Source organism: Pseudomonas sp. IT-P176 (genome assembly GCF_949767245.1).
In the GTDB taxonomy this organism is placed as follows: Bacteria; Pseudomonadota; Gammaproteobacteria; order Pseudomonadales; family Pseudomonadaceae; genus Aquipseudomonas.
Window position 1 is genome coordinate 1 of record NZ_CATKPN010000038.1, and the last position, 86,672, is coordinate 86,672.

At 62.9% G+C, this 86,672-nt stretch carries 65 protein-coding genes; 32 read left to right on the forward strand and 33 right to left on the reverse strand.

What is annotated here, in order from left to right; translation table 11 throughout:
* Positions 1–163 precede the first annotated feature (163 nt).
* From glgB to ACM6IP_RS10065, 3 genes are all read right to left on the reverse strand, one after another.
* The gene (gene glgB / locus ACM6IP_RS10055) at positions 164–2,380 is read right to left on the reverse strand and encodes a 1,4-alpha-glucan branching protein GlgB (protein WP_320332286.1); all 2,217 of its coding nucleotides are present in this window, start codon (positions 2,378–2,380) and stop codon (positions 164–166) included.
* Positions 2,380–5,733: a maltose alpha-D-glucosyltransferase gene (gene treS / locus ACM6IP_RS10060; RefSeq protein ID WP_414861406.1), complete on the reverse strand. Its 3,354-nt coding sequence runs from the start codon at positions 5,731–5,733 to the stop codon at positions 2,380–2,382. Before treS ends, glgB begins: the two co-directional genes overlap by 1 nt.
* A gap of 61 nt (positions 5,734–5,794) precedes the next feature.
* Positions 5,795–7,789 (reverse strand): alpha-1,4-glucan--maltose-1-phosphate maltosyltransferase, encoded by a 1,995-nt coding sequence (locus ACM6IP_RS10065; RefSeq protein WP_414861407.1) that lies wholly within the window; start codon positions 7,787–7,789, stop codon positions 5,795–5,797.
* A 990-nt stretch (positions 7,790–8,779) separates the two neighbouring features.
* On the opposite strand from ACM6IP_RS10065, the gene ACM6IP_RS10070 reads away from it, so the two are divergent.
* Positions 8,780–8,947, forward strand: coding sequence for a hypothetical protein (locus tag ACM6IP_RS10070; protein WP_174244579.1), 168 nt, complete (start codon positions 8,780–8,782; stop codon positions 8,945–8,947).
* A 10-nt stretch (positions 8,948–8,957) separates the two neighbouring features.
* Here ACM6IP_RS10070 and ACM6IP_RS10075 read toward each other — a convergent pair whose 3' ends face one another.
* Complete coding sequence (locus ACM6IP_RS10075; RefSeq protein WP_159996225.1) at positions 8,958–9,458, reverse strand: MgtC/SapB family protein; 501 nt, start codon at positions 9,456–9,458, stop codon at positions 8,958–8,960.
* Positions 9,459–9,580: 122 nt separating this feature from the next.
* On the opposite strand from ACM6IP_RS10075, the gene ACM6IP_RS10080 reads away from it, so the two are divergent.
* From ACM6IP_RS10080 to mapR, 3 genes are all read left to right on the forward strand, one after another.
* On the forward strand, positions 9,581–9,814 hold the full coding sequence (locus ACM6IP_RS10080; protein WP_095168752.1) for a DUF3203 family protein: 234 nt from the start codon (positions 9,581–9,583) through the stop codon (positions 9,812–9,814).
* 195 nt (positions 9,815–10,009) lie between these two features.
* Positions 10,010–11,422: a cytochrome c oxidase accessory protein CcoG gene (ccoG, locus tag ACM6IP_RS10085; RefSeq protein ID WP_159996226.1), complete on the forward strand. Its 1,413-nt coding sequence runs from the start codon at positions 10,010–10,012 to the stop codon at positions 11,420–11,422.
* A 117-nt stretch (positions 11,423–11,539) separates the two neighbouring features.
* Complete coding sequence (gene mapR, locus ACM6IP_RS10090; protein ID WP_095168749.1) at positions 11,540–12,949, forward strand: GntR family transcriptional regulator MpaR; 1,410 nt, start codon at positions 11,540–11,542, stop codon at positions 12,947–12,949.
* On the opposite strand, the gene ACM6IP_RS10095 is transcribed toward mapR, so the two are convergent.
* The 5 genes from ACM6IP_RS10095 to ACM6IP_RS10115 form a co-directional block, all read right to left on the reverse strand.
* Positions 12,946–13,692 carry an SDR family oxidoreductase gene (locus tag ACM6IP_RS10095; protein WP_095168748.1) on the reverse strand — a complete coding sequence of 249 codons (747 nt, stop codon included), beginning with the start codon at positions 13,690–13,692 and terminating at the stop codon, positions 12,946–12,948. The genes mapR and ACM6IP_RS10095 overlap by 4 nt on opposite strands.
* Before the next feature lie 145 nt (positions 13,693–13,837).
* Positions 13,838–16,471 (reverse strand): hybrid sensor histidine kinase/response regulator NahK/ErcS', encoded by a 2,634-nt coding sequence (gene nahK / locus ACM6IP_RS10100; protein ID WP_401127733.1) that lies wholly within the window; start codon positions 16,469–16,471, stop codon positions 13,838–13,840.
* Positions 16,401–17,564, reverse strand: coding sequence for a nitric oxide-sensing protein NosP (nosP, locus tag ACM6IP_RS10105; RefSeq protein WP_401127893.1), 1,164 nt, complete (start codon positions 17,562–17,564; stop codon positions 16,401–16,403). The genes nahK and nosP overlap by 71 nt, the downstream gene beginning before the upstream one ends.
* Positions 17,565–17,717: 153 nt before the next feature.
* Positions 17,718–18,902, reverse strand: coding sequence for a porin (locus ACM6IP_RS10110; protein ID WP_414861408.1), 1,185 nt, complete (start codon positions 18,900–18,902; stop codon positions 17,718–17,720).
* Between the two features lie 331 nt (positions 18,903–19,233).
* Complete coding sequence (locus ACM6IP_RS10115; protein WP_159996229.1) at positions 19,234–20,040, reverse strand: sulfite exporter TauE/SafE family protein; 807 nt, start codon at positions 20,038–20,040, stop codon at positions 19,234–19,236.
* Between the two features lie 161 nt (positions 20,041–20,201).
* On the opposite strand from ACM6IP_RS10115, the gene ACM6IP_RS10120 reads away from it, so the two are divergent.
* Positions 20,202–21,065 (forward strand): MBL fold metallo-hydrolase, encoded by an 864-nt coding sequence (locus ACM6IP_RS10120; protein ID WP_414861409.1) that lies wholly within the window; start codon positions 20,202–20,204, stop codon positions 21,063–21,065.
* Between the two features lie 12 nt (positions 21,066–21,077).
* On the opposite strand, the gene bkdR is transcribed toward ACM6IP_RS10120, so the two are convergent.
* Complete coding sequence (gene bkdR / locus ACM6IP_RS10125; RefSeq protein ID WP_095168741.1) at positions 21,078–21,566, reverse strand: Bkd operon transcriptional regulator BkdR; 489 nt, start codon at positions 21,564–21,566, stop codon at positions 21,078–21,080.
* 186 nt (positions 21,567–21,752) lie between these two features.
* Between bkdR and ACM6IP_RS10130 the strand changes: the two genes are divergently transcribed.
* The 5 genes from ACM6IP_RS10130 (at position 21,753) to ACM6IP_RS10150 (ending at position 27,980) form a co-directional block, all read left to right on the forward strand.
* The gene (locus ACM6IP_RS10130) at positions 21,753–22,988 is read left to right on the forward strand and encodes a 3-methyl-2-oxobutanoate dehydrogenase (2-methylpropanoyl-transferring) subunit alpha (RefSeq protein ID WP_414861410.1); all 1,236 of its coding nucleotides are present in this window, start codon (positions 21,753–21,755) and stop codon (positions 22,986–22,988) included.
* Between the two features lies 1 nt (position 22,989).
* Positions 22,990–24,048 carry an alpha-ketoacid dehydrogenase subunit beta gene (locus tag ACM6IP_RS10135; protein WP_414861411.1) on the forward strand — a complete coding sequence of 353 codons (1,059 nt, stop codon included), beginning with the start codon at positions 22,990–22,992 and terminating at the stop codon, positions 24,046–24,048.
* Positions 24,049–25,332: a dihydrolipoamide acetyltransferase family protein gene (locus tag ACM6IP_RS10140; protein ID WP_414861412.1), complete on the forward strand. Its 1,284-nt coding sequence runs from the start codon at positions 24,049–24,051 to the stop codon at positions 25,330–25,332.
* A 3-nt stretch (positions 25,333–25,335) separates the two neighbouring features.
* On the forward strand, positions 25,336–26,718 hold the full coding sequence (lpdA, locus tag ACM6IP_RS10145) for a dihydrolipoyl dehydrogenase (RefSeq protein WP_414861413.1): 1,383 nt from the start codon (positions 25,336–25,338) through the stop codon (positions 26,716–26,718).
* Positions 26,719–26,960: 242 nt separating this feature from the next.
* Positions 26,961–27,980 carry a branched-chain amino acid aminotransferase gene (locus ACM6IP_RS10150; RefSeq protein WP_095168736.1) on the forward strand — a complete coding sequence of 340 codons (1,020 nt, stop codon included), beginning with the start codon at positions 26,961–26,963 and terminating at the stop codon, positions 27,978–27,980.
* Between the two features lie 125 nt (positions 27,981–28,105).
* On the opposite strand, the gene ACM6IP_RS10155 is transcribed toward ACM6IP_RS10150, so the two are convergent.
* Entirely contained in the window at positions 28,106–28,870 is a 765-nt protein-coding gene (locus ACM6IP_RS10155; RefSeq protein ID WP_414861414.1) for an ArsR/SmtB family transcription factor, read from the reverse strand.
* A gap of 80 nt (positions 28,871–28,950) precedes the next feature.
* On the opposite strand from ACM6IP_RS10155, the gene ACM6IP_RS10160 reads away from it, so the two are divergent.
* Entirely contained in the window at positions 28,951–30,057 is a 1,107-nt protein-coding gene (locus tag ACM6IP_RS10160; protein ID WP_414861415.1) for a cytochrome P450, read from the forward strand.
* 7 nt (positions 30,058–30,064) lie between these two features.
* Here the strand turns inward: ACM6IP_RS10160 and ACM6IP_RS10165 are convergent, their stop codons facing one another.
* Complete coding sequence (locus ACM6IP_RS10165; RefSeq protein WP_414861416.1) at positions 30,065–30,403, reverse strand: FKBP-type peptidyl-prolyl cis-trans isomerase; 339 nt, start codon at positions 30,401–30,403, stop codon at positions 30,065–30,067.
* Positions 30,404–30,634: 231 nt separating this feature from the next.
* Here ACM6IP_RS10165 and ACM6IP_RS10170 point away from each other — a divergent pair, with 231 nt between their 5' ends.
* Together ACM6IP_RS10170 and ACM6IP_RS10175 are read left to right on the forward strand one after the other, a co-directional pair.
* Complete coding sequence (locus ACM6IP_RS10170) at positions 30,635–32,446, forward strand: monovalent cation:proton antiporter-2 (CPA2) family protein (protein WP_095168732.1); 1,812 nt, start codon at positions 30,635–30,637, stop codon at positions 32,444–32,446.
* A 91-nt stretch (positions 32,447–32,537) separates the two neighbouring features.
* Complete coding sequence (locus ACM6IP_RS10175; RefSeq protein WP_414861417.1) at positions 32,538–33,641, forward strand: DNA alkylation repair protein; 1,104 nt, start codon at positions 32,538–32,540, stop codon at positions 33,639–33,641.
* Between the two features lie 5 nt (positions 33,642–33,646).
* On the opposite strand, the gene ACM6IP_RS10180 is transcribed toward ACM6IP_RS10175, so the two are convergent.
* Complete coding sequence (locus ACM6IP_RS10180) at positions 33,647–34,543, reverse strand: LysR family transcriptional regulator (RefSeq protein WP_414861418.1); 897 nt, start codon at positions 34,541–34,543, stop codon at positions 33,647–33,649.
* 133 nt (positions 34,544–34,676) lie between these two features.
* Here ACM6IP_RS10180 and ACM6IP_RS10185 point away from each other — a divergent pair, with 133 nt between their 5' ends.
* A complete protein-coding gene (locus tag ACM6IP_RS10185; RefSeq protein WP_414861419.1) occupies positions 34,677–36,329 on the forward strand; it encodes a GMC family oxidoreductase in 1,653 nt (550 codons plus the stop codon).
* Between the two features lie 108 nt (positions 36,330–36,437).
* Positions 36,438–38,060 carry an MFS transporter gene (locus ACM6IP_RS10190; protein ID WP_095168727.1) on the forward strand — a complete coding sequence of 541 codons (1,623 nt, stop codon included), beginning with the start codon at positions 36,438–36,440 and terminating at the stop codon, positions 38,058–38,060.
* Between the two features lie 194 nt (positions 38,061–38,254).
* Here the strand turns inward: ACM6IP_RS10190 and ACM6IP_RS10195 are convergent, their stop codons facing one another.
* The 3 genes from ACM6IP_RS10195 to ACM6IP_RS10205 form a co-directional block, all read right to left on the reverse strand.
* Complete coding sequence (locus ACM6IP_RS10195) at positions 38,255–40,732, reverse strand: TonB-dependent siderophore receptor (RefSeq protein ID WP_414861420.1); 2,478 nt, start codon at positions 40,730–40,732, stop codon at positions 38,255–38,257.
* A gap of 106 nt (positions 40,733–40,838) precedes the next feature.
* The gene (locus tag ACM6IP_RS10200) at positions 40,839–41,810 is read right to left on the reverse strand and encodes a FecR domain-containing protein (protein ID WP_414861421.1); all 972 of its coding nucleotides are present in this window, start codon (positions 41,808–41,810) and stop codon (positions 40,839–40,841) included.
* Positions 41,807–42,328: a sigma-70 family RNA polymerase sigma factor gene (locus tag ACM6IP_RS10205; RefSeq protein WP_095168724.1), complete on the reverse strand. Its 522-nt coding sequence runs from the start codon at positions 42,326–42,328 to the stop codon at positions 41,807–41,809. Before ACM6IP_RS10205 ends, ACM6IP_RS10200 begins: the two co-directional genes overlap by 4 nt.
* Positions 42,329–42,494: 166 nt before the next feature.
* Here ACM6IP_RS10205 and ACM6IP_RS10210 point away from each other — a divergent pair, with 166 nt between their 5' ends.
* Complete coding sequence (locus ACM6IP_RS10210) at positions 42,495–42,713, forward strand: DUF4287 domain-containing protein (RefSeq protein WP_095168723.1); 219 nt, start codon at positions 42,495–42,497, stop codon at positions 42,711–42,713.
* A gap of 922 nt (positions 42,714–43,635) precedes the next feature.
* Positions 43,636–46,350: a magnesium-translocating P-type ATPase gene (gene mgtA, locus ACM6IP_RS10215; protein WP_414861422.1), complete on the forward strand. Its 2,715-nt coding sequence runs from the start codon at positions 43,636–43,638 to the stop codon at positions 46,348–46,350.
* A gap of 50 nt (positions 46,351–46,400) precedes the next feature.
* Here the strand turns inward: mgtA and ACM6IP_RS10220 are convergent, their stop codons facing one another.
* A complete protein-coding gene (locus tag ACM6IP_RS10220) occupies positions 46,401–47,807 on the reverse strand; it encodes a heavy metal sensor histidine kinase (protein WP_414861423.1) in 1,407 nt (468 codons plus the stop codon).
* Entirely contained in the window at positions 47,804–48,478 is a 675-nt protein-coding gene (locus tag ACM6IP_RS10225) for a heavy metal response regulator transcription factor (protein WP_095168719.1), read from the reverse strand. The genes ACM6IP_RS10220 and ACM6IP_RS10225 overlap by 4 nt, the downstream gene beginning before the upstream one ends.
* A gap of 537 nt (positions 48,479–49,015) precedes the next feature.
* On the opposite strand from ACM6IP_RS10225, the gene ACM6IP_RS10230 reads away from it, so the two are divergent.
* From ACM6IP_RS10230 to ACM6IP_RS10245, 4 genes are all read left to right on the forward strand, one after another.
* On the forward strand, positions 49,016–50,191 hold the full coding sequence (locus tag ACM6IP_RS10230; protein WP_414861424.1) for a TolC family protein: 1,176 nt from the start codon (positions 49,016–49,018) through the stop codon (positions 50,189–50,191).
* 66 nt (positions 50,192–50,257) lie between these two features.
* On the forward strand, positions 50,258–51,463 hold the full coding sequence (locus ACM6IP_RS10235; RefSeq protein ID WP_414861425.1) for an efflux RND transporter periplasmic adaptor subunit: 1,206 nt from the start codon (positions 50,258–50,260) through the stop codon (positions 51,461–51,463).
* A 26-nt stretch (positions 51,464–51,489) separates the two neighbouring features.
* A complete protein-coding gene (locus tag ACM6IP_RS10240) occupies positions 51,490–54,651 on the forward strand; it encodes a CusA/CzcA family heavy metal efflux RND transporter (protein WP_414861426.1) in 3,162 nt (1,053 codons plus the stop codon).
* A gap of 149 nt (positions 54,652–54,800) precedes the next feature.
* Positions 54,801–55,133, forward strand: a complete 333-nt coding sequence (locus tag ACM6IP_RS10245; protein WP_414861427.1) for a DUF2790 domain-containing protein — start codon at positions 54,801–54,803, stop codon at positions 55,131–55,133.
* Positions 55,134–55,306: 173 nt separating this feature from the next.
* Here the strand turns inward: ACM6IP_RS10245 and ACM6IP_RS10250 are convergent, their stop codons facing one another.
* The gene (locus ACM6IP_RS10250; protein WP_414861428.1) at positions 55,307–55,522 is read right to left on the reverse strand and encodes a hypothetical protein; all 216 of its coding nucleotides are present in this window, start codon (positions 55,520–55,522) and stop codon (positions 55,307–55,309) included.
* Between the two features lie 173 nt (positions 55,523–55,695).
* Positions 55,696–57,021 carry an OprD family porin gene (locus ACM6IP_RS10255; RefSeq protein WP_414861429.1) on the reverse strand — a complete coding sequence of 442 codons (1,326 nt, stop codon included), beginning with the start codon at positions 57,019–57,021 and terminating at the stop codon, positions 55,696–55,698.
* A gap of 256 nt (positions 57,022–57,277) precedes the next feature.
* Between ACM6IP_RS10255 and ACM6IP_RS10260 the strand changes: the two genes are divergently transcribed.
* Positions 57,278–59,221: a DNA topoisomerase III gene (locus ACM6IP_RS10260; RefSeq protein WP_414861430.1), complete on the forward strand. Its 1,944-nt coding sequence runs from the start codon at positions 57,278–57,280 to the stop codon at positions 59,219–59,221.
* Between the two features lie 286 nt (positions 59,222–59,507).
* Here the strand turns inward: ACM6IP_RS10260 and ACM6IP_RS10265 are convergent, their stop codons facing one another.
* The 4 genes from ACM6IP_RS10265 to ACM6IP_RS10280 form a co-directional block, all read right to left on the reverse strand.
* On the reverse strand, positions 59,508–60,086 hold the full coding sequence (locus ACM6IP_RS10265) for a hypothetical protein (protein ID WP_414861431.1): 579 nt from the start codon (positions 60,084–60,086) through the stop codon (positions 59,508–59,510).
* Position 60,087: 1 nt separating this feature from the next.
* Positions 60,088–62,256, reverse strand: a complete 2,169-nt coding sequence (locus ACM6IP_RS10270; RefSeq protein WP_414861432.1) for a molybdopterin cofactor-binding domain-containing protein — start codon at positions 62,254–62,256, stop codon at positions 60,088–60,090.
* 2 nt (positions 62,257–62,258) lie between these two features.
* Positions 62,259–62,720, reverse strand: a complete 462-nt coding sequence (locus ACM6IP_RS10275) for a (2Fe-2S)-binding protein (protein WP_095168710.1) — start codon at positions 62,718–62,720, stop codon at positions 62,259–62,261.
* Positions 62,721–62,879: 159 nt separating this feature from the next.
* A complete protein-coding gene (locus tag ACM6IP_RS10280; RefSeq protein ID WP_414861433.1) occupies positions 62,880–64,034 on the reverse strand; it encodes an NnrS family protein in 1,155 nt (384 codons plus the stop codon).
* A 358-nt stretch (positions 64,035–64,392) separates the two neighbouring features.
* On the opposite strand from ACM6IP_RS10280, the gene ACM6IP_RS10285 reads away from it, so the two are divergent.
* The 4 genes from ACM6IP_RS10285 to ACM6IP_RS10300 all read left to right on the forward strand — a co-directional run bounded on the left by ACM6IP_RS10285 (position 64,393) and on the right by ACM6IP_RS10300 (position 69,485).
* Positions 64,393–64,917, forward strand: coding sequence for a sigma-70 family RNA polymerase sigma factor (locus ACM6IP_RS10285; protein WP_095168708.1), 525 nt, complete (start codon positions 64,393–64,395; stop codon positions 64,915–64,917).
* 6 nt (positions 64,918–64,923) lie between these two features.
* Positions 64,924–65,910 carry a FecR domain-containing protein gene (locus tag ACM6IP_RS10290; RefSeq protein WP_414861434.1) on the forward strand — a complete coding sequence of 329 codons (987 nt, stop codon included), beginning with the start codon at positions 64,924–64,926 and terminating at the stop codon, positions 65,908–65,910.
* A 112-nt stretch (positions 65,911–66,022) separates the two neighbouring features.
* Complete coding sequence (locus tag ACM6IP_RS10295; protein ID WP_401127782.1) at positions 66,023–68,503, forward strand: TonB-dependent siderophore receptor; 2,481 nt, start codon at positions 66,023–66,025, stop codon at positions 68,501–68,503.
* A gap of 148 nt (positions 68,504–68,651) precedes the next feature.
* Entirely contained in the window at positions 68,652–69,485 is an 834-nt protein-coding gene (locus ACM6IP_RS10300) for a helix-turn-helix domain-containing protein (RefSeq protein WP_414861435.1), read from the forward strand.
* A 3-nt stretch (positions 69,486–69,488) separates the two neighbouring features.
* Here the strand turns inward: ACM6IP_RS10300 and ACM6IP_RS10305 are convergent, their stop codons facing one another.
* A complete protein-coding gene (locus ACM6IP_RS10305) occupies positions 69,489–70,076 on the reverse strand; it encodes a LysE family translocator (protein ID WP_401127786.1) in 588 nt (195 codons plus the stop codon).
* Positions 70,077–70,269: 193 nt separating this feature from the next.
* Here ACM6IP_RS10305 and ACM6IP_RS10310 point away from each other — a divergent pair, with 193 nt between their 5' ends.
* The 4 genes from ACM6IP_RS10310 to ACM6IP_RS10325 all read left to right on the forward strand — a co-directional run bounded on the left by ACM6IP_RS10310 (position 70,270) and on the right by ACM6IP_RS10325 (position 76,056).
* Positions 70,270–70,554 carry a hypothetical protein gene (locus ACM6IP_RS10310; RefSeq protein WP_159996271.1) on the forward strand — a complete coding sequence of 95 codons (285 nt, stop codon included), beginning with the start codon at positions 70,270–70,272 and terminating at the stop codon, positions 70,552–70,554.
* 545 nt (positions 70,555–71,099) lie between these two features.
* A complete protein-coding gene (locus tag ACM6IP_RS10315; RefSeq protein WP_414861436.1) occupies positions 71,100–72,845 on the forward strand; it encodes a hydantoinase B/oxoprolinase family protein in 1,746 nt (581 codons plus the stop codon).
* A 36-nt stretch (positions 72,846–72,881) separates the two neighbouring features.
* Positions 72,882–74,972 carry a hydantoinase/oxoprolinase family protein gene (locus tag ACM6IP_RS10320; RefSeq protein ID WP_414861437.1) on the forward strand — a complete coding sequence of 697 codons (2,091 nt, stop codon included), beginning with the start codon at positions 72,882–72,884 and terminating at the stop codon, positions 74,970–74,972.
* 97 nt (positions 74,973–75,069) lie between these two features.
* Complete coding sequence (locus ACM6IP_RS10325) at positions 75,070–76,056, forward strand: helix-turn-helix domain-containing protein (RefSeq protein WP_401127792.1); 987 nt, start codon at positions 75,070–75,072, stop codon at positions 76,054–76,056.
* Positions 76,057–76,065: 9 nt separating this feature from the next.
* Here the strand turns inward: ACM6IP_RS10325 and ACM6IP_RS10330 are convergent, their stop codons facing one another.
* From ACM6IP_RS10330 to ACM6IP_RS10340, 3 genes are all read right to left on the reverse strand, one after another.
* On the reverse strand, positions 76,066–78,441 hold the full coding sequence (locus tag ACM6IP_RS10330) for a TonB-dependent siderophore receptor (protein WP_414861438.1): 2,376 nt from the start codon (positions 78,439–78,441) through the stop codon (positions 76,066–76,068).
* A 437-nt stretch (positions 78,442–78,878) separates the two neighbouring features.
* The gene (locus tag ACM6IP_RS10335; RefSeq protein WP_414861439.1) at positions 78,879–79,829 is read right to left on the reverse strand and encodes a FecR domain-containing protein; all 951 of its coding nucleotides are present in this window, start codon (positions 79,827–79,829) and stop codon (positions 78,879–78,881) included.
* Positions 79,826–80,335: a sigma-70 family RNA polymerase sigma factor gene (locus ACM6IP_RS10340; RefSeq protein WP_401127798.1), complete on the reverse strand. Its 510-nt coding sequence runs from the start codon at positions 80,333–80,335 to the stop codon at positions 79,826–79,828. Before ACM6IP_RS10340 ends, ACM6IP_RS10335 begins: the two co-directional genes overlap by 4 nt.
* 176 nt (positions 80,336–80,511) lie before the next feature.
* Between ACM6IP_RS10340 and ACM6IP_RS10345 the strand changes: the two genes are divergently transcribed.
* On the forward strand, positions 80,512–81,024 hold the full coding sequence (locus ACM6IP_RS10345; RefSeq protein ID WP_414861440.1) for a PaaI family thioesterase: 513 nt from the start codon (positions 80,512–80,514) through the stop codon (positions 81,022–81,024).
* 43 nt (positions 81,025–81,067) lie between these two features.
* On the opposite strand, the gene ACM6IP_RS10350 is transcribed toward ACM6IP_RS10345, so the two are convergent.
* The 4 genes from ACM6IP_RS10350 to ACM6IP_RS10365 form a co-directional block, all read right to left on the reverse strand.
* Positions 81,068–81,397 carry a hypothetical protein gene (locus ACM6IP_RS10350; protein ID WP_095168694.1) on the reverse strand — a complete coding sequence of 110 codons (330 nt, stop codon included), beginning with the start codon at positions 81,395–81,397 and terminating at the stop codon, positions 81,068–81,070.
* A gap of 76 nt (positions 81,398–81,473) precedes the next feature.
* Positions 81,474–82,328, reverse strand: coding sequence for a phytanoyl-CoA dioxygenase family protein (locus ACM6IP_RS10355; RefSeq protein WP_159996287.1), 855 nt, complete (start codon positions 82,326–82,328; stop codon positions 81,474–81,476).
* Positions 82,329–82,338: 10 nt separating this feature from the next.
* Positions 82,339–83,118: an ABC transporter substrate-binding protein gene (locus ACM6IP_RS10360; protein ID WP_095168692.1), complete on the reverse strand. Its 780-nt coding sequence runs from the start codon at positions 83,116–83,118 to the stop codon at positions 82,339–82,341.
* 48 nt (positions 83,119–83,166) lie between these two features.
* A complete protein-coding gene (locus tag ACM6IP_RS10365; protein WP_095168691.1) occupies positions 83,167–84,342 on the reverse strand; it encodes a M20 aminoacylase family protein in 1,176 nt (391 codons plus the stop codon).
* A 192-nt stretch (positions 84,343–84,534) separates the two neighbouring features.
* Between ACM6IP_RS10365 and ACM6IP_RS10370 the strand changes: the two genes are divergently transcribed.
* Positions 84,535–85,449, forward strand: coding sequence for a LysR family transcriptional regulator (locus ACM6IP_RS10370; RefSeq protein WP_095168690.1), 915 nt, complete (start codon positions 84,535–84,537; stop codon positions 85,447–85,449).
* 15 nt (positions 85,450–85,464) lie between these two features.
* On the opposite strand, the gene ACM6IP_RS10375 is transcribed toward ACM6IP_RS10370, so the two are convergent.
* Positions 85,465–86,334 carry a diguanylate cyclase domain-containing protein gene (locus ACM6IP_RS10375; protein ID WP_414861441.1) on the reverse strand — a complete coding sequence of 290 codons (870 nt, stop codon included), beginning with the start codon at positions 86,332–86,334 and terminating at the stop codon, positions 85,465–85,467.
* Between the last annotated feature and the right edge of the window lie 338 nt (positions 86,335–86,672).

Below are 86,672 nucleotides of genomic sequence, written 5' to 3' on the forward strand. Positions count from 1 at the left end.
CCCCCAGAGGCCGCCACGGTAGCAAGCCCCCTCGCCACAGACCGCTACAAAGTTGTGTAGATACCTATGCCCATCGCGGGCAAGCCCGCTCCCACATGGAAAATCCAGCCCCCCCGTACAAACAGGCCGGCCGCCAGGCACCAGCGATGTATCAGGCCGGCCTCTACCCAAGCGGACGCAACATCAGTACCGCCAACGGCGGCAGATTCAGCACCAGTGACAGCGGCTGGCCATGGCTGCCCTCTTCCTCGGTCTGCGCGCCACCGTCGTTACCATAATTGGACCCCGCATAAATACCCGCGTCGCTGTTGATCAACTCGCTCCAGCGTCCGGCGAACGGTACGCCCACCCGGTAGGCCGGACGCGGCACAGGGGTGAAGTTGGCCACCACCAGCACCGGTCGGCCGTCCTTGCTCCAGCGCAGCCAGGCGTAAACACTGTTGATCGCATCATCGCCAATCAACCACTGGAAACCTTGCGGCACATCGTCCTGGTCGTGCAGTGCCGGCTCTTCGCGGTACAGCTGGTTGAGGTCGCTGACCAGCTTTTGCACACCCCGGTGTTCCGGGTACTGCAGCAAGTACCAATCGAGTTGCTGGTCATGGTTCCACTCGCGCCACTGGCCGAATTCACACCCCATGAACAGCAGCTTCTTGCCCGGGTGCGCCCACATGAAACTCAGGTAGGCCCGCAGGTTGGCAAATTTCTGCCAGCGATCGCCGGGCATCTTGTCGATCAGCGAATGTTTGCCGTGCACCACTTCGTCGTGGGAAATCGGCAGGATAAAACGCTCGGACCAGGCGTACACCAGGCCAAAGCTCAGCTCATTGTGATGGTGGGCGCGGTACACCGGATCCTGCTGGATGTAGTGCAGGGAATCGTGCATCCAGCCCATGTTCCACTTGTAGTCGAAGCCCAGCCCGCCTTGTTGGGTGCTCTGGCTGACGCCCGGCCAGGCGGTAGACTCCTCGGCGATCACCAGGGCGCCCGGCGCCTCGAGGTCGACCACGTCATTGAGATGGCGGACAAAATCGATGGCTTCCAGATTCTCCCGCCCGCCATGGCGGTTGGGCACCCATTCACCGGCCTTGCGCGAATAGTCGCGATAGAGCATCGAGGCCACGGCATCCACCCGCAGCCCGTCGATATGGAAATGCTTGAGCCAGTGCAACGCCGAAGCCAGCATGAAACCGTGGACTTCGGTGCGCCCCAGGTTGTAGATCAGGGTGTCCCAGTCCTGGTGAAAACCTTCCAGCGGGTTGCCGTATTCGTACAGCGCGGTGCCATCGAATTGCGCCAGGCCATGGGTGTCGGTGGGAAAATGCGCCGGCACCCAATCGAGGATCACCCCAATCCCGGCCAGGTGGCAGGCATTGACGAACGCAGCAAAGTCACTGGGCGAACCGTAGCGCGCACTGGGAGCAAACTGTGAGAGCGGCTGGTAACCCCAGGAGCCGCCGAACGGATGCTCCATGATCGGCATCAGTTCGATATGGGTAAAACCCAGGTTCTGCACGTAGGGAATCAAGCGCTCGCCCAGTTCGGCCCAGCTGTATTGACGCGCCACTTCCCCGACATCGTCGACCTCGCACTGCCAGGAGCCGGCATGCAACTCATAGATCGACAACGGCGCACTCGGCCGGTGACGCTCGCCGCGCGTCTGCATCCACGCCTGGTCCTGCCAGTCGATGCTCAAGGGGCCCGCGACTTTTGAAGCGGTGTCCGGCGGCAACTGGGTGGCCAGGGCCATGGGGTCGGCCTTGAGCGGCAGGATCCCGTGGGCTCCCAGAATCTCGTACTTGTACGCTTCACCCGCCTGCAGGCGCGGGATGAACAACTCCCAGACCCCGGAGGGATGACGCAGGCGCATCGGGTGGCGGCGACCGTCCCAGATATTGAAATCACCCACCACCGAGACCCGGCGGGCATTCGGCGCCCACACGGCAAAGCGCACCCCGTCCACGCCGTCGACATTGTGCAACTGGGCGCCCAGGCAGGCACTGAGGTCACGGTGGTTGCCCTCGGCGAACAGATACAGGTCCATCTCACCCAGCAACTGCCCGAAGCTGTAGGGGTCTTCGGCAGTCTGCTCGCCACCGGCCCACTGGGTGCGCAGCACGTACGCCTGGGCCTGGGGGAAATGGCCGACGAACAACCCTGGTACCTCGCTGGCCGTCAGGCTGCCCAGGACGGCGCCGCTGTCGCGGGCCAGCACCTGGACGCTCAAGGCGTCCGGCAAATAGGCCCGAATGAACTGGCCACCGGCGGCGTCGCCGTGGGGCCCGAGAATCGCAAACGGATCCGGATGTTCGGCACGCACCAGCGCCTCGATGTCGCGCGCTGCCGGCAGCAGCGCCTCTTTGAGTCCCCGTTCCTTCATCACTGCTCTCCACCTATCTCGGAAAAGGGTTCAAGTCCACTTAACAACCCATAGAGCCCGTGCAACGGCACGGGTAGCCAGGCGGGACGATTTTCGGCTTCATACAGCACTTCATACGCGGCCTTCTCCAGGCTGAACAAGGCCAGCGCAGCGTCTTGCGCTCCAGGAATCTGCCAGGCATGAGCAAGACTAGCTGTCGCCAGCCGATATGCCTGGACAAAGGCCGCTTGCGCCTCACGCAAGTAACGTTCGGTGACCCGCGCGCGCGCAACATCCGCTTGCCCGGTACTGTCGACGCCCTGCCCGTTGCGCGCCATGGCCGCCGCGTAATCGAACGAACGCAGGACCCCGCTGACATCCTTGTACGGACTGTGCTTGCCCCGGCGTTCATGCAATGCCCGCGCCGGTTCGCCCTCGAAGTCGATCAGGTAGGCATCGCCCTTGATCACCAGCACCTGGCCCAGGTGCAAGTCGCCGTGGACCCGCATGCGCAGACCGCCGGTGGCCTGTTCGGCCAACCCTTGCACATGCTTGAGAATGACCTTGCGGTGTTCCAGCAAACGGGCCACCCGCTGTTGATCGGCAGCCCCCAGTTGCCCCTGGTGCTGCTTGAGCAACAGCAAGGCGCGTTCCAGTTGCGCGGCGATCGAGGTGTACAGCACCTGCTGGTCCTTGGCCGTGGTCACTTCGCTGCCGAACGCCGGATCCTTGCCGGGTGCTGCCAGCAACAGGTGCATTTCCCCCAGGCGCTGGCCGAGCATAGCGGCGAAATCCTGCAGTTCGCCGAGGGCGTTGTAGTGCTGGTCCTGTTCCGACATGGCATCGGCCAGTTCGTCACGAATCGCCCGTTCAAGATTGTTCTGGGTCCACTCCCAGGCATCGCCCTGGTTGCTCAGGTAGCCCTGGGCAATCATCAGCAAGTGGTCTTCACCCTGGGCGTCACGCCGCACCACGGAACCCAGCAGTGGCGAAATATGTTCGAAGCCCGCCGCTGTCAGGTACGCGCCCATCTCCAACTCAGGGTGCACACCACCGGCCACTTTGCGGATCAGCTTGAGCACCAGGCTGGTGCCGATCACCACTGAACTGTTGGACTGTTCGGCGGACAGGTAGCGCACTTCGGACTCGGGCCCAAGCCCCAGCTGCGCCAGTTGGGCAGTGGGTTCGAATCGAATCTCGCCGTCGCTGGATGTAAGCACCGTCTGCGCCTGGATCGCCTGCAACACCGCCCGCACGAAACTGTCGAGGCTGAACGCATCGGTGACCAGGCCGACCTGCGGCCCACGCCGGACCCGCGACAAGGCCAGTTGCTGGGGCAACGCCGCGCCCATCTGGTCCTCGCCCAGAAAACCGAAGGGCAATTGATAGCGGCTGGTCTGACCCTGGCTGCTGACCTCGATTTCGCTCAGCAACACCGGATGCTGGGCATCGCCAAAACGCACCCCATAGGCGATGTGCACCGATTCGATGCTGGCGTCCTTGCCGGCGAACCAGCGGCGGTTGAGCAGCCAGCTGGGTAACACGTTTTGCTCCAAAAGGGTGCGCGATGGTGCTTCAAGCAACTCTTCCATGCGCTTTTTCAGGACCAGGGTGGTGAAGTCCGGCAAGCTCTGCGCCGGCTCCACGTGCCAGCTCGGCATCTGGTTCTCCGCCGCCAGCACGAACCAGTAGAAACCATAGGGCGCCAGGGTCAGCAGAAAACTCAGCTGGCCAATGGGCGGGAAGGCATTGCCCCCCAGCATCTCCACCGGGACCATGCCGACGTAGGCCGAAAGATCCAGCTCGGCGGCTTGCGCACTGCGCGAGACGTTGGCCACGCAGAGGATGGTTTCGTGGCGGCCATCGGCGCCGGTGAACTCACGGGTATAGGCGAGGATCCGGCGATTGCTCGGTGACAGCATTTTCAGAGTGCCGCGGCCGAACGCCTTGGATTGCTTGCGCACAGCCAGCATGCGCCGGGTCCAGTTGAGCAACGAGTGGGGATCGCCCGCCTGGGTTTCGACGTTGACCGACAGGTAACCGTACTGCGGGTCCATGATCGGTGGCAGCACCAGGCTGGCGGGGTCGGCGCGGGAGAAGCCGCCGTTGCGATCGATCGACCACTGCATGGGCGTGCGCACACCGTCCCGGTCGCCCAGGTAGATGTTGTCACCCATGCCGATTTCGTCGCCGTAATACAGGGTCGGTGTGCCAGGCATCGACAACAGCAGGCTGTTGAGCAGCTCGATTCGGCGCCGGTCACGTTCCATCAAGGGCGCCAGGCGTCGACGGATGCCCAGGTTGATCCGCGCCCGACGGTCGGCGGCGTAGTAGTTCCACAGGTAATCGCGCTCCCTGTCGGTGACCATCTCCAGGGTCAGCTCATCGTGGTTACGCAGGAAAATCGCCCATTGGCAGTTGGCCGGGATCTCCGGGGTCTGGCGCAGGATATCGGTGATCGGGAAGCGGTCTTCCTGGGCCAGGGCCATGTACATGCGGGGCATCAGCGGAAAGTGGAACGCCATGTGGCACTCGTCACCGTTGTCGCCGTGGGTATCGCCGCTCTTTTTATTACCAAAATACAGCTGAGTGTCCTCCGGCCACTGATTGGCTTCGGCCAGCAGCATGCGGTCCGGGTAATTGGCGTCGATCTCGGCCCGGATCTGCTTGAGCACGTCATGGGTCTCGGGCAGGTTTTCGTTGTTGGTGCCGTCGCGCTCGATCAGGTACGGAATGGCGTCCAGGCGCAAGCCGTCGATGCCCATGTCCAGCCAGTAGCGCATCACCGACAGCACCGCCTTCAGGACCTGCGGGTTGTCGAAATTGAGGTCCGGCTGGTGGGAATAGAACCGGTGCCAGAAATACTGGCCGGCGACCGGGTCCCAGGTCCAGTTGGACTTCTCGGTGTCGAGGAAGATGATCCGTGTGCCGTCGTATTTCTGGTCGTCGTCGGACCACACGTAGAAGTCCCGCGCCGCCGATCCGGGCTTGGCCTTGCGTGCCCGCTGGAACCAGGGGTGCTGGTCGGAGGTGTGGTTGATCACCAGCTCGGTGATTACCCGCAACCCGCGCTTGTGGGCCTCGGCAATAAAACGCTTGGCATCGGCCATGGTCCCGTAATCGCTGTGCACGCCACGGTACTCGGCAATGTCGTAGCCGTCGTCACGCCGTGGCGAGGGATAGAACGGCAACAGCCAGATGGTGTTGACGCCAAGGTCGGCGATGTAGTCGAGCTTGGCGATCAGCCCGGGAAAATCGCCGATCCCGTCGTTGTTGGAGTCGAAGTAGGATTTGACGTGAACTTGGTAAATCACCGCATCCTTGTACCAGAGCGGGTCATCGCTGAAGGTGGCTGACCTGGGTTTCTTCGCCATTACAATCTCCTGTTCAATGGGGGGTGGCAGGTACCGGTCGTGCGGGTTTTGTCACCGCGCCCTACAGCGATATCCGCCAGATGCCGAACGGTTGATGCCAGGGCTCGATGCGCATCCATTGAGTCTTGCCGTACCACGTCCAGCGATGGCCATTCATCAAGTCTTCGCCCTGGGTCACCGCGTCGTCCGCCAGGCCCAGTTCCCACAGCGGCAGTTCGAAATGCGCCCCCTGGGCGTTGAACGGATCCAGGCTGACGGCCACCAGAATGAAGTTGCTGCCATCTGTGCTGCGTTTGCCGAAGTACAGGATGTTGTCGTTCCAGGCGTTGTACAGCTGCAAGCCGAGATGACTGTGCAAGGCCGGGTTCTGCCGGCGGATGCGATTGAGCTGGGCGATCTCGGCGATGATGTTGCCGGGGGCATTGAAGTCGCGGACGCGGATCTGGTACTTCTCCGAATCCAGGTACTCCTCCTTGCCCGGCACCGGTGCCGACTCGCACAGCTCGAACCCTGAGTACATGCCCCACAGTCCCGACCCCATGGTCGCTAGCGCCGCGCGAATGAGAAACCCGGCGCGCCCCGACTGGTGCAGGAAACCCGGGTTGATGTCCGGGGTATTGACGAAAAAGTTCGGCCGGTAGCATTCGCGCCAGGGCGACTGGTTCAGTTCGCTGAAGTAACTCGCCAGCTCCTGCTTGGTATTGCGCCAGGTGAAGTAGGTGTAGCTCTGGGAGTAGCCGACCTTGCCCAGGCGCGCCATCATCGCCGGCGTGGTAAAGGCTTCGGCGAGGAAGATCACCTCGGGGTACAGCGCCCGCACATCGGCGATCAGCCATTGCCAGAACGGCAGCGGCTTGGTGTGCGGGTTGTCGACGCGAAAGATCTTCACCCCCTCCTCGACCCAACCGACCACGATATCGCGCAGCTCCAGCCACAGGCTGGGAATCGCCTCGCTGCTATAGAAGTCGACGTTGACGATGTCCTGGTACTTCTTCGGCGGGTTTTCCGCGTATTTGATGGTGCCGTCCGGCCGCCAGTTGAACCACCCCGGGTGTTGCTGCAGCCAAGGGTGGTCCTGGGAACACTGGATGGCGAAGTCGAGGGCTATTTCCAAACCGTAGTCTGCGGCAGCCGCCACCAGCCGACGGAAGTCTTCGCGGCTGCCCAGTTGCGAATGAATCGCCTCATGGCCGCCCTCCTCGCTACCGATCGCATAGGGGCTGCCTGGATCGTCCGGGCCGGCCGTCAGGGAGTTGTTCGGCCCCTTGCGGTAACTGCGCCCGATCGGGTGGATCGGCGGGAAGTAAAGGACGTCGAAGCCCATGTCCTGAATCATCGGCAGGCGCGCATGCACGTCATTGAAGGTGCCATGGCGCGTGGGGTCGTCGGTGATTGACCGCGGAAACAGCTCATACCAACTGGCGAACTGCGCCAGTTCGCGCTCGACGTCGACCGGGTACTGCGGGCTCAAGCTCAGGTAGGCACGCTGATCGGCCTGGCTCATCAGTTCGGCGCTATGGGGGTGCAGGAACAACGCGACCTGCTCGGTTTCGAGCAAACCGGACAATTGCTGGTGCAACGCCGTCAGTTGCTCCTTGAGTGGCCCTTCTGCGCGCTCGGCGGCTTGCTGGACGTGCAGTCGGCCTTCTTGCAGTTCCAGGCTGACGGGGACGCTCGCCAGGTGCTTCTTGTCCAGTTCGTAGCAAAAACTGGCGAAGTGGTCGATCCAGGCTTCGATGCAAAACACATGACGGCCCTGGACCGGCACACGGAAGCGGCCCTGCCACCCATTGTTGCCCAGGTCGCTCATCACCTCGCTCTGCCACACCGCATCGCCCTCGCCACGCCAACGCAGGCGCACCGCGAGCTTGTCGTGACCGTCGGCAAACACTTTGCTGGTCACCTCGACGTCCTGGCCGACCACGGCCTTGACGGCAAATTGCCCGCCTTCGAGGATCGGCATGCAGTCTTCAATCACGATGCGCGGCAGCAACAGCGCCTGGGACAGTGGCATGTGCGGGTTGTAGCTCAACTCATCAGGTTTCTCAGCCGTCATCGAGCATCTCTCCTTTACGCCCCAAGGACGCTCTTGTGTCTGGGTGTCGTCGGCAAGGGAGTCCCGCGCCGAATGAGCTCACTTAGGTTCCGAGCGACAGGCACCGGCAAAAGTTCATAGGGAATTGGCTGGACGCCAATCCGCGGCGCAACGATCAACCTACTTAAGCACGACTCAGGCCACATGCCAGTGGTGGTTTGGACAAGGCCAAACTGCAGCACACCGTTCGTCGCCTTTTTTGCCAGGTTTGCGCCAGTAAAAATACTAAGCCTACATGGCTATAGGAAAAGCATTACAAACGTATTAACAAGTTCGCCAGAGAAACTCCCACCGACGACCTATGTAAAAACATGCCATGCACTTGGTAACATTGAAAAACATGCTGCGGCACTGCTTATATAAAAATAAAAGCAACAGAATACTGCCTTCAACTTGAAAGATTAAATCCAGAAGCATGCATGAAACCTCCTACAACAGAAAATTCAACAAACTTGCAATATACCTCCCTACGAACTAAAAATTGATAGCCACTTGATAACACGTGACGCCCAATCAATTGTTGGCTGTGGCGGCCCTTGTGGTACGCCGCTTCACCCACGCCAACAACAAATAACAAAAATAAACTCCAGAATAAAAACTGGCCCTTCCGATCGCGCTTAAAAAGTCAAAACAAGGACAGCCATGAGACTCAGCATAGAAAATTACAAGTTACTGAACTTCAATAACGACCACATAGACACCTCCGCAAGAGACGCATCACGAACAACGCCACCGTCGTTACTGCGAGCAATCAGAGAGCTACAGCGCCGAACAACCACTACAGAAGCTGAACTATTGCACTTACTCAACGAGCACAACCTTGACGAGGCATTCATCCGCGCAGCAACGCCCCCTCTGCGCTAACCATCAATTGCCTGGAATCAAATCCACACGCGGGAGGTCAACCCACATAAGCAGGACCCACGCCACGTGCCACTGGAGGTTAGACCGATGACCAATCCTTTCCCTGGAGAAACCCCGGATCCGAACATCGACCATCCGGTGATCCCCGACACCGATCCGCAACCCGTTCCCGAGCAGGACCCACCAGGCACCAACCCGCCACCGCGGGAAGAGCCACCGACGCCGATGCCGCCGGTCATTGTCGGCCCGGCATAGAAATCCATCCCTATGGCTGTTTGTCCTTTTCAAACAGGTTGACGATCCACGGCATGACGCTGAACACCGCCAGTGCCAGCAGCGTACTGAGCACCGCCGTCGACTCGCGGCCCATGCCGGCGGCGACGCCAATGGCGGCGGTCATCCACAGGCCGGCGGCGGTGGTCAGGCCTTTGACGTGGCTTTCGTCACCGTCCTTACCCTTGAGAATGGTCCCGGCACCGAGAAAGCCGATGCCGGCGATCACTCCCTGCACCACTCGGCTCATGGCATCGGCCTGGGCCCCGGACATCTGTGGCACCAGCACAAACAGCGCGGCGCCCATGGCGACCAGCATGTGGGTGCGCACCCCGGCGGCCTTGCCTTTCTGCTCACGCTCAAACCCGAGGATCGCCCCCAGCAACGCGGCGATCAGCAAGCGCACGGTAATGCGCGTCAACTGCGATGCGTCGCCGATGTCGGCGAACTCCGCTTGCAGGGTGATCCAGACTTCATGCCACCAGGCGTCCATGAGGCAGTCCTGAAAAGAAGGTTGATAAGGCATGGACCGCGCCGACCGCTAATCGGTTGCAGCGAACGATGGACGGCCCCAGGACCCTAACGTGAAAGACCCAAAAACAGTGGAGAGCCCCCATGACCGTGCGCATCGAAAACCAGACCTGCTTTTTCACCACCGAAAGCGGCGAAGAGATCCGCCTGGCCGCTGACGTGACCATCCTCACTGACGGTGATAAGTCGATGTCGGCGGTGGACCTCGACGGTCAGCGCGTGTACATCACCGAAGCAGAAGCCGACGCATTGACCGTAGCAGGTGCGGTCGATGGCCGGCGGCACCTGAAGGTCACTGACAGTGATTCGGTGATTTGACTGATCTCCATCAAGCCCCCCGCCAGACGCCTGGGATAGGCATGCGCGCCACGCCCGGCGGGGTGCATCAAGTTGTCGCAGGGGCGGTGCAGAAGCTCATCTGATCCGCTTTTTAATCCAATACCTGAGTCTGTTATGCAAACAGTTGCCCGCGCATAGTTCATTGGCCTGATGGAGGCTGATGAGCGAAAGACCATGAGCGATAAAATCCCCGTCCGATTAGTAGAAACATTCGAGCCTTCGCGTTCAAAGATGAAGGCCAAATCCAGCGACAACCAGATCCACACCCGTAGCTTCAGCGGTTTGTTCCGTACCCTGCGCATCAGTGGTGCGGGTTTTCTGTTCCTGGCGTTTTTTGGCACCGTGTGGCTGAACTGGGGTGGCCGCCAGGCCGTGCTCTGGGACCTGGCGCAGAGCAAGTTCCACATCTTCGGTGCAACCTTCTGGCCGCAGGATTTCATCCTGCTCTCGGCGCTGTTGATCATCTGCGCCTTCGGCCTGTTCGCAATCACCGTGTTTGCCGGACGCGTCTGGTGTGGCTACACCTGCCCGCAGAGCTCGTTCACCTGGTTGTTCATGTGGTGTGAAAAAGTCACCGAAGGTGAGCGCAACCAGCGGATCAAGCTGCAAGCCGCGCCCTGGACCCTGGAAAAACTGCTGCGCCGCTCGGCCAAACACACCATGTGGCTGGCGATCAGCGTGCTCACCGGCCTGACCTTTGTCGGTTACTTCACGCCGATCCGGCCGCTGGCCGAAGAACTGCTGACCTGGCAAATGGGCGGCGTCAGCCTGTTCTGGGTGCTGTTTTTCACCGCAGCCACCTACATCAACGCCGGCTGGCTGCGCGAAGCGGTGTGCATGCACATGTGCCCCTACGCACGGTTCCAGAGCGTGATGTTCGACAAGGACACCCTGACCATCTCCTACGACACCGCCCGTGGCGAACACCGCGGTCCGCGCAAGCGCGAGGTCAAGCCGGCCGAGGTGGGCCTGGGCGACTGCATCGACTGCCAGTTGTGCGTGCAGGTCTGCCCCACCGGGATCGACATCCGCGACGGCTTGCAGATGGAGTGCATTGGCTGCGCCGCCTGCATCGACGCCTGTGATTCGATCATGGACAAGATGGGCTACGCCCGGGGCCTGATCAGCTATACGTCCGAGCACCAGTTGCAAGGTGGCAAGACCCACTTGCTGCGCCCGCGCCTGATCGGCTACACCGCGGTGCTACTGGTGATGATCGGCGCCCTGGTGCTGGCGTTGATGGAGCGGCCGATGGTGTCCCTGGACGTGAGCAAGGACCGCGGCCTGTTCCGCGAAAACAGCCAGGGCCAGATCGAGAACATCTACAGCCTCAAGATCATCAACAAGACCCAACAGCGCCAGGACTATCGCCTGTCACTGGTCGATGGCGAGGGTTTCCAGTTGCAGGGCAAGACCGAGCTGAGCCTGGCACCCGGGGAGATTCTCGATGTGCCGGTGTCGGTCGCCATGACCACCGACAAGCCCGCCAGTAGCTCACAGACCCTGAGCTTCAAGGTCAGCGACAGCGACGAGCCGCAGATCAACAGCGTGGCGAAAAGCCGCTTTGTTGCACCGATGAACCGCTGAGCCTTTACACTGCGGTGCTGTCATTGCCAGCAGGCTCGCTCCTACATACCAGTGGGAGCGAGCTCGCTCGCGAAACAGGCACCTCGATTTTTCTGAATGACATCTATCGGGCTTTCGATGAAACGCTACGAAAAATTCGCTGACGACATTGCCGAGCTGATCCGCTCAGGCGTCCTGGGGCCCGGCCAGCGGGTGCCCTCGGTGCGGTATGCCAGCCAGACGTATGGGGTCAGCCCGTCCACAGTGTTCCAGGCCTACTACCTGCTGGAGCGCCGAGGCCTGATTCGCGCCCGGCCGCGCTCCGGCTACTTCGTCAACACCCACGCACCCAGCCCGTTTTCCGAGCCGGTGATCAGCAGCCAGGTCAACGAGTCCACCGAAGTCGACGTCAGCGAACTGGTGTTCTCGGTGCTGGACTCGATCAAGGACCCGCACACCGTGCCGTTCGGCTCGGCGTTCCCCAGCCCGACCCTGTTTCCGCTGCAACGCCTGGCGCGTTCGCTGGCCAGTGCCAGCCGCGAAATGGACCCGCGCATGGTGGTCACCGACATGTCGCCGGGCAACCCGCAACTGCGCCGGCAAATCGCCCTGCGCTACATGGTCGGCGGGCTGATGCTGCCCATGGAAGAACTGCTGATCACCAACGGCGCGCTGGAAGCCCTCAACCTGTGCCTGCAAGCCGTCACCGAACCCGGCGACCTGGTGGCCATCGAGGCCCCGGCCTTCTATGCCAGCCTGCAAGTGCTCGAACGGCTCAAGCTCAAGGCCGTGGAGATTCCCGTGCACCCGCGCGATGGCATCGACCTTGGGGTGCTCGCGCAAACCCTCGAACGCCACCCGATCAAGGCCTGCTGGTGCATGACCAGCTTCCAGAACCCGATGGGCGCGACCATGCCCGAGGCCAAGAAACAGGAACTGGTGGAGTTGCTGCGCCGTCATCAGGTGCCGCTGATCGAAGACGACGTCTACGCCGAGCTGTATTACGGCCAGCAAGCACCGAAACCGGCCAAGGCCTTCGACACCGAGGGCCTGGTGATGCACTGCGGTTCGTTCGCCAAGAGCCTGGCGCCCGGTTACCGCATTGGTTGGGTGGCCGCCGGGCGCTATGCGCAGAAGATCGAACGACTGAAGTTGATGACCTCGCTGTGTGCCTCGATGCCGGCCCAGGCAGCGATTGCCGATTACCTGCAACACGGCGGCTATGACCGCCACTTGCGTAAGTTGCGCTATGCCCTGGAAGAACAGCAAAGCGCCATGCTGGCGGCCATCGCCCGCTACTTCCCGGCACAGACCCGCGTCAGCCAGCCGGCCGGCGGCTACTTCCTGTGGCTGGAGCTGCCGGAGCAGATGGACTCGTTGAAGTTGTTCCAGATGGCCCTGGCCCAGGGCATCAGCATCGCGCCGGGACCGATCTTTTCTCCGACCCGACGTTTTCGCAACTGCATCCGCCTGAACTACGGCAGCCCCTGGACCGAAGACACGGAAAAGGCCATGGAGACCCTGGGCCGTATCGTGCGCTCGTTCTAGCGCCCGCCCGCCACGTCAATGAAAGTCCCGACCGCATAGGACGCCTTGTCCGAGAGCAGCCAGATGATTGCCTCGGCGACTTCGTCGGGACGCCCGCCACGGGCCATGGGAATTCCCGATTCGAGTTTGCTGACCCGGTCCGGGTCGCCACTCAGGGCATGGAAGTCGGTGTAGATATAGCCGGGCCGCACCGCGTTGACCCGGATGCCTTCGCCGGCGACTTCCTTGGACAGGCCGATGGTGAAGGAGTCCAGTGCCCCCTTGGAGGCGGCGTAGTCGACGTACTCCCCGGGTGATCCGAGGCGCGAGGCCACCGACGAGACGTTGACGATGCTGCCACCCTGCCCGCCATGTTTGGGCGACATGCGCAGCAGTGCGTGCTTGGCGCAGAGAATCGGCGCCAGGACGTTGGTCTTCATGATTTTCAGGATGCGAAACTCGGACATGTCCTCGACGCGGGACTTCTGCCCGACCGTGCCGGCGTTGTTGACCAGCGCGGTGACCCGCCCCAGTTCTTGGTCGACGCGCTGGAACAGGCTGATCACTTCGTCTTCGATGCTGACATCGGCACGCACCGCGATTGCCTGGGCCCCCAGGGCACGGACTTGGGCCAGGACCCGATGGGCCGCCTCTTCGTCCGCCAGGTAGTTGATGCAGATGCGATACCCCTGCTCTGCGGCCAGTAACGCCGTGGCCGCACCAATACCGCGACTGCCACCGGTGATGACGATGACTTTATCCATGCTTGCTTGCTCCCCTATCCAGACGTGTAACCTCGCGTGGCAAGGATACCCGCCACAGCCGGGTTTTGCATGGGGACGAACAGCCGGGGGGTTATCCGCAGGCCGAATTGCCGATAAAAAGCTCCCCAGGGCGCCCGACCCAGGCCTACACCCGGCCGAGCAAATGGCTCATCGCGGTCTTGAGCTTCATCGGCCGCACCGGCTTGTGCATCAGGGTATGGCCCAGCTCGCGGATCTGCTGCTTGAGCTCGTTGCTGTAGTTGGCGGTGATCATCATCGCCGGAATCGCACAGGCGCGCCGGGCGTTGATCCGGGCCACGGCGTCGACACCATTCTGCTCGTCGTCCAGATGATAGTCGGCGATCAGCAAGTCGGCTTCGGCGTGGTAGTTGTCCACCTGGCGTGCCAGGTCCTGCTCGGACAACGCGGTTACCACCCGGCAGCCCCAGCCTTCAAGCAAGGTGCGCATGCCTGCGCAGATCGCCGCGTCGTTATCCAGTACCCACACCCGCGCGCCCCGCAGGCGCTCCAACATCGGCTCGCTGATGACCAGGCTTGGCAGGGCCTTGGGCGCAGTGGCGCTGAGCGGCACTTCCACGGAAAATACCGAGCCGCGCCCCGGCCAGGAACGCACGTGGATACGGTGGCCGAGGATCCCGGCGATCTTCTCGACGATCGCCAACCCCAGGCCCAGCCCTCGATCCTGATGGGGGCGCTGCACGTCGCCGCGCTTGAACTCCTGGAAAATTTCCTCCAGGCGATCTTCGGCGATGCCCATGCCGCTGTCCCAGACCTCGATCGACAGCCGCTGGTGCTGGCGCCGGCATCCCAACACCACGCGGCCGCTGTAGGTGTAGCGGATGGCATTGCTCAGCAGATTGCGCAGGATCCGCGCCAGCAACTGGATGTCACTGCGCACCAAGGCCGAACAGGCCACGAAGTGCAGTTCCAGGCCCTCGCTGCGAGCCACCTGGGTGTACTCCGCGGCGAGGTTTTCGAGCAACTCGCTCAAGGCGAACGGCGCGATATCGGCAGTGATCACCCCGGCATCCAGCTTGGAAATATCGACCAGGGTGCCCAGCAGGTTTTCCACGTCCTCCAGCGAATTGCTGACATTGCGCACCAGCACTTCATTGGCCTGGGGCTCGCGGCGTTCGAGCAAGGCCCCGGTAAACAACCGCGCGGCGTTCAGCGGTTGCAGCAGGTCATGGCTGACCGCGGCGAGAAACTTGGTCTTCGACAGGTTGGCCCGCTCGGCCTCCAGCTTGGCCTCGCGCAGCCGCGATTCGACGCGCCGGCGCTCGTCGATCTCGCTGCGCAGTTGAGTGTTGAGGGTGGTCAGCTCCGTGGTGCGTTCGCGCACCCGCAGCTCGAGGTTCTGATAGGCCTGGTGCAGTGCCTCGGCGGTCCGTCGGCGCTCGGTGATGTCGCGAATCAGCACAAAGATCCCCACCACTTCGCCGCTGGCCAGGCGATTGGGCACGTAGGAGCGCAGCATGTAGCGCTCCTGATTGTTGATGTTGGTCTCGGCAAACTCGAAGGTCACGCTCTCGCCCGCCAGCGCCCGCGCCACATAGGCTTCCAGGCGTTGGTAGTGCTGCTCACTGTGGACCTCGCGCAGGCTCTGGCCGAGCATCACTCCGCGCGGCCAGCAGTACCACTCTTCGTAGACCTTGTTGGTGAATTCGTAGACCAGGTCGGCGTTGAGGTAGGCGATCAGGGCCGGCACGTGGTCGGTGATCAGGCGGATCCAGCGCTCGCTTTCACTCAGCGCTTCGGCGTGCTGGTAGCGCTCGGTGATATCGGTGAAGGTGTTGACGAAACCGCCGGTGGGCAATGGATGGGTGCGGATCTCCAGGACCCGGCCATCGTACAGGCGCTGTTCGCACTCCTGCACGGGGCGGCCGTTGGCGTCGCGACTGGCGGGGGTCAGCAGTTGCAGTTCGCTGTCGCCGATGACCTCGCTGAACGGTCGATGGGCGGCCACCGGAGCCAGTCCGCTGAGTTCGAGAAAACGCCGGTTCCACAGTTCCAGCACGCCCTCGGCGTTGACCATCGCCACCCCTTGGGACAGGTTGTCCACCGCCCGTTGCAACAAATGGGATTTCTGCGCCACCGCCTGCTCACGGCGCGCGGTCTCGCTTTGCTTGACCTCGGTGATATCGGTGAACAGGATCACCCGCCCGCCTTCCTGGGTCGGCCGCTCGCTGACCTGCAACCAGCGCCCGTTCTGCAGGCGATACAGCAGGCTTTCGTCGGCACTGCCCCGGGGTTCCTCGGTAAACAGCCCGGTCCCGGCCATCAGGCGCTTGACCTCGCCCAGGCGCATGCCGGCGATGATCCGCACCCGGCTGTTACTCCAGAACGCCTTGAAGCGGCTATTGAACAGGACGATGCGCTGGTCGGCGTCGAACAGCACAAAGGCGTCGGAAATGCTCTCGATGGCATCGATCAGGTGCTGGTGCGCCGTCTCGGCCCGCAGCCGCGCGTCACTGAGCAGGTGATTGCCGGCCTTGAGCTCGGCCATCGCCTGGTTCAGCGCATCGGTACGCTCACGCACCTGTTCGGCCAGCACCACCGAGTGCTGGAACGCCGCATAGGGGTCGTTGCCCCGGGTGACGCCGGATTCGATGCGCTCGATCAGGGCACTGTTGATGCGCGCCAGTTTGTGGTTGTCGCGCTGCAGGCTGGCGATCTGCGCCTGCAGCTCAGCGTTTTGCTGGGGATCGGCCACGGGCAATGGCAACCCCGGTAAAGGTCTGGTTGATGTGCATGCCATTGAACTGTTCTCCGTAGGTGTTGAAACCCATCACCCGCTGGTCCCGCAAAAACCCGCCGATCTGCTCCAGCTTGCCGCTGTCTTCCAGTTCCAGGCGCCGCAGGAAGCAGTCGCAACCGATGGTCAGCAGCAGCTCGCCGAGGCGCTCCTGCAAGCCCGCGAACAGCTGCTCCAGGTTCGGCAGCATCGGCCCCGGCGTCATGGCGGTGAGGACAATGCCGTTTTCCACGGCGCAGTAGAAACTCAGGCTCAGGTCCGGGTGCACTTGCTGGATCGCCCGCACGTAGTACTGCTGGTTGATCCGCACGGCCAAGGGGTGGGCGGCAAAAATCCGGTGGTCGAGCTCGGCCACCGGCACGCCAATGTGCCGGGCGTACTCTTCGGCGGCTGGCTCGGCGTTGAGTTCGAATACCCGCCTGGAAGGACTGTCGGCACCGGTCACCACCAGTTTTTCCGCACGCGGCAGGATGTGGTGGGTGGTGAACACTTCAAAGTCGAGCCAGGTATTGACCAGCACCACCACCGCCGCGCCGCTGTGAAACGCACCGTCGAAGTACACATGGGTGTGAGTCAGGTAATTGTCGTCGCCGGCCGAACCACCGAAATGAGGGATGTCGCCCAAGGCTGCACTGAGGGCGGCAAGCACCATCTCCTCGCGACTGGACAGCCCGTCAAGCAGGGTCAGGGCAAAGCTGTTGCCCTTGATCGGGGCCAGGGTGTTGCTGCGACAGCCACTGACCAGGCGCTCGACCATCTGCTGGGCGTCGATCAGGCTGAAGTGCTCCATCTCGTCGATCAGCGCGGTAGAGATAGAGAAGTGCCGGTGATCGAAACCCACCGCCGTTACGCAGTTGCGGCCGTAGCCCTGGGGGGTGATTTCCCCGGCACTGGTGCAGCCCACCAGGCGGATCCCGCCGAACCCCTGCGCCAGGGCCTGGCCCAGCGCCTGCAGGTCGTACTCGGCGGAGCAGAAAAACAGCACGAACCCCAAGTGCGGATGCAACAACTGCCGCGCCAGCTCCTGGGCTACCTGTTGCGCGTCACTGGCCTGGGACATGGCACTGACGATCCCTTCACTCTGGACCTGCTGCATCGTCGCCTCCGGCAGGTGCGCATGGTTGAGGCTTGAGTGTACGAAGGCCACGGACCGTGACCTATGCTACTTGGGTAGCGGTCTGGCACTTCGATGGGATGAGAGGGGTGCGACGCCGGCCGTGATGCGCACAGCCAGCGCCACACCGGGGGGTTACCAGGTCAGCACCGCACCCACGGCAAAGGTATCGGTGTCTTCGTTCTGTGCGTCGCTATCGTGGCCGTTGAGTTCGAACTGGTTGTACTCGGCCACCAGCTTGAGGTTGTCGTTGACGTCGTGGAACAGGGCAATGCCCCGGGTCTCGTAGTCCGCGCCGCTGCCGACCACGCCGTTGCCATCGTCGTTGGTCTTGCCGTAGGACAGGGCCAGGCGGTTCTTGCCCAGCTTGTAGGAGCCCTGCAACAAGTAGCCGTCGCTGTCGACGTTGCGCAGCGTGGGTTCGCCGGCGTTGTTGGTGTAGAAGGGGTTGATACCCTTGGCCTGGAAGCCCGAACCGGTCAGCGACAGCCCGCCCATCTTGGCCTGCACGCCGTAACCGACGCCTTTGGAGGTAATGGTATCGACGCTCGAATCGGTGTTGTCGGAGGTCTGGTAGCTGCCGTTGACCCAGCTGTAGATCTTCGCCCCGGCGAGGTCGAACTGGTAGGTGATCTCGCTCTCGGTCCGCGGGTTTTCCTGGTAGGCCTTGCCGGTCGGGCTGCTGTCGTTGGTGTCGACCGGGTCCATGATCCCCACGGCCACCCGCAACCCGTCCAGCACTGGCGTGCGGTAGGTGATTTGCGAAGTCGGGAACGGGTACGGGTAGCCGGTGCCGATGTTGCCGAACGACACTCCACCACCATCCACCAGACCCAGGGTGTCGCTGACCTGGCCATAACCGGCCAGCAATTCGTCAAGCAGGATGTTGGAACGGGCAAACAACCCGAAATCCTTACCGATCAGCACCTCGCCCCACTCGGGGTTGGCTACCGTGCCGTAGAACTGGCGCACGTCGATGGCGGTGTCGGTGCCGTTGGTTTCGCTGTCGTTGATGGTCACCCAGAACGAAGCGCGGGCGCCGAGTTTCAGGTCATCGACCTGCTTGCCCATGTTGAAGCCCAGGTAGTTGGGCAAAAAACCCATCTTCACCCGCGACTGCCGCCGATCGTACTGATCACCCGTGCGGTCAACGTCACTGTTGACGTAGAACGCGTTGATGTAGCCGTCGGTGGAGAATGTGGTCTGGTCCTTGTCGTAGAGCATGATATCGGCCTGGGCGAACGAGCTGAGGCCGAGGGTCGACAGACTGGCGATGAAGGCTGGCAAGAAACGGTGCTGGAAGTTCTTATTGTTGTGCATGGCGCGCTCCGCAACGGGGACTTGATGTCGGAGGCGATTATCGAAAGCCGACCGGCGGCGTCATACGCTGCCTTGGAGGCGGTTGCCAGGTGCTTTGGACTGGCGGGTGATGCTCAGCTACTACGGTGTAAGACCGGCCCCGGCCAAGGGCCCGCCACTTTCGGCGTACGCCTCTTTACCGTGGGAGCGAGCCTGCTCGCGATGGCCGACACAGCCAACATGGATAGCACCTGACCCACCGCTATCGCGAGCAGGCTCGCTCCCACAGGGATTTGCGGTGCTCGTGGGTTTTGCATTGAACCCGCGAATTTGTGGAGCTGGGTTCTGCTCGTCAGGCCTGGGCCTTTACCAGCATGTACAGCGCAACCACCACGCACACGCTGGCAAAGCCGACCTGCAACGCGCGAGCCGGAACATGGGCGCAGAGTCTGCGACCGAGCAGCATGCCGAGGATGCTGGCGACGATGAACGCCACACCCAGGCGGTCGATACGTACGCCGGCGTGGAAGGCACCGATGACGCCAATCAGCGAAATCAGGCTGATCACCATCAACGATGTGGCGACGATCCCGCGCATCTGCACGTCGGTCAGTTGCTTGAACGCCGGGACAATCAGGAACCCACCGCCCACCCCGAGCAACCCCGACACCACCCCGGTCACCGCGCCGAGTGCGGCCAGGGTTGCGGTGCACTTGGCGGTCCAGGAAAAGCGCCCGGTCTGCTGGTCGAGCATGCAGTTCTTCTGCCCCCAGTTGGCGTGACCGTGATCGCTCGGCCCGGCGTCCTGGCGTTCACGGCGCAGCATGCGCACGGCCACCATGACCATCAGCAGGCTGAACAGCAGCATGAGGATTTTTTCCGGTAACTGATGGGCGAAATAAATGCCCAGAGGGGAAAACACCGCGCCCAACAACGCAATCAACAGCGCCGCGCGATAGCGCACCAGGCCGTGGCGCAAACCATCGATGGCACCCACCGCCGCCGCGCTGCCCACCGCGAACAGAGCCACCGGGGCCGCCTGGGTCATGCTCCAGCCCAGACCGAGCACCAACGCCGGGACCGCTAGAATGCCACCCCCTGCCCCCGTCAAGCCCAGCACCAACCCCATCACCACACCAAAAAAACTCGCCAGCAACATAAAACACTCACGGTCCGCGAAAAAAGCCGGGAACGCCCGGTATCGATGCCTGACAGGATAGAGCGCGCGCGGCTTTTTTCCTGCATTGATTTGTCCCGGGGCTGGTCAAGCCAGGGAAGAAGCCACTACCCTCAAGGCTTGTCCCGACAGAAACGGCCACCATGCCCGCCTTGATTGAAGCCTTCCTCGACCCCGCCTCGTCGACCTACAGCTACGTGATCTACGAAACCGATGGCGGCGCCTGCGCGATCGTCGATCCAGTGCTCGACTATGAGCCCGCATCCGGAAAAACCTCGACGGTCCAGGCCCAGCGGATTATCCACTTCGTGCGCGAACACCGACTGCAGGTGCAATGGCTGCTGGAAACCCACGCCCACGCCGATCACCTGTCCGCCGCGCCCTACCTGCGCGGCGAACTGGGCGGCAAGATCGCCATCGGCCAGGCCATCAGCCAGGTACAGGCGGTGTTCAAGGGCCTGTTCAACCTGGAAACGGGATTTGCTGTCGACGGTTCGCAGTTCGATCATCTATTTGCGCCGGACGAGGTTTTTGCCATCGGCAACCTGTCGGCCAAAGCCCTGCATGTGCCTGGGCACACCCCGGCAGACATGGCGTACCTGATCGACGAGCAACTGATCCTGGTGGGCGACACCCTGTTCCTGCCAGATGTCGGCACGGCCCGCTGCGACTTCCCCGGCGGCAACGCCGCGCAGATGTACGCCTCGATCCAGCGCCTGCTGGCCTACCCCGCCGCCACCCGCCTCTACGTCTGCCACGACTACCCGCCACCCGCCCGCCCGCCACAGTGCCAGAGCACCGTCGGCGAGCAGCGCGCGCACAACATCCATGTACACGACGGCATCGACGCCGCCACATTCATCACCATGCGCACCGAACGTGATGCCGGACTGGACATGCCAACCCTGCTGTTGCCCGCGATCCAGGTCAACGTCCGAGCAGGCCGCCTGCCGCCGCCGGAAAACAATGGCGTGGTGTACCTGAAAATCCCGATCAACCAGCTCTGAAGCCGAGACGCGTCACCCCCCCAACGTCAACCCATTCGCCGGCAAAGGCAACGCCGTCTTATACCGCACCTGCTTAAGGGCAAAACTGGAGCGAATATTGGCCACCCCCGGCACCTTGGTCAGAAAATCCATCATGAAGCGCTCCAGCGACTGAATGGTCGGCACCAGCACCCGGATCAGATAGTCCGGATCCCCGGCCATCAGATAACACTCCATCACCTCCGGACGATCGGCAATCGCCTCCTCGAAATGCTGCAGCGCCTCCTCCACCTGCTTCTCCAGGCTGACGTGAATGAACACATTGACATGCAACCCCAGCAGATCAGCATCCAGCAGCGTCACCTGCTCGCGAATCAGCCCCAGCTCCTCCATGGCCTTGACCCGATTGAAACAGGGCGTGGGCGACAGATTCACCGAGCGGGCAAGGTCGGCATTGGTGATGCGCGCGTTCTCCTGAAGGCTGTTGAGAATGCCGATATCGGTACGGTCCAGTTTGCGCATGAGACAAAACCACCTGTTTTTTATGTTTATGCAGATTTTTTATCCTCAAATGATCTCAAGTGCAACGAAACAGAGATAAATATTCTTCTGCGCCGGGCCTATGATTGTTGTAGGACAAGATTCCTTCGACCCGAAGGATGAACGTCAGCTCACTACAAGAAATTCACAAGATCGAGCGTAGAAGCCATGAAAGAAGCGTATGAACCGCTGCGCCTGCACGTGCCTGAACCATCGGGCCGTCCTGGATGCAAAACCGACTTCTCCTACCTGCATCTGACCGATGCGGGCACTGTGCGCAAACCCCCAATCGACGTAGAACCGGCCGACACCGCCGACCTGGCCCGTGGCCTGATCCGCGTGCTCGACGACCAGGGCAATGCCCTGGGCCCGTGGGCCGAAGGCGTGTCGGTGGATATCCTGCGCAAAGGCATGCGAGCCATGCTCAAGACGCGGATCTATGACAACCGCATGGTGGTCGCCCAGCGTCAGAAAAAAATGTCGTTCTACATGCAGAGCCTCGGCGAAGAAGCCATCGGCAGTGCCCAGGCCCTGGCCCTGAACATCGACGACATGTGCTTCCCCACCTACCGTCAGCAAAGCATCCTGATGGCCCGTGAAGTGCCATTGGTCGACCTGATCTGCCAACTGCTGTCCAACGAGCGCGATCCGCTCAAGGGCCGGCAATTGCCAATCATGTATTCGGTCAGGGACGCTGGGTTCTTCACCATCTCTGGCAACCTGGCGACCCAGTTCATCCAGGGCGTGGGCTGGGGCATGGCCTCGGCGATCAAGGGCGACACCAAAATCGCCTCGGCCTGGATCGGTGACGGCGCTACCGCCGAGTCGGACTTCCACACCGCCCTGACCTTCGCCCACGTGTACCGCGCGCCGGTGATCCTCAACGTGGTCAACAACCAGTGGGCGATCTCCACCTTCCAGGCCATTGCCGGCGGTGAAGCCACCACCTTCGCCGGTCGTGGCGTGGGCTGCGGCATCGCATCGCTGCGGGTCGACGGTAACGACTTCATCGCGGTCTACGCCGCGTCCGCCTGGGCTGCCGAGCGTGCGCGCCGCAACCTGGGCCCGACCATGATCGAATGGGTCACCTACCGCGCCGGCCCGCACTCGACTTCCGATGATCCGTCCAAGTACCGCCCTGCCGACGACTGGAGCCACTTCCCCTTGGGTGACCCGATCGCCCGCCTGAAGCAGCACATGGTGAAAAATGGCCACTGGTCCGACGAGGAACACACGGCCCTGAGCGCCGAGCTGGAAGCCGAAGTGATTGCCGCGCAAAAAGAAGCCGAGCAGTACGGCACCCTGGCCGGTGGCCAGATCCCGAGCGCCGCGACCATGTTCGAGGACGTCTATAAAGAGATGCCGGAGCACTTGAAGCGCCAGCGCCAGGAGTTGGGGATCTGACATGAACGATCACAACAATAAAATCGAGTTGGAAACCGCCATGACCACGACCACCATGACCATGATCCAGGCCCTGCGCTCGGCCATGGACGTGATGCTTGAGCGCGACGACAACGTAGTGGTGTTCGGCCAGGACGTCGGCTACTTCGGTGGCGTGTTCCGTTGCACCGAAGGCCTGCAGAACAAGTACGGCACCTCGCGGGTGTTCGATGCACCGATCTCGGAAAGCGGGATCGTCGGCGTCGCCGTCGGCATGGGTGCCTATGGCCTGCGCCCGGTGGCCGAGATCCAGTTTGCCGACTACGTCTACCCGGCATCCGACCAGATCATTTCCGAAGCCGCCCGCCTGCGTTATCGCTCGGCCGGCGAGTTCACCGCCCCGATGACCCTGCGCATGCCGTGCGGCGGTGGCATCTACGGTGGCCAGACCCACAGCCAGAGCATCGAAGCGATGTTCACCCAGGTCTGCGGCCTGCGCACCGTGATGCCGTCCAACCCCTACGACGCCAAGGGCCTGCTGATCGCCTCCATCGAAAACGATGACCCGGTGATCTTCCTCGAGCCGAAACGCCTGTACAACGGCCCGTTCGACGGCCACCACGACCGCCCGGTGACCCCTTGGTCGAAACACCCGGCCGCGCAGGTACCGGACGGCTACTACACCGTGCCACTGGACGTCGCGGCAATCACCCGTCCGGGCAAGGACGTGACCATCCTTACCTACGGCACCACCGTCTATGTCTCCCAGGTGGCGGCTGAAGAAACTGGGATCGATGCCGAAGTCATCGACCTGCGCAGCCTGTGGCCGCTGGACCTGGAAACCATCGTCAACTCGGTGAAGAAGACCGGCCGTTGCGTGGTCGTCCACGAAGCCACCCGCACCTGCGGTTTTGGCGCCGAGCTGGTGTCGCTGGTACAGGAACACTGCTTCCACTACCTGGAAGCGCCGATCGAACGTGTGACCGGTTGGGACACCCCCTACCCGCACGCGCAAGAGTGGGCGTATTTCCCAGGGCCGTCCCGTGTGGGCGCGGCGTTGAAACGGGTCATGGAGGTCTGAATGGGCACGCACGTTATTAAAATGCCGGACATTGGCGAAGGCATTGCAGAAGTAGAACTGTCGGTGTGGCACGTCAAGGTTGGCGACCTGGTGGTCGAAGACCAGGTACTGGCCGATGTGATGACCGACAAGGCGATGGTCGATATCCCTTCGCCGGTGCACGGCAAGGTGATTTCCCTGGGCGGTGTGCCCGGTGAAGTGATGGCCGTGGGCAGCATCCTGATCAGCATCGAAGTCGAAGGCGCGGGCAACTACAAGGAATCCGCACAGCCGGCTGCCGTGGCCGAGGTCAAGGCCGAGCCCGCCAAAATAGCGCCGGCACCCGCACCCAAGGTCGAGACCGTGGCGCCGAGCAAACCTGCAGCAGCCTGCCGACCAGCGCCCCAGGCGCCGGTGGCTCGTACCGCCGACGAACGTCCGCTGGCCTCGCCGGCCGTGCGCAAGCATGCCCTGGACGCTGGTATCCAGTTGCGTCTGGTCCAGGGCACCGGCCCTGCCGGGCGCATTCTCCACGAAGACCTCGACGCCTACCTGACACAGGGCCCCGGGACAACCTCCACGGCCGGCAATGCCTACCGCGAACGACATGACGAAGAGCAGATCCCGGTCATCGGCATGCGCCGCAAGATCGCCCAACGCATGCAGGACGCTACCCAGCGTGCGGCGCACTTCAGTTATGTCGAAGAAATCGACGTCACCGCCGTCGAAGAACTGCGCGCGCACCTCAACGAAAAACACGGCGCGAGCCGCGGCAAGCTGACCTTGCTGCCGTTCCTGGTGCGCGCCCTGGTGGTTGCCCTGCGCGACTTCCCGCAGATCAACGCCCGCTACGATGACGAAGCCCAGGTGATCACCCGCCTTGGCGCCGTGCACGTGGGTATCGCCACCCAGGCCGACATCGGCCTGATGGTGCCCGTAGTGCGGCACGCCGAAGCCCGCAGCCTGTGGGACAGCGCCGGGGAAATCGCCCGCCTGGCCACGGCCGCGCGCAACGGCAAGGCCAGCCGCGACGAACTGTCCGGCTCCAGCATCACCCTGACTAGCCTCGGCGCCTTGGGTGGAATTGTCAGCACCCCGGTGCTGAACCTGCCGGAAGTGGCGATCATCGGCGTCAACAAGATCGTCGAGCGGCCTATGGTGATCAAGGGCCAGATCGTGATCCGCAAAATGATGAACCTCTCCAGTTCCTTCGATCACCGAGTGGTCGATGGCATGGACGCAGCACAATTCATCCAGGCCCTGCGTGGTTTGCTCGAACAACCCGCTACGCTGTTTGTGGAGTAAGACATGCAGACTCTGAACACCACGCTGCTGATCATTGGCGGCGGCCCTGGCGGTTACGTAGCGGCTATTCGTGCCGGGCAACTGGGCATCAATACCATCCTGGTCGAAGGCCAGGCACTGGGCGGCACCTGCCTGAACATCGGCTGCATTCCGTCCAAGGCGCTGATTCATGTCGCGGAACAGTTTCACCAGACCCGCCAGCACAACCAGCACTCGGCCCTGGGGATCACCGTCGCCGCGCCGAGCCTGGACATTGGCAAAAGCGTCGAGTGGAAGGATGGCATCGTCGATCGCCTGACCACCGGCGTTGCGGCCCTGTTGAAAAAGCACAAGGTCCAGGTCATCCATGGCTGGGCCAAGGTAGTCGACGGCAAGACCGTTGACGTCGGCGACACCCGCATCCAGTGCGAGCACCTGCTGCTGGCCACCGGTTCGAAAAGCGTCAACCTGCCGATGCTGCCGATTGGCGGGCCGATCATCTCCTCCACCGAAGCCCTGGCACCCCAAAGCCTGCCGAAACACCTAGTGGTGGTCGGCGGCGGTTACATCGGCCTGGAACTGGGCATTGCCTACCGCAAGCTCGGCGCCGAAGTCAGCGTGGTCGAAGCCCAGGAGCGGATCCTGCCAGCCTACGACGCCGAGCTGACCCAGCCGGTGCACGAAGAGCTGAAAAAACTCGGGATAAAGCTTTACTTGAAACATAGCGTGCAAAGCTTTGATTCTAATGCAAATACTCTGCAGGTAACGGAGCCGGATGGCGGCACCCTGAGCCTTGCGACCGATCGGGTGCTGGTGGCCGTCGGACGCAAACCCAACACCCAGGGCTGGAACCTCGAAGCCCTGAACCTGCAGATGAACGGTGCGGCGATCAAGATCGACAACCGCTGCGCCACCAGCATGCGCAACGTCTGGGCGATCGGCGACTTGAGTGGCGAGCCGATGCTGGCTCACCGCGCCATGGCCCAGGGTGAGATGGTCGCGGAGCTGATCAGCGGCAAAACCCGCGAGTTCAACCCCACCGCCATCGCCGCCGTGTGCTTTACCGACCCGGAACTGGTGGTGGTCGGCAAGACCCCGGACGAAGCCAAGGCGGCGGGCCTGGACTGCATCGTTGCAAGCTTCCCGTTCGCCGCCAACGGCCGGGCGATGACCCTGGAATCGAAAAGCGGCTTCGTGCGGGTCGTGGCACGTCGCGATAATCACCTGATCCTGGGCTGGCAAGCCGTCGGGGTCGGGGTCTCGGAGTTGTCCGCCGCATTCGGCCAGAGCCTGGAAATGGGCGCTCGCCTGGAAGACATCGCCGGCACCATCCACGCCCACCCGACACTGGGCGAGGCGGTACAAGAGGCTGCATTGCGGGCCTTGGGGCATGCGCTGCACCTGTAATCCAGGGGCGATTGGTGGGCATAGGTGATGGCCTCTTCGCGGGTAAGCCCGCTCCCACATGGGTTAGACGTACTGTGGGAGCGGGCTTGCCCGCGATTTCTTGAGGCCAACACGATTAATCTGCCTCTCGTCCGATCGTCTGGGCTGCGAAACCGGCCCGGAATGAAGTATTGTTGTGCCCATCCAGAAAAACGTCAGAAGCCTTGAACCGTTCAGGCGATTGTTAAGTGATAGAGGGTGTCATGGGTAACGAAAGCATCAATTGGGACAAGCTGGGTTTTGACTACATCAAGACAGACAAGCGCTATCTGTCGCACTGGCGTAACGGCGAGTGGGACGCAGGCACCCTGACCGAAGATAACGTGCTGCACATCAGTGAAGGCTCCACCGCCCTGCACTACGGCCAGCAATGCTTCGAAGGCATGAAGGCCTATCGCTGCAAGGACGGCTCGATCAACCTGTTCCGCCCGGACCAGAACGCCCTGCGCATGCAGCGTAGCTGCGCACGCCTGCTGATGCCGTTCGTCGAAACCGAACAGTTCATCGAAGCCTGCAAGGCCGTGGTCCGTGCCAACGAGCGTTTCATTCCGCCATACGGCACCGGCGGCGCGCTGTACTTGCGCCCGTTCGTGATCGGCGTGGGTGACAACATCGGCGTACGCACCGCCCCTGAGTTCATCTTCTCGATCTTCGCTATCCCGGTCGGCGCCTACTTCAAGGGCGGCCTGACCCCGCACAACTTCCTGATCTCCAGCTTCGACCGTGCCGCTCCACAAGGCACCGGCGCGGCCAAGGTCGGTGGCAACTATGCCGCCAGCCTGATGCCCGGCTCCCAGGCCAAGAAGGCGCACTACGCCGACTGCATCTACCTGGACCCGATGACCCACTCGAAAATCGAAGAAGTCGGCTCGGCCAACTTCTTTGGGATCACCCACGACAACAAGTTCGTCACGCCGAAGTCGCCTTCGGTGCTGCCGGGCATTACTCGTCTGTCGTTGATCGAGCTGGCTCAGTCGCGCCTGGGCCTGGAAGTGGTGGAAGGTGACGTGTTCATCGACAAGCTGGCGGACTTCAAGGAAGCCGGCGCCTGTGGCACTGCCGCAGTGATCACGCCGATCGGTGGCATCAGCTACAACGACCACCTGCACGTGTTCCACAGCGAAACCGAAGTTGGCCCGATCACCCAGAAGCTCTACAAAGAGCTGACCGGTGTACAGACCGGCGACATCGAAGCGCCAGAAGGCTGGATCGTCAAGGTCTGATCCAGCGTTCCAGGCACTGAACAGGCCCAGCCGGCGTTAGCGCGTCGGCTGGGCCTTTTTTGTCAGCGCCGCTGCTGCGGACTGGGCGCGCAACCATGCGTCGAGCACAAGGCAACACCCTGCCCCTAGAGCCCAGGACTGACGAGTGCTCGGCGTGCAGTTTTGCGAGTCTCACGGGACGCTGGCGGCAGTTGGCTCGGCAACTCGATTGCGAACCGCCTGCCGATTTCCTTGCGCCCGGTGGCGGTCAACGCCAGCGCCCGGCTGTCCAGGTCCTGGACCAGCCATTTGCGCTGCAGCGCCGTCGCCAGCAAGGCCGCACCCAGCGCTCCACCGAGGTGCGGTCGACGCATGCTCCAGTCCAGGCACGGGCAGGCAAATCGCCGCCGCAGTGCGCTCAAGTCACTGACCTCGATGCCCAACTGCTGGAACCCCGCCTCGCCGCTCGCGCTCAACCGGTACGCCTGTTGCTCGGTCACCAGCAGCCAACCGGTCTCGAGCATCCGGTCGTGCAGCAGCACCGCCAGAGTACCGGCCAGGTGGTCGTAGCAGGTACGGGCAAACTGCAGGCGATCCGGGGTGCGCGGGGTGAAGGTCGGCGCGGCGCTCTGGCCGATCACCATCAGTGCTTCCAGGGCCTGGGCGACCTGCTGATTGGCAAGACTGTAATAACGATGGCGGCCCTGTACGTGCAGGCGCACCAGCGCCAGCTCCTTGAGCCGGGCCAGATGGGCACTGGCGGTCGACGTGCTGACTTCGGCAATGCTCGCCAGCTCGGTGCTGGTACGGGCATGGCCATCCATCAACGAACAGAGGATTTTGGTCCGAGCCGGCTCGGCGATCGCTGCCGCCACCTGCGAGACACCAACGTCGTGTTGTTCTGCACTCATATTTCGCTCCCGGACGAATCGTCGTCCTGCCGAACCCCGGATAGTAACAAGACTTACCACTACCCATAAGGCCGCGTCCCATGGACCCGATTATCGCCGCGACTCACGCCGATCCCTATCCCTACTACGCCAGTCTGCGCGCTGCGGGCGGGTTCGCCTTCGACCAGGATCTGGGTCTGTGGGTGGCCAGCAGCGCCCGGGCGGTGGCTGCTGTGCTGGCGCATGCCGACTGCCGGGTGCGCCCGGCACTCGAACCGGTGCCCGCTGCAATTGCCCAGGGTGAAGCCGGCCAGGTGTTCGCGCGCTTGATGCGGATGAACGACGGCGAACCCCATCGCTGCCCGCGCTCGGCCATGGCGCCGGCGCTGGAGCGGGTCGACACCGAGCAGGTTGGCGAACGGCTGCGTGCCCGGCTGATCACGGCAGACGCCGCCGGCCTGCACCAGGCCATGTTCCTGGGGCCGGTGGCGGTGCTCGCCGCAATGCTGGGCTTCGCGCCCAGCGAAGGCAGGACCCTCAGCCAGTTGACCGCGGACTTCGTCGCCTGCCTTTCGCCCCTGAGCACTGCCGCGCAACGGGTCGCGGCCCACCAGGCCGCCGAACAATTGAAGGGTTATTTCATCGAGCGACTGAGCGCCGAGAACGCAAAGAGCCCGCTACTGGAAAGCCTGTGCCAGGGCCTGACTGATCGCGAAGTCCTGCTGGCCAACCTGATCGGTCTGCTCTCCCAGACGTACGAAGCCAGTGCCGGGCTGATTGGCAACGCCGTACTGGCGCTGATTCGCGAGCCAGGGCTACTGCCGGAGCCCGGGCGAGTCGATGGGTTTGTGGCAGAGGTTCAGCGCTTTGACCCGCCAGTGCAAAATACCCGGCGTTTTGTCAGCGCACCCTGCGAGATCGAGGGCGTGCGCCTGGCACCCGGCGATAGCGTGCTGCTGTTGCTGGCCTCGGCCAACCGCGACCCGCAACTCAACCCAGAGCCCGAGCGCTTTGTACTCGAACGCCCGGCCCGGCGCAGCTTGAGTTTCGGTGCCGGACGCCACCACTGCCCCGGCCAGGCATTGGCCATGAGCATCGCCAGTGCCACCCTGCGCGAGTTGCTGGCGCACAGGGAGCACTTCGGCCGACTGGCCTGGCGCTACCGCCCCTCGCTGAACGGGCGGATCCCCCTGTTCAGCGAAAAATGAGCATCAGTCAGTCGTCCCGCGTCAGCACTTCCAGCAGTTCGATCTCGAACACCAGGTTGGAATTGGCCGGGATGCTGCCCATGCTGCGCTCGCCATAGGCCAGGTGCGCCGGCACCCGCAGCTGGCGTTTACCACCAACTTGCATACCCAGGATGCCCTGGTCCCAGCCCTTGATCACGCGCCCGGTGCCGATCACGCACTGGAACGGCTTGCCGCGGCTCCAGGAAGAGTCGAACTCGGTGCCGTCTTCCAGGCAGCCGCGGTATTGGGTGGTGATCAACGCGCCTTTTACCGCAGCTTTGCCGCTGCCCACCAGCAGGTCGATGACCTGTAATTCGTCGTTCATTGCTGCTCTCGTCTGTTCACTGGCCCGACTGGCCAGTGGGCAATCTTAACCCAGACAGCGTGCTGGATTCGCTGCATCAGACCAGGCACTCCGCGGCGTAACACTTGCTTGTCAGACTGGCCAACGGCTGATCCACCGATGCAGTCAACGTGCCCCACCGTTACACTGCGCGTCGAACCAGACGGAGTGTCAGCCCCGTGTTTAATCTTTTTGACTGTCCAGGAGTGACTCATGCCCCATGAAGGCAACCTGTTGCAAGCCGCTGTGGTGTTTCTGTTTGCGGCGGTGCTCACCGTGCCTTTGGCCAAACGCCTGCAACTGGGGGCCGTGTTGGGCTACCTGCTGGCCGGGGTCCTCATCGGCCCCGCCGTGCTGGGGCTGATCGGCAACCCGCAAAGCGTGATGCATATTTCCGAGCTGGGCGTGGTCCTGCTGCTGTTCATCATCGGCCTGGAACTGTCGCCGCGCCGACTGTGGGTGATGCGCAAGGCGGTGTTCGGCGTCGGCTTGGCCCAGGTGGTCTTGACGGCCTCGGTGATCGGCGTGCTGGCGTTCTATATGTTCGGCCAGAAACTCAACAGTGCCATCGTGCTCGGCCTCGGCCTGGCCCTTTCATCCACCGCCTTTGGCCTGCAAAGCCTGGCCGAACGCAAGGAGCTGACCAGCCCTCACGGGCGCCTGGCGTTTGCCATCCTGTTGTTCCAGGACATCGCCGCGATCCCGCTGATCGCCATGGTGCCGCTGTTGGCCGGGGGCAATGACACCACCACCCCTGCCGAAGACCTCAACCATGGGTTGCAGGTACTCGGCAGTATCGCCGTGGTGGTCGTGGGGGGGCGCTATCTGTTGCGCCCGGTATTTCGCATCGTCGCCAAGTCCGGCCTGCCGGAAGTAGCCACTGCCACGGCGCTGCTGGTGGTGATCGGCACCGCCTGGTTGATGGATGAAGTCGGGGTGTCGATGGCCCTCGGCGCGTTCCTCGCCGGCCTGCTCTTGGCGGACTCCGAATACCGCCACGAACTGGAAGCGCAGATCGAACCGTTCAAGGGCCTGTTGCTTGGGCTGTTTTTCATGAGCGTGGGCATGGGCGCCAACATCAGCCTGCTGTTCAGCGCCCCGGTTGCCGTGCTCGGCCTGACCGTGCTGCTGATTTCGCTGAAGCTGCCGCTGCTGTACCTGGTCGGACGCATGGCCGGGGGGCTCAACCGCGTGAGCGCGGTGCGCCTGGGCATCGTCCTGGCAGCCGGCGGCGAATTTGCCTTCGTGGTGTTCAAGATTGGCCGCGACCAAGGCTTGTTCGATGCCCGCCTGTATGACCTGCAGGTGCTGACCATCACCCTGTCCATGGCCGTCACCCCGTTGCTGTTGCTGCTGTGCGCACGCCTGGCCAAACCCAAGGTCGAGCCGGTGGCCGTGCCGCCGCACCTGCGTGAGATCGACACCGACACCCCGCGCGTGGTGATCGCCGGCATGGGCCGCATGGGGCAGATCGTGGCGCGGATCCTGCGGGCGCAAAAAATCCGCTTCGTGGCCCTCGACACCTCGGTGGAAACCATCGAACTGTCCCGCAGTTTTGGCGGTGTGCCGGTGTTCTACGGCGACCCGATGCGCCCGGAGATTCTCAGCGCGGCCAAGGTCGAGCAGGCGGAGTTCTTCGTGATTGCCACCGACGACCCGGACACCAACATCAAGACCGCGGAACTGGTGCGCCGGCTCTACCCACACATGAAAATCATCGCCCGTGCCCGTAACCGTCAGCACGTCCATCGCCTGGTCGACCTGGGCGCGGAGGCGGTGCGGGAAACCTTCCATTCCAGCCTGGAAATGAGCCGCATGACCCTGATCGGCCTGGGACTAAGCAAGGCCCAGGCCGCAGCGCGCATCGAAACCTTCAAGCAGCACGACGAACAAGTGCTCGAAGCCCAGCGCGCGATCTACGACGATGCCGCCAAAGTCATGCAGACCGCCCAGGAAGCACGGGAGGAACTGGCCCGGTTGTTCGAGGCCGACCAAACGCAAGAGGACACCCCCAAGCCGGCATAGGAACCCGCTTTGCGCCCCCTCCACCACTGTAGGAGCGAGTGCCCGCTTGCGGCTTGCTCCTACTGCGCACACCATCTTCAAAGGACCCTCAATGAGCAACCCTGAGCAATCCTCCCCGGCCTTGAAGGAAATCTTCAACGCCGAGCGCTTTGCCCACATCGCCAGTGAACTGCGCGCGGTGTATCCAGCGTTCGATCACCAGGCGTTCCTGGCCATGGCCTGCGACGGACTCGAACCACTGTCGGTGATGCAGCGCATGGCCCATACCGCCGAGTGCCTGCATGCAGTGCTGGGCCTGGACTACGAGCAGACGCTGGAGGTCCTGCGCCTGTTGGCGCCACGCCTCAACAGCGGCTTCGTCAGCATGTTCCTGGCCCACTACGTGGCGCGCTACGGCAGCCACGCCTTTGAATTGTCGATGGACGCGCTGCAGCACTTCACTCGCTTCGGCTCCTCGGAATTTGCGGTACGGCACTTCCTGCGCAGCGACTTCGAACGCACCTTGGCCCTGATGCACGACTGGTCGCTGGACCCCAACGAACACGTGCGCCGGCTCGCCAGCGAAGGCAGCCGACCCCGCTTGCCCTGGTCGTTCCGCCTGGAGCAGGTCCAGGCCGACCCGACCCTGGCCGCCGGGATCATCGACAACCTCAAGGCCGACAGCAGCCTGTACGTGCGCAAGTCAGTGGCCAACCACCTCAACGACATCACCAAGGACCACCCGGACTGGGTGCTGGACACTCTCGAGGGCTGGTCGCTGGAGGATCCTCGTACCGCCTGGATCGCCCGTCATGCGTTGCGCAGCCTGATCAAGCAGGGCAATCAACGGGCGCTGACGCTGATTGGCGCAGGGGGCAAGCCTGAGGTCGAGATTCATCAGCTGAGCATTGAACCCGCCGTGATCGCCTTGGGGCAAAGCATCAGCCTGTCGTTCGACCTGCAGTCCACCGCCGATGTCGCCCAGCGCCTGGTGGTGGATTACGCCATCGAATACGTCAAGGCCTCGGGGGCGACGTCAACCAAGGTGTTCAAGCTCAAGGGCCTGACCCTGCCCGCCCGAAACCGGCAGAAAATCAGCCGAGCCCAGCGGATCCGCGACATGACCACCCGCAAGCACTACCCCGGCACCCACGCGGTGCACATCATGGTCAACGGCGAGCGACTGGCGAGCACGGCCTTCGAAATCACCCGCTGAAGCGCCTACGCCAGCTCCGGCCCCAGCAACAGGGCCTGCTCGCGCTCACACAGCTGCACCACATAGTCCCACAGCACCCGCAGCCGCACCGACTTGTGCAGCTCGCGCCGGGTGCTGATCCAGTAGCTGCGCTGGATACTTTCGGCCGGTAGCAGCGGCACCAGGCCCGGGTCGCCACTGGCCATGTAGCACGGCAATACGGCGATCCCCAGACCCGCGCGCGCCGCCTGTTGCTGGGCGATCACGCTGGTACTGTGGAACACCACCTGGGGGCTGCGGCAGAAGCTGTTGAGGAACATCAGTTCCTGGCTGAACAACAGGTCGTCGACATAGCCGATCCAGGCGTGATGGCCCAGGTCTTCGCGGCTGCGCAGGGGCGGCGCGCGGTCGAGGTAGTCCTGGCTGGCATAGAGCGCCAGGCGGTAATCGGTGAGTTTGCGGGTGACCAGCATGTCCGCCGACGGCCGCTCCAGATGAATGCTGATCTCGGCTTCGCGGTTGAGGATGCTGACGAACCGCGGCACGGCCACCAACTCCACCTCAAGCCCAGGGTAGCGGTCGAACAGGCCTCTCATGCGGCCGGCGAGAAACATGATGCCCAGCCCTTCGGTGACCCCCACGCGGATCTTGCCCAGGGGCGCCGTGGACTGGGTGATTTCCTCCTGGGCCAGCAACGCGACATTTTCCATGGCCTCGGCATGTTTAAGCAGCGCTTCGCCGGCCGGGGTCAACTGGTAGCCCTGCGCCTGCTGGACAAACAACGCGGTGCCCAGGCTCTGTTCGATGGCCTCGATGTGCCGCGCCACCGTGGCATGCGTAGTTTTCAAGCGCTTGGCCGCGGTCAGCAAGCGGCCGCTGCGTTGCAGCTCGAGAAAAAACCGCAGGTCATTCCAGTCGAACATCGGTCTTCCTTGTTAAACGTGGACTTGGCGCTGTCTATAAACGCACAGCGGCTGAGCAAAAACTAACATTCTTTTGTCGAAAACTAACAACTAGGATGAAGCGCAATAAGAACAACACGCTGCGAGGTCATGGATGTCACCTGCCGTTGATGCATACGATTACATCGTGGTCGGCGCCGGGCCCGCCGGATGCCTGCTGGCCAATCGGCTGAGCGCCAACCCACAACACCGGGTGCTGCTGCTCGAAGCCGGCGGGCGCGACAACTATCCCTGGATCCACATCCCCGTCGGCTACCTGTTCTGCATCGGCAACCCACGCACCGACTGGTGCTACAAGACCCAGGCCCAAGCTGGCCTGCAGGGCCGCAGCCTGAGCTACCCACGGGGCAAAGTGCTGGGCGGCAGCTCGTCGATCAACGGCATGATCTACATGCGCGGCCAGGCCGGTGACTACGATCGCTGGGCCAGCGAAGGCAATCCCGGTTGGAGCTGGAACGAGGTACTGCCGCTGTTTCGCCAAAGCGAAAACCATTTTGCCGGCGCCGACGACTTTCACGGCGCCAGCGGCGAATGGCGGGTTGAACGCCAGCGCCTGTCATGGCCGATTCTCGACGCCTTTCGCAACGCCGCTGAACAGACCGGCATCGCCAGCATCGACGACTTCAACCAGGGCGACAACGAAGGCTGCGGCTATTTCCAGGTCAACCAGAAGGCCGGCGTGCGCTGGAACGCCGCCAAAGCGTTTCTCAAGCCTGTCGCCCAGCGCCCTAACCTGACGGTACTGACGGGGGTCGATGTCGACCGCGTGCTCCTGGAAAACGGCCGGGCCTGCAAGGTCACCGCGCGCTGGCAGGGCCAGGCCAGCACCTTCACCGCACGCCGGGAAATCATCCTCAGCGCCGGCTCCGTCGGCTCGCCCAGCATCCTCCAGCGCTCCGGCATCGGCCCGGCTGGCCTGCTCAAGCGCCTGGGCATCAACCTGGTGCATGAACTCAATGGCGTGGGTGGCAACCTGCAGGATCACCTACAACTGCGCTTGATCTACAAGCTGGAAAACGCCCGCACCCTGAACCAGATTGCCGGCAGCCTGTGGGGCAAGATGGGCATGGGCCTGCGCTACCTGTACGACCGCAGCGGCCCGCTGTCGATGGCCCCCAGCCAACTCGGCGCCTTTGCCCGATCAGGGCCCGAGCAGACTTCGGCCAACCTTGAGTACCACGTCCAGCCGTTGTCGCTGGAGCGTTTCGGCGAACCACTGCACCCATTCCCGGCATTCACCGCCTCAGTGTGCGACCTGCGTCCGCAAAGCCGTGGCCGGATCGAGATCAGTTCGGCCGACCCACAGCAGGCGCCGCTGATCCAGCCCAACTACCTGAGCCACCCCGAAGACCTGCGCGTGGCCGCCGCCGCCATTCGCCTGACCCGGCGGATTGTCAGCGCCAAAGCCTTGCAACCGTTCAAGCCGGTGGAGTATCTGCCGGGCGCCGAATTGCACACCGAGGAGCAGTTGCACGAGGCCGCCGCGCGGATCGGCACCACCATCTTCCATCCGGTAGGCACCTGCCGCATGGGCCAGGATGACGATGCGGTCGTCGATGCCCAACTGCGCGTGCATGGCATTCCCGGCCTGCGCATCGCCGACGCCTCGATCATGCCCCACATCACCTCGGGCAATACCTGTTCACCCACGCTGATGATCGCCGAGAAAGCGGCGCAGCTGATTCTCGCCTCACTGACAAGGAGCAACGCCACACCCACAGAACGGGCAACCGTACCGCACCTGTAGGAGCAAGCTTGCCCCTACAGGGCAGATGCATGACAGCAGACGCGCCAGCCCGCAAGGCAGGCGCCGACAGTGGAACAACAATAAATAATCACTGTGAGGGATACCCGTATGTCAGACCAGGCACCCGCCGTGGCAGGAACGCTGAGCACCGGCACCAGCAAGGACACCCAGAAAGTCATCTTCGCCTCGTCCCTGGGGACGGTTTTCGAATGGTATGACTTCTTTCTCTATGGCGCCCTCGCGGCGGTCATCAGCAAGCAGTTTTTCGCCGGGGTCAACGACACCACCGCGTTCATCTTCGCCTTGATGGCGTTCGCCGCCGGGTTCATCGTGCGGCCGTTCGGCGCGCTGGTGTTCGGCCGGTTGGGGGACATGATCGGGCGCAAATACACCTTCCTCGCCACCATCATCCTGATGGGTGTGGCGACCTTCTGCGTCGGCCTGCTGCCGACCTACGCCAGTATCGGCATCGCCGCGCCAATCATCCTGGTGGTGCTGCGCATGCTCCAGGGCCTGGCCCTGGGCGGGGAGTACGGCGGGGCCGCGACCTACGTCGCCGAGCACGCACCGATGGGCAAACGCGGATTCCACACCAGCTGGATTCAATCCACCGCGACCCTCGGCCTGCTCCTGTCGCTGCTGGTGGTGCTGGGGTGCCGCTACTTCACCGGCGACCAGTTCGAAGTCTGGGGCTGGCGTATTCCGTTCCTGCTGTCGATCGTGCTGCTGGGCATCTCCACCTGGATCCGCCTGAGCCTGCATGAATCGCCGGCCTTCCTGAAAATGAAAGAAGAAGGCAAGTCCTGCAAGGCGCCGATCCGCGAGTCCTTCGGCAACTGGGAAAACCTCAAGGTGGTGCTGATTGCGCTGTTCAGCATCAACGCCGGGCAAGCGGTGACGTTCTACGCCGCGCAGTTCTACGTGCTGTTCTTCCTCACCCAGTTCCTCAAGATGGACCCAGCCCTGGCCAACACCCTGCTGATTGTCAGCGTGGTGATCGGCGCGCCGTTCTTCATTTTCTTCGGCTGGCTGTCGGACCGGGTCGGGCGCAAACCGATCCTGATGCTCGGCTTGCTGCTGGCGACCGTGCTGTACTTCCCGATCTTCAAGACCCTGGCCCACTACGCCAACCCGGCCATCGACCGCGCCAGCCAACAGGCGCCGATTACCGTGCTGGCCGATCCAGCCACCTGCACCTTCCAGTTCGACCCGGTCGGCAAGGCTCGTTTCGACAGCCCGTGCGACAAGGTCAAGACCTTCCTGGTCAAGCAGGGCCTGCCGTACAGCAGCGCCGCCGCACCGGCCGGCAGTGGCGTGCAAGTGAGCATTGGCGAGGTGAAAATCGACGGTTACGACGAAGCCGCCCTGCGCGGTGCCGTGACCCTGGCCGGTTATCCGCAGACCGCCGATACCCAGCAGGTCAACAAACCGATGATCGTCGCCCTGATCGTGGCGCTGATCATCATCTCGGCCATGTGCTACGGGCCGCTGGCGGCCTTGATGGTCGAACTGTTCCCGACCCGCATCCGCTACACCTCGATGTCCCTGCCCTACCACATCGGCAACGGCTGGTTCGGCGGCTTCCTGCCAACGGTATCGTTTGCCCTGGTGGTGTACACCGGCGATATCTTCTACGGCCTGTGGTACCCGGTGCTGATCACCGGCGTGAGCCTGGTGGTGGGTATGTTGTGCCTGCGGGAAACCAAGGATGTCGACCTGGAGAAGAACTGAGCCCGAAGGGCCCCGCTCCTACAGGTCCTGTGTAAATCGGGCCCTGTAGGCACCGCAAACCCTGTGGGAGCGGGCGCCCGCTTGCGGCTTGCTCGCGATGGCGGTGTGTCAGGCACCATCGATGTCGAATGGGCTGGCCCCATCGCGAGCAAGCCGCAAGCGGGCACTCGCTCCCACAAGTTCCTGCATTAACTTCAGAAGTCGGCTTTTACCGAGACCATGAAATTACGCGGCTCGCCGTAGTAGTTACCAAAGGTCTCGGTGCCGATGGTGCTGTAGTAGCGCTTGTCGAACAGGTTGTTGCCATTGAGCGCCAGCGACCAGGTGTCGTCGATGCGGTAGCCGACCCGGCCGTTCCACACGGCGTACCCGCCCTGGCTGATCTTTTCGCCACTCAAGGGTGACACGCGGAAGTTGTCGCTTTGCGCATTGACCCCGGCCCCCAGGGTGAATCGCTCCAGCGCTCCCTCCAGGGCGTAGTCGCCCCACATACGCAGCACGTGGCGTGGCACATAGCTGTTGAACGCCTCACCGTTGAGGCTGGTGTCGATATCGTCGAGGGTCTTGGTCTGGGTGTAGGTGTAGCCGGCGAGCAACTGCAGGCGCTCGATCAGCTCACCGCTGACCTCCGCTTCGAAACCCTGGGCGCGGACTTTGCCGGCGTTGACGTAGCAATAACCGTCCGAGGATGGGCAGGACGAGTTGTAGTCGGTCTGGGCCTGGTCTTTCTGGATGGTGCGGAACAGGTTGAACGAGCTGTTGAGGCGACCACCGTACCACTCGCCCTTGATCCCCAATTCATAGCTCTGCCCTACCAGCGGCTTGAGCGCCGCGCCGCTTTCGGAGCGCAGGTTGCCTTGCGGGGTGAAGATCTCCGAATAGCTGGTATAGGCCGTAAGGTTTTCATTGAGGTCCAGCAGCAGCCCGGTAAACGGCGTGACCTGCCCGGTTTCCTTGGTCTTGGCCGTCTGTGAAATACCCGAGTTGATGAACAGCGAATCGGTTTCGGAGTCGTACCAGCTGACCCGCCCACCGAGGACAAAGGTCAAGGGGTCGGCCAGTTTCAGGCGGGCCGTGGAGTAAACCCCATACTGCTTGGTCACGCTGTCCACCGGACCACCACGGGTCGAGTTGGCGATGAAATAACTGTCATCGGGTTTCGGCAGGTGCTTGTCGGGATTGAATACGTCCTGGGTCTGCGGCAGGAATGCCACCGAGTAGAAGTCGTTCTTGTTCGAGCGACTGCCATTGAGGCCGACGATCAACTCATGCTCGCGCCCCAACGCCTCGAATTTGCCGTCCAGGTAAGCATCCAGGCCATAGTCGACCTGATCGTAGTCGTACATGCTGCCCAGCATGCGCACGGTGCCGTTGCCTGGGGTGATCGCGCCGGACGGGAACGCGTATTTGATGTCCTGGGTGTTTTTGCTATAGACCCCGGCCACTTTCAGCGCCCAGTTGTCATTCAACTGGTGCGCCAGGTCACCGAAGGTGGTGGTGCGCTGGCTGCGCCAGGTATTCCAGGACGGGTCCAGGCAGGTCGAGCGGCTGAGCTTGAGGTCACTGCCATCGCGGTAGCGCGGCATGCCACCCCAGCACGGGTTGGCGTCGACATCTTCGTAAGCAATGCCAAGGCCCAGGGTGGTGTCGGCGGACAGGTCGTAATCCAGCGCACCGTAGTAGACCTGGTCCTTGCGACTGGCATCGTCATAGAAGTAATGCTTGCTCTGCTCGGCGATCACCGCACGGCCACGCAACGTTCCGGACTCGTTCAGCGGGCCGCCGGTATCGACCTGGCCTCGGTAGTTGTCCCAGGTTCCGCCGGACAGGCTCAACTGGGTCTGCGGGGTACTCTGCCCGCGCTTGCGCACGAAGTTGACGCCGCCGGCGGTGCCGCCCGAGCCCTTCATCATCCCGGCTGCCCCGCGCAGCACCTCGACGCGATCGTAGTAGGCCATGTCACTGCTGAAACTGTCGGCCTGGACATAGGAGTTGCCCATGTCCAGCGGCACACCGTCGTACTCATACTGCCCGGACATGCGAAAACCCCGGGAGTAGAAGTACTTGCCGCCCATGGTCGAGTCATAGACGGTAATGCCCGGGGTCTTTTCCATGACCTGGTCGATGGTGTTGAGATTCTGGTCGTCGAGCATCTTGCGGGTGATCACGGTCACCGATTGCGGGGTTTCCCTGAGCGAATGGGCCCCCTTGGCGATCGTCACCGCACCGGTGGTGTACGAACCGCTGCCTTCGGTCGTCACCCCGAGTTCCTGGGCATTGACGTTGGTCGCCGCCAACTCCAGGGCCGAGCCTGCGGACGGACGGGGACGCAGCACATAACTGCCGTTGGCCTGGGGTTCGGCTTGCAAGGCGCTGTTGGCGAGAATCCGCGCAAACCCATCGCCGACGCTATAGGTACCGCGCAAACCCGCTGATTGTTGGCCCGCGGTCTGCCGTGCGTCGAACGAGATGGCCGCGCCCGCCGCACTGGCGAATCGGCTCAGCACCTCGGTCAGGCTGCCGGCCGCGATATCGTAGGATTGCACCGCCTGCTGCGACGCCGCCGCGGTCTGGGCAGTCGCCACACCAGTGCCGCTGGCTGCCAGCGCGAACAGGCCAATCCTCACCGCAGTCGCCAACCGACCCGCACCCGGCTTGTACACAAAAGACATGCTTACCCTCCCCCAGAACCATCCAAATGAAATCACTGGGAGATGAGCCGAACGAGGTCGATAAAAAGTGCACATGAGAATCAATTAATTTTTCAGACGCACCGTTTCAGGCCGCCGCAGGCCCGGAAACATTGACCCAATAGCGGCTGTAGTGCTGGATCTTCAGACCGAAGCCGCTGTGCAGCGCAGCCAGTGCCCGGTCAGTGTCATCCACCGGAAAGGCGCCGGAAATCTTCATCCGCGCAATCTGCTGGTCGCAGCGCAGTACCCCGGGACGATAGCGCGAGAGATCGGCGAGCAACTCGCCCAGCGGTCGGTCGATGGCGATGATGCTGCCCTGCTGCCAGGCGCCGACCGTGGCATCGTTCTGGCGAATCGCGCCGAGGGCCTGGGCGGTGAAGTCCAGGCGTTGCCCAGCTTCAAGGCGAACCGCTGGCCCGCCCTGCGCCAGGCTGACCTGCACGGCGTTATCCAGCACCGCGACCGCGCCGCCAGCGACCTGGGAACCCACGATGAAACGAGTCCCCAAGGCCAACACCTGCCCGTGACGGGTACTGACCCGCAGCGGTCGTTTGCGCGGATCCAGGGCGCTGCTCACCAGCATTTCGCCCCACAGTAATTCCAGCACCCGTTGCGCGCCGTCGAAGCGCACGTTGACCGAAGTGTCGGTGTTGAGCAGCAACGAACTGCCGTCCGCCAGACGCACCTCACGCCGCTCGCCCACGGCAGTGCGGTAGTCGGCCAACAGGTTCTGGGTGGTCTCGCTGCGCCAGCCCAACCACCCCAGGGAACCGGCCGACGCCAGCACCAGCACACTGCGCAATACCTGCCGGCGCGAGTGCTGGACACCGTGCAAGGTCGGCGCCACGAAGTTGCCCGGCACCCGGTCCATCTGCTGGCGTACTGACTCGATGCGTTGCCAGGCCTGGCGGTGCAGCTCATCGGCAGCCTGCCAGGCATGCCAATCCTGTCGATCCTGGTCGCTTGCCTGACCGGACTGCAGCCGTGCATACCACTGCGCGGCCGCACTCAGCGCCTGCAGTTCAGGACCGGACAAGCTGGACTTGAGGTGACTCATGACAGCTGCAACTGCAGTTGCATCAGGCAGCAATGCTCCATGGCCTTGGCCATGTGGTTATTCACCGTACGCGTGGAAATGCCCAGGCGCTCGGCGATGCGCGGATACGTCAGGCCTTCGAACTGCGACAGGATGAACACCTGCTTGACCTGCTTGCCCAGGCCTTCGAGCATGCGGTCGATGTCCAGCAGCGCCTGCAGCATGATCGCCTGCTCTTCGAGCGACGGTTGCTGAGATTGCGGGGCGCTGGCCAGGACTTCAAGGTAGGACTGCTCCAGCGAACGCCGGCGAAACAGATCGATCAACAGGCCCTTGGCGACCTGCGACAGGTACGGCCGCGGCTCACGAATCTCTAGCGCATTACGTGCCTTGAGCACCCGCACGAACGTGTCCTGCGTCAGGTCAGCCGCATCGCAGGCGCTGCCCAGGCGTTGGCGCAACCAGCCTTGCAGCCAGCCGTGATGCTCGTGGTACAGGTCGTGGACGGCACTGCGCAGGGAAAGATCGTTGGCAGACATGACGGCGCAGGTTCGTGATTGATAATGTTTCGCATTGTCATGTGGCGCGGGTGGGCTTGGCAATAGGCAGTTGCCATTCGTCTGCCGCACCCACCCTTGGTCGCCAGGGATTAAATCTGGTCTAGGCTTGAAGCCACCTCTACGTGCATCCAGGAGCTGCCACGTCATGTCATTCCAAGCCTATCTGGACAACATCCAGGCCAAGACCGGCCAATCACCGGCTGACCTCAAGCAATTGGCCAACGCCAAAGGGTTCGCCGAAGACGGCAAATTGAAAGCCGGAGTCAAGGCCGGCCAGATCATCGAATGGTTGAAAGCCGACTTCGACCTCGGTCATGGCCACTCCATGGCTATCTATGCATTGCTCAAAGGTAAAGAGTCATGAGGATCGACTGTCATAGTGCTGTCATCTATAAACGACCTTTAAACGGTAACTTACACCGATTACCACTGTTTCCTGTCTAATTGCCAAACAACTGTTAATTCACGGTTGACTTCAAACACTCGCCTGAGTAGATTGCCCCGGGTCGGTTAGCCCGGCCCTTTTTTCAACTCACAAAAGAATTCAATGGACACAGTATCTAGACGCTGCCCGACCGATGCGTATACGCCAGGTCGGGCCACTTACCCAGTCATCGACGGGACTCGACCTCGGTCGGGCATGCTGCGCTAGAGCCTGAGGCTCCAACGTAACCTGCCTCGCCGGCGTCAGTCCGGTTGCGAGGCATGTTATGAACTTCATCTGCACCTACATCCCAGGGGTTCGCCCCCTTGCCAAAGCGGCGCGCGCCCTGCTGCGCCGCCCGCCAGCGGCCCTCCCACGGGCGCTTTTCAACGCCCCGCCTGCACGCCTGCGATCTCACCCGCTGGGGCATTGGCATGTCTGCTCGGCGAGTGGCCAGCTCGAGCAACGCTGGAGCCTCGATGACGGCCAGGAACCTCCAAGTCGGGGCTTCGTGCACCTGATGCAACAGGCCATTTTGCTACTCGGCCGGTTGCTCGGGACGCGCACTTTCAGTTGATCTGAAAGTTCTCCAGGCACCAATCTCCGACGTTTTCCTTATTCAGGAATTCGGCAACTTTCTATTGCCCGTTAAACCATTAAAAGAGCGAGGACAAGCATGGACGACGCCAGTAGACGGTTCGCTGTATGCCTGTGTTCCAGCGGTGTACGGCGAACATTAAAACAGCATAACAACAACTCCCAGAATCGATCGCTGCCGGGCGATTCGATGCACTTTCGCTCGCCTTTTATTAGTTGAGTGGTTGCTGTGTCGTGCCGCCAGCCAGCGGCAGGAGCACCCAGCATGAACACTGTAAAAACCGCAAAAAAAGTCCTCAAGGGTAGCCCACGCGACGCCGGCAAACTGTCAATGCGCGCCGCCCGTGAAGCGCAGAACGGCCTGGCCGTGACCCTAGCCAACCTCAAGACCAGCAGCGTCGGCCTGACCGAACTCGACGCCGAAGGCCGCCTGCTGCGCGACGGCAGCAACGAGGTGGCGCACGACCAGCCGCCCCACGCCCTGGTGCAAGTACTGAAGGCCTTCAACAATCCCTTCATCTATGTGCTGCTGACCCTGACGGTCATCAGCTTCATCACCGACTTCTGGATCCCTCTGCGGGACGGCGAAGACACCGACCTGACCGGCGTCATCATCGTCCTGGTGATGGTCCTGGCCAGTGGCCTGATGCGCTTCTGGCAGGAGTACCGCTCGGGCAAATCCGCCGAAGCCCTGAAGACCATGGTGCGCACCACCGCCAGCGTGCTGCGCCGCGACCAGCCGGGCAGCACGCCGACCCTGCGCGAGGTGCCCATGCGCGAACTGGTGGCAGGCGACATCGTGCAGCTGTCGGCCGGCGACATGATCCCCGCAGACATCCGCCTGCTCGAATCCCGGGACCTGTTCATCAGCCAGGCGGTGCTGACCGGTGAAGCCTTGCCGGTGGAGAAATACGACACCCTGGGGGACGTCGCGCAGAAATCCGCGGCGAGCTTGACCAGCGAGCAGAACAACCTGCTGGACCTGTCCAACATCTGCTTCATGGGCACCAACGTGGTCAGCGGTACCGCGCGCGCCGTGGTGGTCGCCACCGGCCCACGCACCTACTTTGGCTCGCTGGCCAAGGCCATTGTCGGCTCGCGCACGCAAACCGCCTTCGACCGGGGCGTCAACAGCGTCAGCTGGCTGCTGATCCGCTTCATGCTGGTGATGGTGCCGGTGGTGTTGCTGATCAACGGCTTCACCAAGGGCGACTGGAGCGAAGCCTTCATGTTTGCCCTGGCCGTGGCGGTCGGCCTGACCCCGGAAATGCTGCCGATGATCGTCAGTGCCAACCTGGCCAAGGGTGCGGTGGCGATGGCCAAGCGCAAAGTGGTGGTCAAGCGCCTCAATGCGATCCAGAACTTCGGTTCGATGGACGTGCTGTGCACCGACAAGACCGGCACCCTGACCCAGGACAAAATCATCCTCGAGCATCACCTCGACAGCGCCGGCCAGCGCGACGACGCCGTGCTGGAACTGGCCTGGCTCAACAGCCACCACCAAAGCGGCATGAAAAACCTGATGGACCAGGCGGTGGTGCAGTTCGCCCGGCAGAACCCACATTTCAAGCGACCCTTGGCCTACCGCAAGGTCGATGAATTGCCGTTCGACTTCATTCGCCGGCGCCTGTCGATCATCGTCGAAGACAACCACACCGATCACCTGCTGGTGTGCAAGGGTGCGGTCGAGGAAATGCTCGGCATCAGTAGCTACCTGCACGAGGACGGCATAGACGTGCCCCTCGATGACCCGCGACGCGAAGCCTTGCTGCGCCTGGCCAACCAATACAACGAAGACGGCTTCCGCGTGTTGGTGCTGGCGACCCGGCACATCCCCAAGGCCCAGAGCAAAGCCCAGTACGCCACTGGCGACGAGCGCAACCTGGTGATTCGCGGCTTCCTGACCTTCCTCGATCCGCCCAAGGAAACTGCCGGCCCGGCGATTGCTGCGCTGCGGGACATGGGCGTGACCATCAAGGTGCTGACCGGCGACAACCCCGTGGTGACCTGCAAGATCTGCCGGGAAGTCGGCCTGGAACCTGGCATCCCGCTGCTCGGCCAGGACATCGAGCCGATGGACGATTTGACCCTGCAACAACAGGTCGAAACACGCACGGTGTTTGCCAAGCTGACACCGCTGCAGAAATCCCGGGTGCTCAAGGCATTGCAAGCCAACGGCCACACCGTCGGTTTCCTCGGCGACGGGATCAACGACGCCCCGGCCCTGCGCGATGCCGACGTCGGCATCTCGGTGGACAGCGGCACCGACATTGCCAAGGAATCAGCCGACATCATCCTCCTGGAAAAAAGCCTGATGGTGCTCGAGGAAGGTGTACTCAAGGGCCGCGAGACCTTCGGCAATATCATGAAGTACCTGAACATGACCGCCAGCTCCAACTTCGGCAACGTGTTCTCGGTGCTGGTGGCCAGCGCGTTCATTCCCTTCCTGCCGATGCTGGCGATCCACCTGTTGCTGCAGAACCTGATGTACGACATCTCCCAACTGGCCCTGCCGTGGGACAAGATGGACAAGGAATACCTGAGCAAACCGCGCAAATGGGATGCGCAGAACATCGGGCGGTTCATGCTGTGGATCGGGCCGACTTCGTCGATCTTCGACATCACCACCTTCGCCCTGATGTGGTACGTGTTCGCGGCCAACAGCGTGGAAATGCAGAGCCTGTTCCAGTCCGGCTGGTTCATCGAAGGGCTGCTGTCCCAGACCCTGGTGGTGCACATGCTGCGCACCCGCAAGATCCCGTTCTTCCAGAGCACCGCGGCGCTACCGGTAATCCTGATGACCGGCCTGGTCATGGTGCTGGGCATCTACATTCCCTTCTCGCCACTGGGCAACCTGGTCGGCCTGACGCCGCTGCCGTGGTCCTACTTCCCATGGCTGGTGGGCACCCTGCTCAGCTACTGCGTGGTCGCCCAGGTGATGAAGACGCTCTACATCCGCCGTTTCAAGCAGTGGTTTTGAGGGGCTGAGGCCTCCCGGCCGTGCAGCTGTCAAAGAAGTTTCCCAATGCCTTAGCTGTTACGCCCATTGGGAAACACCAACCGAAACACCGTCACACTCCCAGGTGAACTCTGCACCTGGGCCGAGCCCTGGTGCAGGCTCATGATCGAGCGCACGATGGCCAGCCCCAGGCCGGTGCCGCCCTGAGCGCGGGAGCGGCTGTTGTCGACGCGGTAGAAGCGGTCGAACAGGTGCGGCAGATGGTGGGATTCGATGCCCGCACCGGGGTTGCTCACCAGCACCGACAGGTGTTCGCCGTGACGTTCGATGACCAGCGAAATCGCCTGCCCGTCAGGACAATGGCGAATCGCGTTGGACAGCAGGTTCGACATCGCGCGCTGGATCATCAGCCGGTCGCCCAGGGCTCGTCCGCTGCCGGAAACCTGCAGGGTGATGTGTTTTTCCTGCGCCGCCAGGCTAAACAAATCGGCGACCTTCAGCGCCTCATCCTCCAGGCAAATCACTTCAAAGGGCACCAGCGCTGCCGGGTGGCTAACCTGAGCCAGGAACAGCATGTCGGAAACGATGCGCGTGACTCGCGCCAGTTCCTCGGTGCAGGACACCAGCACCGCCTTGTACTCCTCGATTGGACGCTCCCGCGACAGGGTCACCTGGGCCTTGCCCATCAGGTTGCTGATGGGCGAACGCAGTTCGTGCGCCAGATCGTCGGAGAATTGCGACAGTTGCTGCACACCATTGTCGAGCCGGTGCAGCATGAAGTTGATGCCATGCGCCAGTTCACTGAGCTCCTGGGGCATATTGGCTTCCGACAGTCGATGATTCAGGTCCTGGGCCGAAACCATCGCTGCGACTTTGCGAAACTCACGCAGCGGGGCAAGGCCGCGCTGGACAACCGCCCAAGCACTGAGGCCAATCAGGATCAACAGCAACGGCAAGGCAATCAGGGTCGAGCTGAGGTAGGCACTGAGCAGGGCCTCATCATTGGAGCGGTCAACCGACAACAGCACCACAACCGACTGCCCATCGTTGATCGGCATCAATTGGCTGGCCGTCAGAAAGTGCCTGCCCTGATCATCCGAACGGCTGAAGTAGGTGACCTTGTCCTGGCTCGCCGCGGCCGCCTCACGACGGGCCTGCGCCGGTAACGGCAGTGGGCTGCCGACACTGAGCAACGGTGCCGTCGGGGCGCTTTGATCGAGAATCGTCAGGTTCAGGTTGTCATGCCCCATGACCTGGTCCAGCAATGAGTGTGGTTTGAGCGGCAGGTCGCTGGCGTGCTGCTCCAGTGCCAGGCTGTGGCGAATCTGCTGCATTTTCCTTTCCAGGCCGCCCTTGGCCAGGGCGTCCAGTTCGTGGGTCAGCGCCAGGAACGCGAGAATGGCCAACACCACCACCAGCACTGCGCCCAGGACGCTGACCGTCAACCCCAAGCGCATCGACAGGCTGGCCGGTTTCATTCGCGCGCCTCCAGCACATAACCGACGCCGCGCAGGGTGTGGATCAGCTTACGGTCGAATGGGTCGTCGATCTTGGCCCGCAAGCGGCGGATCGAAACCTCGACCACGTTGGTGTCACAATCAAAATTCATATCCCACACCAGGGAAATAATCTGGGTCCGCGACAGCACTTCACCCGACTGGCGCATCAGCAGGTGCAGCAACGCGAACTCCTTGGTGGTCAGGTCGATACGTTGCTCACCCCGGAACGCCCGATGTCGCCCCTGATCCAGTTCCAGGTCGGCCACCTTCAACACTTGAGGCAACGGAATCTGCGCGCTGCGCCGTAGCAATGTGCGTACCCGCGCCAGCAGTTCGGGAAACTCGAAGGGCTTGACCAGGTAGTCATCAGCCCCCAGATCCAGCCCACGGACCTTATCGGCAAGCCGCCCTCTGGCGGTCAGCATCATCACCAGGGTGTTGCCACTCTTGCGGATATGTTCCAGCACGAACCAGCCATCTACCTCAGGCAGGTTTACATCAAGTATCACCAAGTCATAGGCCTGTTGCCGGGCCAGGTGAAGTCCATCTGCACCGTTGTTCGCACAGTCCACTACATAGCCACTTTCGGTCAGCCCCTGGTGCAAATAGTCGGCAGCTTTCAGCTCGTCCTCGATCACAAGGATTCGCATAGTTGTTCACCTTTAAACAAATAACGCATGGATTTATTCAGAGCACGACAAAGATTTTTTCATACGGATCTGTGATTCAACATGAACCGCTCATGCACCACGCTAATGTCTGTAGTGGCTTCAGGGTCAACCGAAATCCGCGGCCTTGAGCGCTGCAATCTGCAGGGGCGACAAAATGCCGCAACTAACAGGCAGGACAATTCACGAACAAACAAAATCAACAAGTGCATCTGAGCGGATAAACCATCGGTGTTTGTATCGTCATATTTCGATGGCGATACCTATAACGCTCCAACACTTTCCATCCTAATACACACGTACCCGCGCACACCGCGGATAACGTATTTGTAATTATCCAGCCACCTTACTGATAAGCACCGACCTCTAGATTAACGCCATCGCCTGTTTCGCATTAAAGGAACGTCCACAGTGCAGGGTTATCAATGCGTCGTTATTCCACCCAGGATCAGAAAGTTAATCACTGGCCCTGCTGTTTTACTGCTCAGTCTGGCAGTCGCCGCCAGTGCCTTGCCGGCCATGGCACAGGCCGCACCATTGACCCTGGAGCGAGCGCTGCAGAGTGCCTTTGCCCACAACCCGAATCTGGCTGCGGCGCAATGGGAAATCGGCGTCGCCGAGGGTGATCGCCAGCAAGCCGGGCTGATTCCCAATCCGCAAGTGTCCTGGGAGGCCGAAGACACCCGACGCCGCTCGCGAACCACCACACTGATGCTCAGCCAACCGCTGGAACTGGGTGGAAAACGCGGCGCCCGAATCGAAGTCGCCGAGCGTGCGCAGGACGCTGCGAGCATCGAGCTGGAACGTCGACGCAATGAATTGCGCGCGGATGTGATCCAGGCCTTCTACAGTTCGACCACCGCCCAGCAACGTTTGTCATTGACCGAGCAATCGCTGCTACTGGCCGAGCGCGGCCTACGCGTAGCCCAGGGGCGCATCAACGCCGGCAAGGCGGCGCCGGTCGAAGCCATGCGTGCGCAGGTGCAACTGTCGCAGGTGCGCCTGCAACTGCGTCGCGCCGAACGTGACCAGGCCACCGCCTATCAGCAGCTGGCACAGGTCACCGGGGCCCCACAGGCCACCTTTACCCGCGCCGAAGAACCGACAAGCGCATTGCCGGCCATCGCGTCCTCACAGATTCTGCTTGATCGCCTCCCCGATACCGCCGAGCTGCGCCTGGCGCGTTTGCAGATCAACCAGAAGGAAGCCTCACTAGGCCTGGAAAAGGCCCTGCGTATCCCCGACCTGACGGTAAGCATCGGTAGCCAGTACAGCGAGGCCGATCGCGAACGGGTCAACCTCCTGGGCGTGTCGATGCCGATTCCACTGTTCAATCGCAACCAGGGCAATGTGCTGGCCGCCGCGCGCCGCACCGACCAGGCTCGGGACCTGCGCAACGCCAGCGAATTGCGCTTGCGCTCCGAGGTTCAGTCAGGCCTGGACCAATGGGCCACCGCCAACACCGAAGTCAACGCCTTCAACCAGGTGATCCTGCCGGCGGCCCAAAGTGCAGTCGACAGCGCCACCCGTGGCTTTGAAATGGGCAAATTCAACTTCCTCGACGTGCTCGATGCCCAGCGCACCCTGTTCGAAGCACGCAGCCAGTACCTGCAGGCCGTGGCCGATGCCACCGATGCCTGGGTGCGTATCGAACGCATCTATGGCGACACCCGCGCCCTCTTCCCCACCCCTTGAAATCCTATCTATAGCCGTATTGCGCACCCGTCCGGTCGTACTGACCCAACGGTGCCTGGAGTATCCATGGACAAAAAAGCCATCCTGGCCATCGCTTTGACCCTGAGCGCCGGCATCGGCCTCGGCTCATTGCTGACCACCCGCGCCACGTCTGCGACCGATGCAGAGCAGGCGCACGCCGAGCACGGCACACCCGCCCAGATCACGGTCGACAAAGCAACTGAAGCAGAACCGGAGGAAGCCGAAGGTCACCTGACGCTCAGCGAGGAGCAGATCAACTCCGCCGGCATTCAACTGGCCGAGGCACGGCCACAGGTCATGGCGCTGTCCCTGGCGTTCCCCGGCGAAGTACGTTTCGACGAAGACCGCACTGCTCACATCGTTCCCCGCGCACCCGGGGTGGTCGAGCAGGTGCTGGTCAACCTCGGACAAGCGGTGAAAAAGGGCCAGTTGCTGGCGGTGATTGCCAGCCCGCAAATCTCCGAGCAACGCAGTGAGCAGGCAGCAGCCCAGCGTCGCGTTGAACTGGCGCGCAGCACCTTTGAGCGTGAACGCCAGTTGTGGCAGGAGCAGATTTCCGCCGAGCAGGATTTTCTGCAAGCGCGCCAGGCCCTGCAAGAAGCCGAGATCGCCCTGAACAACGCACGCCAGAAAATCAGCGCCTTGAGTGGCAGCAGCGCTACCGGTGGTGGCAATCGTTATGAGTTGCGTGCGCCCTTCGACGCGATGGTGGTGGAAAAACACCTGACCCTGGGGGAAGTGGTCAATGACTCCACCAGCGTGTTTACCCTCTCCGACCTGTCGCGGGTCTGGGTAACGTTTGGGGTTTCGCCAAAGGATCTGGGCAGCGTACGAGTCGACACGGCGGTCAACGTCAATGCCCCGGAACTGAATGCCGAAGTGGCGGGCAACGTGTCCTACGTCGGCAGCCTGCTGGGCGAGCAAACCCGCACGGCCACGGTCCGGGCCAGCCTCGCCAACCCAGACGGCGCCTGGCGTCCGGGGTTGTTCGTGACCGTGCGGGTCACGACCGATACCCGCCAGGCCTCGGTCACCGTCCCTGAAACCGCGATTCAGACCATTGAGGACAGCCCCAGTGTTTTCCTGCGCACTGACGACGGCTTTGAGGCTCGGACGGTGGTGCTCGGCAGCCGCTCCGCAGGCCAGGTGGAAATCCTCCAGGGGCTGGATGCCGGGGCGCACGTCGCCACGGCGGGCAGCTTCATCCTCAAGTCAGAACTGGGCAAGGCTTCGGCCGAGCACGCTCACTGATCCGCTATCGGCACAAGAAGGTCCTCATGTTCGAACGCCTGATCCAATTCGCCATCGAGCAGCGCATCATCGTGCTGCTCGCGGTTCTACTCATGGCTGGCCTGGGTATCGCCAGCTACCAGAAGTTGCCGATCGACGCCGTGCCGGACATCACCAACGTCCAGGTGCAGATCAACACAGCGGCAGCCGGGTTCTCGCCGCTGGAAACCGAGCAGCGCATCACTTTCCCCATCGAAACGGCCATGGCCGGGTTGCCGGCGCTGGAACAGACCCGTTCGCTGTCACGCTCCGGGCTGTCGCAAGTGACGGTGATCTTCAAGGAAGGCACCGACCTGTTCTTTGCCCGACAATTGGTCAATGAAAGGCTGCAGGTGGCCAAGGAGCAACTGCCTCCGGGCGTCGAGGCCGTCATGGGCCCCATCTCCACGGGGCTCGGGGAGATTTTCCTGTGGACCGTGGAAGCCAGCGCCGATGCGCGCAAGGAGGACGGCAGCGCGTACACCCCCACCGATTTGCGGGTGATCCAGGACTGGATCATCAAGCCGCAACTGCGCAATGTGCCCGGTGTGGCGGAGATCAACACCATCGGCGGCTTTGCCAAGGAGTATCAGATTGCTCCCGACCCCAAGCGCCTGGCCGCCTACAAGCTGACGTTGACCGACCTGGTGAGCGCACTGGAACGCAACAACGCCAACGTCGGTGCCGGGTACATCGAGCGCAGTGGGGAGCAGTTGCTGATTCGCGCTCCCGGTCAGGTGGCGAGTCTCGATGACATCGCCAACATCGTCATGGCCAACGTCGACGGCACACCGATCCGGATCAAGAACGTCGCCAGTGTCGACATCGGCCGTGAATTACGCACCGGTGCTGCCACTGAAAACGGCCGGGAAGTGGTACTCGGCACGGTGTTCATGCTGATCGGCGAGAACAGCCGCACGGTGTCGCAAGCGGTGGCCAGCAGGCTTGAGCAGATCAACCGGACCCTGCCTCAGGGCGTGGTCGCGGTGACGGTGTACGACCGCACCACGCTGGTGGACAAAGCCATTGCTACGGTCAAGAAAAACCTCATCGAAGGCGCGATCCTGGTGATCGCTATATTGTTCTTGTTCCTGGGCAATATCCGCGCAGCGCTGATCACCGCCATGGTGATCCCCCTGGCCATGCTGTTCACCTTCACCGGCATGTTCACCAACAAGGTCAGCGCCAACCTGATGAGCCTCGGCGCGCTGGACTTCGGCATTATCGTCGACGGGGCAGTGGTCATCGTCGAGAACGCCATCCGCCGTCTGGCCCACGCCCAGCAGCAGCATGGCCGTATTCTCACGCGCTCCGAGCGCTTCCATGAAGTCTTCGCGGCAGCCAGGGAAGCACGACGGCCGCTGATCTACGGCCAATTGATCATCATGGTGGTGTACTTGCCGATCTTTGCCCTGACCGGGGTCGAGGGCAAAATGTTCCATCCAATGGCGTTCACCGTGGTGATTGCCCTGCTCGGCGCCATGCTGCTCTCGGTGACCTTCGTGCCGGCGGCAATCGCGATGTTTGTCACCGACAAGGTCAAGGAAGGCGAGAACCTGGTCATGCGCGGCGCGCGCCGGGCCTATGCGCCAGCGCTGGATTGGGTCATGGGGCACCGCCAACTGGCGTTCGCCCTGGCGCTCGCGATGATCGGCGTCTGCACGGTGGTCGCCAGCCGCATGGGCAGTGAGTTCGTGCCCAGCCTCAGCGAAGGCGACTTCGCCCTGCAAGCCTTGCGCGTACCGGGCACCAGCCTGAGCCAATCCGTGGACATGCAACAGCGCCTGGAAACGCTGCTGCTGGAAAAGATCCCCGAAGTGCAACGTGTATTCGCCCGCACCGGTACCGCCGAGATCGCCTCCGACCCGATGCCGCCAAACATCTCCGACAGCTACGTGATGCTCAAGCCGCAGCAACAGTGGCCCGACCCGAACAAAAGCCGCGAGGCGCTGATCGCCGATATCCAGCGGGTGACCGCACTGTTGCCGGGCAGTAACTATGAGTTGTCGCAACCAATCCAGCTGCGCTTCAACGAGCTGATTTCCGGGGTGCGCAGCGACGTCGCGGTCAAGGTCTTCGGTGACGACATGGACGTACTCAACAGCACCGCGACGAAGATTGCGGCGACGCTGCAAAAAATCGATGGCGCCTCGGAGGTCAAGGTCGAACAGACCACCGGCCTACCGGTATTGACCATCAATATCGACCGCGACAAGGCCGCGCGTTACGGGCTCAACGTCGGTGATGTGCAAGACACCATAGCGGTGGCGGTTGGCGGACGCCAGGCCGGCATCCTGTATGAAGGAGATCGGCGCTTCGACATGGTGGTGCGTTTGTCCGACGCCATGCGCAAGGACATCGATGGCCTGTCGAAGCTGCTGATCCCAGTACCCGCCCTGCTCAACGGCAGTGCCAATACCATCGGCTTCATCGCCCTGGCGGACGTTGCCAGCCTGGATCTGGTGCTCGGGCCAAACCAGGTCAGTCGCGAGAATGGCAAGCGCCTGGTGATTGTCAGTGCCAACGTGCGTGGCCGCGATATCGGTTCGTTCGTGCAGCAGGCCAGTGCCCAGATCGAGCAGCAGGTACAGATTCCTGCCGGTTACTGGACCTCCTGGGGTGGTCAGTTCGAGCAGCTGCAGTCGGCTGCCAAGCGCCTGCAGATTGTGGTGCCGGTGGCCTTGCTGCTGGTCTTCGCGCTGCTATTTATGATGTTCAACAACCTCAAGGATGGCTTGTTGGTGTTCACCGGCATCCCGTTCGCCTTGACCGGTGGCGTTATGGCGCTGTGGCTGCGGGATATTCCACTGTCGATCTCCGCCGGCGTGGGGTTCATCGCCCTGTCCGGAGTAGCAGTGCTCAACGGCCTGGTGATGATCGCCTTCATCCGCAACCTGCGCGAGCAAGGTCGATCCCTTGGCGTGGCCGTCAACGAAGGCGCCTTGACGCGCTTGCGTCCGGTTCTGATGACCGCGCTGGTGGCGTCCCTGGGCTTCATCCCCATGGCCCTGGCAACCGGTACCGGTGCCGAGGTCCAACGGCCCCTGGCCACCGTGGTGATCGGTGGAATCCTGTCGTCGACGGCCCTCACGTTATTGATATTGCCGGCGCTGTATCACTGGGCCCATCGGCGGGATGAAGAGGCAGTGAGCGAAAACCCAGCGCACTAATCTATTCGTGTTTACTTGCCCGCAGTCATTAATGACTGCGGGTTTTTTAGTGTTTTGGGTATTTGCATGACTGATCTGTCATCGTGCCGCCACGTCGACGACAGGTCGGGATTGATAATATTGCGCTTTATTTAACCGAGGTAATCGACATGAAACTTAGCCAACTTATCAGCCTCACCGCAGCACTGATTGTGTCCACTAACACCCTCGCCGAAAGTGGCGGCGACAAGCGATTTGAAACGATGATGCAGAACAATCGGATGGCCATGCAGCGCTATGCCGCCCAACAAGGCAAGGAACAACCCATCGTCAAGGAATATGCCTATGGCATGAAACTGGATGTGGTCAAAGTGGTGAATGTCACTTCCCCGATAAAGTCCTGCGGGCCCGTGCCGGCGCAGATGACCTATGAAGACGCCAGCGGGAAACTCAATACCCTGCGCTACACCGTTGCCGGCGACTGCAACCGTCGCGGCGGTTGACCCCGCTGAGCCCGGCAACGTCCGCCCCGCTGGAGCGAGCGCACTCGCTCCAGCGGCTAAGACAGCAGCAACAATCTGGAGAACAAAAAAAAGCGTCCCGAAGGACGCTGAAAAATTCACCTCTTCCAAAGGAGCAAGACGCTACCAAGGTGAATGGACACTGTGAACGGTGATCAACCCTCCGAGTTCTTGCCCTGCTTGTCCTCACCCTGTGCGTCAGCGTTGGCCGTCGACTGGACATCAACAGTGCTCGAAGTACCGTGCACTTGTTGCTGACTCAATTTGAACGCTGCCAGGTATTGCTGAGAACGCTCGGCGCCCCCCTCGGCAAACACACTGCTGCTGGCCACGGCTATTACCGCAATAAACACGAACTTCGCAAGTTTCATGACAGGCTTCCTCTTACCATTATCGGAAAGACTCGCCGACCTAGTGGCCTTCAAGTCTTTGGCTTGCCGACAAGTATAAAAAAGCCAAGTTAACAGGAGCATGGGCGGGACATTACATTCTTGATAGGTTGGCTATTAAAACTGGGCCAAACGGCTTATCCCATCACCCACTATTAAAGAATCGCCAAAGGGTATTCGACAATCAGCCTGACTTCGTCCAGATCCGACTCGAATGCCGTGGCCCGGGTGTTCGCCTGGCGCACGCGCAACGACAGATCCTTGAGCGATCCGGACTGCACCACGTATTTGACTTCGATATCCCGCTCCCAGCGCTTCTGGTCCGTCAACGGATTGCCTTCGGCATCGCGGCGCATGTACACCGTGTTGGCGTTGGAGTAGTCGGCATCACTGCCGCGACCATAACGGGTCATGAAACTCAGGCCCGGGACTCCGTACGTGGTCATGTCCAGGTCATAACGCACCATCCACGAACGCTCCTTGGGCGAGTTGAAGTCGCTGTATTGGATCGAGTTGTCGAGGAAGATCGAGTCCGACTGTCGCAGGTAGTCGAAGTCATCGTTGCCGTTATTGCGCTGGTGGGACAGCGCCAGGCTGTGGGCACCGAACTTCACCCCGGCCTTGGCACTCCAGATGTTGTTATCGAACCGGCCCAGCAACTGCTGGCCCTCATCTACCGCCTTGTAATAGTTCAACCCCCCGAACAGCGAAACCTCCTCGGCCAGCGGATAACTCAGGGTCGTACCGGCGTAGTACTGATTCCAGGCGTCCTTCAGCCGGCTGGAATACAAGCTGACGCTGACGTGCCGGTTGAGGCTGTAATCGCCGCCGAAGTACGCCACCCAAGGCGAGTTGACCGGCCCGGCATAAAAGGTTGCGAAGTTGTCGCGCATGTTGCTCGAAACCGGCTGGCTCATCGCGTGCAGACGACCGCCCTGCAGCGTCAGGCCCTCCAGGCTGGTGTTGCTGGCCGTGACCCCGGTGAAGCTTTCCGGCAGCAGTCGCGAATCACCGGCAGCCACCACCGGCGTGGCAGGAAACACATCGCCCACCTTGACCACCGTATCAAACGCACGAAGTTTCGCCGCGCCTCCGAGCTTGGTGTATTCATCGCGGGCCTCGCCCCGTGCGTCGACCGGCAATACATCGAACGAACTGCGTCCGCCATTGCGCCCGTCGCCGGTGTCCAGTTTCAGGCCGATCATGGCGAAGGCATCCACCCCGACACCCACAGTGCCCTGGGTGAATCCCGATTCGAACTTGCTGATAATCCCTTGTGCCCAGGCCTCGGAGTAACCATTGCCCGTAGGGCTGGACTGGCCGTTGCGGTGATCACGGTTGAAGTAATAGTTGCGGTTGAGCACCGTCAGGCTGCTGCCCTCGACAAACCCCTCGGGCTTCTCTTCGGCCACCGCCAGTGAAGCGCCGGAACCGGCCAGCGCGGCTATCGCCGCCAGGGTCAATGTTGTGCTGTTATTCATCTTTCGCTCCTGAATGTTTGGCGCATAGTCTTGTTGTAGTGCGGGGCCAAGCGCCCCAGGTCCGCCGAGCGATATCGTTGCAAGCACGAGATAACGTGAAGATGATGGGCGAATGACAATTTCGTCATGCACGGGCGTGGTGTCGGGCGCAATGGCCGGCAACGCCCTTGACTGTACATCCATACAGATAAAGATTGATCCAGGCCGCTGCACCGCGCATGCTGTGCAGCTTGTTACCTGAAGACTGATGGTCGATATGCGTCTGTATCTGTGTGAAAAACCTTCCCAGGCCAAAGACATTGCCGCGGTGCTCGGCGCCAGCCGGCGTGGCGATGGCTGCTGGCTGGGGTCGGGGATCACCGTCACCTGGTGCATCGGCCACTTGCTGGAAACCGCGCCACCGGATGCCTACGACGCCCGTTATAAACGCTGGGTGCTGGCCGACCTGCCGATCATTCCCGAGAAGTGGAAGATGCTGGTCAAGCCCAAGACCGCCAGCCAGTTCAAGGCGGTCAAGCGCCTGCTGGGCGAGGCCCAGGAACTGGTGATCGCTACCGACGCCGACCGGGAGGGGGAAATGATTGCCCGCGAACTGGTGGAGCACTGTCGTTATCGCGGGCCGATCCAGCGGCTGTGGTTGTCGGCGCTCGACGATGCCTCGATCCGCAAGGCCCTGGCGGCCCTCAAGCCGGGAGCGGAAACCTTCAGCCTGTATCACTCGGCACTGGGTCGCTCGCGGGCCGACTGGTTGATCGGCATGAACATGAGCCGGCTGTTCACCCTGCTCGGGCGCCAGTCCGGTTACCAGGGCGTACTGCCGGTGGGTCGGGTGCAGACCCCGACCCTGCGCCTGGTGGTGGACCGCGACCGCAGCATCGCCGACTTCGTGCCGGTGCCCTATTGGGCGATCGACGTGCAGTTGCTGCACGATGGTATGCCGTTTACCGCCCAATGGCGGGCGCCGTCGGACCTGTGCGATGAACAGGACCGTTGCCTCAATCAAGCACTGGCCCAACAAGCGGCGCACGCCATGCGCAATGCCGCCAGTGCGCGCCTGGTCACACTGCGCACCGAGCGGATGCGGGAGGTCGCACCACTGCCGTTCGACCTCGGCACCCTGCAGGAAATCTGCTCGAAAAAGCTCGGCCTGGGGGCCCAGGAAACCCTCGACGTGGCCCAGGCGCTGTACGAAACCTACAAAGTCATCACCTACCCGCGCAGTGACTGCGGCTACCTGCCCGTGAGCCAGCATGGCGAAGCGGCGGCGATTCTCCAGGCCCTGGGCCGCGCGGACCCAAGCCTCGCGCCGTTGCTCCAGCACCTGGAACCGCAACGCCGCTCCCGGGCCTGGAACGATGCCAAGGTCAGCGCCCACCACGGCATCATCCCCACTGCCGCCGCCCACAACTTCGAGCGACTGAGCGGCAAGCACCGGGCGGTCTACACCTTGATTCGTGCGCGCTACCTGGCGCAGTTCCTCCCCAACCATGAGTACGACCGCACCCAGGCCGACTTTGACTGTGCCGGCCAGGCACTGCGCGCGGTGGGCAAGCAGGTGGTGGAACCGGGTTGGAAACGCGCCATGCCCGAGGCCCTGGCAGCGGCCAAGGGACGCGAACCAGCCGCCCCGCAAAACCTGCCACCCTTGACCCAGGGCAGCGACTATCCAGTTGCCGGCGTCAACCTCAAGGACCTCTGGACCCAGCCACCCAAGCCGTTTACCGAAGGCGACCTGATCAAGGCCATGAAAAACGTGGCCAAGCTGGTGCAGGACCCGCTGCTCAAGCAAAAGCTCAAGGACACCACCGGCATCGGCACCGAAGCCACCCGCGCGGGGATCATCCAGGGGCTGCTGGACCGTGGTTACCTGGTCAAACACGGCAAGGCGCTGGCTGCCACGCCGGCGGCCTTCAGTCTGATCGACGCCGTCCCCCGGGCCATCGCCGATCCCGGCACCACGGCCATCTGGGAACAAGCCCTGGACATGGTGCAGAGCGGTGAGATGAGCCTGGAAGAGTTTGTCGCCAAGCAGGCCGCCTGGATGAGCAAGCAAGTGGGCCGCTGCACCGGCCTGCGCCTGACCATCAGCGGCCCGGCAAGCCCAGCCGGCAAAGGCGCGACACCCTGGAAAGGCAAACGCAAGAGCACTGCGCGCAAAACCGCAACGACCGGCAAACGCAAGGCCAAGCCCAAGGCCTGAGGCAACTGCCAAACTTGTAGGAGCGAGCGTGCTCGCGATAGCGGTGCGTCAGGCACCATCGATATTGAATGTGCTGACCCCATCGCGGGCAAGCCCGCTCCCACAGTGTTTTTGCCTGCCCGCAGATCTCGCATACACCCAACACATGGGTGGGAGCGGGCTTGCCCGCGATGGCGGTGCGTCAGGCACCATCGATGTTGAATGCCCTGACCCCATCGTCGGAACGCCGCCCGGAGCAAGCCCGCTCCCACAGTGTTTTTGCCTGACCGCAGATCTCACCTGTCCCCTAACTCCCCGCCACCGGACAAGGCCCGCCCGCCTCGGCCCACAGCTTGAACTGGCTGACAAACACGTCATGGGGCACCGGCACCGGCGCTCGGTTACCGCCGGGGTTCCAGCCCCAAAGCACCAGCTTGTCATCGCTGACATGCTTGATCAGCGCAGCAAAGTCGCGGTCGCCGTTGCTCGAACGGTCCTTGATCATCTGGCACAACTGATCGGCCGGCAGCCCGATCCAGGCCATTTTGTGCGCGGCCGGTGGCAGGCTCCAGTGAGGGGCACCGGGTGGCGCGTGGGGGCCATAGCTGGCCGGAGGATTGGACTCGGCATGACAAGTAGCACAGGGCAAGCCAGCAGACCCCTTGCCCTCCACCCCGCGCACCACATTCATCCCGTGGGTCAGCCCGGCATCGAACTGCAAAGGCGCATCCCCAGGAATATGGCAGTTCTGGCAGCGCGGGCTCTGGAACACCTTCTGCACCGTGCCAAATGCGCTCAGCGCCGGCGACTCTTCGGCGAACAGGTCCGAGGTGTAGCCGCCCACCCCGAGCAACAGCAACGTGGCCAAAAACAGGTGGCGTCTCATCTCACACCCCCTCCAGTTGCAACGGCAACTCACGCAGGCGTTGCCCGGTCAGCGCGTACACCGCATTGGCCACCGCCGGCGCAGTGGGTGGCACGCCAGCCTCGCCAATACCACCCGGCTTCTCGTTGCTGGGCAGGATGTGCACCTGTACCTCGGGCATTTCGTTGAGTCGCAGCACCTGGTAGTCGTGGTAGTTGGACTGCACCACCTGGCCGTCCTTGAAGGTCACCTTGCTGTGCAAGGTGAAACCCAGGCCGAAAGTGATGCAGGACTCCATCTGCGCGGCAATGCTCGCCGGGTTCACCGCAATCCCGCAATCGACGGCGCAGACCACCCGGTGCACGCGGATTTTCAGGTTGTCCTGGGACACTTCGCTGACTTGCGCGACATAACTGCCAAAGGACTCGTGCACCGCCACCCCCAAGGCATGCCCCGCTGGCAAGGGCGCCTGCCAGTTGGCTTTTTCCACGGCCAGGTTGAGCACCCCGAGGTGCCGTGGATGGTCCTTGAGCAAGGTCCGCCGGTAGTCCACCGGGTCCTTGCCCGCCGCTGCGGCCAGTTCGTCGATCAAGGATTCCATGACAAAGGCGGTGTGGGTGTGCCCCACCGAACGCAGCCACAGCACGCTGATGCCGGTCTTGGGTGAGTGCAGGTCGACCCGGTGATTGGCCAGGCCGACCAGGTAGGGACTGTCCGCCACCCCTTCGACCGAAGTCTTGTCGATGCCGTCCTTGACCATGCTCGCCTCCAACATGGTCCCGGCCATGATCGACTGGCCCACCAGCACATGCTGCCAGGCCAATGGCAAGCCGTCCGGCCCCAGGCCGATCCGCGCATGATGCAGGAAGGCCGAGCGGTAATAGCCGCCACGGATGTCATCTTCGCGCGACCACACGGTTTTCACCGGCGCTCCGGCGGCGTGGGCCACTTGCACCGCCTCACTGACAAAATCCGAGGTCGGGTTGGCCCGCCGGCCAAAACCGCCGCCAAGGAATTCGGTATGAATCACCACCTGCTCGGGCTTGAGCCCGGTGATCTTCGCCGCGACCATCTGGTCCAGGGTCTGGAACTGGGTGCCAGTCCAGATCTCGCATTGCTGGTTGGTAATGCGTACCGTGCAGTTGAGCGGCTCCATCGGCGCATGCGCCAGATACGGCACGCTGTACTCGACATCCACGGTCTTCGTCGCCTTGGCCAACGCCGCGCTGACATCCCCCGCCTGGCTGGCCGGGGTGCCCGCGGTGGTGGCCAGCTTGCGAAAGCCCTGCAGCAGGGCAACGCTGTCCAGGCCAGCATTGGGACCCAGGTCCCAGTCGATTTTCAGCGCATCGCGCCCCAGCTTGGCGGCCCAATAATGATCGGCCACCACCGCCACGCCCGTTGGCACCTGCAGCACCTTGTGCACTCCCGGCACCGCCAGCGCGGCCTGGGCGTCGAACGAGCGGACGCTGCCGCCCAGTACCGGTGGACGGGCGACCATGGCGGTGAGCAACCCTTCGAACTGCACGTCCATGCCGAACTTGGCCTGGCCGGTGATTTTTTCCGGGGAGTCCAGGCGCTTGGTCGGCTTGCCGATCAGGGTCCAGTCCTTGGCTTGCTTGAGCTTGATCGACGCCGGATCCGGCACCGGCAGTTGCCCCGCCTCATTGGCCAGTTCGCCATAGCTGGCCCGCTGCTCGCCGGCGATTACCACTCCCGCCTCAGTGCGCACCTGGGATGGCGCAACGTTGAAGCGCTTGGCGGCAGCCTCGATCAACATCAGGCGCGCTGCGGCACCGGCCTGGCGATAGCGGTCGAACTCCATCCAGGTCGAAGTCGAGCCCCCAGTGATCTGCATGCCGCCAAAGGCTGGCAGGCCGTACAACGCCGCCGATGCCGGGCCGTGTTCGACGCGAATCTTGCTCCAATCCGCGTCCAGCTCCTCGGCGATCAGCATGGTCAGGCCGGTCCAGATGCCCTGGCCCATTTCCGAGTGCCCCAACAGTATGGTGACGCTGCTGTCCGGGGCGATCCGCAAAAACGCGTTGGGCGCAAAGCCAGGATCGGCGGCTGTGGCAGCGCGGGCAAAACGGTTGGCCCCGGGGATCACAAACCCCACCACCAGGCCGGCGCCCAGCACGGCGCTGCCTTTGAGAAAGGACCGACGCGAGCTATCAATGAGTACGCTCATGCTCAGGCCTCCCCGATTTGCGCAGCACGCTTGATCGCCGCCCGAATACGCGGGTAGGTGCCACAGCGGCAGATGTTGCCCGACAGCGCCTGATCGATATCGCTGTCGGTCGGCGCGGGAATTTTCGCCAGCAAGGCCACTGCCGACATGATCTGCCCAGACTGGCAGTAACCGCATTGCACCACGTCGATCTCGGCCCAGGCCCTCTGCACCGGGTGCGAGCCGTCGCTGGACAAGCCTTCGATGGTGACTATCTTCTGCCCCTTGGCCACTGCCGCAGCCGGGGTAATGCACGAGCGCAAGGGCGCACCGTCGACATGCACGGTGCAGGCCCCGCATTGCGCCATGCCGCAGCCGAATTTGGTCCCGGTCAAGTGCGCGACATCGCGCAACACCCACAACAGTGGCATGTCGCCGGGCACTTCCAGGGGTTGATCGATGCCATTGATATTGAACGTCAGCACGGCAATCTCCTCAAGGACGGTCAGGACTCACGGTGTCCTGGGTCAGCGTCGCTGTGGCATCGAGTGCCTACGCGCGCTGGTGGTTGTCCCTTGAGCTAAGCGCAATTCCCCCGGCAATTGGGCTGGCGCGACCACCGGTCAGGCACCGATCTAACCGTCCTACACCCTGGGCCCGCTTAAAATCCGCGTGTAACCCTGCAAAAACAGGGCGAACGCCAGGCACCAGCACAACGCTGAAATCCCCACGCCATGGCTGTTGAGCGGTACCAGCACCACCCGGGACAGACCGGCCAGCATCACCAGGGCGAACCCGAGCACCACCCCTCTGGGCGGCTGCAGCGGGCGCCCGGTATGCCCCAGGCTGACCCGGGCAATCATCGCCAGCACCAGGCCGCCGATGCCGCCGACCGCCAGCGCGTGGGTGGCCAGGCTCTGTTGCGCCAGCACCCCCAGTTGCCACAGCGCCATGGCCAGCGCGGCCACCAGCAGCCAGGCATAAGCCAGGTACAGCGACCAGAGCAGTGGTACGCGCCAGATGCCCCGGTCATGCCAACGCCACAGGCGCGCCAGGTGCAGTCCACCGATCAACAAGTACAGCGCCGCCAGCCCGGGCCGCGGCAGGTCGTTGCTGCCGATGCCGATCAGCACCGCCGCCAGCAGGCTGGTTACCAGCAGCACCCGGGTCGGCAGCGGGCTGGCCGGAGTACCTGGCGCGCGTTGCAGGCCGCGTTGAATAAAGAAGGGAATCACCCGCCCACCAATGACACTCATCAACCCCGCCACCAACCACAGTGCCGCCAACACCCCACGGCGCTGCCAGGCCAGGTCCTCGTGGGCCATGCCCCACAGCGTCAGCCACTGACAACCGGCCAACAAGCCGATCATCAACAGGATCGGGTAGTTCTCGGTTTTACGCGCCGCGATCAGGTCCCGTCCAAGCAACAGTGCCAGTAACGGCAGGAACGGCAGTTGCAGCACCAGCAAGGCACTCGCGTCGATCGGCAGCAGCCAGGCCAGGCGAGCCAGCAGCCATACCAGCACCAGGCCCAGCAGCGGCCAGCCGCACACCCCGCGGCGGCCGGTCCAGTTGGGGACCGCCGTCAGCAGGAATCCGGCAATGATCGCCGTGGCAAAACCAAAGGGCATTTCGTGCCGATGCCAGGCGACCATGCCGCCCAGGGGCTGGGCCGCCGGCAAGCGCCCGTACAACCACAGACTCCAGATCGCCAGCGCGACACAGGCAAACCCGGCGCCGGCAAGAAAAAACGGGCGAAAACCCAAGCTCCACAGGGGAACATCCTTGATCGAAGGCATGTCAGGCCACCCCGTCTATCAGCCATAGATTGCTGCCGAACATTGTTCGTCACTCCCTAATCCGTCAGTTGTAGCTGATAGCTATCAAGTCCCGTGCCAGCTTCAACCTCCGGCAAACCCTGGCCTTGACAGCTTGAGAGTCATATTGACTGCACACCATTCAGGTCATAACGACCACACCGCACGTCATAATGACTACTTGAACCGGCTGCCTGGACGAATTTACCGTCGGCCGCAGCAATCAAGTGCCTAAAAGCAAACCAATATCATTTGCACCCTGACACACCTTTTGTTTTAATCGCGACCAATTCCCATTTGCACCTCTGGTGCCATCACGCCGTATGGAAATGCGCTCTTTATGATGGTCGTCGAAACCTCACTCGTGCAGAACCTCTACACCAGCCACCATCGCTGGTTGTACGAGCTGCTGCGTCGTCGCCTGAGCAACGCCTTCGATGCCGCGGACCTGGCCCACGACACCTTCATCCGAGTGCTCAAGCGCCCGCAGGAGTTCCAGGGCGAAGTCCATGAGCGCTCCTACTTGGCGACCATCGCCCGTGGCCTGTGCATTGATCACTGGCGCCGCCGACAACTGGAACAGGCCTGGCTGCAGGCGCTGAGCGAACGCCCCCAGGCCGTGCAACCCTCTCCCGAGCAACGGGCGATCATCGTCGAAACCCTGCACGAAGTGGACGCCATGTTGCAGCGCCTGCCGCAGCGGGTCAGCGACGCGTTCATCCTCGCGCAACTGCACGGCATGCCCTACAAAGCCATTGGCCTGGAGATCGGCGTGTCCGAGCGTATGGTCAAGAAGTACCTGGCCCAGGCCCTGATGCACTGCGCCATTCTCGAGGCCGAACTCGACGGCCTGCTGATCGAGTAACCGCCCTTGCCCACCCCTGCCTTGAACAAACTCAGTCACGCCAGCCTGCAACAAGCGGCCCATTGGTACGTGCAACTCAACGACCAACAGGTCGGCGAGCAGGAGCGCCTGCGCTGGCAAGCCTGGCTGGCCCAGAGCGGCGAACATCAGGATGCCTGGCGGTATGTGCAGCGGGTCGGCGAGCGCTTTGCGCCACTGCAGGGCGACACCGACACCCAAGCGGCGAGCAAGGTCTTGCGCGGTTCCGGACGCACCAGCGTCACGCGGCGCCAGACCCTCAAGTCGTTGTTGATCCTGACCTCGGGCAGCCTGCTGGGCTTCGGTGCCTGGCGCCAGACCCCGCTGCCCGCCACCCTGGAGCGCTGGAGCGCCGACCTCTCCACCGGCACCGGTGAAATACGCGAAACCCGGCTCAGCGATGGCAGCCAGGTCTGGCTCAACGCCTTGAGCGCGCTGGATGTACGCTTCGACAGCCACCAGCGGCTGCTCAATCTACGACTCGGCGAAATCCTGATCGACACCGCCAAGGACGCCCTCAGGCCGTTGCGTGTGCACACCGACCAGGGCCTGCTACACGCCCTGGGTACGCGCTTCAGTGTGCGCCAGGGCCAGGATCGGACCTTGCTCAGCGTGTTCGAAGGTGCGGTCCAGGTGCGCCTGGCCAGCGCCCAGGTGCAAGTAGTGCCCGCTGGCCGACAAATGGCCTTCAGCCAGGATCGCTTCGAGCCTCAACACCCGGTCTCCCCCGCACGCGAAGCCTGGCGCCGTGGCGTGCTGCTGGCGGACAACCTGCCCCTGGGCCAGTTGCTCGAAGAACTGAGCCGCTACCGCCACGGCCATCTGGCCTGCGACCCGGCCGTCGCGCAGATGCCGGTGATGGGCTCCTTCCCGCTCAAGGACACCGACCAGGCCCTGCGCCTGCTGGCCGCCGCGCTGCCAATCGCGGTGGAAAAGCCCATGCCGTGGTGGGTCAACGTCAACGCCAGAAGCTAAAGATCAATCAATTACGAATTATTTTGATTCGCGGTTCCCTTTTGCGTTTTTCGTTCGGATAACCCTGCACAAGTACTTCAATTGCCGATCGACTCGATCCAAAGGGACCCCCATGCCGCACCACGTCGCTGCCCGTTTTCGATTTGCCTTGCGCCCCCTGGCGCTGGCCCTGCCGGCCGCTCTGCTGAGCCTTGCCCCGGCAGTCGCCCATGCCGCTGAAACCGCCGCCAGCGAACAGTCCAGCAGCAAGCGCCAATACAGCATCGCCAGTGGCTCGCTGGTCGCGGCCCTGAACAGCTACGCCGAGCAAAGTGGGGTGTTCCTCGCCGGGCACAACGACCTGGCCAGCGGCAAGCGCAGCCCGGGCCTGAAAGGTAACTTCAGCGCAACCGAAGCCCTGCAGCGCTTGCTGCAAGGCAGTGGCCTGCAGGCCCAGGCCCTGGACAATGGCGGCTACATCCTGCAAGCAGCCCCCAAGGGTGACGGCACCCTGGAACTGGGCGCCACCACCATCTCCGGCCAGGGCCTGGGCGCGACCACCGAAGATACGCACTCCTACACCACCGGCTCGACCGCCACCGCCACCGGACTGCCGCTGTCGCTGCGCGAAACCCCGCAATCGGTGACCGTGATCACCCGCCAGCAAATGGACGACCGTGGCGCCCAGAGCGTCGGCGATGTGTTGCGCAATACCCCAGGCATCAGCCAGCAGGCCTACGACAGCGACCGCATGGAGTTTTCCTCCCGCGGCTTTGCCATCACCAACTACCAGTACGATGGCATCAACCGTCCCTATGACGGCGTCTACGGTGAAGCGGCGACCAACGTCGACGCCGCCACCCTGGACCGCATCGAAGTGGTCAAGGGCGCAACCGGCCTGATGACCGGCTCCGGCGACCCCTCCGCCACCGTCAACCTGGTCCGCAAGAAACCGACCAAGGAATTCAAGGCCTCGGTCAGCGGCACGGCCGGCTCCTGGGACGCCTACCGCACCGAGGGTGATATCTCCGGCCCGCTGAATGACAGCGGTAGCGTGCGCGGGCGCTTTGTCGGCGCCTATCAGGACAAGAACTCCTACCTGGACCACTACAGCCAGAAAAAGGACCTGTTCTACGGCATCCTCGAAGCCGACCTGACCCCCGACACCCTGCTGACCTTCGGCATCGACAAGTCCAGCGTGACCCCGCGTGGCACCTCGTGGACCGGTAACCCGACCTACTTCGCCGACGGCGGCCGCACCGACTTCCCACGGCACTTCAACCCGGGTGCCGACTGGAGCCGTCGCGACTTCGACGACATCACCTACTTCACCTCCCTGGAACAGGCCCTGGCCAACGACTGGACGTTCAAGGTCAGCCTCGACCAGAAAACCACCGACCACGACACCCGCCTGGCCTCGGCCAGCGGCGGCAGCCCGGACCGTGCTACCGGTGAAGGCATGTTCCTGTACTGGGGTCGTTGGGAAGGTCACCGCGTGCAGAACACCGCCGACGCCAACGTCTCGGGGCCGTTTACCCTGGGCGGGCGTGAACACGACCTGGTGGCCGGCGTGATGACCTCGCACTCGCGCCAGACCGGCTCGACCTTTGACACCAGTGCCTTCAGCCAGGTACCGGGCAGCATTTATGACTGGGACGGCGACCTGCCGTACCAGGAGTTCCCGAAAAACGGCAAGTACGAGCGCACCCAAAGCCAGAACGGCATGTACCTGGCTACCCGTCTGCGTCCTACCGATAACCTGTCGTTCATCCTCGGCAGTCGCGTAAGCACCTTCAAGTACAACGAAGACTATTCCTACACCCAAAGCGCGGGCCTTGACGACACCCACGCCAGCTACAAGGAACACGGGGTCGTCACCCCCTACGCCGGGGTCGTGTATGACCTCAACGATACTTACTCGGTCTACGCCAGCTACACCTCGATCTACCAACCGCAGACCTACAAGGACATCGACGGCAAGACCCTGGCACCGGTCGAAGGCGACAGCTACGAAACCGGGATCAAGGCCGCCTACCTGGACGGCACGCTGAACGCCAGCCTGGCCCTGTTCCGCATCGAACAGGACAACGTCGCCGAGTCGATCGGCACCAACCCGGTCACCAACGAAGGCATCTACAAGGCCATCGACGGCGCGACCACCCAGGGCATCGAGCTGGAGCTGGCCGGTGAGTTGCAAGAAGGCTGGAACCTGATGGCCGGCTACACCTATGCCCGCACCCGTGACCAGGATGAGCAACGGATCTTTGGTTATCCGCTGACCACCTCCAAGCCGGAGCACGTGTTCCGCACGTTCACCTCCTACCGTCTGCCGGGCGCACTGGACAAGGTCACCGTCGGCGGCGGCGTCAGCTGGCAGAGTTCGTTCTACGGCAACATCTACAGCTCAAGCGTGGGTGACTACACCCGGATCAAGCAAGGCGGCTACTCCCTGGTCGACCTGATGACCCGCTACCAGTTCAACGAGCACCTGAGCTTCACCGCCAATGCCAACAACGTCTTCGACAAGAAGTACCTGTCAGGCCTGGGTAACTTCGACACCACCTACTACGGCGAGCCACGCAACCTGATGCTCACCACCAAGTGGGACTTCTAAACCTGTGACACCCGCACGCTGCCCGCTCCCCGGGCAGCGTGCGGTTTCCCCCGCCTGACTACCGACAATCGTCCCCCCCCACAACCACGAGCCTTTGCCGTCGCGAGCCATTACACTGGCCCACCGGACTGCCAAAGGACGTTGACCGATGAAGCACGCCATCACCAAAGATGCCGACAAAGCCCCGCGCTTCTGGCGTGATGCGGCCCTGCCCTTCATCGAAGCCCGCGCCATCGCCGATGGCCGCGAGGTCTGCTACGCCCGCCATTCCCACGAACACTTTTCGATCGGCGCAATCACTGCCGGACGCAGCACCTACGTGCATGAACAGGGGGCCTGGCAAGTGGCAACCGGCACCGTGGTCCTGATGAACCCTGGCGACGTGCACGCCTGCAACCCCATCGACGATCAACCTTGGTCGTACCTCATGTTGTATGTCGACACGCCCTGGCTGACAGACCTGCAGCATCAGTTGGGCTTTGCTGCCGAGCTGGATTTTCGCCGGTTCGCCTGCGCCCATACCGCCGACTGCGCGCTGTTCGATGGCCTTAACCAGCTGTATGAACTGTTGCTCGATGCCCAGGCCTCCACCCTGCAGAAGCACAGCGCCACGGTGGCGTTTTTCACCGAGGTGCAGATCCGTCTCAACCCGGCCCAGGTCATGCTCGATGAGCCCAACAGCAAGCTCGAACGGGCTGCCGAATACATCCGCGAACACTGCACCCAGGCGCTCAAGCTCGAAGACATCTGCGCGGCCGCCGAGCTTTCGGCCTCGTACCTGATCCGCGCGTTCAAGCAGCAGTACGGCATGACGCCCCATGCGTACCTGGTCAACCGCCGCATCCAGTTCGCCCGCCAGCAATTGCGCCAGGGTAGGCTGATCGCCGACGTGGCGCTGGACGCCGGGTTTGCCGACCAGGCGCATTTCCAGCGGGCGTTCAAACTGCACCTGGCCGCGACACCCGGGCAGTATCGCGGCTGACCCTCAGGGCAACAGCAGGTAGCCGGCACTTACCGCCAACAGCAACGCCATCACCCGATTGAACAGGCGCAGGCCTCCAGCGTTGCTCAAGTACTGGCGCAGGAACGTCCCGGCATAGGCCCAACAGGCCACCGACAGATAGCACACCACCAGGTACACCGCGGCAAACTGCCAGACCAGTCGCGTATCGCCGTCCGCGACAAACGCCCCCATCCCCGCGACACAGGCCAGCCATGCCTTGGGGTTGAGCCATTGCATCAAGGCGCCGTAGAACAGGGTTGGCGCCTGTGCGGCAGCGGCGGTGCCCAGGCGTCCGTCATCGGTGGCAAGCTTGCAGGCCATGAACAACAGGAATGCCACCCCGGCCAGTTGCACCACCCGGGTCAACCCCGGCCAGAGCTTGAGCAACTCATGCAGCCCCAACCCCATCAACACCAGCAACAGCACAAAGCCCAAAGTGGCACCCAGCACATGCCGCTGACTGGCACGAAAGCCATACTGCGCACCCGAACTCAAGGCCACGATATTCACCGGCCCCGGCGTGATAGACGCAGCCAGCGCAAACGCGGCCATGGACATAATCAGACTCATTGCACTTTTCTCCAGCAACTGGGGAACATCCCTGGGTGCAAGGTAAAAGCCCGGCCAACGCCTGTATTGAAGAAAAACACCCAACTACTCACCCACCGAGAAATTGGTTGCGGGCCCATAGGGAACAGAACCCGGGTAGCTGCGCGCTGTCACTAACTGTATGGGGATACTGTCACACGAAGGAGGGCCACCCATGGTGACTCACTACAAGACCGCCGGGCACCTGGCCTGCGGTCATCACGGCAAGAACCTGGTTTCCACCACCGAGTTCGCCCGGGTCAAATGCCGCAGCTGCCGCAACACCGATGCATTCAAGGACGCCCGCAGAGAAGCGCGCAACGCCGCCCGCCGCGCCGCCCGCAAGGCCAAGGTGGCCCATGCCGCCCTCGACTGGCGCGCCGCCTGGCTGCAACGCCTGAGCGACCTGCCCGGCCGCCAACGCCTGCCACGGGGATTCAGCGGCCAGCCGTTCGTTTAACGCGCGGCGTCATCGTTGACGAGCATCGCGAGCAGGCTCGCTCCTACAGTGATTTCGGCTGCACGCAGATTGCGCATACACCCACAAAACCTGTGGGAGCGGGCTTGCCCGCGATGGCGGTGTGTCAGGCGCCATAGATGTCGCCTGTGCTGGCCTGATCGCGGGCAAGCCCGCTCCTACAGTGATTTCAACTGCCCGCAGATTGCGCATACACCCACAAAACCTGTGGGAGCGGGCTTGCCCGCGATGGCGGTGTGTCAGGCTACATCGATATTGCCTGTGCTGGCCTCATCGCGAGCAGGCTCGCTCCTACAGTGATTTCAACTGCCCGCAGATTGCGCATACACCCACCAAACCTGTGTAGGAGCGAGCCTGCTCGCGATGGCGGTATGTCAGGCGCCACCGATGTTGCCAGTACCCTCCCCGTCAAATCCCAGTGCACTGGCTGACAAGCCAGCCACCCGCGCGTCGGCGTAGCTTGGTGGCGTAGGCGAACGACGCGATATGCGCTCCAACCTCAATAACAACAAGACCCCTGGTGACCCATGAGTACAGTAGATCCGATCACCCTGGCGGTGGTGCGCGGCGCGCTCGAGACTGCGCAGCGGGAAATGACCCTGACCCTGGAAAAAACCGGTCGCTCGAGCGTTTTCAACCTCGCTCACGACTATTCCAATGCCCTGTTCGATCATCTTCCGGAAATGATCCTGCAAGGCCAGGACATCCCCATCCACCTCGGCTCCCTCATCCCGGCCATGAAATGCGTCGCCGGCTTCTTCGGCGACGACATCCTCGAAGGCGATGTGATTTACCACAACGACCCGGCCTACAAAGGCAGCCACATCCTCGACTGCTGCATGTACAAACCGGTGTTCTACCAAGGCGAACTGGTGTTCTGGGCCGTCTGCAAAGGCCACCTGACCGACATCGGTGGCCCTGTGCCCGCCGGCTATAACCCCGACGCCAAGGAGATCTACGCCGAAGGCCTGCGCATTCCGCCGGTCAAGCTCTGGTCCCAGGGCAAGCGCCGCGAGGACGTGATCAACCTGCTGCTGACCAACATGCGCGCCCGGGCCTATCAGGAAGGTGACCTCAACGCCCAATTCGGCGCCTGCACCGTCGGCGAGCGGCACCTGCTGCAACTGCTCGAGCGCTATGGCGTGGAGCAGGTGCGGGCCTGTATCGCCGAGCTCAAGGACATGGCCGACCGGCACATGCGTGCGCTGCTGCGTGAAGTCCCCGACGGTTTCTACAGCGGCACCGCGGTACTGGAAGACTCCGGCCACGGCCTGGGCGAACTGGCGATCACCGCGCGGGTGGAGATTCGCGGCGACGAGGCCCACGTGCTGATCGAAAGCCCGCCGCAGGTGCCGTACTTCATCAACTCCTATGCCGGCAACTCGGTGTCGGGGGTGTACCTGGGGCTGATGATGTTTGCCCAGGTACCGCCGCCCTATAACGAAGGCTTGTACCGCTGCGTGTCGGTCGACCTCGGGCCACCCGGCACCCTGTGCAACGCCTCCGAACCGGCGCCCCACGTCAACAGCACCACCACGCCGATGGAAACCCTCGCCGATGCGGTACGCCAGGCCCTGGAACAAGCCGCGCCAGAGCGGGTCACCGCGTCCTGGGGCCACGCCAGCGGGATCAACATTGCCGGCCATGACCCACGCAATGGCAACGCCGAATACGTGACCATGGTCCTCGCCTCGATCATCTCCGGCGCGGGTGCCAACCAGGCCATGGACGGTTGGCCGGCGTGCGGGCCGCTGTGCTGCTTCGGCGCGCTGATGTCCGGTGACATCGAGTTGCTCGAGTACTCCTACCCGATCCTGATCCACCGCTACAGCCTGATGACCGACAGCGGTGGCGCCGGTGAATTTCGTGGTGGCTCAGGCACCCGTATCGAAATCGAACCGCTGGACCACCCGATGACGGTGGTCGGCTTCGGTGAAGGCCGGCAACTGCCCACGGCGGGTGCGGCGGGTGCCAGCAACGTCCTGCTGGAACCGAAACTGGGGCGGCTGATCCACCGCAAGGTCGATGACGCAGAAGACCACTTCACCTACAACGCACAACTGACGGCCCAGCCCGGCGAACGGGTGATCAACATCAACCCCGGCGGTGGCGGCTACGGCAACCCGTTGCGCCGACCTGTGAGCAGTGTGCTCGAGGACGTGCGCAACGGCCTGGTGTCGCTTGAAGGCGCGCGTCGCGAATACGGCGTGGCCATCGACGGCAACGGCCAGGTCGACGACGCCGCGACCCATGCCCTGCGCACCGCGCACTGATCACGCCAGCCCCTTGAGCCATCTGGAATCCAACACATGAGCCAACCACAATATCGCCTGGGCATCGACGCCGGCGGCACCTTCACCGACTTCATCCTCGCCGATCGCCAGGGCAACGTGCAGTTGTTCAAAGCGCCCTCCACGCCCCAGGACGGCACGCTGGCAATCCGTAACGGCCTGGCGCAGATCGCCGATGCCATCGGCCGCACCCCGGCCCAGATCATTGCCGACTGTGACCTGTGCATCAACGGCACCACCGTGGCCCTCAACGCCCTGATCGAAAAGACCGGGGTCAAGGTCGGCCTGCTGTGCACCGAAGGGCATGAGGACAGCCTGGAAATCCGCCTCGGCCACAAGGAGGACGGGCACCGCTACGACGCCAGCTACCCGCCCGCCTACATGCTGGTGCCGCGCCACCTGCGCCGGCCGATCAGCGGCCGGATCATCAGCGATGGCCGCGAGCATACGCCGCTGGATGAGCAGGCAATCCACGCGGCCATCGAGTACTTTCGCCAAGAACAGGTCAAGGCGGTGGCAATCTCCTTCGTCTGGTCGGTGCGCAACCCCAGCCACGAACAACGTGCCGCCGAACTGGTACGCGCGGCGCTGCCGGACGTGTTCGTCTGCACCGGCAATGAAGTGTTCCCGCAGATCCGCGAATACACCCGCACCTCCACCACCGTGGTCAACGCCTACCTGAGCCCGGTGATGGGCCGCTACATCGAGCGCATCGACGCGCTGTTCGAGGAACTGGGAGCACGCCAGCCGACTCGCTACTTCCAGTCCAACGGTGGCCTGGCCCCCGGCCTCGTGATGCGCGAGCGCGCGGTCAACGCCATCAACTCCGGCCCCGCCTCCGCACCCCAGGCCGGCCTGTGCGTGGCCCAACCGTTCGGCATCGACAACGTGATCACCGTCGACATGGGTGGCACCTCGTTCGACATCACCCTGAGCAAGGCCGGGCGTACCAACTTCAGCAAGGACACCGACTTCCTGCGCTACCGCATCGGCGTGCCGATGATCCAGGTCGAAACCCTCGGCGCCGGTGGCGGCTCGATTGCCTTCCTCGACGACTTCGGCATGCTCCAGGTCGGCCCACGCAGCGCCGGGGCCAATCCTGGGCCGGTGTGCTACGGCAAGGGCGGCGTCGAGCCAACGGTCACCGACGCCAACCTGGCCCTCGGTTACCTGGCCGATGGCGCATTGCTTGGCGGCAGCATTCGCTTGAACCGCCAGGCGGCGATCGAGGCGATCCGCAGCAAGATCGCCGAGCCCTTGGGCATCAGCGTGGAGCGGGCGGCCACCGGCATCATCACCCTGGTCAACCTGAACATGGTCAGCGGCATCCGCCGGGTCTCGGTGGAACGCGGCTACGATCCCCGGGATTTCGCCCTGATCGGCGCCGGAGGCGCAGCGGGTATGCATGTCATGCGCCTGGCCGAGGAGATCGGCAGCAACGTGGTGCTGATCCCCAAAGTTGCCTCGGGCCTGTGTGCCTACGGGCAGATTCTCTCGGACATCCGCTACGACCAGTTGACCACCCTGCCCATGCGCCTGGACGACGACCGGGTCGACCTGCCCCTGCTCAACCGGACGTTGTGCGCGCTGCGCGAACGGGGCATGGATAACCTGCGTGAAGACGGCTTCGGCGCCGGCAACAATGTCGAGTGCCAGTACCACCTGGAAATCCGCTACCTGGGCCAGATCCACGAATGCAGCGTCGAACTGTCCTGCGACCAACTCGACCCCAGCGCCCTGGCGACCTTGCGCGAGGCCTTCCACACCCGGCACAAGGCGCTGTTCTCCTACAGCGAACCGCAGAGCCCGATCGAACTGGTCAACCTTGAGTGCTCGGTGATCGCGCGCCTGCAACGCCCACCCATGCCCGAGTTGCCGCCAGCCACCAGCGACGCCCCGGCCCAGGCCAGCAGCTACCGCTCGATGCTGTTCGATGCCCAGGCGGCCTGGCAGCAGACCCCGGTGTACAACGGCGAGCACCTGCAGTCCGGGCAGACGGTCGAGGGTCCCTGCGTGATCGAGGAAGCGACCACCAACATCGTGGTGCCGCCAGGCTGGCGCGCGACGCTCGCGCCGTCTGCCACCTACCGGCTGACGCGTGGCGGTTGACCCCCTGTAGACATTGGCAAATGATGGCCTCCCAGCGGCGCCGCCAGTCCTTGACCGGCGGCGCCGCCCTCAGAAAAACAACAACACGAGGGCAGCCATGGCACACACCGTCTCCACCCGCCACTGGTCCGACAGCGAACGCCAGCCCCGCTGGGCGCAAGCGATCGGCAGTGCCTACTTCCCGTTGTCGCTGGAATTTGCCGCCAGCGACCGTTTCAGCGGCAACCTGCAGATCTGGGAAACCGCCAGCACCCCCCTGACCCTGTCGCGCCTGCGCTCCAGTCAGCTCGGCTATTCGCGCAGCAAGGCCCAGGTCAGCGAAGACCAGCAAGCCTGCTACCTGGTAACCGTGCCCCGGCGCAGTGAAGTGCATTTCGAGCAGGACGGCCGCGCCCTGCATTGCCAGCCCGGCGGGTTCATTTTCGAGCGCGGTGACGCGCCCTATCGTTTTCACTACGCCAGCGACAACGACCTGTGGGTGTTCAAGCTGCCGGAGCAAGCGCTGCACGGCCAGCTGCGCGGCGCCGAACGCTATACACGCTTTTGTTTCGACGCCCGGCGAGCCCTGGGGCGGATCTTCGTCGATCAGTTGGCCATGTGCGCAGCACGCTTTGACGAGTGCGCTCCCAGCGCGCGCCACATGTTGCTGGAACAGGCCCTCTCGACCCTGCTGATGGCCCTGCGCGACGATGAGCGCGTGCTCAGCAGCGAGAGCTCGAACCTCGCCGCCCTGCACCTGCAACGCATCGAACGCTACGTTGAACAACAGCTGGGTAACCCCGACCTCAACCCGCAGCTGATCGCCGAGGCCTGCGGGGTGTCGGTGCGCTACCTGCACAAACTCTTCAGCAGCACCTCCTACAGCCTGGGTGAGTGGATTCGCCGGCGCCGGCTCGAGGCCGTGCACCGTGGCCTGCTCGATCCCAACTGCTACTTGTCGATCGGCGCCCTGGCGATGCGCTGGGGCTTCAGCGACCAGGCGCAGTTCACCCGCAGCTTCCGCCAGCATTTCGCCTGCACCGCCAGCGAAGTCCGCGCCAGCGCCCGGCACGGCCTGGATCCAGGGGCACGGTTGATCCAATAGACGCCGGCCTCAGAACCCCACCGTGGCCGACAGCAGCCAGGTGCGCGGGGTCGACAGGGTCAGGCCCGCCGCACTGTCGGACGAGGTGGCGGCCGAGGCCCAGTAGGTCTTGTCGAGGACGTTTTCCACGGCGGCGCGCAGCGTCACTGGGCTGTCGCCAACCTTGAAGGCATAACGGCCGCCCAGGTCGTAGCGTTGCCAGGCATCGATCTCTTGGTCGTTGGCCGGGTCCAGGTACTGGGAACTGGTGTGGATGGCCCGTGCGGTGAGGGTCAGACCCTGTACCGCAGGAATGTCCCATTCCGCACCGAGGTTGGCGTTGACCTGCGGTGCGCCGGTACCACGATTACCGTCGTACTGGCCATCGGTGGTATCGCTCTGCTTGCTGTCGAGCAGCATTACCCCACCCAGCAAGCGCACCCCGTACAGCGGTTCACCGAAAACGTTGAACTCCAGCCCCTGGTTGACCAACTGGCCGTTGGGCTTGAAGTTGTTCTGGTCATCGTACTGGTAGGCCAGCTGCTCGATGCGGAACAGGCTGCTGGTCAGGCCGAAGGTGCCATGGTCGTACTTGATGCCGACCTCGCCCTGCTTGCTGCGGTACGGCGCGAAGACCGTATCGGCATTGTTCGCCGTGCTCGGCGCAGTCTCGCCCTGGGTCAGGCCTTCAACATAGTTGGCAAACACCGACAGCCGATCGCTGGCCTTGAACACCACGCCCAGGGCCGGTGAAGTGTCGGTCTCGTCATTCACCGGCTCATCGCGCACGCCATTGCTCCAGGAGGTGACCTTGACCCGTTGCAGGCGCGCGCCAAGGGTCAGCAGCAGGCGGTCCTCGAACAGCCCCAAGGTGTCGGCCAGGGCCACACTGGTGAAGCGGTCTTCGGTGTGGGTGCTGGTATCGATGCGATTGGGCTGGCCCGGATAGGCCACCTCCACCGGCTGGTAGATATTGCCGATGCTGCGCAGGTAGCGCTCACCGGCGTTGTCGAAGTCCATGTCGAAGCGGTTCAGGCTCAGGTTCAGGGTGTGGTTGACCGCGCCGGTGCTGAACCATTGGCGGGCACCGAGGGTGGCGGTCTGCACGTCTTCATCGCGGCGGAAGGTGCGCGGTACCAGGGTGAAGTTGCCGTTGTCCTGGGTGTTCTGCACGCCATGGCGCAGGAAATCGTAGTTGCCTTTGCGCGCGCCATAAGCGGCGTAGAGCATCAGTGAGTCGCTGACATCAAACTCGCCACGCAGCGCACCGAAGGAGTCCTTCGATTGCGCATAGGTCCAGGGTTGGGCGAAGTTGCGGTCGATGTCTTCGGCCTTCGGCACCTTGGCCCCGGGTGCCAGTTCGACCCGCTCCTGAGGGGCGTCGGCGCGCCGCTGCTGGTGTCCGATGTCCAACGACAGGCGCACCCGCTCTTCGCGCAGGTCGAGGCCTAGCACCCCGGTTTCCCGCTCGATGGCCTGGTGGTCCCACTCGGTGTCGCCGGACTGCTGTACACCGTTGAAGCGCACACCAAAACGCTGGTCCTCGCCAAAGCGCCGGCCAATGTCCAGGGCACCGCCGAACTGTCCGGCAGAGGCATAGTTAGCCGTGATCTCGGTGACCGGTGCATCCGTGGCGCGCTTGGGCACGATGTTGATGCCGCCGCCGATACTGCCACGCGGGGCAATGCCAGAGAGCACCGCGCTCGGGCCCTTGAGGATGTCGACGCGCTCGGCGATTTCCATGTCGATGGCGTAGGTCGGGAGGATGCCGTACAGGCCACCGTAGGCCACGTCACTGTTGAACAGGCTGAACCCACGGATGGTGAACTGCTCGAAACGCCCGCTGGCCGGGTTGGTGGTGCGCACCGACGGGTCGGCGGCCACCACGTCGCCGAGGGTCCGGGCTTGCTGGTTCTTGATCGCCTGCTGGGTGTAGGAGGTGACGCTGAACGGGCTGTCCATGAAGTCCTGGTCACCCAGCATGCCCTGGGAGCCGGCACGATTGACCTGGCCACCGGCGTAGGGCGCCACGCCCTGCTCCGCCGTGGCGCCCACAATCGCGGTGGCCGGCAGTTGCAGGCTGCCGGCGTCCGGCGCCGGCACCAGGATATAAGCCTGCTCACCCACTGCCTGCAATTGCAGACCGGAACCCTGGAGCAATCGGGCAAAGCCCTCTTGCACCGCGAATTCGCCGGACAACCCCTGGCTGGTGCGCCCGCCGACCAACGCCGGATCCACCGCGAGGTTGACCCCGGCCTGCCCGGCAAACCGGGTCAAGGTGGCACCCAGGCTCCCGGCCGGCACCTGGTAGCTGCGCCGGGCGGCGTCTTCGGCCCAACTGCTGGCGATCAATAACGGGCTGGCGTTCAGGCTCAGCATGAGGCTCAGGTGCAACAAAGGACGCATACGGCTTGGCACTGCGGGCATTGGAAGAGTCTCTGGTTTTTGTTCACTTGCCAGGAATGACCGGCGAGACGCAGAAAAGGGACAGGCTTGCAGGAAATTCTGGAAAAAATAAATAAATCGCCCTGCCACTGCGCACACCCACCACGGGGGCCCACAGATCCCGCAGCCAGCCACCAAACCTGTGGGAGCGAGCTTGCTCGCGATGGTCGTCAACGATGACGTGTACCGCCTGGATGCACGTGTCGCCCTTGAGGTTTTCGCGAGCTCGCTCCTACAGTGGTTGCGCGAACCCACAGATCCCGCAGCCAGCCACCAAACCTGTGGGAGCGAGCCTGCTCGCGATGGTCGTCAACGATGACGCACACTGCCTGGATGTCCGTGTCGCCCTTGAGGTTTTCGCGAGCAAGCCGCAAGCGGGCACTCGCTCCTACAGAGGTTCAGCCCAACTGGTCACGGGGAGCCAGGGTCACCCAATAGCGGGTGCGCGTATGCACTTCCAGCGCCAGGCTGGCTGCCAGCAAGGCCAGTACCCGGTCGGTGTTGTCGAGGCGGAAGCTGCCGGTCACCCGCAGCTTTTCCAGGGCCGGCTCCCAGCGCAGCAGCCCGGGACGGTAGCGGCTCAGTTCCCGCAGAAAATCCCCCAATGGCTGGTCCTGCGCCGTCAGCACCCCGCTGCGCCAATCCGCCACGGAGGGGTCGAAGGCGCTCACCGGGCCAGCGCCCGAAGCTTGCAGGTCGACCCGCTGCCCGGCATTGAGCACCAGCAGCGGCCCATGCAAGGGCTGCAACTGCACCGCACCGCTGACCACCGAGACCTGGCAATGGCCGTCATTGAGGCGCACGCACACTTCGCTGCGGCTGACGTTGATCTGCCCATAGGGCGCTTGCAAGGTCAGAGGCGCCGGGCCAGGAACCTTGAGCGCCACCTCGCCGCGTACCAGGCTCAAGTGGCGGGTCCCCAGGTCGAGGTTGACCGCGCTGGCGCTGTTCAGCTGCAACGAGCTGCCATCCGCCAGGGGCAGCCGCCGCTGTTCTCCGGTGCCGGTGTGCAGGTCGGCGCGCCACACGTCCAGCGGCAACTGCCGGCTCAGCAACCAGGCGCTGGGAACCAGCACCGCCACCCCCAGGGCACGCTTGAGCACGGCCCGTCGACCCGCATCCGGGCGGTCCAGGGTGGCCAGCGCCAGTGCCGACGGCAAGTCGCAAAAGCGTTGGCGCAACGCCTGCGCTCGCTGCCAGGCGCTCTCGTGGCTGCCATGGCTGTTGCGCCACTGCTGCAGGCGCTGATGATCGTCTTCACTGGCACTGCCCGATTCCATCAGTGCCAGCCATTGGGCCGCCGCGCGCGCCACTTCGCGGGCTTCGCTGGAAGGCACGGCACGACTCACAGTTCCACCAGCAAGCAATGTTCGTAGGCATGGGCCATGTAGCGCTTGACCGTACGCTCACTGACTTGCAGGCGTTCGGCGATCTCGCGATAGCCGAGGCCGTCGAGCTGACTCCAGAGAAATGCCCGGCGCACCAGCACCGGCAGGCCATCGAGCAATTCGTCGAGGGCCTGCAGGGTTCCCAGTAGCAGCCAGCGTTGCTCCGGCGAAGGCACGCTGTCCTCCGGCAATCGGGCCAGGGCATCCAGGTAGGCCTGCTCCAGGTGGCGCCGGGTGTAGAAGTTGCTCAGCAGGCGCTTACCCACCGTCAACAGGTAGGCACGGGGCTCGCGCATCTCGGCAATCTGCTGCGAGCTGGACAGTACCCGCAGGAAGGTATCCTGACTCAGGTCCGCGGCATCCCAGGCATTGCCCATGCGCCGCCGCAACCAGCATTCGAGCCAGCTGCGATGGTCACGGTACAAGGCGTGGAGGGCATGCTCCGGAGGCGTCGCTGCGTCAATCATGTCAAGAGGCCCTGCGCGAAGGATATTTCAAATGAGAGTGATTCTAATTAATACCTTGTCACTTCACCATGTCCTTTTTGCACATTCAGCGATTACCGTGGCTTGAGTTCGCCCCCGGTTCTGCTTCAGGAGGAAATCCGCTAGGCTTGGTTTTTCTCTTCAGGATGGACCCAGGAATGCCCGTGCTCGACACCTCCCTGCAAGACACCGCCGCCCCCGAGGGCGTTTGTTATGGCTGCGGCAGCCGCAACCCCCATGGCTTGCACATCAAGAGCCGCTGGCATGAGGATGGTGTGCACGTGGTGGCCGAGCACCTGCCCGATGCCAAGTATTGCGGCTGGCCGGACCTGGTCTATGGCGGGCTGATTGCCATGCTGGTGGACTGCCATTCCAACTGGGCAGTGATGGCCTACCACTACCGCGCCGAACAGCGCGAACCCGGCAGCCTGCCGCGCATCAACTGCGTCACCGGCAACCTGGGCATCAAGTTCATCAAGCCCACCCCCATGGACGTGCCGCTGACCTTGCGCGCGCGGGTCGAAGGTGAAGTCGGGCGCAAGAGCCGGGTGATCTGCGAGGTGTATGCCGGCGAGGTGCTCACCGCCGTCGGCGATTCGGTGTTCGTGCGGGTCGACACCGGACAACTGGCCGCTGCCGCCCACGGCCGCGAGACCACTTCGGACACTTAAGGATGATGGGCGGACAGCGCCATGACGCTGCCCGCCCCTGGCGCTACTTGCGCGCCACCTTATAGCGCAGGCAATCCTTGTAGAAGCTCTCGCGCACCGCCGCCGGCTTGAAGCGCGACGGGCTGTCGTAGGTCTGCTCGGTAATACCCAGGGCCATCATGCGCATCCACGACTTGTTGAACTTGTAGGTCTGGATCTTCTGCCGTGCGGCATACAGGGAAACCCCCGACAGCTTGAGCTCCTGGGCCCTGGCCGCAGTACCGGCGCCCCAACTGCAGACATACCGGTCGTTGGCCGGCAACTCCTTGGCCTGTGCAGACGCCACGACGCTGACCAGGGCAACCGGGATCAGCGCGCTGAGTAGATTTCGCATTAAATATTCCGTTTAACCGCCTGAAATTCCGGCGATTTTGACGACACATCGAATGCTCAGGGGCCAGCAAATTGCCTTATCGCTGCAGCTGGCGCTGCCAAAGGGGCGGAAACAGTTCGTGCTCCATCGGCACATCGGCGGCCAGTGCCTCGCGCAGCCCCGGAAAATCCGGGGACGTCGCCCAGGGTCGCGGGGCATGGCGCACGTCATCACCGATCACCCGCACCGAAAACGCCCGCCGCCGATTTTTTCCACCCACCCCTGAAGACGCATGCAGGGTCAGCATGTTGAAGCACACCATGTCCCCAGGCGCCAGCTCCCAGCCGAGGATCGGGAAGTCCTCGCGGTGATTCTCGATGTCGGGCAATTCGCCCAGGGTGCCCTCGGCAAACCATTTGGCCTGGCTGTCCATGAACGAGCGCGGCATCAGCCACGGGCCCTTGTGCGAGCCGCCGATGAATTCCAGGGTCGCGGCCCTGGGCACCGGGTCGACGGGAATCCAGAAGCTCACGGTGTCCGAACCGCTGATGTTGTAGTACGGCTGGTCCTGGTGCCAGGGGGTACGTTGGCGGGTGTTGGGCTCCTTGACCAGCAAGTGGTCATGGTGCAAGCGCACCTGCTGGCTGCCGAGCAAGGCTCCGGCGATCGGCCCCAGCGCCGAGTTGAAGATGAAGTCGCGGTAGTCGCGGTTTTCCTGCCAGTTGCAGAAGTCCTCGAAGAACCAGCCCGGGTCGCTGGCACTGCTGGCGACCTTGGCCCGTGGGCTGGGAGCGGCCAGGTTGGCCTCGATGCCCGCGGTCAACTGGCTGATTTGTTCTGGGGTAAAAGCGTTGCGGATGCACACGGCGCCCTGGCTCTGGTAGGCCTGCACCGCCTCTGCGCTGATGGGGCAGGTAAAGCCGGCATCGGCAAATCGGGTCATTTCGTTCATGACGTTGGCCTCACTCACCGTAAATGTCGAAGTTGAAGTACTTCTTGGCGATCTGCTCGTATTCGCCGGACTGGCGGATGCTGGCCAGGGCGGTGTTCAGTTGCTGCTTGAGCTCGGGTTCGTTCTTGCGGATGCCGATGGCCACGCCGTCGCCAATGATGCTTTTGTCGGTGATCGGCTCGCCGGCAAAGGCAAAGTCCTGGCCTTGGGGTTTTTGCAGCAGCCCGGCATCGGCCTGCACCGAAGCCTGGAAGGTGGCATCCAGGCGCCCGTTGATCAGGTCGGAAAACACCTGGTCCTGGGTCTGGTAGGTATGGATGTTGACGCCCTGGTTGCCCCACTGCGCGCGGGCGAAGGCTTCATGCAGGGTGCCTTGCACCACCCCCACGGACTTGCCCTTGAGGGAGGCGGCGGTGGGCAGCAGCCCGCTGTTTTTCCTGGCCACCAGCGACGACGGCGCGGTGTAGATCTTGTCGCTGAAGTCCACCTGCTGGCGGCGCGCGGCGGTGGCGCTGAAGGCCGACAGGATGGCGTCGAACTTGCGTGCCTTCAAGGCCGGGACCATGCCGTCGAAATTCTGCTCGACCCAGATGCACTTGACCTGCAGCTCGGCACACAGGGCGTTGCCCAGGTCGATATCAAAACCGCTCAGCGAGCCGTCGGGCTGCTTTTGTTCGAACGGAGGGTAACTCGGGTCGACGCCAAATTTGATCACCGGCTGGGCCTGGGCCAGCGGCGCGAACAGTACGCCGAGCAACAGGGCGCGGTAGCGAAGTTTCAAGAGTTGCATGTAGACCTCGTCTTTTATTGGTTTTCACGGTTGGGCAGGTCGTCATTCTCAAGGGTTGAGCGGTAAAAAGGCCTCGGTCAGCTTGACCCAGAAACCGGCACCCCGAAGCAGGATGTCGTCGTTGAAGTCGTAGCGCGGGTCGTGGGCCATGCAGCTTTTTTCCCCGTCGCCGTTGCCGATGATCAGGTAACAGCCAGGGACCTGCTGCAGGAAGTAGGCGAAATCCTCGCTGCCGTTGAAGGGCACTATGTCGTTCAGGACCTCGTCCTCCCCCAGCCAGTCGGTGGCCACCTGGCTGGCGAAGCGGGTCATCTGGGGATCATTGACCAGCAGCGGGTAGTCGGCACTGTAGTGGATATCGGCGGTCGCGCCGAATGCCTGGGCCTGGGCGTGGATCAGTTGCTTGATCTGGCTTTCGAGGCGGTCGCGGACGGTGTTGTTCAGCGCCCGCACCGAAATCAGCATCTGTGCGCTGTCGGGGATCACGTTGGAGGCCTTGCCGGCGTTGATCGAGCCGACGGTGATCACGCTCATGTCCTGGGGCGAGACATTGCGCGAGACGATGGTCTGCAAGGCCATGATGATGCTCGCGCAAACCACCACCGGGTCCACGGTCAGATGGGGCATCGCCCCGTGGCCACCCACGCCGTGGATGGTCACCGTGACCTGGTCGGCGGAGGCCATGAACGGGCCGGCGCGAAAACCCAATTTGCCCACCGGGTAGCCGGGCATGTTGTGCGCCGCGAACACCGCGTCACAGGGGAACTGTTCCAGCACCCCCTCCTGAATCATCCGCCGGGCACCCGCCAAGCCCTCCTCGGCCGGCTGGAAAATCAAATGCACGGTGCCATCGAACGGGTGGTCATGGGCCAGGGCATAGGCCGCCGCCAAGAGCATCACTGTGTGCCCGTCGTGCCCACAGGCGTGCATCTTCCCCGGGATCCGGCTGGCATACGGCAGGCCGGTCTTCTCCAGGATCGGCAGCGCGTCCATGTCGGCGCGGATGCCGATCACCCGTTTGCTGGTGCCTTTTTTCAGGGTGCCGATCACCCCGGTCTCCGCCAGCCCGCGCGTCACCTGATATCCCCACTGGCGTAGGCGCTCGGCGACCAAGGCGCTGGTCTCGACTTCCTGGTAGCCGAGTTCGGGGTTGGCGTGGATCTGATGGCGCAGCGCGCGCATCTCCTGTTCGATTTCTTGCAACAGCGGCAGGGACTGGGTCATGGTCAGCAATTTCCTTGTTGAACGTCAGGCCGGGATTGCGCACAGTGCCAAGGCGTTTTCTGCCAGGTCCTGCTGCTCCCTGGCACAGGTGCAGGGCTTGGGCGCTATGGGTCCGAGCTTAGAGGCAGGGAGCCGGCGCCGACAGGCAATCGAAAGTCAACAGGGCAACCCAGGGTTAACAGCGGTGACACCATGAAGTTCTATCAACTCAATGCACTGGTGGCCGTGGCCGACGCGGGCAGCATCCGTGGCGCCGCCAAGCGCCTGGACACCTCGCCGGCCGCGGTGACCAAGGCGATCCAGAAGCTGGAGGCCGACACCGCGACCCAGTTGCTGATCCGCAACACCTCGGGGATCGTGTTCACCGAACTGGGCAAGAAGCTGTTGATCCAGGCCCGCCTGCTGGTGGCGCAGATGCTCAACGCACGCCAGGTGCTGGCCGACAACAACGGCGAACTGGTGGGACGTTTGTCGGTGGCGGTGACCCCCTGGCTGGCGATGACGCTGATGCCCAAGGCGGTGGTGCGCTTTCGCCAGTTGTTCCCGCAGGTGCAACTGGAACTGTATGAGGGGCTGTCATCGGTGGCCTGCCCGCTGCTGCGCGATGCCAGTGTCGACCTGTTCATCGGGCGCCTGGACACGCGCTTCTCCAGCACCGACCTGACCTACCTGCCGCTGTTCACCGCCGACTGTGCGGTGGTGGCCCGCCGGGAACACCCGCTGGCGGACAGCCGGCGCATGGAGGACCTGGCGGCGGCCGACTGGATCATGGCGTCGCAGCAGGACGGCACGATCTCCACCCAGGGCCATGTGCACTTCGCCCATTCGCTGTCGATCATCCTCAGCCTGCTGCGCGAAACCGATATGCTCAGCGTCTTTCCCTGGCCGCTGGTGGAGCTCTGCGCACAACGCGAAGGCCTGTGCGCCCTGCCCTTGCGCGAGCCGGTGGGCAGCGCATCGGTCGGTGCCATCAGCCGCAGCGGACAACCCCTGCGGCCAGCGGCGGAGCGGTTCCTGGAATGCCTGATCGAAACCATCCACTTCGAGATGGGCCACGCCCACTCGCCGTATCGACGTATGTTGCAGACCGTCGATTTGCTGGTTTGAGCCAGCTAGCGGTAGTCAGGATCTCGCCGTTGCAGACCTGTACCTCTTGACCCGGTACATCTCACCATCCGCATGGCTGAGCAGCGTATCGGCATCTTCGCCGTCGGCGGGATAACAGGCCACGCCGATGCTGCACGACGGCATGCTGATCGCACCAAACTCGGCACCCAACGGCTCGGCCATGGCCGCGAGAATCTGCGCCACCTTGTGCGCCACCGCGTCCGGCGACTGGATGTCGGTCAACAGCACCGTGAACTCATCACCGCCCATCCGCGCCACCGTGTCGGTCTCGCGGACGCACGCTTGCAGCCGGCGAGCGATCGCACAGAGCACCCGATCGCCGGCGGCGTGGCCATGGATATCGTTGATCTGCTTGAAGTCGTTGATGTCCAGAAACAGCAACGCCAGCGTGCTCTGGTGCCGGTGGGCGGCGTGCAGCGCTGAGTCCAGTCGATCATTGAACAGCGAACGATTAGTCAGTTGGGTCAGCGGATCATGATGGGCGAGGAACCGTAACTCCTCCTCGGCCTGCCACAGGGCCGTCACGTCTCGAGCGACGCCGATCCGCGCGCCCACCTCCTCGGACCAGAACGCCGCCCACAGGATGTGGACGATAGCGCCATCCTTGCGCAGATAGCGGTTGCGGAAATCGACATGGGGCCGGCCATTCATGACCCGGACAATCGAAGCCCGGGTGGCCGCCAGGTCGTCAGGGTGCATATAGTCGGTGATCGGGGTGCCGATCAGCTCATCGGCGCGGTAACCCAGCAGCGTCTCGCAGGCATCGCTGACAAACGCAATCTGGTTATCCCGGTCGACGACAAACACCGTGTCCAGCATCAGATGGATCAGTTTGGGATAGAGCGCTTGCAGGTCTACGGGCATAGGTCAGTGCAATCTGGTTCGAATCTCATGATCATGCCCGATCATCCGGGGCGCCGGCTAGGAATCCTTGAGCTGACAGAATCAATCGCTGATCCACGGCCTAAGCGCTTATCCCGGGCTAATGCGCCGGCTTGAGCCTTGAACTCATCGGTGTAGTTACGGCGAGTGCTTGGGTACATGGCAACCTCCAAGAGAGCGACTGAAGTATCGCTTCTTGGCGTCCGTTGTCACGGGACAGGCCCATGGTGACTCTGAACCCTCAGGGTCGGCATGATCTCGTTCTCTTCGAAGCGGCGGATGGCGCCGTCTTTCAGCCCCAAGTCTGCCTGGCGACTCAG

Excerpts from the sequence above, each read along its gene's own strand:
- glgB (WP_320332286.1), bottom strand. The coding sequence starts at position 2,380 with ATGAAGGAACGGGGACTCAAAGAGGCGCTGCTGCCGGCAGCGCGCGAC.
- treS (WP_414861406.1), bottom strand. The coding sequence starts at position 5,733 with ATGGCGAAGAAACCCAGGTCAGCCACCTTCAGCGATGACCCGCTCTGG.
- ACM6IP_RS10065 (WP_414861407.1), bottom strand. The coding sequence starts at position 7,789 with ATGACGGCTGAGAAACCTGATGAGTTGAGCTACAACCCGCACATGCCA.
- ACM6IP_RS10070 (WP_174244579.1), top strand. The coding sequence starts at position 8,780 with ATGACCAATCCTTTCCCTGGAGAAACCCCGGATCCGAACATCGACCAT.
- ACM6IP_RS10075 (WP_159996225.1), bottom strand. The coding sequence starts at position 9,458 with ATGGACGCCTGGTGGCATGAAGTCTGGATCACCCTGCAAGCGGAGTTC.
- ACM6IP_RS10080 (WP_095168752.1), top strand. The coding sequence starts at position 9,581 with ATGACCGTGCGCATCGAAAACCAGACCTGCTTTTTCACCACCGAAAGC.
- ccoG (WP_159996226.1), top strand. The coding sequence starts at position 10,010 with ATGAGCGATAAAATCCCCGTCCGATTAGTAGAAACATTCGAGCCTTCG.
- mapR (WP_095168749.1), top strand. The coding sequence starts at position 11,540 with ATGAAACGCTACGAAAAATTCGCTGACGACATTGCCGAGCTGATCCGC.
- ACM6IP_RS10095 (WP_095168748.1), bottom strand. The coding sequence starts at position 13,692 with ATGGATAAAGTCATCGTCATCACCGGTGGCAGTCGCGGTATTGGTGCG.
- nahK (WP_401127733.1), bottom strand. The coding sequence starts at position 16,471 with ATGGCATGCACATCAACCAGACCTTTACCGGGGTTGCCATTGCCCGTG.
- nosP (WP_401127893.1), bottom strand. The coding sequence starts at position 17,564 with ATGCAGCAGGTCCAGAGTGAAGGGATCGTCAGTGCCATGTCCCAGGCC.
- ACM6IP_RS10110 (WP_414861408.1), bottom strand. The coding sequence starts at position 18,902 with ATGCACAACAATAAGAACTTCCAGCACCGTTTCTTGCCAGCCTTCATC.
- ACM6IP_RS10115 (WP_159996229.1), bottom strand. The coding sequence starts at position 20,040 with ATGTTGCTGGCGAGTTTTTTTGGTGTGGTGATGGGGTTGGTGCTGGGC.
- ACM6IP_RS10120 (WP_414861409.1), top strand. The coding sequence starts at position 20,202 with ATGCCCGCCTTGATTGAAGCCTTCCTCGACCCCGCCTCGTCGACCTAC.
- bkdR (WP_095168741.1), bottom strand. The coding sequence starts at position 21,566 with ATGCGCAAACTGGACCGTACCGATATCGGCATTCTCAACAGCCTTCAG.
- ACM6IP_RS10130 (WP_414861410.1), top strand. The coding sequence starts at position 21,753 with ATGAAAGAAGCGTATGAACCGCTGCGCCTGCACGTGCCTGAACCATCG.
- ACM6IP_RS10135 (WP_414861411.1), top strand. The coding sequence starts at position 22,990 with ATGAACGATCACAACAATAAAATCGAGTTGGAAACCGCCATGACCACG.
- ACM6IP_RS10140 (WP_414861412.1), top strand. The coding sequence starts at position 24,049 with ATGGGCACGCACGTTATTAAAATGCCGGACATTGGCGAAGGCATTGCA.
- lpdA (WP_414861413.1), top strand. The coding sequence starts at position 25,336 with ATGCAGACTCTGAACACCACGCTGCTGATCATTGGCGGCGGCCCTGGC.
- ACM6IP_RS10150 (WP_095168736.1), top strand. The coding sequence starts at position 26,961 with ATGGGTAACGAAAGCATCAATTGGGACAAGCTGGGTTTTGACTACATC.
- ACM6IP_RS10155 (WP_414861414.1), bottom strand. The coding sequence starts at position 28,870 with ATGAGTGCAGAACAACACGACGTTGGTGTCTCGCAGGTGGCGGCAGCG.
- ACM6IP_RS10160 (WP_414861415.1), top strand. The coding sequence starts at position 28,951 with ATGGACCCGATTATCGCCGCGACTCACGCCGATCCCTATCCCTACTAC.
- ACM6IP_RS10165 (WP_414861416.1), bottom strand. The coding sequence starts at position 30,403 with ATGAACGACGAATTACAGGTCATCGACCTGCTGGTGGGCAGCGGCAAA.
- ACM6IP_RS10170 (WP_095168732.1), top strand. The coding sequence starts at position 30,635 with ATGCCCCATGAAGGCAACCTGTTGCAAGCCGCTGTGGTGTTTCTGTTT.
- ACM6IP_RS10175 (WP_414861417.1), top strand. The coding sequence starts at position 32,538 with ATGAGCAACCCTGAGCAATCCTCCCCGGCCTTGAAGGAAATCTTCAAC.
- ACM6IP_RS10180 (WP_414861418.1), bottom strand. The coding sequence starts at position 34,543 with ATGTTCGACTGGAATGACCTGCGGTTTTTTCTCGAGCTGCAACGCAGC.
- ACM6IP_RS10185 (WP_414861419.1), top strand. The coding sequence starts at position 34,677 with ATGTCACCTGCCGTTGATGCATACGATTACATCGTGGTCGGCGCCGGG.
- ACM6IP_RS10190 (WP_095168727.1), top strand. The coding sequence starts at position 36,438 with ATGTCAGACCAGGCACCCGCCGTGGCAGGAACGCTGAGCACCGGCACC.
- ACM6IP_RS10195 (WP_414861420.1), bottom strand. The coding sequence starts at position 40,732 with ATGTCTTTTGTGTACAAGCCGGGTGCGGGTCGGTTGGCGACTGCGGTG.
- ACM6IP_RS10200 (WP_414861421.1), bottom strand. The coding sequence starts at position 41,810 with ATGAGTCACCTCAAGTCCAGCTTGTCCGGTCCTGAACTGCAGGCGCTG.
- ACM6IP_RS10205 (WP_095168724.1), bottom strand. The coding sequence starts at position 42,328 with ATGTCTGCCAACGATCTTTCCCTGCGCAGTGCCGTCCACGACCTGTAC.
- ACM6IP_RS10210 (WP_095168723.1), top strand. The coding sequence starts at position 42,495 with ATGTCATTCCAAGCCTATCTGGACAACATCCAGGCCAAGACCGGCCAA.
- mgtA (WP_414861422.1), top strand. The coding sequence starts at position 43,636 with ATGAACACTGTAAAAACCGCAAAAAAAGTCCTCAAGGGTAGCCCACGC.
- ACM6IP_RS10220 (WP_414861423.1), bottom strand. The coding sequence starts at position 47,807 with ATGAAACCGGCCAGCCTGTCGATGCGCTTGGGGTTGACGGTCAGCGTC.
- ACM6IP_RS10225 (WP_095168719.1), bottom strand. The coding sequence starts at position 48,478 with ATGCGAATCCTTGTGATCGAGGACGAGCTGAAAGCTGCCGACTATTTG.
- ACM6IP_RS10230 (WP_414861424.1), top strand. The coding sequence starts at position 49,016 with ATGGCACAGGCCGCACCATTGACCCTGGAGCGAGCGCTGCAGAGTGCC.
- ACM6IP_RS10235 (WP_414861425.1), top strand. The coding sequence starts at position 50,258 with ATGGACAAAAAAGCCATCCTGGCCATCGCTTTGACCCTGAGCGCCGGC.
- ACM6IP_RS10240 (WP_414861426.1), top strand. The coding sequence starts at position 51,490 with ATGTTCGAACGCCTGATCCAATTCGCCATCGAGCAGCGCATCATCGTG.
- ACM6IP_RS10245 (WP_414861427.1), top strand. The coding sequence starts at position 54,801 with ATGAAACTTAGCCAACTTATCAGCCTCACCGCAGCACTGATTGTGTCC.
- ACM6IP_RS10250 (WP_414861428.1), bottom strand. The coding sequence starts at position 55,522 with ATGAAACTTGCGAAGTTCGTGTTTATTGCGGTAATAGCCGTGGCCAGC.
- ACM6IP_RS10255 (WP_414861429.1), bottom strand. The coding sequence starts at position 57,021 with ATGAATAACAGCACAACATTGACCCTGGCGGCGATAGCCGCGCTGGCC.
- ACM6IP_RS10260 (WP_414861430.1), top strand. The coding sequence starts at position 57,278 with ATGCGTCTGTATCTGTGTGAAAAACCTTCCCAGGCCAAAGACATTGCC.
- ACM6IP_RS10265 (WP_414861431.1), bottom strand. The coding sequence starts at position 60,086 with ATGAGACGCCACCTGTTTTTGGCCACGTTGCTGTTGCTCGGGGTGGGC.
- ACM6IP_RS10270 (WP_414861432.1), bottom strand. The coding sequence starts at position 62,256 with ATGAGCGTACTCATTGATAGCTCGCGTCGGTCCTTTCTCAAAGGCAGC.
- ACM6IP_RS10280 (WP_414861433.1), bottom strand. The coding sequence starts at position 64,034 with ATGCCTTCGATCAAGGATGTTCCCCTGTGGAGCTTGGGTTTTCGCCCG.
- ACM6IP_RS10285 (WP_095168708.1), top strand. The coding sequence starts at position 64,393 with ATGATGGTCGTCGAAACCTCACTCGTGCAGAACCTCTACACCAGCCAC.
- ACM6IP_RS10295 (WP_401127782.1), top strand. The coding sequence starts at position 66,023 with ATGCCGCACCACGTCGCTGCCCGTTTTCGATTTGCCTTGCGCCCCCTG.
- ACM6IP_RS10300 (WP_414861435.1), top strand. The coding sequence starts at position 68,652 with ATGAAGCACGCCATCACCAAAGATGCCGACAAAGCCCCGCGCTTCTGG.
- ACM6IP_RS10305 (WP_401127786.1), bottom strand. The coding sequence starts at position 70,076 with ATGAGTCTGATTATGTCCATGGCCGCGTTTGCGCTGGCTGCGTCTATC.
- ACM6IP_RS10310 (WP_159996271.1), top strand. The coding sequence starts at position 70,270 with ATGGTGACTCACTACAAGACCGCCGGGCACCTGGCCTGCGGTCATCAC.
- ACM6IP_RS10315 (WP_414861436.1), top strand. The coding sequence starts at position 71,100 with ATGAGTACAGTAGATCCGATCACCCTGGCGGTGGTGCGCGGCGCGCTC.
- ACM6IP_RS10320 (WP_414861437.1), top strand. The coding sequence starts at position 72,882 with ATGAGCCAACCACAATATCGCCTGGGCATCGACGCCGGCGGCACCTTC.
- ACM6IP_RS10325 (WP_401127792.1), top strand. The coding sequence starts at position 75,070 with ATGGCACACACCGTCTCCACCCGCCACTGGTCCGACAGCGAACGCCAG.
- ACM6IP_RS10330 (WP_414861438.1), bottom strand. The coding sequence starts at position 78,441 with ATGCGTCCTTTGTTGCACCTGAGCCTCATGCTGAGCCTGAACGCCAGC.
- ACM6IP_RS10340 (WP_401127798.1), bottom strand. The coding sequence starts at position 80,335 with ATGATTGACGCAGCGACGCCTCCGGAGCATGCCCTCCACGCCTTGTAC.
- ACM6IP_RS10345 (WP_414861440.1), top strand. The coding sequence starts at position 80,512 with ATGCCCGTGCTCGACACCTCCCTGCAAGACACCGCCGCCCCCGAGGGC.
- ACM6IP_RS10350 (WP_095168694.1), bottom strand. The coding sequence starts at position 81,397 with ATGCGAAATCTACTCAGCGCGCTGATCCCGGTTGCCCTGGTCAGCGTC.
- ACM6IP_RS10355 (WP_159996287.1), bottom strand. The coding sequence starts at position 82,328 with ATGAACGAAATGACCCGATTTGCCGATGCCGGCTTTACCTGCCCCATC.
- ACM6IP_RS10360 (WP_095168692.1), bottom strand. The coding sequence starts at position 83,118 with ATGCAACTCTTGAAACTTCGCTACCGCGCCCTGTTGCTCGGCGTACTG.
- ACM6IP_RS10365 (WP_095168691.1), bottom strand. The coding sequence starts at position 84,342 with ATGACCCAGTCCCTGCCGCTGTTGCAAGAAATCGAACAGGAGATGCGC.
- ACM6IP_RS10370 (WP_095168690.1), top strand. The coding sequence starts at position 84,535 with ATGAAGTTCTATCAACTCAATGCACTGGTGGCCGTGGCCGACGCGGGC.
- ACM6IP_RS10375 (WP_414861441.1), bottom strand. The coding sequence starts at position 86,334 with ATGCCCGTAGACCTGCAAGCGCTCTATCCCAAACTGATCCATCTGATG.